The 112,447-nt window shown below is 70.0% G+C and carries 106 protein-coding genes and 6 pseudogenes (2 of these 112 only partly in view); 46 read left to right on the top strand and 66 right to left on the bottom strand.

The window, feature by feature from the left end:
- From N8I87_RS23195 to N8I87_RS23175, 5 genes are all read right to left on the bottom strand, one after another.
- Positions 1–10 carry the start of a hypothetical protein gene (locus N8I87_RS23195; protein WP_263211371.1) on the bottom strand. It extends 281 nt beyond the left edge of the window, so 10 of the gene's 291 nt are visible here — the first part of the coding sequence; its start codon is at positions 8–10; its stop codon lies off the left edge, out of view.
- 12 nt (positions 11–22) lie between these two features.
- Positions 23–1,138 (bottom strand): hypothetical protein, encoded by a 1,116-nt coding sequence (locus N8I87_RS23190; protein ID WP_263211369.1) that lies wholly within the window; start codon positions 1,136–1,138, stop codon positions 23–25.
- Positions 1,139–1,160: 22 nt separating this feature from the next.
- Positions 1,161–2,183, bottom strand: coding sequence for a hypothetical protein (locus N8I87_RS23185; protein ID WP_263211367.1), 1,023 nt, complete (start codon positions 2,181–2,183; stop codon positions 1,161–1,163).
- 22 nt (positions 2,184–2,205) lie between these two features.
- Positions 2,206–4,239: a hypothetical protein gene (locus N8I87_RS23180; RefSeq protein WP_263211365.1), complete on the bottom strand. Its 2,034-nt coding sequence runs from the start codon at positions 4,237–4,239 to the stop codon at positions 2,206–2,208.
- A 263-nt stretch (positions 4,240–4,502) separates the two neighbouring features.
- Complete coding sequence (locus tag N8I87_RS23175) at positions 4,503–4,775, bottom strand: WXG100 family type VII secretion target (RefSeq protein WP_263211363.1); 273 nt, start codon at positions 4,773–4,775, stop codon at positions 4,503–4,505.
- Positions 4,776–5,276: 501 nt separating this feature from the next.
- Here N8I87_RS23175 and N8I87_RS23170 point away from each other — a divergent pair.
- Positions 5,277–6,010 (top strand): annotated as a pseudogene (locus N8I87_RS23170) (transposase).
- 6 nt (positions 6,011–6,016) lie between these two features.
- Here N8I87_RS23170 and N8I87_RS23165 read toward each other — a convergent pair.
- Positions 6,017–6,289 carry a WXG100 family type VII secretion target gene (locus N8I87_RS23165; protein WP_263211361.1) on the bottom strand — a complete coding sequence of 91 codons (273 nt, stop codon included), beginning with the start codon at positions 6,287–6,289 and terminating at the stop codon, positions 6,017–6,019.
- Between the two features lie 201 nt (positions 6,290–6,490).
- Here N8I87_RS23165 and N8I87_RS23160 point away from each other — a divergent pair, with 201 nt between their 5' ends.
- Together N8I87_RS23160 and N8I87_RS23155 are read left to right on the top strand one after the other, a co-directional pair.
- On the top strand, positions 6,491–6,817 hold the full coding sequence (locus N8I87_RS23160; protein ID WP_263211359.1) for a hypothetical protein: 327 nt from the start codon (positions 6,491–6,493) through the stop codon (positions 6,815–6,817).
- 59 nt (positions 6,818–6,876) lie between these two features.
- A complete protein-coding gene (locus tag N8I87_RS23155; protein ID WP_263211357.1) occupies positions 6,877–8,832 on the top strand; it encodes a hypothetical protein in 1,956 nt (651 codons plus the stop codon).
- A 63-nt stretch (positions 8,833–8,895) separates the two neighbouring features.
- Here N8I87_RS23155 and N8I87_RS23150 read toward each other — a convergent pair whose 3' ends face one another.
- Positions 8,896–9,279: a hypothetical protein gene (locus N8I87_RS23150; RefSeq protein ID WP_263211355.1), complete on the bottom strand. Its 384-nt coding sequence runs from the start codon at positions 9,277–9,279 to the stop codon at positions 8,896–8,898.
- A gap of 737 nt (positions 9,280–10,016) precedes the next feature.
- Here N8I87_RS23150 and N8I87_RS23145 point away from each other — a divergent pair.
- From N8I87_RS23145 to N8I87_RS23130, 4 genes are all read left to right on the top strand, one after another.
- Complete coding sequence (locus N8I87_RS23145) at positions 10,017–10,325, top strand: hypothetical protein (protein ID WP_263211353.1); 309 nt, start codon at positions 10,017–10,019, stop codon at positions 10,323–10,325.
- Entirely contained in the window at positions 10,322–10,543 is a 222-nt protein-coding gene (locus N8I87_RS23140; RefSeq protein WP_263211351.1) for a hypothetical protein, read from the top strand. Before N8I87_RS23145 ends, N8I87_RS23140 begins: the two co-directional genes overlap by 4 nt.
- Before the next feature lie 31 nt (positions 10,544–10,574).
- Positions 10,575–13,793 carry an FtsK/SpoIIIE domain-containing protein gene (locus tag N8I87_RS23135; RefSeq protein ID WP_263211349.1) on the top strand — a complete coding sequence of 1,073 codons (3,219 nt, stop codon included), beginning with the start codon at positions 10,575–10,577 and terminating at the stop codon, positions 13,791–13,793.
- 151 nt (positions 13,794–13,944) lie between these two features.
- Entirely contained in the window at positions 13,945–14,193 is a 249-nt protein-coding gene (locus N8I87_RS23130; protein ID WP_263211348.1) for a hypothetical protein, read from the top strand.
- On the opposite strand, the gene N8I87_RS23125 is transcribed toward N8I87_RS23130, so the two are convergent.
- Positions 14,186–15,997, bottom strand: coding sequence for a serine/threonine-protein kinase (locus N8I87_RS23125; protein WP_263211346.1), 1,812 nt, complete (start codon positions 15,995–15,997; stop codon positions 14,186–14,188). The genes N8I87_RS23130 and N8I87_RS23125 overlap by 8 nt on opposite strands.
- Positions 15,998–16,068: 71 nt before the next feature.
- Positions 16,069–16,917 carry a menaquinone biosynthetic enzyme MqnA/MqnD family protein gene (locus tag N8I87_RS23120; protein WP_263211344.1) on the bottom strand — a complete coding sequence of 283 codons (849 nt, stop codon included), beginning with the start codon at positions 16,915–16,917 and terminating at the stop codon, positions 16,069–16,071.
- Between the two features lie 289 nt (positions 16,918–17,206).
- Here N8I87_RS23120 and N8I87_RS23115 point away from each other — a divergent pair, with 289 nt between their 5' ends.
- Positions 17,207–17,410: a cold-shock protein gene (locus N8I87_RS23115; protein WP_004984723.1), complete on the top strand. Its 204-nt coding sequence runs from the start codon at positions 17,207–17,209 to the stop codon at positions 17,408–17,410.
- Between the two features lie 91 nt (positions 17,411–17,501).
- Here N8I87_RS23115 and N8I87_RS23110 read toward each other — a convergent pair whose 3' ends face one another.
- A complete protein-coding gene (locus N8I87_RS23110; protein ID WP_263211332.1) occupies positions 17,502–18,065 on the bottom strand; it encodes a helix-turn-helix domain-containing protein in 564 nt (187 codons plus the stop codon).
- Positions 18,066–18,133: 68 nt separating this feature from the next.
- Between N8I87_RS23110 and N8I87_RS23105 the strand changes: the two genes are divergently transcribed.
- From N8I87_RS23105 to N8I87_RS23095, 3 genes are read left to right on the top strand one after another with little or no spacing between them, the layout of a single operon-like run.
- Entirely contained in the window at positions 18,134–18,820 is a 687-nt protein-coding gene (locus N8I87_RS23105) for an AzlC family ABC transporter permease (protein ID WP_263211330.1), read from the top strand.
- Positions 18,817–19,131: an AzlD domain-containing protein gene (locus tag N8I87_RS23100; protein ID WP_263211329.1), complete on the top strand. Its 315-nt coding sequence runs from the start codon at positions 18,817–18,819 to the stop codon at positions 19,129–19,131. The genes N8I87_RS23105 and N8I87_RS23100 overlap by 4 nt, the downstream gene beginning before the upstream one ends.
- Before the next feature lie 46 nt (positions 19,132–19,177).
- Complete coding sequence (locus N8I87_RS23095) at positions 19,178–19,825, top strand: class I SAM-dependent methyltransferase (RefSeq protein ID WP_263211327.1); 648 nt, start codon at positions 19,178–19,180, stop codon at positions 19,823–19,825.
- A gap of 18 nt (positions 19,826–19,843) precedes the next feature.
- On the opposite strand, the gene kstD is transcribed toward N8I87_RS23095, so the two are convergent.
- Complete coding sequence (gene kstD, locus N8I87_RS23090) at positions 19,844–21,613, bottom strand: 3-oxosteroid 1-dehydrogenase (protein WP_263211325.1); 1,770 nt, start codon at positions 21,611–21,613, stop codon at positions 19,844–19,846.
- Positions 21,614–21,679: 66 nt separating this feature from the next.
- Entirely contained in the window at positions 21,680–22,225 is a 546-nt protein-coding gene (locus tag N8I87_RS23085) for a DUF6817 domain-containing protein (RefSeq protein ID WP_263211323.1), read from the bottom strand.
- 158 nt (positions 22,226–22,383) lie between these two features.
- Between N8I87_RS23085 and N8I87_RS23080 the strand changes: the two genes are divergently transcribed.
- Entirely contained in the window at positions 22,384–23,280 is an 897-nt protein-coding gene (locus N8I87_RS23080; protein ID WP_263211321.1) for a LysR family transcriptional regulator, read from the top strand.
- A 57-nt stretch (positions 23,281–23,337) separates the two neighbouring features.
- On the opposite strand, the gene N8I87_RS23075 is transcribed toward N8I87_RS23080, so the two are convergent.
- From N8I87_RS23075 to N8I87_RS23065, 3 genes are all read right to left on the bottom strand, one after another.
- Positions 23,338–24,549, bottom strand: coding sequence for a cytochrome P450 (locus tag N8I87_RS23075; RefSeq protein WP_263211319.1), 1,212 nt, complete (start codon positions 24,547–24,549; stop codon positions 23,338–23,340).
- Positions 24,549–25,601, bottom strand: coding sequence for a DUF1259 domain-containing protein (locus N8I87_RS23070; protein ID WP_263211317.1), 1,053 nt, complete (start codon positions 25,599–25,601; stop codon positions 24,549–24,551). Before N8I87_RS23070 ends, N8I87_RS23075 begins: the two co-directional genes overlap by 1 nt.
- A gap of 139 nt (positions 25,602–25,740) precedes the next feature.
- Entirely contained in the window at positions 25,741–27,618 is a 1,878-nt protein-coding gene (locus N8I87_RS23065; RefSeq protein ID WP_263216610.1) for an AMP-dependent synthetase/ligase, read from the bottom strand.
- Positions 27,619–27,991: 373 nt separating this feature from the next.
- Between N8I87_RS23065 and N8I87_RS23060 the strand changes: the two are divergent.
- The 3 genes and pseudogenes from N8I87_RS23060 to N8I87_RS23050 all read left to right on the top strand — a co-directional run.
- Positions 27,992–29,292, top strand: a pseudogene (locus tag N8I87_RS23060) (3-oxoacyl-ACP reductase).
- Positions 29,292–30,146 carry a MaoC family dehydratase gene (locus N8I87_RS23055; RefSeq protein WP_263211315.1) on the top strand — a complete coding sequence of 285 codons (855 nt, stop codon included), beginning with the start codon at positions 29,292–29,294 and terminating at the stop codon, positions 30,144–30,146. The pseudogene N8I87_RS23060 and the gene N8I87_RS23055 overlap by 1 nt, the downstream one beginning before the upstream one ends.
- A gap of 109 nt (positions 30,147–30,255) precedes the next feature.
- Positions 30,256–30,858 (top strand): annotated as a pseudogene (locus N8I87_RS23050) (DUF6716 putative glycosyltransferase); the annotation flags it as partial.
- Between the two features lie 284 nt (positions 30,859–31,142).
- Here N8I87_RS23050 and N8I87_RS23045 read toward each other — a convergent pair.
- The 10 genes and pseudogenes from N8I87_RS23045 to N8I87_RS23000 form a co-directional block, all read right to left on the bottom strand.
- A pseudogene (locus N8I87_RS23045) lies at positions 31,143–32,392 on the bottom strand (IS701 family transposase).
- 80 nt (positions 32,393–32,472) lie between these two features.
- Positions 32,473–33,120, bottom strand: coding sequence for a TetR/AcrR family transcriptional regulator (locus N8I87_RS23040; RefSeq protein WP_263211313.1), 648 nt, complete (start codon positions 33,118–33,120; stop codon positions 32,473–32,475).
- Between the two features lie 47 nt (positions 33,121–33,167).
- On the bottom strand, positions 33,168–33,467 hold the full coding sequence (locus tag N8I87_RS23035; RefSeq protein ID WP_263211311.1) for a DUF4229 domain-containing protein: 300 nt from the start codon (positions 33,465–33,467) through the stop codon (positions 33,168–33,170).
- A gap of 103 nt (positions 33,468–33,570) precedes the next feature.
- Entirely contained in the window at positions 33,571–34,095 is a 525-nt protein-coding gene (locus N8I87_RS23030) for a GNAT family N-acetyltransferase (RefSeq protein ID WP_263211309.1), read from the bottom strand.
- A gap of 16 nt (positions 34,096–34,111) precedes the next feature.
- Positions 34,112–34,762, bottom strand: a complete 651-nt coding sequence (locus N8I87_RS23025; protein WP_263211307.1) for a UdgX family uracil-DNA binding protein — start codon at positions 34,760–34,762, stop codon at positions 34,112–34,114.
- 35 nt (positions 34,763–34,797) lie between these two features.
- Positions 34,798–35,961 (bottom strand): aminofutalosine synthase MqnE, encoded by a 1,164-nt coding sequence (mqnE, locus tag N8I87_RS23020; protein WP_263211305.1) that lies wholly within the window; start codon positions 35,959–35,961, stop codon positions 34,798–34,800.
- A gap of 81 nt (positions 35,962–36,042) precedes the next feature.
- Positions 36,043–36,498 carry an Lrp/AsnC family transcriptional regulator gene (locus N8I87_RS23015; protein ID WP_263211303.1) on the bottom strand — a complete coding sequence of 152 codons (456 nt, stop codon included), beginning with the start codon at positions 36,496–36,498 and terminating at the stop codon, positions 36,043–36,045.
- 68 nt (positions 36,499–36,566) lie between these two features.
- Positions 36,567–37,217, bottom strand: a complete 651-nt coding sequence (locus N8I87_RS23010; RefSeq protein ID WP_263216609.1) for a UbiX family flavin prenyltransferase — start codon at positions 37,215–37,217, stop codon at positions 36,567–36,569.
- 178 nt (positions 37,218–37,395) lie between these two features.
- The gene (mqnP, locus tag N8I87_RS23005; RefSeq protein ID WP_263211301.1) at positions 37,396–38,298 is read right to left on the bottom strand and encodes a menaquinone biosynthesis prenyltransferase MqnP; all 903 of its coding nucleotides are present in this window, start codon (positions 38,296–38,298) and stop codon (positions 37,396–37,398) included.
- The gene (locus N8I87_RS23000) at positions 38,295–39,746 is read right to left on the bottom strand and encodes a menaquinone biosynthesis decarboxylase (protein WP_263211299.1); all 1,452 of its coding nucleotides are present in this window, start codon (positions 39,744–39,746) and stop codon (positions 38,295–38,297) included. The genes mqnP and N8I87_RS23000 overlap by 4 nt, the downstream gene beginning before the upstream one ends.
- A gap of 76 nt (positions 39,747–39,822) precedes the next feature.
- Between N8I87_RS23000 and N8I87_RS22995 the strand changes: the two genes are divergently transcribed.
- Both N8I87_RS22995 and N8I87_RS22990 read left to right on the top strand, forming a co-directional pair.
- Complete coding sequence (locus N8I87_RS22995) at positions 39,823–40,092, top strand: PLD nuclease N-terminal domain-containing protein (protein WP_263211297.1); 270 nt, start codon at positions 39,823–39,825, stop codon at positions 40,090–40,092.
- Positions 40,092–40,973, top strand: a complete 882-nt coding sequence (locus N8I87_RS22990) for a LysR family transcriptional regulator (RefSeq protein ID WP_263216607.1) — start codon at positions 40,092–40,094, stop codon at positions 40,971–40,973. The genes N8I87_RS22995 and N8I87_RS22990 overlap by 1 nt, the downstream gene beginning before the upstream one ends.
- Here N8I87_RS22990 and N8I87_RS22985 read toward each other — a convergent pair.
- Positions 40,870–41,817, bottom strand: a complete 948-nt coding sequence (locus N8I87_RS22985; protein WP_263211295.1) for a DMT family transporter — start codon at positions 41,815–41,817, stop codon at positions 40,870–40,872. The two genes, N8I87_RS22990 and N8I87_RS22985, sit on opposite strands and share 104 nt — an antisense overlap.
- A 102-nt stretch (positions 41,818–41,919) precedes the next feature.
- A complete protein-coding gene (locus N8I87_RS22980; protein WP_263211294.1) occupies positions 41,920–42,687 on the bottom strand; it encodes a CDP-alcohol phosphatidyltransferase family protein in 768 nt (255 codons plus the stop codon).
- 165 nt (positions 42,688–42,852) lie between these two features.
- On the opposite strand from N8I87_RS22980, the gene N8I87_RS22975 reads away from it, so the two are divergent.
- The 4 genes from N8I87_RS22975 to N8I87_RS22960 all read left to right on the top strand — a co-directional run bounded on the left by N8I87_RS22975 (position 42,853) and on the right by N8I87_RS22960 (position 48,012).
- Positions 42,853–43,302, top strand: a complete 450-nt coding sequence (locus N8I87_RS22975; RefSeq protein ID WP_263211292.1) for a nucleoside deaminase — start codon at positions 42,853–42,855, stop codon at positions 43,300–43,302.
- Entirely contained in the window at positions 43,295–44,266 is a 972-nt protein-coding gene (locus tag N8I87_RS22970) for an isopenicillin N synthase family dioxygenase (RefSeq protein WP_263211290.1), read from the top strand. Before N8I87_RS22975 ends, N8I87_RS22970 begins: the two co-directional genes overlap by 8 nt.
- A gap of 99 nt (positions 44,267–44,365) precedes the next feature.
- On the top strand, positions 44,366–46,465 hold the full coding sequence (locus N8I87_RS22965) for a hypothetical protein (RefSeq protein WP_263211288.1): 2,100 nt from the start codon (positions 44,366–44,368) through the stop codon (positions 46,463–46,465).
- Positions 46,465–48,012 (top strand): type 1 periplasmic-binding domain-containing protein, encoded by a 1,548-nt coding sequence (locus tag N8I87_RS22960; protein WP_263211286.1) that lies wholly within the window; start codon positions 46,465–46,467, stop codon positions 48,010–48,012. The genes N8I87_RS22965 and N8I87_RS22960 overlap by 1 nt, the downstream gene beginning before the upstream one ends.
- Here the strand turns inward: N8I87_RS22960 and N8I87_RS22955 are convergent.
- Both N8I87_RS22955 and N8I87_RS22950 read right to left on the bottom strand, forming a co-directional pair.
- Positions 48,009–48,413: an SRPBCC family protein gene (locus tag N8I87_RS22955; protein ID WP_263211284.1), complete on the bottom strand. Its 405-nt coding sequence runs from the start codon at positions 48,411–48,413 to the stop codon at positions 48,009–48,011. The genes N8I87_RS22960 and N8I87_RS22955 overlap by 4 nt on opposite strands.
- A 39-nt stretch (positions 48,414–48,452) precedes the next feature.
- Entirely contained in the window at positions 48,453–48,605 is a 153-nt protein-coding gene (locus N8I87_RS22950) for a hypothetical protein (RefSeq protein ID WP_263211282.1), read from the bottom strand.
- Positions 48,606–48,813: 208 nt separating this feature from the next.
- On the opposite strand from N8I87_RS22950, the gene N8I87_RS22945 reads away from it, so the two are divergent.
- The gene (locus N8I87_RS22945) at positions 48,814–49,158 is read left to right on the top strand and encodes a hypothetical protein (RefSeq protein WP_263211280.1); all 345 of its coding nucleotides are present in this window, start codon (positions 48,814–48,816) and stop codon (positions 49,156–49,158) included.
- Positions 49,159–49,484: 326 nt separating this feature from the next.
- Here N8I87_RS22945 and ccsB read toward each other — a convergent pair whose 3' ends face one another.
- From ccsB to hemL, 7 genes are all read right to left on the bottom strand, one after another.
- Positions 49,485–50,585 carry a c-type cytochrome biogenesis protein CcsB gene (gene ccsB / locus N8I87_RS22940; RefSeq protein WP_263211278.1) on the bottom strand — a complete coding sequence of 367 codons (1,101 nt, stop codon included), beginning with the start codon at positions 50,583–50,585 and terminating at the stop codon, positions 49,485–49,487.
- Entirely contained in the window at positions 50,582–52,300 is a 1,719-nt protein-coding gene (gene resB, locus N8I87_RS22935) for a cytochrome c biogenesis protein ResB (protein ID WP_263211276.1), read from the bottom strand. The genes ccsB and resB overlap by 4 nt, the downstream gene beginning before the upstream one ends.
- Positions 52,301–52,303: 3 nt before the next feature.
- A complete protein-coding gene (locus N8I87_RS22930) occupies positions 52,304–53,080 on the bottom strand; it encodes a cytochrome c biogenesis CcdA family protein (RefSeq protein WP_263211274.1) in 777 nt (258 codons plus the stop codon).
- A gap of 1 nt (position 53,081) precedes the next feature.
- Positions 53,082–53,669: a TlpA family protein disulfide reductase gene (locus tag N8I87_RS22925; protein ID WP_263211272.1), complete on the bottom strand. Its 588-nt coding sequence runs from the start codon at positions 53,667–53,669 to the stop codon at positions 53,082–53,084.
- Between the two features lie 66 nt (positions 53,670–53,735).
- A complete protein-coding gene (locus N8I87_RS22920) occupies positions 53,736–55,010 on the bottom strand; it encodes a polysaccharide deacetylase family protein (RefSeq protein ID WP_263211270.1) in 1,275 nt (424 codons plus the stop codon).
- 186 nt (positions 55,011–55,196) lie between these two features.
- Positions 55,197–55,844, bottom strand: a complete 648-nt coding sequence (locus N8I87_RS22915; protein ID WP_263216604.1) for a histidine phosphatase family protein — start codon at positions 55,842–55,844, stop codon at positions 55,197–55,199.
- A 32-nt stretch (positions 55,845–55,876) separates the two neighbouring features.
- On the bottom strand, positions 55,877–57,193 hold the full coding sequence (hemL, locus tag N8I87_RS22910) for a glutamate-1-semialdehyde 2,1-aminomutase (protein WP_263211268.1): 1,317 nt from the start codon (positions 57,191–57,193) through the stop codon (positions 55,877–55,879).
- A gap of 522 nt (positions 57,194–57,715) precedes the next feature.
- Here hemL and N8I87_RS22905 point away from each other — a divergent pair.
- Together N8I87_RS22905 and N8I87_RS22900 are read left to right on the top strand one after the other, a co-directional pair.
- Entirely contained in the window at positions 57,716–58,153 is a 438-nt protein-coding gene (locus tag N8I87_RS22905; RefSeq protein ID WP_003974483.1) for a hypothetical protein, read from the top strand.
- Between the two features lie 239 nt (positions 58,154–58,392).
- A complete protein-coding gene (locus N8I87_RS22900) occupies positions 58,393–59,118 on the top strand; it encodes a dienelactone hydrolase family protein (protein WP_263211261.1) in 726 nt (241 codons plus the stop codon).
- An 802-nt stretch (positions 59,119–59,920) separates the two neighbouring features.
- On the opposite strand, the gene N8I87_RS22895 is transcribed toward N8I87_RS22900, so the two are convergent.
- Both N8I87_RS22895 and N8I87_RS22890 read right to left on the bottom strand, forming a co-directional pair.
- Positions 59,921–61,411 (bottom strand): protein kinase domain-containing protein, encoded by a 1,491-nt coding sequence (locus tag N8I87_RS22895; RefSeq protein WP_263211260.1) that lies wholly within the window; start codon positions 61,409–61,411, stop codon positions 59,921–59,923.
- Positions 61,412–61,552: 141 nt separating this feature from the next.
- Positions 61,553–61,939, bottom strand: coding sequence for a hypothetical protein (locus N8I87_RS22890; RefSeq protein ID WP_263211258.1), 387 nt, complete (start codon positions 61,937–61,939; stop codon positions 61,553–61,555).
- 61 nt (positions 61,940–62,000) lie between these two features.
- Here N8I87_RS22890 and N8I87_RS44425 point away from each other — a divergent pair.
- A pseudogene (locus tag N8I87_RS44425) lies at positions 62,001–62,084 on the top strand (FAD-dependent oxidoreductase); the annotation flags it as partial.
- A 274-nt stretch (positions 62,085–62,358) separates the two neighbouring features.
- A complete protein-coding gene (locus N8I87_RS22885; RefSeq protein WP_263211256.1) occupies positions 62,359–62,625 on the top strand; it encodes a GlsB/YeaQ/YmgE family stress response membrane protein in 267 nt (88 codons plus the stop codon).
- 461 nt (positions 62,626–63,086) lie between these two features.
- Here the strand turns inward: N8I87_RS22885 and N8I87_RS22880 are convergent, their stop codons facing one another.
- Positions 63,087–64,547: an amino acid permease gene (locus tag N8I87_RS22880; RefSeq protein ID WP_263211254.1), complete on the bottom strand. Its 1,461-nt coding sequence runs from the start codon at positions 64,545–64,547 to the stop codon at positions 63,087–63,089.
- A 271-nt stretch (positions 64,548–64,818) separates the two neighbouring features.
- On the opposite strand from N8I87_RS22880, the gene N8I87_RS22875 reads away from it, so the two are divergent.
- From N8I87_RS22875 to N8I87_RS22865, 3 genes and pseudogenes are all read left to right on the top strand, one after another.
- Positions 64,819–65,553 (top strand): FadR/GntR family transcriptional regulator, encoded by a 735-nt coding sequence (locus N8I87_RS22875; RefSeq protein ID WP_263211252.1) that lies wholly within the window; start codon positions 64,819–64,821, stop codon positions 65,551–65,553.
- A 71-nt stretch (positions 65,554–65,624) separates the two neighbouring features.
- Positions 65,625–67,094, top strand: coding sequence for an APC family permease (locus tag N8I87_RS22870; RefSeq protein ID WP_263211250.1), 1,470 nt, complete (start codon positions 65,625–65,627; stop codon positions 67,092–67,094).
- A gap of 96 nt (positions 67,095–67,190) precedes the next feature.
- Positions 67,191–67,379, top strand: a pseudogene (locus N8I87_RS22865) (peptidase M20); the annotation flags it as partial.
- Here the strand turns inward: N8I87_RS22865 and N8I87_RS22860 are convergent.
- The 6 genes from N8I87_RS22860 to N8I87_RS22835 form a co-directional block, all read right to left on the bottom strand.
- Complete coding sequence (locus N8I87_RS22860) at positions 67,348–69,225, bottom strand: phosphatidylglycerol lysyltransferase domain-containing protein (protein WP_411577272.1); 1,878 nt, start codon at positions 69,223–69,225, stop codon at positions 67,348–67,350. The pseudogene N8I87_RS22865 and the gene N8I87_RS22860 overlap by 32 nt on opposite strands.
- Before the next feature lie 84 nt (positions 69,226–69,309).
- Positions 69,310–69,510, bottom strand: a complete 201-nt coding sequence (locus N8I87_RS22855) for a hypothetical protein (protein ID WP_263211248.1) — start codon at positions 69,508–69,510, stop codon at positions 69,310–69,312.
- Positions 69,511–69,810: 300 nt separating this feature from the next.
- The gene (locus N8I87_RS22850) at positions 69,811–71,265 is read right to left on the bottom strand and encodes a sensor histidine kinase (protein ID WP_263211246.1); all 1,455 of its coding nucleotides are present in this window, start codon (positions 71,263–71,265) and stop codon (positions 69,811–69,813) included.
- Positions 71,266–71,991 carry a response regulator transcription factor gene (locus tag N8I87_RS22845; protein WP_317633564.1) on the bottom strand — a complete coding sequence of 242 codons (726 nt, stop codon included), beginning with the start codon at positions 71,989–71,991 and terminating at the stop codon, positions 71,266–71,268. It lies immediately after the preceding gene.
- Positions 71,992–72,131: 140 nt separating this feature from the next.
- Entirely contained in the window at positions 72,132–72,722 is a 591-nt protein-coding gene (locus N8I87_RS22840; protein ID WP_263211242.1) for an FMN reductase, read from the bottom strand.
- The gene (locus tag N8I87_RS22835; RefSeq protein WP_263211240.1) at positions 72,719–73,804 is read right to left on the bottom strand and encodes an LLM class flavin-dependent oxidoreductase; all 1,086 of its coding nucleotides are present in this window, start codon (positions 73,802–73,804) and stop codon (positions 72,719–72,721) included. The genes N8I87_RS22840 and N8I87_RS22835 overlap by 4 nt, the downstream gene beginning before the upstream one ends.
- 104 nt (positions 73,805–73,908) lie before the next feature.
- On the opposite strand from N8I87_RS22835, the gene N8I87_RS22830 reads away from it, so the two are divergent.
- On the top strand, positions 73,909–74,721 hold the full coding sequence (locus tag N8I87_RS22830; RefSeq protein WP_263211238.1) for a helix-turn-helix domain-containing protein: 813 nt from the start codon (positions 73,909–73,911) through the stop codon (positions 74,719–74,721).
- 21 nt (positions 74,722–74,742) lie between these two features.
- On the opposite strand, the gene N8I87_RS22825 is transcribed toward N8I87_RS22830, so the two are convergent.
- Positions 74,743–75,234, bottom strand: a complete 492-nt coding sequence (locus tag N8I87_RS22825) for a MarR family winged helix-turn-helix transcriptional regulator (RefSeq protein WP_263211236.1) — start codon at positions 75,232–75,234, stop codon at positions 74,743–74,745.
- Positions 75,235–75,314: 80 nt separating this feature from the next.
- Positions 75,315–75,779: a hypothetical protein gene (locus N8I87_RS22820; protein ID WP_263211235.1), complete on the bottom strand. Its 465-nt coding sequence runs from the start codon at positions 75,777–75,779 to the stop codon at positions 75,315–75,317.
- Between the two features lie 83 nt (positions 75,780–75,862).
- On the opposite strand from N8I87_RS22820, the gene N8I87_RS22815 reads away from it, so the two are divergent.
- From N8I87_RS22815 to N8I87_RS22800, 4 genes are read left to right on the top strand one after another with little or no spacing between them, the layout of a single operon-like run.
- Positions 75,863–76,201, top strand: a complete 339-nt coding sequence (locus N8I87_RS22815) for a YnfA family protein (RefSeq protein WP_263211233.1) — start codon at positions 75,863–75,865, stop codon at positions 76,199–76,201.
- 59 nt (positions 76,202–76,260) lie between these two features.
- A complete protein-coding gene (locus tag N8I87_RS22810) occupies positions 76,261–77,037 on the top strand; it encodes an SDR family NAD(P)-dependent oxidoreductase (protein ID WP_263211231.1) in 777 nt (258 codons plus the stop codon).
- Positions 77,037–77,231, top strand: a complete 195-nt coding sequence (locus tag N8I87_RS22805; RefSeq protein ID WP_263216989.1) for a hypothetical protein — start codon at positions 77,037–77,039, stop codon at positions 77,229–77,231. The genes N8I87_RS22810 and N8I87_RS22805 overlap by 1 nt, the downstream gene beginning before the upstream one ends.
- A gap of 3 nt (positions 77,232–77,234) precedes the next feature.
- Positions 77,235–78,500: a tyrosine-protein phosphatase gene (locus N8I87_RS22800; RefSeq protein ID WP_263211229.1), complete on the top strand. Its 1,266-nt coding sequence runs from the start codon at positions 77,235–77,237 to the stop codon at positions 78,498–78,500.
- A 6-nt stretch (positions 78,501–78,506) separates the two neighbouring features.
- On the opposite strand, the gene N8I87_RS22795 is transcribed toward N8I87_RS22800, so the two are convergent.
- On the bottom strand, positions 78,507–79,700 hold the full coding sequence (locus tag N8I87_RS22795; protein ID WP_263211227.1) for an RtcB family protein: 1,194 nt from the start codon (positions 79,698–79,700) through the stop codon (positions 78,507–78,509).
- A 204-nt stretch (positions 79,701–79,904) separates the two neighbouring features.
- On the opposite strand from N8I87_RS22795, the gene N8I87_RS22790 reads away from it, so the two are divergent.
- From N8I87_RS22790 to N8I87_RS22780, 3 genes are all read left to right on the top strand, one after another.
- Complete coding sequence (locus tag N8I87_RS22790) at positions 79,905–80,714, top strand: DUF3558 domain-containing protein (protein WP_263211225.1); 810 nt, start codon at positions 79,905–79,907, stop codon at positions 80,712–80,714.
- Positions 80,715–80,883: 169 nt separating this feature from the next.
- Complete coding sequence (locus N8I87_RS22785) at positions 80,884–81,741, top strand: DUF3558 family protein (protein WP_263211223.1); 858 nt, start codon at positions 80,884–80,886, stop codon at positions 81,739–81,741.
- Between the two features lie 183 nt (positions 81,742–81,924).
- Positions 81,925–83,241 (top strand): DUF2637 domain-containing protein, encoded by a 1,317-nt coding sequence (locus N8I87_RS22780; protein WP_263211221.1) that lies wholly within the window; start codon positions 81,925–81,927, stop codon positions 83,239–83,241.
- Between the two features lie 77 nt (positions 83,242–83,318).
- Here N8I87_RS22780 and lysS read toward each other — a convergent pair whose 3' ends face one another.
- A complete protein-coding gene (gene lysS, locus N8I87_RS22775) occupies positions 83,319–85,058 on the bottom strand; it encodes a lysine--tRNA ligase (protein WP_263211219.1) in 1,740 nt (579 codons plus the stop codon).
- Between the two features lie 132 nt (positions 85,059–85,190).
- On the opposite strand from lysS, the gene argS reads away from it, so the two are divergent.
- Complete coding sequence (argS, locus tag N8I87_RS22770) at positions 85,191–86,963, top strand: arginine--tRNA ligase (RefSeq protein WP_263211217.1); 1,773 nt, start codon at positions 85,191–85,193, stop codon at positions 86,961–86,963.
- Positions 86,964–87,022: 59 nt separating this feature from the next.
- On the opposite strand, the gene N8I87_RS22765 is transcribed toward argS, so the two are convergent.
- Both N8I87_RS22765 and N8I87_RS22760 read right to left on the bottom strand, forming a co-directional pair.
- Positions 87,023–87,538 (bottom strand): hypothetical protein, encoded by a 516-nt coding sequence (locus tag N8I87_RS22765; protein ID WP_263211215.1) that lies wholly within the window; start codon positions 87,536–87,538, stop codon positions 87,023–87,025.
- Positions 87,539–89,111: 1,573 nt separating this feature from the next.
- Positions 89,112–89,561 (bottom strand): ATP-binding protein, encoded by a 450-nt coding sequence (locus tag N8I87_RS22760; RefSeq protein ID WP_263211213.1) that lies wholly within the window; start codon positions 89,559–89,561, stop codon positions 89,112–89,114.
- 113 nt (positions 89,562–89,674) lie between these two features.
- On the opposite strand from N8I87_RS22760, the gene N8I87_RS22755 reads away from it, so the two are divergent.
- From N8I87_RS22755 to N8I87_RS22745, 3 genes are read left to right on the top strand one after another with little or no spacing between them, the layout of a single operon-like run.
- The gene (locus tag N8I87_RS22755) at positions 89,675–90,502 is read left to right on the top strand and encodes a helix-turn-helix domain-containing protein (protein ID WP_263211211.1); all 828 of its coding nucleotides are present in this window, start codon (positions 89,675–89,677) and stop codon (positions 90,500–90,502) included.
- Entirely contained in the window at positions 90,499–90,681 is a 183-nt protein-coding gene (locus N8I87_RS22750) for a DUF397 domain-containing protein (protein WP_263211210.1), read from the top strand. The genes N8I87_RS22755 and N8I87_RS22750 overlap by 4 nt, the downstream gene beginning before the upstream one ends.
- 42 nt (positions 90,682–90,723) lie before the next feature.
- Positions 90,724–91,449, top strand: a complete 726-nt coding sequence (locus N8I87_RS22745) for a DUF4253 domain-containing protein (protein WP_263211209.1) — start codon at positions 90,724–90,726, stop codon at positions 91,447–91,449.
- A 27-nt stretch (positions 91,450–91,476) separates the two neighbouring features.
- Here N8I87_RS22745 and N8I87_RS22740 read toward each other — a convergent pair whose 3' ends face one another.
- Together N8I87_RS22740 and N8I87_RS22735 are read right to left on the bottom strand one after the other, a co-directional pair.
- Positions 91,477–92,685: an aminotransferase-like domain-containing protein gene (locus N8I87_RS22740; RefSeq protein WP_263211208.1), complete on the bottom strand. Its 1,209-nt coding sequence runs from the start codon at positions 92,683–92,685 to the stop codon at positions 91,477–91,479.
- 430 nt (positions 92,686–93,115) lie between these two features.
- Positions 93,116–94,456: a transcriptional regulator gene (locus N8I87_RS22735; RefSeq protein ID WP_263211207.1), complete on the bottom strand. Its 1,341-nt coding sequence runs from the start codon at positions 94,454–94,456 to the stop codon at positions 93,116–93,118.
- Positions 94,457–94,639: 183 nt separating this feature from the next.
- Here N8I87_RS22735 and N8I87_RS22730 point away from each other — a divergent pair, with 183 nt between their 5' ends.
- A complete protein-coding gene (locus N8I87_RS22730; RefSeq protein ID WP_263211206.1) occupies positions 94,640–95,404 on the top strand; it encodes a DUF4232 domain-containing protein in 765 nt (254 codons plus the stop codon).
- A 15-nt stretch (positions 95,405–95,419) separates the two neighbouring features.
- On the opposite strand, the gene hemB is transcribed toward N8I87_RS22730, so the two are convergent.
- The 3 genes from hemB to N8I87_RS22715 all read right to left on the bottom strand — a co-directional run bounded on the left by hemB (position 95,420) and on the right by N8I87_RS22715 (position 98,907).
- Complete coding sequence (gene hemB, locus N8I87_RS22725; protein WP_263211205.1) at positions 95,420–96,412, bottom strand: porphobilinogen synthase; 993 nt, start codon at positions 96,410–96,412, stop codon at positions 95,420–95,422.
- A gap of 106 nt (positions 96,413–96,518) precedes the next feature.
- Positions 96,519–97,883: an FAD-binding oxidoreductase gene (locus N8I87_RS22720; protein ID WP_263211203.1), complete on the bottom strand. Its 1,365-nt coding sequence runs from the start codon at positions 97,881–97,883 to the stop codon at positions 96,519–96,521.
- A 46-nt stretch (positions 97,884–97,929) separates the two neighbouring features.
- Positions 97,930–98,907, bottom strand: a complete 978-nt coding sequence (locus tag N8I87_RS22715; RefSeq protein WP_263211201.1) for an antibiotic biosynthesis monooxygenase — start codon at positions 98,905–98,907, stop codon at positions 97,930–97,932.
- 89 nt (positions 98,908–98,996) lie between these two features.
- On the opposite strand from N8I87_RS22715, the gene N8I87_RS22710 reads away from it, so the two are divergent.
- A complete protein-coding gene (locus N8I87_RS22710; protein WP_263211199.1) occupies positions 98,997–99,563 on the top strand; it encodes a nucleoside deaminase in 567 nt (188 codons plus the stop codon).
- 219 nt (positions 99,564–99,782) lie between these two features.
- Here the strand turns inward: N8I87_RS22710 and N8I87_RS22705 are convergent, their stop codons facing one another.
- The 5 genes from N8I87_RS22705 to N8I87_RS22685 all read right to left on the bottom strand — a co-directional run bounded on the left by N8I87_RS22705 (position 99,783) and on the right by N8I87_RS22685 (position 105,480).
- On the bottom strand, positions 99,783–101,489 hold the full coding sequence (locus N8I87_RS22705) for a bifunctional uroporphyrinogen-III C-methyltransferase/uroporphyrinogen-III synthase (RefSeq protein WP_263211197.1): 1,707 nt from the start codon (positions 101,487–101,489) through the stop codon (positions 99,783–99,785).
- Positions 101,486–102,457: a hydroxymethylbilane synthase gene (gene hemC, locus N8I87_RS22700; RefSeq protein ID WP_263211195.1), complete on the bottom strand. Its 972-nt coding sequence runs from the start codon at positions 102,455–102,457 to the stop codon at positions 101,486–101,488. The genes N8I87_RS22705 and hemC overlap by 4 nt, the downstream gene beginning before the upstream one ends.
- A complete protein-coding gene (locus N8I87_RS22695) occupies positions 102,454–104,211 on the bottom strand; it encodes a glutamyl-tRNA reductase (protein WP_263211193.1) in 1,758 nt (585 codons plus the stop codon). Before N8I87_RS22695 ends, hemC begins: the two co-directional genes overlap by 4 nt.
- Entirely contained in the window at positions 104,208–104,969 is a 762-nt protein-coding gene (locus N8I87_RS22690; protein WP_263211192.1) for a redox-sensing transcriptional repressor Rex, read from the bottom strand. The genes N8I87_RS22695 and N8I87_RS22690 overlap by 4 nt, the downstream gene beginning before the upstream one ends.
- 235 nt (positions 104,970–105,204) lie before the next feature.
- On the bottom strand, positions 105,205–105,480 hold the full coding sequence (locus N8I87_RS22685) for a glutaredoxin family protein (protein ID WP_263211190.1): 276 nt from the start codon (positions 105,478–105,480) through the stop codon (positions 105,205–105,207).
- A gap of 103 nt (positions 105,481–105,583) precedes the next feature.
- Here N8I87_RS22685 and N8I87_RS22680 point away from each other — a divergent pair, with 103 nt between their 5' ends.
- The 3 genes from N8I87_RS22680 (at position 105,584) to N8I87_RS22670 (ending at position 109,121) form a co-directional block, all read left to right on the top strand.
- Positions 105,584–106,522 carry an HAD family hydrolase gene (locus tag N8I87_RS22680; RefSeq protein ID WP_263211188.1) on the top strand — a complete coding sequence of 313 codons (939 nt, stop codon included), beginning with the start codon at positions 105,584–105,586 and terminating at the stop codon, positions 106,520–106,522.
- 336 nt (positions 106,523–106,858) lie between these two features.
- Positions 106,859–107,638 (top strand): ECF subfamily RNA polymerase sigma factor, BldN family, encoded by a 780-nt coding sequence (locus tag N8I87_RS22675; protein ID WP_263211187.1) that lies wholly within the window; start codon positions 106,859–106,861, stop codon positions 107,636–107,638.
- A 247-nt stretch (positions 107,639–107,885) separates the two neighbouring features.
- Complete coding sequence (locus N8I87_RS22670) at positions 107,886–109,121, top strand: DUF5667 domain-containing protein (RefSeq protein WP_263211186.1); 1,236 nt, start codon at positions 107,886–107,888, stop codon at positions 109,119–109,121.
- A 76-nt stretch (positions 109,122–109,197) separates the two neighbouring features.
- On the opposite strand, the gene N8I87_RS22665 is transcribed toward N8I87_RS22670, so the two are convergent.
- The 5 genes from N8I87_RS22665 to N8I87_RS22645 form a co-directional block, all read right to left on the bottom strand.
- Positions 109,198–110,256 carry a lysophospholipid acyltransferase family protein gene (locus N8I87_RS22665; RefSeq protein ID WP_263211184.1) on the bottom strand — a complete coding sequence of 353 codons (1,059 nt, stop codon included), beginning with the start codon at positions 110,254–110,256 and terminating at the stop codon, positions 109,198–109,200.
- Between the two features lie 14 nt (positions 110,257–110,270).
- Complete coding sequence (locus N8I87_RS22660) at positions 110,271–111,332, bottom strand: NAD-dependent epimerase/dehydratase family protein (RefSeq protein ID WP_263211182.1); 1,062 nt, start codon at positions 111,330–111,332, stop codon at positions 110,271–110,273.
- Positions 111,333–111,529: 197 nt separating this feature from the next.
- Complete coding sequence (locus tag N8I87_RS22655; protein ID WP_003948845.1) at positions 111,530–111,628, bottom strand: 30S ribosomal protein bS22; 99 nt, start codon at positions 111,626–111,628, stop codon at positions 111,530–111,532.
- Between the two features lie 132 nt (positions 111,629–111,760).
- Positions 111,761–111,973, bottom strand: coding sequence for a helix-turn-helix domain-containing protein (locus tag N8I87_RS22650; protein ID WP_263216600.1), 213 nt, complete (start codon positions 111,971–111,973; stop codon positions 111,761–111,763).
- A 129-nt stretch (positions 111,974–112,102) separates the two neighbouring features.
- On the bottom strand, positions 112,103–112,447 hold the 3' end of the coding sequence (locus tag N8I87_RS22645; protein ID WP_263211180.1) for a phosphatase. The gene runs 471 nt beyond the window's last position; 345 of the gene's 816 nt are visible here — the last part of the coding sequence; the start codon falls outside the window, past its right edge; it ends in the stop codon at positions 112,103–112,105.

The raw sequence follows: 112,447 nt of genomic DNA, 5'->3' as shown, positions 1-112,447 counted from the left end.
GTATGCCCATTGATTGTCCCCGTTATTTGATGCCGATTTGGAGGAGATACTCCGTATTCCCGCCAAGAATTAGCTTGCCATCCCCGTACGCCACCGTATAGGCAAGATCGAACGTCAACTTCTCGGCGTCCACCGCGCGTTTCAACGGACAGACGCCTGCCGACTTCGATGTCCGCTGCCTGAACAGGGAACGTGCCACCAGGTCCGCGCGTCCGGCATGCAGATGGAGGATGTACTCGCCGTCAGCACCGTAGGCATTGACATAGATGCCGTCGGCGCCATCCCCGGTGAAGGAGTTGACTGTCAGGTCGCCTGGCTTTCCTTTGACACCAGCGACTGATTGGGGCACAGCGACAGGGGCGGCGGTCCCATCGGTGCGGATGGCCACGATGTCCGCAATGTTGGAGAATCTGGCCGAGCTGCCTCGCGGACCGCTGGTGACGTAGACCGTGCCCTTTCCATCGACGGCGGCCTTGGGGTAGCCGTCCAATTCCCGGGCCTTGCGGTCGGCTGCCGGGACCTCATACACGCGAGTGAGACGGCCATTGGCCAGCGCCCAGACCACATCACCGTCGAGCAGGATCAGCGAGCCATCGGCACGGACACCGAGGGGCGCGACGTCATAGTCACCGAACCTGAATCCCGCAGCCACGGCCGACTTCGGGGCCTGCGCTGTAGATGACCGCTCCTTGCCGGGGACTCCCGCCAGGATGCCGACCTGCTGATTCCGGTCGACTTTGTGGACCGCGTGGTCCTTGCCGAAGACCAGGGAGCCATCCGGCAACGCGACCAGTCCGGACGAGCCGTTGGTCAGTTCGGGTCGCAACGATTCCACCGTGCGATCACTCTTGATCTTCTGAATACCGCTACGCAGCACATCGACAGTGCCATCCTCGGCAATGGTCAAGCCCTCGAGTTCGCCACCGCCTTGGAGGTCGAGAGCGCCGGAATGCCCGGGGTCGAGCAGCACCGCCGCCTGCCCCTTGCCCGGCGCCTTCCAACCACTGTCACCGCCATCGCACGCGGTGGCCCCGACGAGCAGGCCGACGGCGGCCGAGAGAAGCAGTCCACGGCGGGCGCGGTTCCTGCCATGCGATGCCCTCACGACCTCAAGGCGGTCGTCATAGGGTATGGCCACGTGAATTCCTCTGCCTCGGTGCTTACTTGACGGGGATGCGCAGGACGTACGAAGCACTGCCGGCCATGACGAGGCTTCCCGAGGACGCGGAGTAGGACAGGGCGTAGGGCATGGGGCAGGGCAGCTTTTTCGCTTCGACCAGGTGGCCCAGTTTGCAGGCGGAGTTCGGTTCGCCGCTCTCTTCGTGGCTTTCGACGATCACCTCGGCCTTGCCGCCGGCCAGATGAAGCACATACGACGCGGACGTGCCGTAGGCGTTCACGTAGAGGCCGTCCGCGCCGTCGCCGGTGATCCAGGCCACATGCAGTGCCGATGGATCGCCGGTCACTCCGGCGATGGTCCTGGGCAGGGCGATGGTTCGGGACGTGCCGTCGGGGCCGATCGCCCGGATGCCGCCGAGTGTCTGCTGAAGGGCCAGGTAGACGCTATTGGTCCCGCTCGCCTCTCGGCCCGGAAGCAGACGCGTTCCGCTCCGGTACGAGCCCGCTGGGATCTGGTAAAGGCGCTTGAGGGTGTTGCCCTTGAGGCTCCAGATCACGTCCTCGTCCGTGATCAGGACGGAGCCGTCCGCCCGTACGGCGAAGGGAACGGGATATTTGTCGGCGAAATGGTACCCCTTCGCCGGGACGCTGCTCGGGGCCGGCTGCCCTTCCTCGCGCCCCGTACCCTCGGCACCCGCGAGGACCCCTGCCTGCTGCCCGTTCGCGTTCAGCCTGACGATCTGCCCGTCGACGCCGGCCGCCAACGAGCCATCGGGCAGGGCGACGAGTCCGTGCAGCCCGTTGATGTGCCGTCGCAGGGTCTTGAGCTTGTGGTCCTTCCCGATACGTACGAGGTTGACGAACATCCCGTAGACCTGATTGTCCTTGCCGACGGCGAGACCCGAGGGGATGTCGCCGAAACCGTCGTATGCGGCGGCCGCGGTGTCGGAGTCCGTGCTGAGGAGGACCAGCGCCTGCCCCTGCTCGGGCTCCTTCCAGTCGTCGTCTCCCCCGCCGCATCCCGCGAGCCCGAGCAGCACTGCCGAGGCCGCCCCGGTCGCCAACCACCGAGACCGGCGTACCGACTTAACCCACTCCAAGGCTGAACGCCTCCCTCATGTCCTGGTCGAAATCTTCGACGGTGCGACCGTTGTGCTTCAGGGTGCTGAGCCACCAGGCGTTGAAGTCCTGGCGGTCGCTGTCGTTTCTGATGACGATGTGGCCCTGTGCCCACTCCGGGTGGCCCTGCGGCGGCTCGATGCGCCACTCCTGGAGCTTCCCCGACCGGGCGAGACCCGCCATCAGCGGGAGGGCCATGGACGTCGAGTCGCGGAACTTCAACCCCTGGTAGTCGCTCTCCTTCTGCGCCTGCGCTCCGGACGGGAACTGCGAGCCGCCGTAGGGAATGCCCGTCCAGATCGCCGCCTGTGCCCACTTCTCGGTGAGTTCGAGTGCCGCCGGGCCGCCCGGCAGCGGCACGGATGCGGCCGCGCTGGTGACGATGTTGAACCACAGGAGCTGCTTGGCGTGCTCGGCGTCGGCGAGCGCCGCCTCGTCCATGTCCACGGCGTGCCCCGCGGCGGAGACCATGCCGCGCAGTTCGGCGAGCTTCTTGATGTATGTGCCGTTCGCCCCGTCGATGCCCTGTTGGGAGGTCATGCTGATCTGGGCGTTGATGGCCTGGATGACGTTGCCGACGTTGTCCTTGTCCTTGGTCTCCAGGATCTCGCTGAGCAACGCCAACGTGGTGGCCCGGGGCACCATGACCGTGCCGTCGCCCTTGAGGGACGCCTCTTTCTGGTCGATGCCGGTGGTGTCCGCGAAGTCCGACACGTACGTGGAGAACACGAAGGCCAGCGACTTCTCGATCTCCGTGTTGACCGGGTACTGCTCCTTCTCGTAGTCGCTCTTGTTCTTGTCGTCGGCGTACTTGGCCGCGCCGGCGTTGATGACGTTCACCGCGGCCTCGGCCGACTGCTTGCCGTTTATCAACCTGTCGCTCGTGGCCGCGGTGATCACCGCGGCGGGCCACTTGGCGTCGTCGAGTCCGGTGCCCGGGGTGGCCCAGTGGTCGTTGACCAGTTCCTTGGCGTGGCTGGCGCCGTCGGGCCCGGTGAGGAGGCCGCGTGCGGCGTCGGCGTTCTCGCTGACGCGCTGCATCAGAGCGAGCGAGGGGTCGTTGGCGTCGATGGCGTTGACCCGGCTGAGGGCGTCCTGCGAGTTCTCGTCCACGTAGCTGTGCGCGAGGCCGAGCCCCGCGTACCAGGCGTTCTTCGGGTCCACGTACGCTTCGGGCGAATAGCCCATTCCGACGATCCCGCCCGGGGAGTAACCGGGCCTCATGTCATGGGCCTTGCGCCAGTCCAGCATGGCCCCGCCGACGTGCGACAGCACGGTCGGGTCCCAGTCGTCGCCCTTCGGGCCGTACTTGAACAACATCCCCACCGACCACATGTCGCCGCTCTGTGGCTGCGTCAGCGCCTTCTCGTAGTCCGCGTTCGGCGGGATCTTCGGGTTCGTGCCTTGCTGGTACTTGAAGATCTGGTCGACCCCGTCGGCGAACTGTCCGACGATCTTCGTCGAGTCGTCGCTCAGCACCACGTTGTCGTGGGTGCCGTCCTCCTGGTGCAACGCCTGGGCGACCCGCGCCGCGTCCGCGATCCCGCCCGCGTCGGCGAAGGCCTTCAGATAAGCGGGGTCGTCCTTGTGGTCCTGCAGGGACTGCGCGATCTCCGCGATCGTCGCGCGCGACGACGGATCCTTCGGATCGTCCATCGCCTGTTTGAGGTTCTGCGCCTCCTGCTGCGCCTCGTACGTGGTGTTGATCTTCGAGACGTCCCAGGGGATGTTGATGAAGTCCTTGTGGGGGTCGTTCGGGTCGACGAACCGCTGGCCGTGCAGCAGGTTCAGCGCCTCGTCGGCCCGCTTGGCCATGTCCCGCGCGTCGTCCTGAACCTGGGTCACCTGCCGTGCAAGGGCAGCCTGGTTGAGCGTTCCGCCCCACTCGTCGAACAGCTTCCGGATGTTCGGCGCCTCACGTGCCAGCGTGTCCGCCAGATCCTTGAGCTTGTTGGCCAGCAGACGCACCCGATGCGGGTCGACCCCCGCGAACTCAGACATGCCGTTTCTCCCCGTTCAGCGGCATCCCTGCCGACATGCGGCCGCCGCCCGTTCAAGACTGCCCAGTGGTTCGGCGAGGGGACTTCGTGGCACACCCACCACACGACGAGCGAGTTGAACTCCGGGACCTCAGCCGCGGACAACGACCGTGCCCCTTCGCCAGGTTGGCCCTCGCAGAACCGCAACCGGCCCGGGGTGATACATCCGATGGTCGGACGGCACACCCCGGGCCTGAGCAGGAAGCTCCGTGGAGCCCGATCGGCTCAGTGGCCGGCAGTGGCCCTGCGGATGTTGTCGTGGTGGGTCTGCGAGGCCTGGTGGGCCTCGTGCAGCAGATCCACGATCTTCTGCAGGTGCGGCTTCATCGCGGTCCACTCGTGGCGGAACTTGTCCGCCAGCGGACCGGTCCAGTAGCCGTGGCTCTCGTCAGCGGCCGAGTTCAGGCCGCTGAACACCGACTCCAGGTTGATCTTCTGGCTCTTGAAGTGATTGACCATCTTGTTCAGCGCATCGAGATCGGCACCACTGATTGCCATGGAGACCGCTCCTCCCCGTATCAACAGCAAAGTTACGGACACGTCGTCCGCGAGTGGCACGCTACCTCACGCCACTCACAGAGCATCCGCGTCCCTCATTCCTTTACAACTACACGCCACCTGCACCCCGTTGGTTCCAGAGACAACGTGACTTTGACGGGCAGTCGATTTCTGCCGTTGCAGCCGAAACGCCCGGCGCCGGGAGTTCACGACGGCAAATCTTCGCAAAATGAGATCAAGGGCAGAGTAAAATCACGGAGTTCCACGGTCGGCCCACCGTCCGTCCGATGTCACTCGCCCCGACCCTCCCGCCCCCAATCTGGGCCGACGAGTTGGTCGGAACGGGCCCGGGACAAGAAGCTCCGTGGAACCTGATCGGTTCAGTGAGCTTTTTCAGCCTGGCCACTGATTTGGTGACGGGATCGATGCCCGCAACGCACGAGGCTCCCGTGCCGTTGGAGGAGGTGTTCGAAGTCTCAACCCACAGGCACAGGAGCCGCGTTGGTTCCGTATTCTGCCGCACTCGACCTGCCCACGCCCTGGTCGAGTGGGTCCCCATGCTCATCGTCACCCGCGAGGGTGACCGCCGCTGCAAGCTCCCGCCGCACCAGCGTGCCCTGGTCGGCCTGGTGTACCTGCGCCGGCCCGACACCCTCGCCCAGCTCGCTGCCGGGTTCGGCATCTCCGTCGGCACCGCCCACGCATACACGGCAGCCGTCGTCGACCTGCTCGCCGACCGCGCACCTGGCCTGCTGCGCGCCCTGCGCGAGGCCAACCCGGACTACGTCCTGCTCGACGGCACCCTGGCCGAGTGCGACCGGGCCGACTTCTCCCACGAGCACCGCCGACACGGGGTGAACGTGCAGGTGGTGACCGACCCGGTGGGGCAGCTGCTGTGGATCTCGCCGACGCTGCCCGGCCGCGCGCACGATCTCACTGCGGCCCACGCCCACCGGATCATCCGGATCTGTGAACGCCAGGGTGTTCCCATCCTCGCCGACCGCGCCTACATGGGAGCCGGGCCCTGGGTGACGAAACCCCTCAGACGCCCGTCGGGCCGCGACCTCACGCCGACCCAGCAAACCGTCAACCGAGCGCTGTCCACGGCACGGGCACCGGTAGAGCGTGGCGTGGCACGACTGAAGTCGTGGCGGATCCTCCGCAGGTCCCGGTGCAGTCCGAATCGAATGGCGTCAATCTCCGCAGCCGTCCTCACTCTGGAACGGCAGCGCTGAAAGAGCTCAGTGACCGGCGGTGGCCCTGCGGATGTTGTCGTGGTGGGTCTGCGACGCCTGGTGGGCCTCGTGCAGCAGATCCACGATCTTCTGCAGGTGCGGCTTCATAGCCGTCCACTCGTGACGGAACTTGTCCGCCAGCGGACCCGTCCAGTAGCCGTGGCTCTCGTCAGCGGCCGAGTTCAGACCACTGAACACCGACTCCAGGTTGATCTTCTGGCTCTTGAAGTGAGTGACCAGCTTGTTCAGCGCGTCGAGATCGGCACCACTGATTGCCATGAGACGTCGCTCCTCTCCGTATCAACAACAGAGTTGCGGACCCGCCGTCCGCGAGTGGCATCACACTCTACGCCACTCTCAATACGGCTGTTCACTGCCGGACCTTTACAACTGCACTCCATCTACGACCCGTTGGTCCCCGCTAACATCACGCTGTTTGCTGTGGTCCACGCGGGCGTGACGGAATGGTGGGGAGAACACATGGGTGCTCCGGCAGACCAGCCGAAGGTCGACAATCCATGGCGAGCGGCCCTGGTAACGCTGAGGAACGACCTCAGGTCGGAAACCGAACGCCTGAAAGACCTGCTCAAGCAGGCTGACGCCGACATGCAGGCCAAGAAGGTGTGGACCAGCGAGAAGGGTGGGGTCGCCGCGGGCTTCCGGGACGACCTCCACGGGAAAAAGCAGCGGATCGGGACATTGGTGGGCAAGCTAATTCCTGCCGTTGAAGCCGAAATCGCCAAGTGCCCGGAGAAAGTCTCGCAAGGCGAGGCCAAGATGCTGCACATGGACCTGCAGGGCTACTGAGTTCACACCCGCCGCCATCGACAAGACTTCGAAAAAAGAAGCAAACGGGGAAGCAAAGAATGGGCGAGTTTTCGGCAATAGATCCGACGGCCATGCAGGGAATGATCAAGTCCTACACGCGGGACAAGGATGACCTGCGCAACAGCGCGGGGACCCTCAAGTCCCGATTCGACCGCTTCGGTATCGATACCGGCGACCTGACACAGATCCTGGGCATCTGCACCTGGCTCGACGACCAACTGTCCACCCTCACCCGCCACCAGGCTCTCGGAGCGGCACTGGAGCGGGAGCACCCCGGACTGAATATGGTCCAGGTGCCCGAACCGGTCATCAGCGCCGCCGAGGCACGCAAGGAGGGCAAGGAACTGGCCGACGAGTTCTCCAAGAACACCAGCGGAGACGAGAAGGCCGGGAAGGAGTACCACGACCTCGCTCTGAAACTCGCCGCCCACAAGGACGATCCGGACTACTGCTCGTCGTTCTACGCCAACCTGAACCCGCCTATCCAGGCAGAGACCCTCCCCAGCCTGCTCGCAAGCACAGGCAGCTCGACGGCCGGCGAGGACCTCAAGGCGTACAGTCACGCCTTGGGTGTGGCCTGCAGCACGGACTATCCGGCTCCGGGCTTCGAGAAGATCAAGAAGATGTACCTCCAGCCGGTGCCCAAGGGGGTTCCCCTGGGTTGGGATCGCGGCGCCATGTTGCGTTACGGCGACTTTCCCTCCTCCTTTCTCACCCAGTCCACCCGCGCCAACGTCCTCGACCAGGTCGCGAAGGACAAGGACCAGGATTTCAGCGGCGGCGGCGAGAACGCACGCATCCTGGGACTGCCGGACGACACGGTCGCCCTCAACCTGGAGGCGCTCGGCGACGACCAGCGTGCCGTCTTCGACGCCGTTGCGCAGATGGGCGATGAGAAGAACCCCAACCTCCAGGAGCACCTGAAGCTGCTTCTGGAGTACAGCAAGCTGAACAGCGACGCACAGTCCGCTCTGGGTCATGCCATCGACGTCGGTTCCGGCGTACACGGGCATGAGGACGCGAACGGCAACTGGCATGTTGATGCCGGCAAGCACGATGCATGGGAAAGCACATTCGCTTTCGATGCCATACTCGCTGCAGGCCACGCCGAGACTCATGAATTCAACGGCCTGTTCAAAAAGGATATGGGAAGGCTCGCGGCGTCCTACGCGCCCGAGATGCTGATCGGCGGCCACAATGTCGATGAGAACAGTGGCGACTCCTCCTTCGGTTCACCAACCGAATATGACGACGTACTCGGCGTCGACCCGGCTTTCTATCTCAGCCCGCAAGACACGTACCGGTTCATGAAGACGTTCTCCGACGACGACGGGATGACGGCCCCCTTCGACGAGGCGATGGGCAAACTCCAGCACGACGTGCTCATCAGAACGGCGAAATTCGACCATGACGCCATCGCAGCCGGGAAACAGGATCCACGTACCTACGATCTGGCAGCCAAGGCGTTCGGCAACACCCAACGCCTCGAGTATGACGCCGAGATGAAGATTCGCGGCGAAATGGACGAGTCGGAGAAGGCTTTCAAGGAGCACCTCAAGCAGGCTGCGATCCTCGGATCCGAGCTCACAGGCGAGCCTGAGCTTTCCGCTGTGTGGACCCTGGCCTGGCGTGGCGGTATGTTCGCCGCCAAGGAGTACGGCGGCGGCGCATACGTTGAATCCGGACCAGAGCGGACCGAGAAGGTCGACGAGAAGAATTTCGAAATGGTCGCTCAGGCCCGGTACACGATGGCCACGACTCTCATGGAAGGCGGCTGGAAGACCACACCCCTGCCCGACGACCTCAAGGGCGAGGACGGAAAACTCAAGTCTTTCGAAGAGCTCTCGAAGGATCATCAGCTCGAAGCCTTCAACGATTGGGCGAACGAGCAGCGGGAAGGCGATGTCCCCTTCCACACGAAGCAGGTGCTTTCAGCTGGTGAGCTGAGCAATCAGGATGCGGACGTGTACGTTAAGGAAGTGGACGGGGAGTAGAGGTCAAGCAGGTCGGATGTCCAAGCAAGTAAGTGCCTGGACACCCTACGACCTTGCTGTGTCTCATAGGCAATCCGTCGTTCCCGTCAACGTATAACTGAGAGTTGACGCGTCGTATACCGTCAGTGTAACGGTGATGCGAGTGTGCGCCTTCTCGTTGAACAGCGCTTCGACGTACTTGTTGTCGCTTTTCCGAACCCTGCCTGCTTCGGTGTCCAGTTCATATCCACGCGGACTTAGGAACCCGCTGACGTTGCCCGCATCAAGTATCAGCGCTGTATGGGCATTCGGCGATGCCGGGACTTTCATATGCGCGGCGAACGTCCGTTTGTGCTTACCGTTGTCGCATTCTTGGTCTGTTGAGCCGTCATCCGTGACGGTGTACCGCTCCGGCGCCTTCAACGACGTGCGCATTGTGTTCAGAAGCCAGGTTGAATCCTTCGACATCCGCGCACCCGCCTCCTTACTGGTGGGCCCACCGGATGACGAACTGCACGCAGTAAGGGCTGCCGATGCTCCGATGGCGACCAGACCCAGCATCATTCGCCTGGAATGTCGCCCGCTCGTCGACCGCATTGATATGTCACCTCTCGGTTCACGCCACACAGTTCGCCACGGCGGCCCTCGTGTCAGTTTCCTCTGTGCACTAACCGGTAAGTGGCGTGGAAAACTACCCCATTGACATCGTCGAGAGTGCTCTACGAGGCCTTGGGAGCACAACCCTGAGCAGGGGTGAGTTGACCAAATGAAGGGTAGTTCGTGACGCCATCGCAAGAGTGAACCGGGAACCTGCCGGGTATGTCCACCATTTGAGTGACCGTCGGGGTGTCGCGCAACTTCCTTGACCTTCGTCGATAGAACACTCGCTCCCTCAGGGGTTGATCCGTGAATCGCCGCCCCCTCCCTACCCGCGGCTACCCCAACCGCCACCGTCGACGCTTCGGGATCCGTCGCGCGGGACGCGCTGAGCACTCTCACAAATACCCCACACCAGTTTCGCCCCGTTTGATGCCGGAATGGCCCACCTTCAACGGTAGTTGCGCCTGGAAAAATCACGGCCCTCACCGGTAACGTCAACGCTCTTGACGGAACTTTTGCCTCACGGGGGCTGATCATGATGTGTCCTTTGCCTGCCGCTGCTGTCTAGTGCTCAGGTCTGGCGCTGGAGGACTGAGCGACCCGTCATGGCAGAAGACCCGGACCTTATCGTCAACGTGGACCTCCTCGTCGAGTCGGAGACCCGGCTGAAGAGCATCCAGAAGGAACTCAAGAACCTCAACCACCGGAAAGACGACCTGCGCCCCTACTGGGGCAGGGGAAAAATCGCCGACAAGATGGATGATTTCGTTGACGGCTGGGACGACTACCGCACCAAGATGCTGGAGAGCGTCGAAACGGTAGGACAACTGGTGAAGTCCACCATCGACGGGTTCACGGGGCTGGATGCCCAACTCGCCAAGGAGCGGCGGAAGGCGAGGGAGAAGAGCAAGTGAGCACATCCTCGAAGCCCCGCCCCCGCGACTGGCATCCCCTTGCCGACTCCGATCCCGTGCCCGGCGAGCCTGAGGAGATCCGGGACGAGGTGAAGCACATGGTCCAGGTCGCGGAGAACCTCCGCGCCCAGGCCAACCCGCTGCGCGGCATCAAGGACGACAAGATGCTGTACGGCCCCGCGGTTCAGCCGGTGACGAACTGGACACCGCCCGCGTAGCGAGAACAGCGCGCGGAGCAGCTGGGACTGGGTGCGCTGGCTGCCGCACGCCCGCCCGGCCGGCGGTCAGGACGTCAACGTCCTCATCGGCACCGACGCCGAGACCGTCGGAGCCCGTATCGGCGAGCTGACCCAGATCCTCGACGCGCGCAAGAAGGCCGCCGAGCAGAACCGCGGTCAGGGGACCGGTTTCAGCGATCCGGACATCGTCGTCGTATGGGACGGATCGCGGCGGCTGCGCTCGCTGCCGGGTGCCGTACGGCTGCTGCGCGAGGGACCGGCCGTCGCGATGTACGCCATCTGCCTCGACGCGGAGGAGCGGTTCCTGCCGGGTGAGTGCCAGGCGTTCGTCGTCGCCGAGCCCAAGGCCCGGGAGTACGACGCCGAGAGCGACGCCGGCCGGCCCGCGGCTCAGCAGCAGGTCGCCGGGGGCTTCCCGTCCTTCCAGGCCTGGCATGCCACCAGCAGCCCCGAGGGCGAACGGAGCGAGCAGACGGTGGAGTTGCGGCTGCGCGTCGAGGAGGCCGGTGCGGAGGGCATCAAGGACGTGCGGCCCGACTTCGTGTCCGCGGCATGGGCGCTGCGGCTCGCCCGGTCGCTGTCCGCCCTGCGTGACATCAGCGGGGAGACCGAGGACTCGGCCCTGCCGGGTGCCGGCCGGCTGCTGGACGTGCTCCAGTTGGAGCCGCCGACCAGCGATGCCATCGTCGCGCGGTGGCGGATGGGCGGGCAGTCCACGCTCGCGGTGATCGGTGAGTCGTACGACGGTCCGTTCGGCATCGACATGCGCAAGGACGGGCCGCACGGTCTGATCGCCGGTACGACGGGTTCCGGCAAGTCGGAGCTGCTGCAGACCATCGTGGCGTCGCTGGCCGTGGCCAACACGCCGGAGAACATGACCTTCGTGCTCGTCGACTACAAGGGCGGCTCGGCGTTCAAGGACTGTGTGAAGCTGCCGCACACCGTCGGCATGGTCACCGACCTCGACGCGCACCTCGTCGAACGCGCCCTGGAGTCGCTGGGCGCCGAGCTGAAGCGGCGCGAGCACATCCTGGCCGCCGCCGACGCCAAGGACATCGAGGACTATCAGGATCTCGTGCGCAGGGATCCCTCGCACGCGCCCGTTCCTCGACTGCTCATCGTCATCGACGAGTTCGCGTCCATGGTGCGCGATCTGCCCGACTTCGTGACCGGTCTGGTCAACATCGCCCAGCGGGGCCGTTCGCTGGGCATCCATCTGCTGCTCGCCACTCAGCGGCCCAGCGGTGTCGTCTCGCCCGAGATCCGTGCCAACACCAACCTCCGTATCGCCCTGCGTGTGACGGACGGCGGCGAGTCGTCCGACGTCATCGACTCGCCGGAAGCCGGGCACATCTCCAAGAACACGCCCGGCCGGGCGTATGTGCGCCTCGGTCATGCGTCCCTGGTGCCCTTCCAGTCGGGGCGGGTCGGTGGCCGCAGGCCCGGTGCCGCCGACCCCACCGCCCTCGCCCCGTGGGTGGGCGAGCTGGCCTGGGCGGACCTGGGCCGGGCCGCGCTGGTCAAGCCGAAGGCTCAGGCACCGCAGGATGAGGAGATCACCGACCTGAAGGTGCTCGTCGACGCCGTCCGCGACGCCAACGGCAGCCTCGGCATTCCGGCCCAGCACAGCCCGTGGCTGCTCGCCCTCGCCGAGACGCTGCTGCTCGACGAGGTCGAGGTCCCGGTCGCGGCCCTCGCCCCGGGCAAGCTGCCGCCCGCGCCGTACGGCGTGGAGGACCTGCCGGCCGACCAGGCGCACCGCCCGGTCGTGGTCGACTTCGCGACCTTCGGGCATCTGATGATCGGCGGTGCGCCGCGCAGCGGCCGCTCGCAGGTGCTGCGGACGATCGCGGGCTCCATCGCCCGCACCCACTCCTGCGCCGACGTCCACCTCTACGGCATCGACTGCGGCAACGGCGCCCTGAACGCGCTGACCCGGCTGCCGCACTGCGGCGCGGTCGTGGGCCGTAACCAGACCGAGCGGGTGATCCGCCTGGTCAACCGGCTCAAGGGTGAACTCGGCCGCCGTCAGGACCTGTTGGCGGAGAAGGGTTACGCCGACATCGGCGAGCAGCGGGCCGCGGCACCCGAGGACGAGCGGCTGCCGCACATCGTCGTCCTCCTCGACCGCTGGGAGGGCTGGGTGCCCACCCTCGGCGAGATCGATCACGGCTCGCTGACAGACGAGCTGACGACGATGATGCGGGAGGGTGCGAGCGTCGGCATCCATCTGGTGCTGACCGGTGACCGTACGCTGCTCGTCGGCCGTGTCGCCACGCTCACCGAGGACAAGTACGGCCTGCGCCTAGCCGACCGCAGCGACTTCTCCACGCTCGGCATCCCGGCCCGCAAGGTGCCGGAGGAGATCCCGCCGGGCCGTGCCTTCCGCAACGAGTCCGGTACGGAGACGCAGTTCGCGCTGCTCGCCGAGGACACCACGGGGCAGGGCCAGGCGGCGGCGATCGGCGCGATCGGTGAGGCCGCCACGGCCCGAGACGCGTCCGTGCCGCGCTCCCGGCGTCCCTTCCGGGTGGACAGCCTGCCCAGCCGGATCTCCTTCGCCGACGCCTGGGAGATGCGCGACCCGGAGGCCTCCCGCTCGCGGCTGTGGGCGCTGGCCGGCATCGGCGGCGACGAGATCGTCGGCTTCGGACCGGACCTGGCCGACGGCGTGCCGTCGTTCGTCATCGCGGGCCCGGCGAAGTCCGGCCGCTCGACGGTTCTGATGAACTTCGCCCAGTCCTATCTCTCGCAGGGCACACGGCTGGTCGTCGCGGCCCCGCGTCAGTCGCCGGTACGCGGGCTCGACGGCACGGAGGGCGTGCTGAAGGTCTTCACCGGCGACGACATCGACGAGGACGACTTCGAGGAGGTCATCGACTCGGCGTCGCTGGAGGAGCCGATCACCGTCCTCGTCGACGACGGCGAGATCCTCGAGGACCTGGACGCCGAGTCCCATATGAAGCGGATCGTCTCCCGCGGCGCCGAACGCGGCCTCGCCCTCGTCATCGCCGGTGACGAGGAGGACGTGTGCAGCGGCTTCTCCGGCTGGCAGGTCGACGCCAAGAAGGCCCGCCGCGGCATCCTGCTCTCCCCGCAGGAGTCGTCGAGCGGGGACCTGATCGGCGTACGGCTGTCCCGGAGCATGGTCGGCGGCCAGGTGGTACCGGGAAAGGGCATGCTGCACCTGGGCGACGGTGAGCTGCGGACGGTGGTGATTCCCGGGTGAGCGGGGGGTCGGCGAGGCCGGGGCGGCAGAGGGCGGCGGATACGGCTTCGCCGCCACGACGGGAGCCCTGCTGCCGTGGGCGGCAGCCGCGATCCTGCCGCTGGCCCGCATCTCCTGGGGCGAGCCCAGGAGGCCCTGGCTGGTTCTGGCCGTGCTCTCGCTCCCCGGCGCGGCGGCCGCGTTTCCGGCCCTCGTCGTGATCGCCGGAGCCTTGCGCCCCAAGCCCCGCAGACGCGGCTACGGCTGCTACTCCGAGGGCGCGCCGTGCTGGGTGCACGAGCAGTACCCGTACGTCTGGGCGGTGGGCCTCGGCGCCACGGTCGTCGCGGCCGCGCTGCTCGTTCCCGTGCTCGTCGCGCACGCACGACGCCACAAGGAACGGACGACGCCCGCTACTTGACCTTCGACATCCGCGAAACCGGATTCCCCTCCGCCGAACTGTCCGACGCGTACTTGAGGTCGTCCCCGACCGGCGTCAACTCGACCGAGTGGGGAGCCGGGTTGCAGCCCTCGTGGTTGTTCTTGGCCCCCACCGACGTTGCGACGAGTTGCGTCTTCGTCACCTTCTTCAGGGTGAGGACGTCGGTGCAGACGCCGCCCAGCTGGTCCGTCTGTGTCATGCGGCCCAACTCCTCGCCGACGTCGGCCCGGTGGACCGTGAGCCGGAAGGTGCCGATGGGGAGGTTGCCGTCGAGCGCGGTGCCCTGGCCCTCCCAGGTGCCGAGGTAGCGGGCAGGGACGGCGGTCGGCGCGCCGGCCGCGTCACTTGATGCGTCGCTGGGCGCGGTGCTGGATGCGGCGCTCGGTGCCGGGGAGTACTCATGGCCGCTGCCGGCACTGGAGTCTTCGTCGCCGCCGAGCATCGGGCGGATCACGAAGCCCAGCCCCACGGTCACCGCGGCCAGCGCCCCGGCGACCGCGAGCGCCACCGTACAGCTGACCCGGCGCCCACGGCCTCCCTCGCCCGGAGTGGAGACGGCCGCCACGGAGACGGAGACCTTGCCCGGACGCTGCTCGGCACCCGGACGCTGCTCGGCACCCGGTCCCTGTCCGACACCCGGTCCCTGTCCGACACCCTGTCCCTGTCCGGCAGGCACCCCGTCCCTCGGCTCCGGTACGACGGTCGGGGCACCCGGTACGGCGTTCCCCTCCCCCGGCACGAAAGTCGGCGGCCCCACGGCGGAGGACGCCGGCACCGACATGTCCGGCGCCGGTCCGAACTCCCCCACCGCGGCCGACACGGCTGCCCCCGAATTCCCGCCCACCGACGGACTGCTGAACCCCACCGGCCCGGACGGCACCGCCTCCGTCGTCTCCAGGTTGAGCAGTTGTACGGCGCTCCGGCTGACCTGTTCGACCAGTGTCCCCGGCAGCCACCCGCCCGCGACCAGGCGCGCGGCCCCGTCGGGAGCGAGGCGTCGGGCGATGTCCGCGGGGGTCGGCCGTGCGGCCGGGTTCTTCGTCAGGCACGCCTCGGCCACCTTCCGCAGGTCGCCGCCGAGTGAGCCGAGTTCGGGCTGCTCGTGGACGACCTTGTAGAGCAGGGCGGCCGAGGAGTCCCCGGGGAAGGGCGGCTCCCCGGTCGCCGCGTAGGCCAGGACCGCGCCGAGGGAGAAGACGTCCGCCGCGCCGGTGACGCCCTTGCCCAGGATCTGTTCGGGCGACATGTAGCCGGGCGAGCCGATCGACACGCCGGACGAGGTCAGTGACGCGGTGCCGTCCGTGGCGCGGGCGATGCCGAAGTCGATGAGCAGCGGTCCGTCCAGGGTCAGCAGGACGTTGGACGGCTTCACGTCCCGGTGCACCAGGCCCAGTTCGTGCACCGCCGCCAGCGCCTCGGCGAGGCCCGCGCCCAGCACCCGTACGGAGTGGGCAGGCAGCGGTCCGCCGTCGGTCACGGCGGCCGCCAGGGACGGGCCGGCCGCGTAGGCGGTGGCCACCCAGGGCACGGCGGCCTCCGGGTCCGCGTCCAGGACCGGTGCGGTCCAGGCACCGCCGACCCGGCGCGCGGCCTCCACCTCGCGCCGGAAGCGGGCGCGGAACTCCTCGTCGAGCGCGAAGTGCGGATGCACGATCTTCACGGCGACCGTACGGCCGCCCGTGCTCCGCCCCAGGTACACGCGCCCCATTCCGCCGGCACCGAGCCGGCCGAGGAGCCGGTAGGGTCCGACGACGGTCGGTTCGTCGGCTCCGAGCGGCTGCATGGCGTCCCCCTCCCCCTGGGTCCTGTCGTCGTACGGCAGGATCTGCGCCTGGCTGCCCAGCAGCGTAGTGATTAGGGCTGGAGCAGATCCACCTTCACATCCGCCGGGAAGCCCGTGGTCGGGCCCACCCGGCGGGCGAACTCCGCGACCGCCGCGAGTTGGGGATCCCCGAAGCGGAAGTCGAGGGTGGTGAAGTACTGCTCCAGGACCCGCTCGTCGAAGGCCTCCCAGCGGGCCGCCTGCTCGGCGACCTTGCCGACCTCCTCCAGGGAGAGGTTGCGGGAGGACAGGAACGCCTCGTGCACCTGACGGGTGATCAGCGGTTCGCGCTCCAGATAGTCCCGGCGGGCCGCCCACACCGCGAAGACGAACGGCAGGCCCGTCCATTCCTTCCACAGCGCGCCCAGGTCGTGCACGGCCAGGCCGTAGCGCGGACCGTCGAGGAGGTTGGCCCGCAGCGCCGCGTCGCCGATGAGCACCGCCGCGTCCGCCTCCTGCATCATCAGGCTGAGGTCGGGCGGGCAGGTGTAGTAGTCGGGCCGTACGCCGTAGCGCTCGGCGAGCAGCAGCTGGGCGAGGCGGACGGAGGTGCGGGAGGTGGAGCCGAGGGCGACACGGGCGCCGTCCAGTCGGTCCAGGGGGACCTGCGAGACGATCACGCAGGACATCACCGGGCCGTCGCAGCCGACCGCGATGTCGGGGAAGGCGACCAGGTCGTCGGCGTTGCGCAGGAACTCGACGAGGGTGATGGGCCCGATGTCGAGGTCCCCCCGCACCAGCTGCTCGCTGAGCTTCTCCGGTGTGTCCTTGGTCAGCTCGAAGTCGAGGAGGGTGCCGGTTCTCGCGAGCCCCCAGTACAGGGGCAGGCAGTTCAGGAACTGGATGTGACCGACGCGCGGCCGGGTGCGAGAATTGTCCACATCGCGAGACTAGACCCCATGAGGTACGGTGCTGTCTCCGACCCCACAGTCAACCCGGCTCACTGGATCTTCAAACATCCGGGTGACGTGATCTTGACCTCTATTGCTTTCGGCTGCCCGCATGCTAGGCTCGCCGCAAGTTGCAGTTTGGTTTCCCTTGCAGTACAGAGCCTGCGGAGCATGTGACCGCGGGCTCTCGTCGTTTTCAGACATATGCAGTTGTGCGGCGTTGTTTCACACTTGCAGGTTCTGGAGCAGGGCAAACCCTTTGTGAGCCCAAGGAGGGCTTATGGCTACCGGAACCGTTAAGTGGTTCAACGCCGAAAAGGGCTTTGGCTTCATCGCCCAGGAGGGCGGCGGCCCCGACGTCTTCGTTCACTACTCCGCGATCAACGCCACCGGCTTCCGCTCCCTCGAGGAGAACCAGCAGGTGAGCTTTGACGTGACGCAGGGCCCGAAGGGTCCGCAGGCGGAGAACGTCACCCCCGTCTGATCTCTGCCTGACCGCAGAACCTGAGAGCAGTACCCAAGGAGCCCCGCGCCGCAAGGCGACGGGGCTCCTGCCTTTTCCGTTCATTTCCGGTTCACATGTGCTGCATGATCAGTACGAACTTCGTTCCGGCCGTGAGTGCCTCGTAGGCGTGTGGCACGTCCCCGCGGTACGACATGTAGTCCCCGGGGCCCAGTTCGACCGCCTCGCCGCGCGGTCCGGCCTTCACCGTTCCCGCACTGACCACGATGTGCTCGGTGGTCCCGGGAATGTGCGGCTCGGAATCCCGTACGGTCCCGGGTTCCAGCCAGACGTAATAGATATCCCTGCGCGCGCCCGGCGGGCTCGCGGACAGCAGCGTGGCCAGATAGCCGGCCTGCTCGGAGTGCACCGTGGGTCCGGCGCCGGCCCGGATCACCTGCACGGCGGGCGCGGGCGGCTCGACGAGTGCGCTGAAGGGCACCCCGAGGGCCACCGCCAGTGCCCAGAGAGTCTCCATGCTCGGATTCCCGCTCGCCGCCTCCAGCTGGGACAGCGTGGACTTCGCGATCCCGGCGCGCTTGGCCAGCTCGGACAGGGACAGCCCGGTGCGGGTGCGCTCGCGCTTGAGGGACGCGGCGATCCACTCCATCGGGAGCCGGGCGGGGGGCTCGGACATCTCGTTCGCTCCATCGGTACGATCGTTCGCCTTGACGGACGGGGTGTCCATTGTTCATTGTAGAAAACATGCGTTCGCTTCTCCGAACACCCGAGTCGGGCTCGCTGGTCCGTGACAGTGCGCTGGTCTGGCTGGCCGGTGGCATCGTCGGCGTGTCGTTCGGTGCCGTCTCCGTCGCGGGCGGGCTCCCGGTGTGGGTGCCGGTGGTGATGTCGCTGGTGGTGTACGCGGGCTCGGCCCAGTTCAGTACGGTCGGCGTGCTGCTCGCCGGGGGCGGCCCGCTGGCCGCGGCGGCCACCGGTCTGCTGCTCAACACCCGCACGGCCGCCTTCAGCCTCGCGGTCGCCGGGATCATCGGCCGGGGCCGGGTCACCCGGCTCCTGGGCGCGCACCTGGTCACCGACGAGACGGTCGCCTTCGCCCTCGCCCAACCGGATCCGGTACGGCGCCGCAGGGCGTTCTGGATCTCCGGGCTCGGCCTGTTCGCCGCATGGAACGCCGGGGTGCTGATCGGGGCGCTCGCCGGGAGCGCGCTGGGCGACACCGCCCGCTACGGCCTGGACGCGGCCTTCCCCGCCGTACTCGTGGCCCTGGTGCTGCCCGCCCTGCGCGCGGACGCGGCCGTACGACGCTGTGCGCTGCCCGGCGCGGCGGTGGCCCTGGCGGTGACGCCCGACGTACCGGCCGGGGTACCGGTGCTGCTGGCACTCGCCGGGCTGTTCCTGCACGGCCGCGGTGAGCGGGCCGCCGTATGAACGCGACGGTGGTCGCGGTCCTGGCGCTGGCGGTGGGCACCTATGCCTTCCGGCTGGTAGGCCCGGTGCTGCACGGGCGGGTGCAGATCCCGGCGCGGGTGCAGGAGTTGGCCTCGGCCGGGGCGGTCGTCCTGCTCGTCGCGCTGCTGGCGACGGGCGCGCTGACCGAGGCCGGGGGTTTCGCGGGATGGGCGCGGCCGGCCGGCGTCCTGACGGGCGGGGTACTGGCGTGGAGGCGGGCGCCGTTCGCGGTGGTGGTGCTCGGCGCGGCGGGCACGGCGGCGCTGCTGCGGGCGGCAGGGGTGGCCTGAGGGCGACGGGCATCGGTGTCAGTGCCCTTCGCTACGGTCCCCGTCCATGACCGACGCCGACTTCCTCACCGCCACCCGCACCTTCTACGACGCCATCGCCGACGACTATGCCGACCGCTTCCGGGACGACCTCGCCGCCAGGCCACTGGACCGGGCCGTGCTCGGCGCGTACGCCGAACTGGTCGGCACCGGCGGCACGGTGGCCGATCTCGGCTGCGGTCCCGGCCGGACCACCGCGCGCCTCGCCGCCCTCGGCGTGCCGGTCTTCGGACTCGACCTGTCGGAGTCGATGCTCGCGATCGCCCGGCGCGAGAACCCGCACCTGCGTTTCGTCCAGGGCTCGATGCTGGACCTGGACCTGCCGGACGGCGGCCTTACGGGGGTCATGAGCTGGTACTCCTCCATCCACACCCCCGTGGACCTGCTGCCCGCCCTCTTCACCGAGTTCCACCGGGTACTCGCCCCGGGCGGCCACCTCCTGCTCGGCTTCCAGGCCGGCGACGCGCCGCGCCGCCACGACCACCCGTGGGGCCATCCGGTCTCGCTGGACTTCCAGCGACGCCGCCCGGAGCGGGTGGCGGAACTGCTCGTCGGCACCGGTTTCGCGCTGCTGTCCCGCACGGTGCGCGAAGCGGACGAGGACCTCGGCGAGTCGACCCCACAGGCGTTCCTGATCGCGCGGAAGCCCGCATAGGACACGGCCAGGACCTGGCTACAGCCGCCCGGCGATGTCCAGCGCCGCGACGTACCCGAACGTCATGGCCGGGCCGATCGTCGACCCGGCGCCCGCGTAGCTGTGCCCCATCACGGCGGAACTGGCGTTCCCGGCGGCGTACAGCCCCGGGATCACCGAGCCGTCGGCCCGCAGCACCCGCGCCCGTGCGTCCGTCACCAGCCCGCCCTTGGTGCCGAGGTCGCCCGGCACGATCCGGAAGGCGTAGTACGGCGGCAGCCACAGGGGCGCCAGACAGGAGTTGGGCAGGACGACCGGGTCCGTGTAGTAGTGGTCGTAGGCACTGTCGCCCCGGTGGAAGTCGGTGTCCTTGCCGTTCAGCGCCTGGGAGTTGAACCGGTCGACGGTCGCCCTCAGGGCGCCTGCCGGTATTCCGACGGCCGAGGCGAGGGTGTCCCAGCTCCAGGCCTTGTGGACGGCGCCCGAGCCGTACCAGTCGTCGGGCAGGACGAAGGCCGGGGCGACGTCCCGGAACAGATACCGGTTGCGGTAGTTCTGGTCGACGATCAGCCAGGCCGGGATGTCGGGGTCGGTGGGGTCACGGTCGTACATGGTGTGGACGACGTCGCTGTACGGGGCGGCCTCGTTCACGAAGCGGCGGCCCGCCGCATTGACCATCAGGCCGCCGGGGAGGGTGCGTTCGGCCAGGCAGAAGTACGGCTGGCCGGGGAGCGGGATCGCCGGTCCCCACCAGGCGTCGTCCATCAGACCGAGCGCGGCGCCGGCCCGCTCCCCCGCCCGGATCCCGTCCCCCGTGTTCTCCTCGGCCCCGACCGTCCACTCCGTGCCGATGGGCTGCCGCTGGTACCGCGCCCGCATGGCGGCGTTGTGCTCGAACCCGCCGGACCCGACCACGACCCCGCGCCGCGCCCGGAGGAGCCCCGGCGACCCGTCCCGGGTGACGACGGCCCCCGTCACCGCCCCGCCCTCCGTGTACAGGTCCGTGAGCGGGGTGTCCAGCCAGAGGGGCACCTGGGCATCCAGCAGCCCTTTGCGCAGTCCGGCGGCGAGCGACTGCCCCATGGTGAGCGGCTTCTGCCCGAGCAGGGCCGCCTTGGTGCCGCGAGCCAGGCACTCGGCGGCGACGGCGGCCCCCTTCACGCTCACCGCGGCCAGGGCCAGCCACTTGTAGTCGGCGCTGAAGACCACCATGCCGACGGGCACTTGCAGGTACGGCGGGTTGAGACGGGCGAGTTCGGGGCCGAGGACGTTCCCGTCGAGCTGGTCCGGCTCGATCGAGCGCCCGCCCGGGAGGCCGCCCGGCAGCTCGGGGTAGTAGTCGCTGTAACCCTCCATCCACCGGAACCGCAGCGGGCTGTTGGCCATGACGAACGAGATCATGGCGGGCCCGTGGGCGAGGAACGCCTGCTGCCGCGAAGCGGGCACGTCCGCCCCCACCACGGCGGCGAGATAGGCGGCGGCCTTGGCCGGGGTGTCCGGCACACCGGCCGCCAGGAGAACGGGGTTGTTGGGGATCCAGATCCCGGCGCCGGAGCGGGCGGCGGACCCCCCGAAGGTGGCCGCCTTCTCCACGACGACACAGCTCAGCCCCTGTTTCGCGGCGGTGAGCCCAGCGGTCATCCCGGCCGCGCCGGCCCCGATGACGACGACGTCGTACGTACCGAGGAGCGGTAAGTCGGCCGCACTCGCACCCTGCTGGGCCCCGGCCACCGCGAGGGCGAGCCCGGCGCCCGTTGCGGTGCCGAGCACTTGTCTCCGGGTGGGTGAGCCTGTGTGTGTGGCGGCCATGGCAGGTCCCTCCGAGGCGGGTTCGGGGGACCGGAATGTCGCGCGAAGGTCTTGTGAAGTCAAGGGCTACGCGTCGGCCAGCACCTCCAGGCAGTCCTGCCGGGCCGGCTCGCTCAGCAGGGCGCGCCAGCGGGTGAAGAGGGCGAGCAGATCGAGGCCGTACGTCGCACGGAAGGCGGGGTCGCGGCGGGCGAGGTCGAGTTCGTTGGCGGCGGTGAGCTCGGCGAAGTCCCGCAGCAGGCCGGGGGCGGGGCGCAGGGTGCCGTGCGTGAAGCGGTCCCGGAAGGGGGAGTTGTGGTCCGTGAGGGTCGGATAGGTGGCCTTGCGGTCGCAGCTCGCGTAGAAGTACACGATCGCCTCGGCTTCGGTGCCGATCACCGTCGTGAGTTCGGGGCGGCGCTCCAGCGGGAGCAGCGCGGAGGGAAAGCCGTCGGTGCCGTAGGCGGCATGGCACAGGCCGGCCAGCCGGAGGGCGGGGCGGGCACCCCAGACGGCCAGTCGCTCCCGTACCCGGTCGAGGTGGGCGAGGAGGGTGCCGCCCGGGTGCGGGACGGTGCCGACGCCCAACTGCCCCAGAAACTTCCGTGCTTGCGCCACCGTCCGGTCGTCCATGCGCCGTCTCCCGTTCGGCAAGAGGGGGTCGGCACCCGCTCCTCTTCCCGGGGGAGGAGCGGGTTGCCGCCTGGGCCCGGAGAAGAGCTTCGTCCTCACCCCGTATTCCAGTCAATCCTTGGGATTTGTCACCAACTCCAAGTGCTAGCTTGGATGTTGTGACCCTCGACGACCTGCGTGTGTTCGTGGCCGTGTGCCGGGCCGGGAGCCTGAGCGCGGTGGCCCGGGATCTCGGGTGTACGCAGTCGGCCGTGAGCCAGCACGTCAAACGCCTGGAGCGGGAGACCAGGGTGGCGCTGCTGGAGCGACAGCCGCGCGGGGTCGTGCCCACGCAGGCGGGACGGATACTCGAGGCCGCGGCCGCCGAGGGGATCTTCGGACTCGACCTCGCCGTACGGCAGTTGCGGGATCTGGTCGACGGGCACAGCGGGTATGTGCGCGTGGCGACCGGGGCGACGACCGTACGGCACTTCATGTCGGAAGCGGTGGTCACCTTCCGCCGTCGCCATCCGAAGGTCAACCTGGAGTTCCGTACGGTCAGTTCGGGGCGCGGCAGCCTCGACGCGCTGGCCGACGGCACGCTGGACCTGGCCTGGATAACCCTCGGGCCGCCGGTGCGGGGGATCGAGCAGCGGGCGGTGGTGGAACTCCCGTGGGTGCTGGCGGTACGGGCGGACGATCCGCTGGCGGAACGCTCGTCCCTGGCCGCCGGTGAGCTGACGGACGTACGCCCGATCCGGCTTCCGCCGAACTCCGCGTCCGCCGCCCATCTGGAGGCCGCGTGCGCGGAGTCGGGGGTGCGCTTCGCCTACGACACCAGCGTCGCCGACTGGGACACGGCCCTCCTGCTGGCGGAACTCGGCGTGGGACGCGCGGTCGTCCCCGCCCTGCCGGGGCTCGCCGTCCCCGGCTCCGGCCGGCTACGGCTGATTCCGCTGCCCGGTCTGCGCCCGCTGCCGGTCGGCTGGGCGGTACGCCGCTGGGACGCCCTCGGCCCACCGGCCCGCGCATTCGCGGACACGGTCGTCGAGAGCGCTCGCGCCCAGGCGGCGTGAGGGGTCCGGGCGATGCACGCCCGAACCCCCGCGCCCCGAACCCTCGCGGCCCTCACCTCACCAGGCCACCGGCAGCTCGATGGGGAACCGCCGGATCGTCTCCGTGTCCCAGCGCACCTCCTCCGGCGCCACCGCCAGCCGCAGCTCGGGGAAGCGTGCCAGCAGCCGTCCGATCGCCACCTCCAGCTCCGCCATCGCCAGGGGGACGGCGATGCACCGGTGGCCGCCCCAGCCGAAGGTCATATGGGGGGCGTTGCGGCCTGGCAGGTCGGGATCGATGACATGGGGTTCCGGATAGCGCACCGGGTCCCGGTTGGCCGCCAGGTACGACACATGGACGAACTCGCCCGCCCGGATCCGCACGCCGTCCATCTCGACGTCCTCCAGCGCCACCCGGGGGATGCCTACCCCCTTGCGGAACGGGATGTACCGGAGCATCTCGTGGATCGCGTCCGTCAGGTTGTCCTGGCGCCGCCGCAGATAGTCCGCCAGCTCGGGCCGGGTCAGCAGCAGATACACGATGTTGCTGATCTGGCAGGTGGCCGTGTCCTGCCCGCTGAGCACCAGGGTCAGGGTCATGACGGCCAGTTCCCTGTCGTTGAGCTGGTCCTCGCCCTCCCGCGCGGCGGCCATCGAGCTGATGATGTCGTTGCCGGGGGTGCGGCGGCGCTGCTCGACCATGGCGCCGAAGTAGTCCGTCAGATCGGTCTTGACCTTGGCCGCCGCCGCCCTGTTGTCCGCGCCGGTGACCAGGAGCCGGTGGACCTGCTCGCGCATCCGGGACCACTCGTCGCGGGGGATCCCGAGCAGATGGAGGATCGTGTGCTGGGGGAACGGGTTCGACAAATGCTGCACCAGGTCCGCCGGCGGTCCCTGCTGTGCCATCTCGTCGAGCAGGGAGTCCGCGAGCAGGACGATCCGCTCCCGCATCCCGTCGACCTGCTGCTGGGTGAACGCCTGGGACGCCAGGCGCCGTACGCGGCTGCTGTGCGGTGGGTCCATGACGTTGATGGACTCGGGGGAGACGATGGGCTCCGGTGTCATCCGGGGATAGTCGCGGCCCATGATCTGCGCCCGGCTGAAGCGCTGGTCGGAGCAGACCTGCTGGACCGAGCGGAAGCCGGTGACCAGCCAGGCGCCGGCGTCACCGTACGGGAGCCGGATGCGGGTGAGGGAGTCGCGTTCCATGATGGCCGCGAGCTCGGGATCGAAGTCGAGGGCGTCGCTGTAGTCGAACGGGCAGGTGATCGACTCGTCGCTGGTGCTCATCAGGAACCGGTCCCCTTCATCGGCGCGACATTGGTGGCGTCCACGACGGGACGCAGGCGGCGCGCCAGGTTCACGGCGTCGCCGACGGCCCAGTAGTGGACGAAGAACAGGCGGGGCTGGTCGGTGAGGTTGTGGTGGTGGAGCTCGACGAGGTCGGCGCCCCCGCGCCGGAGCCCGGCGAGGACGCCTTGGACCTCGTCGGCGATCACGGCGAAGTCGCCGCTGATCGCGGCCCGGCCGTGGCCGAGCGACTGGAAGTTGAACGAGGTGGTCGAGCCGAGGCCCGGGGGCAGGAGGAGATGGCCGTCGGTGATGGTCTCCCTGCGGACGAACGTGCTCTGGTAGACGCCGCTGTCGGCGGTGCCCTTCACCCCGAGCGCGGCGTCGATGGCCGCGGTGTCCAGGTCGAAGGGTGGGGCGAAGGGCATGACGGGGGGCGCGGCGAAGGCGGCATTGGTCTTCGGGAACGGGGTGGCGGTGCGGTCCAGGGCGGCACGCAGACCGCGGGCGACGGTCACCGGGTCGGTGCTGTGGGCGTGGAGGTGGCACCACCAGACGTCGGGCCGCTGGGCCAGCAGATGCTTGTGGATCGCGGTCTGCCCGATCCCGTGCTCGTGCAGGGCGTCGCTGAACGGCTGGAGTTCGCGCTCGGTGACCACCGCGTCGCCCATGAGGAGCGAGCTGCCGTCGGCGTACCGGACGAAGGACACATGGGTGCCCAGGGCGAGCGCGGGGGCGACCCTGATGCCCCGGGAGACCACATGGAGGTCCCGGCGCAGCAGGGGCGTGTGGTACATGAACCGCTTCATGCCGCCCGGTGCGCCGAGGGCCGCGCCCACGTCCGCCCAGTCGGCGAGGTCGGTCATCACCGGCGGGACGGGGGTGTGGACCGGCTCGGCCCCCGGGCCGGCGGTCGCGGCGCGGGCGGGGGGGACCGCCCCGATCGCCCCGATCACTCCGGTCAGTACGGGCGCGAGGGCGGCGGTGGCCAGCACGCGACGCCGGGACGCTGTCGGTCTGGGGTCGGCATGCTGCTGTCGGTCGTCAGTCATCTCATATGCCTCCTGGCGCGATGGAAGCACGGGAGAACTCCCGGACCCGTGATCTGCACCGGCACATGGGCCCAGGTGGGCTAAGCGGGCTGGAGCGGTCGGATGAGCCCGCCGCACACGACCGGACGGGCCAGGGGCCCTACGCCCCGCCGTACAGCTCCTCGACCTGCGCCGAGAAGTCGCGCATGACCGCCCCCCGGCGCAGCTTCATCGACGGGGTCAGATGGCCCGCCTCCTCCGTGAGGTCGACCGGGAGCACCGCGAACTTTCTGATCGACTCGGGGCGGGAGACCAGCCGGTTCGCCTCGTCCACCGCCCGTTGCAGCAACGCCCTCAACCCGGGGTCGTCCACGAGGAGTTCCGGCGGGACGGGATGCTTGCCGTTCATCTGGCGCCAGTGGGTGATGCCGTCGAGGTCGAGGGTGAACAGGGCGGTGACATAGGGGCGGGCGTCGCCGACGAGCATGCACTGGGAGATCAGGGGGTGGGAGCGAAGCCAGTTTTCCAGCGGGGCGGGTGCCACCGACTTGCCGCCCGCCGTGATGAGCAGCTCCTTCTTGCGGCCGGTGATGGTCAGATAGCCCTCGTCGTCCAGCTCGCCGATGTCGCCGGTGGCCAGCCAGCCGTCGCGGGTCGCGGGGACGACCCCGCCCGCCTGAGGGTCCCAGTAGCCGCGCAGCACATGGTCGCCGGAGATGAGGATCTCGCCGTCCGCCGCGATGCGCACCCTGGTGCCGGGCAGCGGCCAGCCCACCGTTCCCAGGCGGGGCTTCAGAGGCGGGGTCACGGTCGAGGCGCCCGTCGTCTCCGTCAGCCCGTAGCCCTCGAAGATCTCGATGCCCGCGCCGGCGTAGAAGGCGGCGAGCCGGCGGCCCAGCGGGGAGCCGCCGCAGATGGCGTACTTGACCCGGCCGCCCATCGCGGTGCGGATCCGGCGGTAGACCAGGGGGTCGTAGAAGGAGCGGGCGGTCTTCAGGGAGCGGCTCGGGCCGTTGCCGGTGCCGGTCTGCCGGGCCTCCAGCGCCTCGCCGTAGCGCCGCGCCACCGACGCCGCCCGGTCGAAGGTCGACGCGCGGCCGCCTGCCTCCGCCTTGGCGCGGGCGGTGTTGAAGACCTTCTCCAGCATGTAGGGGATGGTCAGCAGGCAGGTCGGCTTGAAGGCGGCGAGGTCCGGGAGCAGGTCCTCGGCCCTCAGGCTGGGCGCGTGGCCGAGCCGTACCCCGGCCCGGACGCAGGCGATGGCGACCATGCGGCCGAAGACATGGGACATGGGCAGGAAGAGGAGGACCGACACCTCCTCGCCGGACTTCGCCTTGAAGATGGGGTGGAGGAGCTCGATCGCGTTGTCCACCTCGGCGAAGAAGTTGCCGTGCGAGAGGGCGCAGCCCTTGGGGCGGCCGGTGGTGCCGGAGGTGTAGATGAGGGTGGCGAGCGTGTCGGGGACCAACATGCCGCGTCGTACGCCGACTTCGCCGTCCGGGACCGGTGCGCCGAGCTCCGCCAGGCGGTGCACATGGCCCTTGTCGATGACCCACATGTGCCGCAGATCGGGGAGGTGTTCGAGTTCGGGGCCGATGGCGGCGGCCTGCGCCGAGGTCTCCGTGACGAGGGCCACCGCGCTCGAGTCCTGGAGGATCCAGCGGGTCTGGAAGACCGACGAGGTGGGGTAGACGGGGACGGTGACGAGGCCGGCGGCCCATGCGGCGAAGTCGAGCAGGGTCCACTCGTACGTCGTGTTGGCCATGATGGCGATCCGGTCGCCCGGTACCAGCCCCTCCGCGATCAGGCCCTTCGCCACCGCCAGGACCTCCTGGGCGAACCGGACCGCCGTCACGTCCTGCCAGTCGCCGCTCTCCGTCCTGCGGCTGAGGACCACGGCTCCGGGTTCCGCCTGGGCGTTGTCGAACGGCAGGTCCGCGAGCGACCCGTGCGTCACCGGCGGGGCGAACGGCGGTACGGAGGCCTCGCGTACGGCTCCGTCGAGTCGGCGCGTCTCGGGCGCCACGAGGACCGGCACGCCGTCGTAGTCGGTCGCCGAGACCGTCGCGCCGAGGGAGAGGGGGGCGTTCGGGTACGGAGTGGACACGGGGCGGCTCCTCGGGCGTGCAGCGGCGGACTGCTTGCTGCATGTCGTACGTGCCTCGCGCACCGAGGCGTTCAGCGGCCGTTCCTCCAAGCAGGGGTTACCGCTGGTCAGGCAGGCGATCGTACGGGGCCTCTGTGGCGGGCTTGTGCGGTTTCGGGAATGGTCCGGGGACGGGGCTGTGCAATCTCGTGGGTCGCGTGAGGGAGGTTCAGGTTCCTGACGGGATGGGCATGACATAGACTTACCTCCGGTAACCTTACTCCAGAGTAAGCAAATCCGACCCGGTCTTGCGGGAGTTGGAGACATGGCCGACCGCTACCTCAGCTTCACCGGCACCGCGCCCGGCCGCTTCCTGGCCCGCCGGCTCGGACTCCCGCAACCCGAGCGGCTCAGCCGCCGGTCGGGCCGAACCCCTTCCCTGACCGGCCCTTTGCTGCATCTCACCGCGGGAAAGTCCGACCTCGGCCTCGCGCCCGTCCTGGCCCGCACGGGACTCGCCCCGGGCAGCGACGACCCCGCAGCCGTCGTCCTCGACGCCACCGGTGTACGGGACCTCGACACGCTCGCCGAGGTGCACTTGGCCCTCCACCCGGTCGTCCGGTCCATCGCCGGAAGCGGCCGTGTGCTGGTCCTCGGCGCCCCGCTCGACCCCACCGACCACCACCAGGCCGCCGCCCAGCAGGCCCTGGAGGGATTCACCCGCTCCCTCGGCAAGGAGATCGGGCGCGGCCGCACCGTCAACCTCGTCCGGCTCACCGACGCGGCCGCCGCCGAGTCCACCGTGCGCTTCCTGCTCTCCCCCGGGTCCGCCTACGTCAGCGGCCAGGTGATCGAGGTCGGCGAGGGTGCGGTCACCGAGCCCTCCGACCCGGACCGGCCGCTCGCCGGGCGCACCGCACTGGTCACAGGCGCCGCCCGCGGGATCGGCGAGGCCGTCGCCCAGACGCTGGCCGGAAACGGGGCCCAGGTCGTCGTACTCGACGTGCCCGCCGCCGAAGCCGACGCGCGCCGGGTCGCCGAGCGGCTCGGCGGCACCGCCCTCGCCCTCGACATCACCGCGGCCGACGCCGGTGAGCGGATCGCGGCCGCGCTGCCCGACGGGCTGGACGTGCTGGTGCACAACGCGGGGGTCACCCGGGACCGACGGCTGGTCAACATGCCCGCCGAGCGGTGGAGTTCGGTGCTGGAGGTCAATCTCGGGAGCGTGCTCCGTACGACCGACGCACTGCTCGCGAGCGGCGCCCTGCGGCCCGGCGGACGGATCGTGGCCACGGCCTCCATCGCCGGGCTCGCCGGCAACGCGGGGCAGACGAACTACGGCGCGAGCAAGGCCGGGGTCGTCGGGCTGGTGCGGTCCCTCGCGCCACGGGCGGCGGCCCGGCACGAGGTGACCGTCAACGGGTCGCGCCCGGCTTCATCGAGACACGGATGACCGCCGCGATACCGCTGCTCGTCCGGGAGGCGGGACGCCGGATGAACTCCCTCGCCCAGGGCGGGCTGCCCGTCGACGTCGCCGAGACCACCGCTTGGCTCGCCCACCCCGCCTCCGGCGCGGTGAACGGGCAGGTCGTACGGGTCTGCGGCCAGAGCCTGCTGGGGGCCTGATGTCCACCGCCGTCGTCCTCACCGGCTCCCCCGCCCTCGCGCCCCTGCTCGCCCGGGGCGCCCTGCGCTCGCCGTTCAAGCGGCCCCGGCCCGACGCCCGCTTCCCGCACACCCGGCTGGTGCTGCCCGGCGTACGCGTCGACCTGGCCCGGCTGGCCGCCTACGAGCGGGTGTGCGGCTTCGCCACCGGCGACGACGCACTCCCGGTGACCTATCCGCACGTCCTCGGCTTTCCGCTGGCCATGCGACTGATGAGCGGCCGGGACTTCCCCCTGCCGCTGCTCGGCCTGGTCCACACGTCGATAGAGATCACCCGGCGCTCGGGGCTTGCGGCCACCGGGGAGTACGAACTCTCCGCGCACATCGACGGGTTGGCGCCGCACCGGCGCGGGACGGAGGCGGCCGTCGTCACCGAGGTGCGCGGCGGCGGCGAGGTCGTATGGGAGTCGCGGAGCACCTATCTCGCCCGGCACCGGACCGGCTCCGGCACACCCCGGCAGACCGGCCGCGAGCGGGGGCCGCTGCCCGCCGTCGCGGAGTGGCGGATCGCGCAGGACGTCGGACGGCGGTACGGGGCCGCGTCCGGCGACCGCAACCCCATCCATCTCCACCCGCTCACCGCCCGGCTCTTCGGCTTCCCCCGGGCCATCGCGCACGGCATGTGGACGGTGGCCCGCTGCCTCGCCGCGCACGGCACGCCCCGGGCGGTGCGGGTGCGGGCGGAGTTCCGCGCCCCGGTGCTGCTGCCGGGCACCGTGCGGTACGCGGCGGACGACACGGGCGGCTTCGAGCTGCGCGACGGCGACGGGCGGCACCTCCATGTGACCGGCGAGGTGCGCCCGCTCACCGCGTGAACAGGGGGCGAACAGCGGATGACCGGTCACCGGTGGCGGCCGGGCACAACCCGGCAACCCGGACGGCCTCACGGCCCGCTCAGCGGAATGTGCCGGTCTTCCCATGTTTGCCGAGCCCGCCCCCGCCAACCTCCAGCTGGTCTACGGCAACATGGGCGAGGTCCTCGACCGCACCGACCTGCTGGTCACGGTCAGCTCCACGGCGGCCCTGGAATCGATGCACCGCGGGATACCCACCGCCATCCTCACCGACTTCGGCGTCCGCGGTCGGGGTCTCCCCTGCTCGAACGGAGTTGAGAGCTTGGGGAAACACGGCAACCACTACTTCCTCCACTCCGGCTGCCTCGCCTCCTGGGACGACCTGGACGCCGGGGCGCTGCCCGTCCCGCACGCCGAATGGGCGGCCGCGCAGGGCATCGGCAAGACCGACCCGTACGCCGCCGCTCGGGTCGCGGACCTGCGCGCGGCGGGCCCGCTGCCGCCCCTGCGGCCGTACTACACGCCCCAGCGTGCCGGGATCCATCTCACCGGTGTCCTGGAACGGCACGGCTTCGACGAGCGGGGCCGTCCGCTGCCGGGCGGGGCGGGAGCGGGCGGTTCGGGGCGTGTGCGGACGGCCGTACGGAGGGTTGTGCGCGGCGGCGCGAAGAGGCTGTACCGGGTGGGGCGCCGGCGGGTGGCACCGGCGCTGCGGCGGTGGGAAGCGGCGTAGGGCAGCTACTGCTGTGGCCGGAAAGGTTCACCGGCTCGCGACGCCCGGCACGGCACCTCGCCGCGTTGTCGCATCACCCGAGTACATCCAGTACGCGGATGATGCTCCGCCTTGCGATGCACCGCACCGGACGCCGCGAGCTTCCCGGCAAACCTTTCCGGCCACAGCACTAGTAGGGCTTGGTCATCTTGCTATCGGTGCGGGTATGTCGCGGCGGCAGGTGGGGCAGGCGCCGGTCCAGAGGGCGAGGAGTGTCTGCAGTTCACGGACGATCTGGTAGAGACTCAGACCGCCGCTGTGTCTTTTGGGGCGCGAGCCATGCGCCTGAGGGTGCAGAAGGCATGGGCGGCGGAGACGAGGGTGACATGGTGGTGCCAGCCGCCCCAGGTGCGGCCTTCGAAGTGGGCAAGTCCCAGGGCCTGTTTCATCTCCCGGTAGTCGTGCTCGATGCGCCAGCGCAGCTTGGTCAGCCGCACCAGGGTGGCCAGTGGCATGCCGGAGGGCAGGCTGGACAGCCAGAACTGCACCGGCTCGCTCTCGGTGGCGGGCCATTCGGCCAGCAGCCAGCGTTCAGGCAGCTCGGGAGCGTCCGTGGTCTTGCGTAGGCCCCGTCCGGCGGGCCGGACCCTGAGGGCGACGAACCGCGAGTACATGCGCTTGAAGCCGTTTCGGCCCGTGCCCGGCCGGGAGCCTACCCGCCAGGAAACCGGCCGTGCAGCCGCCCGGCCGGCCGCGATGACCAGGTCTTTCACCGTCTGCGCAGGGTCGGGGTACTGCGCTTTCGGTGGTAACCGGTGCCCGCGTAGGGGGGCTGGACGGGCCGGGCGTCGGCCGGATGGGCGGTGTGGCGGCAGGAGATCCCGACCGCATAGGGCAGGCTGCGTTCCTCCAGCCCCAGACGGAAGGCGGCGGCATCGCCGTATCCGGCATCCGCCACGACCAAGGGGACATCGACGCCCCACGACCGGGTTTCGTCGATCATGTCCAGGGCCAGCTGCCACTTCTCCACATGCCCCACCTGGGCGGGGATGCCGCAACGGCCGCGGCGGGCGACCTTGGCCGCATCCGCCTGTCCAGAGGCCGGATCCCATGAAGCGGGCACGAACAGCCGCCAGTTCACTGCGGCCGAGGCCTGCTCACGGGCCAGGTGCAGCGACACTCCCACCTGGCAGTTGGTGACCTTGCCCGCGGTGCCGGTGTACTGCCGCGACACACACGCAGACGCGTCCCCGTCCTTGAGGAAGCCGGTGTCGTCAACGATCAGCGCCTCCGGACCGATCGCCTCGTGCATCCTCCAGGCCAGCCGGGCCCGCACATGCGCCGGATCCCACGGGCTGGAGGTGATGAAGTGCGCCAGCGCCTGCCGGTTGCCGTCCTCGCCGAGGCGGGCTGCCATCGGCTCCACCGACTTACGCCGCCCGTCCAGCAGCAGCCCTCGCACATACGCCTGTCCCCACCGCCGCTGGTCCGCACGGAAGAACCCGTCGAACAACTCCGCCGCGAACGCCTCCAGGTCCCCCCGGGCCTCGGTCATCTCCTCAGGTGTCACACCACGACAACGCCACCCACGAGGCAACAGACACGCCACTCAGGAGTGAAGATGACCAAGCCCTACTAGGCGGTGCCGGGCGGGGACCAGGGCCGGCCCTCCATCAGGTTGCCGAGCCCCGCCCACGCGAAGTTCATGAGGGTCGCCGCGGCCTGCCGGGCCGTGACACCGGGGGTGGCGTTGGCCCAGGCGGCGAGGGACTCGGCGGCGCCGACCAGGGCCTCGGCAAGGCCTGCCACCTCGCGCTCGGGCAGGTCAGGATCCCGGTGGGCGGCACGGGCGGCGACGACGATGAGATGGGTGACGAACGCGACGAGCTCCTCGCGCATCGCGGCGATCTCGGCGGCGAAGGGCTCGCCGTGGGTGCGGGCCTGGAGGTGCAGGATCGACCAGCCGTGGGGGTGTTCGGCGGTGTGGGCGAAGAACGCCTGGAGCCCGTCCCAGAGTTGGCGGTCGGCGGGCAGCCCCGACCGGACGCCGTCCCGCACCGCCTGCGTCAGCGCCTTGCCCTCACGGCGTATGCACGCCGTGAACAGGTCTTCCTTGGAATTCAGATACAGATACACCAACGGCTTGGACACGCCCGCCAGTTCGGCGATCTCGTCCATCGACGCGGCCATGTACCCCCGCTGGCCGAAGGTCCGTACGGCGGCGTCGAGCATCTGCTGCTCCCGGACCGCCCGCGGCATCCGCTTGGTCTTCACGGCACCCATGAGGGCAAGCCTAGTTGGGCCCCCGGGCGCTCAACGCGGGGAAGGCGCTAGGAAGTCTGGCCCTCGGCCCGCGCGGTGTCGTCCGCCGCGTCCTCCTGGTTGCGGTTGGCCTCCAGGTTCGACTTCATCCGGTCGACCTTCTGGACGATCTGGACGGACGCCCGGTCCCGCTCCTTGCGCAGCGCCACCCAGCTGACCGGCGCCGAGAGCACCAGGGCGAGCAGGAGGACCCACAGGAAGTTGGAGTCGCCGAAACCGCGCGGGAAGACGCCGGCGTAGACAGCGCCCCAGACGACCAAGAAGCAGCCCGCGAAAATACCGAGGCGCATCAGCGTGTAGCGGAGCATCTCAATCCACACTTCCGTTTCGAACGGTCCTTACGCCACATACGGGCCCCGTCCAGTGAAGCACGCCCGGGACCCGATCTTGCACGGGGGTGGCGCGGACCCCTCACAGCAGCGGCAGCAGCATGGTGATGTCGTCCCGGTCGTCCCCGGGGGCGACACGGATCGCGCCCGGCACCCGGCCGACCTCCTTGTAGCCGCAGGAGCTGTAGAACCGCTCCAGGCCGTGACCGCCCCGGCAGCCGAGCCGTATGGCGTCGATGCCCTCGAAGCCGCGGGCCGCGTCGGCGGCGGCCGCCAACAGGTCCCGGCCGTACCCCTTGCCCTGGTGCCGCGGGTGGACCATCACGGTGTAGAGCCACACCCAGTGGTTCATCAGCCGGTGCGTGTTGAAGGACAGGAACCCGGTCGCGGCCACCTCCCCCGCCTCGTCGTGCCCGACGAGCAGCCGGACCCGGCCCTCGGTCATCGCCGCGAGGAGCTTCACGAACTCGGGCCGTATCTCCTCCCGGCTCACCGGCGCCACGAACCCCACGGCACCGCCCGCGTTGGACACATCGGCCCAGAGATCGAGGACGCCGTCGCGGAGGGCAGGAGTGACGGAGGGGTCGAGAGTAAACGTAAGGGACATACAGGCAGGCTATCCCTTACCCCAGGGCGTGCACAGCCACTTTCAGATCGGCCACCAGCCCCCGGTACGCCCCCTCCCGGTCCTCGGCCCGGAGCACCGCCGACGGATGCACCGTCGACACCAGCCGCTCCGGCCGCCCGTGGATCTCCCGCTCCAGGACCGTCCCGCGCACCTCGGAGACCTTGAACGACGACCCGAGCAGCGCCTTCCCCGCCGTGGCGCCCAGCACCACGATCAGCTCGGGCTCGACCGCAGCCAGCTCGGCGGCGAGCCAGGGTCCGCAGGCGGCCGTCTCCCGCAGGCTCGGCGCCTTGTGGATACGGCGCTTGCGGGGTTCGTCCCACGTGAACTTGAAGTGCTTGACAGCGTTGGTGACATACGCCTCACTCGGGTCGATACCGGCCTCCGCCAGCGCCCGGTGGAGCAGCTTCCCGGCGGGCCCGACAAACGGCCTGCCCTGCCGGTCCTCCTGATCCCCCGGCTGCTCCCCCACCAGCATCACCCGCGCGTCCGCCGCGCCCTCGCCGAACACGGTCCGCGTGGCCTCGCGGTGCAGGGGACAGCCGCGGCAGCCCGCGGCCGCCCTGCGCAGCGCGGCGAGACCGCCACGGGCGGGGAGGAAGGGCTCGGCGGTGTAGGCGTCCTCGGGTGCCTTCGTGACCGTCATGCCGGACGGGTACCCGTCCGGCCGGCGGCGTCACGTCACACGCGCATGGGCTGCGGGGACTCGCGGCGTGCCGGGTCCGGCCCGTCGTACTCGCGGATGATCTCGTACCGCGTGTTCCGCTCCACCGGGCGGAAGCCGGCGTCGCGGATGAGGTCCAGCAGGTCCTCGCGGGTCAGCTTGTTCGGGGTGCCGTAGTTGTCGGCGTCGTGGGTGATCTTGTACTCGACCACCGAGCCGTCCATGTCGTCCGCGCCGTGCTGGAGGGCGAGCTGGGCGGTCTGCACGCCGTGCATCACCCAGAACACCTTGACGTGCTGGATGTTGTCGAACAGGAGCCGGGAGACGGCGAAGGTCTTCAGCGCCTCCGCCCCGGTGGCCATCTGGGTCCTGGCCTGGAGCCGGTTGCGGATCTTCCCGTCCTTCATGTCCACGAAGTCGTGCTGGTAGCGCAGCGGGATGAAGACCTGGAAGCCGCCCGTCTCGTCCTGCAGCTCACGCAGCCGCAGCACGTGGTCGACGCGGTGGCGGGGCTCCTCGATGTGGCCGTACAGCATGGTGCACGGGGTCTTGAGGCCCTTCTCGTGCGCCAGGCCGTGGATCCGGGACCAGTCCTCCCAGTGGGTCCGGTGGTCCACGATGTGCTGACGGACCTCCCAGTCGAAGATCTCCGCGCCACCGCCGGTGAGGGACTCCAGGCCCGCGTCGATGAGCTCGTCGAGGATCTCGGAGGCGCTGAGTCCCGAGATCGTCTCGAAGTGGTGGATCTCCGTCGCCGTGAACGCCTTCAGCGACACGTTCGGCAGCGCGGCCTTCAGCTCGCGCAGCGAACGCGGGTAGTAGCGCCACGGCAGGTTCGGGTGCAGGCCGTTGACGATGTGCAGCTCGGTGAGGTTCTCCGACTCCATCGCCTTCGCGAGCTTGACGGCCTCCTCGATGCGCATCGTGTACGCGTCCTTCTCGCCCGGCTTGCGCTGGAACGAGCAGTAGGCGCAGGAGGCCGTGCACACGTTGGTCATGTTGAGGTGGCGGTTGACGTTGAAGTGCACGACGTCGCCGTTCTTGCGCGTCCGCACCTCGTGCGCGAGGCCGCCCAGCCAGGCCAGGTCGTCCGACTCGTACAGCGCGATGCCGTCCTCGCGGGTCAGGCGAACACCCGCCCGCACCTTGTCCTCCAGCTCGCGCTTGAGCCCGACGTCCATGCCCACACCTTTCTCCGACAGCCCGACCAACCTACTCCCCCGTCCTTCGGGCGGGCGGTGCCCCCGTACGGCGCCGCGCGCCTACACCTCTTCGGGCAGTTCCCCGACCCGGTTCTCCCACTTCGTGGACAACACGATGGTGGTACGGGTCCGGGAGACGCCCTTGGTCCCGCTCAGCCGCCGGATGGTCTTCTCCAGCCCGTCCACGTCCGTCGAGCGCACCTTGAGCATGAAGGAGTCGTCGCCGGCGATGAACCAGCAGTCCTCGATCTCCGGCAGGTCCTTCAGCCGGCGGGCCACGTCCTCGTGGTCGGCGGCGTCGGAGAGCGAGATGCCGATCAGGGCGGTGACGCCGAGGCCGAGAGAGGCGGCGTTCACCGTGGCGCGGTAGCCGGTGATGACGCCGGCCGCCTCCAGCCGGTTGATGCGGTCGGTGACGCTGGGCCCCGACAGGCCGACGAGACGTCCCAGCTCCGCGTAGGAAGCCCGGCCGTTCTCTCTCAGGGCCTGGATGAGCTGCCTGTCCACCGCGTCCATGCGATCGAAGCCTTCCGCTGAAGAGTTCCAGAAGTAATGAGAGTTGCTGCGACTTGCTCAGATGGCGATCACGCCGTGCGGGTTCCGCCACCGAGTTCGCCCGCCCAGCGGCGGTAGAGGCCGTGTGCGACACCCGCCGCGTCGAGGACCCGTCCGGCGACGAAGTCCACCAGGTCCTGGATGTGGGTCGCCCCCGCGTAGAAGGCCGGCGAGGCGGGCACCACGGTCGCGCCCGCATCGTCCAGGGCGACCAGGTGCCGCAGGGTCTGGCCGTTCAGCGGGGTCTCCCTCACGGCCACGACCAGCTTGCGGCGCTCCTTCAGGGTGACGCTCGCCGCACGCTGGAGCAGGTCCTTGGAGAGCCCGAGCGCGACGCCCGCCACACAGGCGGTGGAGGCGGGCACGATGAGCATCCCCTTCACGGGGTACGACCCCGAGGACGGCCCGGCCGCGAGGTCGCCCGCGTTCCAGTACCGCACCCCCTCGACGTCCGCATCGAAGGTCCCGGGCTTTCCGTCCGCCCCACGAGCCAGCCATTCCCGCAGGTCATCCTGCCAGTGGGCGTCCCGGAAGGAGATCCCCGTCTCATCGAGCAGGGTGAGCCGCGAGGCCCGGCTGACCACCAGGTCGACGCTCTCACCGGCCGTGAGCAGCGCACGCAGCACAGCGGCCGCGTACGGGGTCCCGGATGCTCCGGACACCCCCACGATCCAAGGCACGCGCTGCGTTTCTCCTGCGTTCACACCTTGAGCGTACCGGTGGGGCGGGGTGTGCTCAGGACCGGTGGGTCGGCTGCGGATCCGGCCGTCCGGCGAGCCGCCGGACCGCCGGATCGAACCCCGCGTCGGCGGGGAGCACCTTGAGGGGGAACGGACTCATCCGTATCAGCCGGACGGACTACAGCGTCAGCCCCCGCACCAGCAGATCGATCAAGGCGCATACGAACAGACTGATCCCGATGAAGCCGTTGGTCGAGAAGAACGCCCTGTTCAGGCGGGACAGGTCATGTGGGCGGACGATCGAGTGTTCGTAGACGAACGCGGCCGCGACGATCAGCAGGCCCAGCCAGAAGAACGCACCGGCGCCAGTGAGTACCGCGTACCAGACGAACAGGGCCGTGGTGAGGGTGTGGCAGGCGCGGGCGCCCCAGATGGCCGCGGGGATGCCGAAGCGGGCCGGGACCGACATGACGCCGATCTCGCGGTCGGTCTCGACGTCCTGGCAGGCGTAGATCAGGTCGAAGCCGCCGATCCAGATGCCGACGGCGAGGCCGAGGACCACCGCGTCCCAGGACCACGTGCCCGAGATGGCGAGCCAGCCGCCGACCGGGCCCATCGCCTGGGCCAGGCCCAGGATCGCCTGCGGGAAGTTCGTGAACCGCTTGCCGTAGGGGTAGACCACCATCGGGATCACCGCGATGGGGGCCAGGGCCAGACAGAGCGGGTTCAGCAGGGCCGCCGAGCCCAGGAAGATCACCAGCGCGATCAGCGCGCCGGTCCAGGCGTGCCTCACCGACATCGCGCCGGTCACCAGCTCGCGGTGGGCGGTGCGCGGGTTACGGGCGTCGATCTCGCGGTCGATGATCCGGTTGACCGCCATGGCGAACGTACGCAGGCCCACCATGCAGATCGTGACCAGCAGCAGCCGGCCCCAGTGGATGTTCCTGTCCCACTCGAACATCGCGGTCAGCGCGGCGATGTAGGCGAAGGGAAGCGCGAAGACCGAGTGCTCGATCATCACCAGGCGCAGGAACGCCTTGGTGCGTCCCGGCTGCGGGAGTGCCGCGGAGGCGCTGCTCACAGGCCGTACTCCTTCCAGCGGCGGTCCACCAGGGCCGCCGTATCCGGGTCCGACAGAACCATCTCCGGCCATCCGCCGTCCCTCGTGTAGCCCTCCTCGGGCCACTTCCTCGTCGCGTCGATGCCCGCCTTGCCGCCCCAGAACTGCTGGTAGGAGGCGTGGTCGAGATGGTCGACGGGCCCCTCCACGACCGTGAGGTCACGGGCGTAGTCCGTGTTGCCGAGGGCCCGCCAGGCGACCTCGTGCAGATCGTGCACGTCGCAGTCGGCGTCCACGACGACGATCAGCTTGGTCAGGGACATCATGTGGGCCCCCCAGACCGCGTGCATCACCTTCTGCGCGTGCTTCGGGTACTTCTTGTCGATCGAGACGATCGCACAGTTGTGGAAGCCGCCGGCCTCGGGCAGGTGGTAGTCCACGATGTCCGGGACGATGATCTTCAGGAGGGGTAGGAAGAAGCGCTCCGTGGCGCGGCCCAGGGGACCGTCCTCGGTCGGCGGGCGCCCCACGACGATCGACTGGAGCAGCGGCCGCTTCCGCATCGTCACGCAGTCGATCTTCAGCGCCGGGAAGGGCTCCTGCGGTGTGTAGAAGCCGGTGTGGTCGCCGAAGGGGCCCTCCGGGAGCATCTCGCCAGGCTCCAGCCAGCCCTCCAGGACGACCTCGGCGTTCGCCGGGACCTGGAGCGGAACCGTCTTGCAGTCGACCATCTCGATGCGCTTGCCCGCGACGAAGCCGGCGAACAGGTACTCGTCGATGTCACCGGGGAGCGGGGCGGTCGAGGCGTAGGTCACGGCCGGGGGGCAGCCGAAGGCGATCGCCACCGGCAGGCGTTCCCCGCGCCTGGCCGCGACCTGGTAGTGGTTGCGGCTGTCCTTGTGGATCTGCCAGTGCATGCCGATGGTGCGCCGGTCGTGCCGCTGGAGGCGGTAGAGCCCGAGGTTACGGACCCCGCTCTCCGGATCCTTGGTGTGCGTGAGCCCCAGGTTGAAGAAGGAGCCGCCGTCCTGCGGCCAGGTGAACAGGGCGGGGAGCGTGTCGAGGTCGACGTCGTCGCCCCGCAGGACGACCTCCTGCACCGGAGCGTCCTTGATCTTCTTCGGCGGCACGTGCGTCATCGCGCCGAGCTTCCCGAACGCCTCGCGCACCCCCACGAAGCCGTGCGGCAGCTCGGGCCGCAGCAGCCCGCCGATCTTCTCGCTGATCTCGCCGTACGACTTCAGGCCGAGCGCCTTCAGCAGGCGCCGGTCGGTCCCGAAGACGTTCATCGCGAGGGGCATCGCGGAGCCCTTCACGTTCTCGAAGAGCAGCGCCGGACCGCCGGACTTCTGCACCCGGTCGACGATCTCCCCGACCTCCAGGTACGGGTCGACCTCGACCTTGACGCGCTTGAGGTCGCCTTCACGCTCCAGCGCCCTGAGCAGGGAACGAAGATCGTCGTAAGCCATGTGACCCAGTATCGGCCACGGGCTAACCTGGGCCCGTCACCGGGGCCGTCTCACTCTGCCGAGGGATCTCACGCCAATGCTCAGGTATCTCCCCTTCCTGCTGGTCCTGGCGCTGTGGATCTACGCGTTCGTGGACTGCCTCAACACGCCCGAGGAAGAGGTGAGCGGGCTGCCGAAGGTGGCGTGGGTCATCATCATCCTGCTCTTCGGCGAGGTGCTGGTCGGCCCGGTCGCCTGGCTGATCGCCGGCAAGGTACGGGCCCCGGCCCCCGCCCGCTGGGTCGCCCCCGACGACAACCCCGAGTTCCTGAAGTCCCTCAGGAAGAACGAGCCCGAGGCCGAGTGATGGAGCTGAGGCTGCTCGTCACCTTCGAGAAGGTCGCCACCGCCTTGAGCTTCACCCGGGCCGCGGCCGAGCTGAAGTACGCCCAGTCCAGCGTGACCGGCCAGATCCGTGCCCTGGAGTCGGACCTGGGCGCGGAGTTGTTCGACCGGCTCGGCAGCCGTATCCGGCTCACGGAGGCGGGCGAGCGGCTGCTGCCCTACGCCCGGCGGATGATCGAGCTGGCCGAGGAGGCGCGGACGGTGGTGGCCGACGCGGACGAACCGGCCGGAACCCTCGCCATCGGCACGATGGAGTCGCTGACCTCCTACCGGCTGCCGCCGCTCCTCGAACTGTTCCACCACCGCTACCCCCGGGTGCGGCTCTCGCTGCGCACCACCATCGGCGACGAGACCCGGCAGGCGCTGCGGCAGGGCACGTACGACCTGGGCTTTCTGATGGAGGAGCAGACCGAGCACGCCGGGCTGGAGGGCGTGGTGCTGGCCGAGGAGCCGCTGGTGCTGGTGGCCGCGCCCGGACATCCGCTGGCCGGGAAGCCGGTCGCGACGGCGGACCTGGTACGGCAGCCGCTGCTGGCGACCGAGCCCGGCTGCGCCTACCGGGACCTGTTCGAGCGGGAGCTGACCGCCCTCGCCCCGGTGGACTTCATGGAGTTCGGCACGATCGAGGCCACCAAACGCGCGGCGGCGGCCGGCCTCGGGAGCGCGCTGCTGCCCGAGGTGACGGTCGCCGCCGAACTTTCGGAGGGTTCTCTCGTACGACTGGCGTGGGAGCCGTCGTTCACGCTTCGCACGCAGCTGGCGTGGCGGGCCGGGAAGCGGCTTCCGGCGCATGCGCGGCTGTTCGTGGAGCGGGCGCGGCAACTGGTCGCCGAGCAAGGGTGACCTTCAGGCTCGCCGTCACGATCAGCGGTACGCCCAGCGCCTGGACGAGGCCGATGTGGTGGCCGTACACCGCCCAGTCCATGACCATCGCGACGGCCGGGTAGACGAAGGCGAGGACGGCGATCTTCGAGGTGGCCAGCCGGGCGTAGGCGGCGTACATCAGGACGTACATCACCCCGGTGTGGATCAGCCCGAGCCCGGCCAGCCAGCCCCAGTCCCACCCCGTTCCGCTCATCGCGCCGAAGTCGGCGAAGGGAAGCAGCAGCGGGATGCCGACGAGGACCTGGACGAGGGCGATCAGGTGCGGGCGTACCCCGGTGATGCGCTTGGTGACCAGGGTGGACAGACCGTAGAGGAGGGCGGCGAGCAGGGCCTGTCCCACGCCGACGGCATACGTCCCGCCCCCCGTGAAGTCTTCGGGTGTGACACCGGAGACGAGGATCAGCCCGGCGAAGGCGAGGGCGATCCACCCCACCGTGGCGGCCGTGAGCCGCTCGCGGAACAGCAGGGCGCCAAGCAGGACCACGTAGAACGGCTGCGTGTGGTAGACGACTGTCGCCACGGAGATGGACGTGTTCTCGTACGACTGGAACAGCAGCACCCAGTTGAAGACGATGAACACACCGCCGAGGACGGCCAGTCCGAGGGTGCGCGGGGTGAAGCCGTGGTCGCGCAGCCAGCCGCGGGCGACGACGTATGCGCCGAGGGCCAGGGCGCCGAACAGGACGCGGAAGAACACGACGTCGAAGGGCGAGGCGCCCGACTCGACGACGAAGACGCCGAGGGTGCCGGAGAGCACCATCGCGATCGTGAGCTGGGCCGTGCCCTTGGTCTCTGGGGTCATGCCGTCGAAGCTACGAGCGGGCACGCGTGCCGGTCCACGCGCCGGTGGGGCGTCCTGCCGATGGGCTCATCGGCGCTGCCGATGAGCCCGGGTCAGCCGGCGTCAGCGCAGGCGGGACGAAGACAGGATCGACAGCAGGTGCGCCGGGACCATCACCCAGGTGATCACGGCGAGCGTGCCCAGCGCCCAGCGGGTGGGCTCGATGCCGCCGGTGATCTCGCCGGCGAGCGCGGCGACGAGCAGCACCAGGGACGCCTCGATGCCGTTGGTGACGCGGTGGATCTTGAAGGCGGCGGCCAGCCTGCGCACCGTCGCGACGCCCTGCGAACGCGGCCGGGTCGCCTCGTCGTCGGCGACGGTCAGTCCGCGCCGGGCGCGTGCCACGTCCACCAGGTCGGTGGAGGCCTTCAGCAGGACGACGCCGAGCGCGGTGGCGATGCCGACCGACACCCAGCCGCCGTAACCCGATTGCGCCGCGTGGAAGCCGGCGCCCGCCATCAGCGCCGCGTCGGCGAGATAGGCCCCGAGCCGGTCGACGTAAATGCCGGTCGCGCTGTTCTGCCCCTTCCAGCGGGCGACTTCGCCGTCCACGCAGTCGAAGAGGAGGAACAGCTGCATCAGCACCGCGGCCAGGACGGCGCCCGTCAGACCGGGTATGAGCAGGGCCGCGCCGGAGGCGATCCCGCACACCATCATCGTCCAGGTCAGCTGGTCCGGGGTGACGGGAGTGCGCACCAACTGCCGGGTGAACCGCAGCGAGACCTCCCGCATGTACAGCCGGCCCGCCCAGTGCTCGCCGTTGCGGCTCGCCAGCTTGGCCTGCGGCTGCACGACCTCCCGCAGCTCCTCCAGAACCGGAGCGGCAACCATGACTTCCTCCCACCACCGGGGGCCGACTGCCGCTTCACGCGGCGATTGATCGGGCCAGGGTACAGAGTGGGTTTCCCGGCGCTTTACCGAGGCCACCCCTGAAGACCCCCGTACGTTGGGCATGTTGTCCCGGTGCCGGCGCCTGTGCCCGAGGAGAGTGAACGCATGGATCAGCAACAGGCCCGCGCCTGGCTCGCCACCGCCGTCGCCGAGGCCCGCGCCGAGCTCGCCGAGGGCGGCATCCCGATCGGCGCGGCCCTCTACGGCGCCGACGGCACCCTCCTCGGCCGCGGCCACAACCGCCGTGTGCAGGACGGCGACCCCTCGATGCACGCGGAGACGGCCGCCTTCCGCGCGGCGGGGCGACAGCGGTCGTACCGGGGCACCACGATGGTGACCACCCTCTCGCCCTGCTGGTACTGCAGCGGCCTGGTCCGCCAGTTCGGCATCTCCCGGGTCGTGGTCGGCGAGGCGGCCACCTTCCACGGCGGCCACGACTGGCTGGCCGAGCACGGCGTGGAGATCGTGCTCCTGGACGACCCCGAGTGCACGGCACTCATGCATGAGTTCATCGAGGACAACCCGGCCCTGTGGAACGAGGACATCGGTGAGTGAGCATCGGCCCCGCATCCCGACCATCGATCTGCGCCCCTGGCTCGACGGCGGCCCCGAGGCGCGCGGGGACATCGCCCGTACCGTCGACCGGGCCCTGCAGACCGCCGGATTCCTGCTCGTGACCGGGCACGGGGTGGAGCCCGGGCTGCGCTCGGCCGTCCGGGAGGCCGCGCGCCGGTTCTTCACGCTGCCCGTCGAGGCCAAGCAGGCGTACGAGGCGAAGGTCGGCGGACGCGGGTGGCTCGGGCCGGGGGCGGAGGCCAACGCGTACGCGGAGGGGACCGAGACCCCGCCGGATCTGAAGGAGTCCCTGACCTTCGCGACGCACGAGCCGTTCGAGGACCCGGTGGTCAACGCCGAGTGGTACGCGCCCAATGTGTGGCCGGGCGAGGTTCCCGAACTCCGGCCGCTGTGCGAGCGGTATCTGGGGGAGATGGCCGCGCTGGAGAAGCGGCTCCTTTCCCTGCTCGGTCACGCCCTCGGGCTCGAACCGGACTTCTTCAGCCGGCACATGGACCATCCGACGTACGGCTTCAACATCAACTGGTACCCGGGGACGGAGGTGATCGGCGAGCCGCTGCCGGGGCAGTTCCGGATCGGTCCGCACACCGACTTCGGGACGGTCACCATTCTGGACCGGCAGGCGGGCAGGGGCGGGCTCCAGGTCCACACGGACGAGGGCGGATGGCGGGACGCGCCCTTCGACCCCGCCGCCTTCACCATCAACATCGGTGATCTGATGGCCCGTTGGACCGGGGACCGATGGCGGTCGGGCCGGCACCGCGTGCTCCCGCCGCCCTCGGACGCACCCACCGAGGAGCTGGTGTCCCTCGTCTACTTCGGCGAATGCACCCCGGGCACACTCGTCGAGTCCGTCCCGGCCCCGGTGGGCCGGGTGGCGTACCCGCCCGTCGACTCACATGTGTACCTGCGCGAGAAGCTGGACTCGATCACCGTGGATTGATGGGCCTGATCATGTCGACAGTTTCGTAATCCAACGGACACCACGCGATCTGGCACGAAGCAACTCCCCCTTCCTACACTGGCGTTGAGGGGGGATGCGGTGCACAGACGTCTGCACGGACGGGGGGCCCTGTTCGACACGGATCCGGCCGGCCTGGCTCCGAGGCTCGTGGGTCTGCGCCCTTACCAGCACCGTGCACATCCGTTCGAGCACCCGGCGGAGCCGCCCTTCGTCATGCTCACGGGCGCGCGAGGCCTGGGCAAGAGCGCGGTGCTCGGCGAGCTGCGGGAGGCCTACAAGGGCCACACGCCGGTCGCGTTGGTCGACTGTGCGGACGCGCAGTTCGCGGGACCGCCCGCGGACCGGCCCGCCGAGTCCTGGTCACCGGTGGCGCAGGCGCTGCTGGTCATCGCCGAGCAGCTCGCGGAGCCGGTGACCGGAGCCGGCCGGATCACCTTTCCCCGGCTGATGTCGGGCCTGGTGGCGGTGGCGGCCGGCGGCTGGAGCGACGCCGACTCGGAGCGGATCCGGCGCGAGGTCGAGCGGATCCTGCTGCTGAACGAGAGCGGGTCGTGGATCAGCGGCTTCGCCGGACGCTGGGCCGGGAAGGTGGCGGCCAAGGTGGTCGCCGCGGCGACCGGCAGCGGGCCGTTCCTGTCGGGGGCGATCGAGGCCACCCTGGAGTCCGTCGCGGAGGGCTTCGCGAGCCGCCGGCACCAGAAGGCGTCGGTCTGGTACCGGACCTATCCGAACGCGGGCGGACACGCCCAGCGCGGACTGATCCTGCTCTCCGGGCACTTCCGGGCGGGCGGCACCTCCCGCGAGCACGCCGAGCGCCATCTGGTGCGGGCCCTGCTCGCCGATCTGACCGAGGCGTACGCGGGCATGCTGCCGCGCATGCAGCGGCTGGGGCGGCCGCTCGTCCTCATCGACAACGCGCAGGCAGCGCCCGGTCCGGGGCTCCTGGAGGCGGTGCTGCGGGACCGCTCCGAGGGGACGGCCGACCAGGTGGCGTTCATCGGCGCGCTGCGCGGCGACGGGCGGGAGAGCTTACGCAACGCCGTACGGCATGCGCTGCCCGAAGTGGCCCGGCGCAGCGACTGGACCCCGGACGCGGCCGTGCCGTCCTCCCGGGCGCTGCTGGTGTCGCTGCCGCCGCTCACCCCCGACGACACCCTGCACATCGTGGGCGCCGTCTGCGACGAGACCCCGGTGCCGCCCCAACTCCCGCACGCCACCCACCGGCTGACCGGCGGCAACCCGCTCGGCATCGTCCTGCTCGCCGAGTCGGCCGCGCAGAACCTGCCGCAGGCGGCATCGCTCGGCGAACTGCTCACCGCGGACGTCCGGCTGCACGAGGACCACGCCGGCTCCCCCACCTATCTCGAACTCCTCGACCGGCTGGTGCCCGCCGACCGGCTGGACGAGCTGACCGTGCTGGCCGCGGCCCACGACCACGACTCGGCCTGCGCCCTGGCCGCGGCCCTGCTCCCGGACGACTTCGGCCCGGCGGACGTACGGGCCCTGCAGACCCGGCTCGCCCAGGAGGGACTGCCGGGTGCGCCGGGCCAGTTCGTCGGCGATCCCTTCGTACGGACCCTGCTGCTGCTCCGGCTGCATCTGCGGGAGCCCGACCACGGGCAGTGGCGCACCGCCCACGAGACCCTGATCGCCCACTACGAGCAGGCCACCGAGCCCGTGGACGCCTTCCGGCTGCACCACGAACTCGCCCTGGGGACAACCGCGTCGGCGGTCGCCCAGCTGCGCGACTCCTTCCACACCCTCGACACCAGCGCCTGGCTGCGCATGCTCCGCTTCGTCGCGTCGGCGCCGTACTTCCACGCGCACGACGCCGAAGGACGCGACTTCGGCGGCCGGGACGACCGGCGGGCCGCGGTGGCCCTCGGCCGGACGGACGCCGCTCAGGACGTGCCGGAGGGCGTGGACGCCGTACTGCATCTGCGCATACGGCGGTTGCTGCACGCGGTGTGGCAGCTGGCCGATCCGCTGGTGCTGCCCGATCCGAAGGTCGCCGACCGGCTGCGGTTCGAGCTGGAGCAGTTGTCCAATCTGCGGCCCGCGGGCAACGCGCTGCTGTGGCGGGCCTCGCGGGACTGGCCGGCGGCCGCGCTCGCCGGTCGGGCGCCGGCCGGCCCGGACGACGAGGACGACCCGGACGACCGGAGCGGGGGGACGTGATGGCACGCAGGGGTCTGGGCACTTGGCTGCGCGAGGGCGTCTGGGAGATCCCGCTCCGCCGCTATCTGGCGCTCCTGGTCGCGGCTTGCCTGGTGGCCGGCCTGGTCCTCGCCGTGCGCACCCTCGCGCACGACGACCGCTCCTGCGCGCCCGGAGTGGCACGTCCGAAGGACAGCGACGAGTGCGTGGGCGTGGCGACGACGGCGTACGACTTCGGGCATCCCGAACTCCGGGACACGGTACGGGCGATCGAGCGGGAGAACGGCCGCCTGAAGCCCGGGAGTTATGTGACGGTGGCGCTGATGCTGCCGTACACCGCGACCGCCACGGCCAGTCTCAGCGACATACTGCACGAGTTGCAGGGCGTGTTTGTGGCGCAGTACCGGGCGAACCACGGCTCCAACGGCGAGGCCCCGGCGATCCGGCTGGTGCTCGCCAACCCGGGGGCCACCGGCGCCCATTGGCGGCAGATGGTCGACCGGCTGGCGCGGATGACGACGACCTCGGACCGGCTGCGGGCGGTCGCCGGGGTGGGGCAGAGCACCGACAACAACCAGGAGGCCGTCAGGGAGCTGACCCGGCGGGGCATCCCGGTGGTCGGCTCCTCCATCACCGCAGACGACCTCGCCAACGGCCAGGGCGGCAAGGACCCCTATCCGGGTCTTGCCCGGGTCTCGCCGACCAACACCGACGAGGCCCGCGCACTGGCCTCCTTCGCCAAGGTCGGCGCGGGCAAGGCGCTGCTGGTGTACGACAAGCCCGGGGACCCGTACACCCGGACGCTGCAGAAGTCGTTCGCCGCGCTGATCAAGGGGTCGCCCTACGAGCCGCAGCCGTTCACCCCGCCCGCCGACCGCACCCAGGAGGGCACGACCGCCAACACCTTCCGGCAGATCACCCATCTGGTGTGCGACACGTCCAAGGAGACCGACACGATCCTGTTCGCGGGCCGGCACACCCAGCTGCGGCAGTTCATCAACGCGCTGGGCGGACGTGGCTGCCAGGAGCGGAAGTTCACGGTGCTGACCGGGGACGAGGGCTCGTATCTGACCGGTGAGAAGGACCTGAACCGCGGCGCCCTCGGGCACAACCTCGCCGTCCGCTACACCGCCCTCGCCCATCCGGACGCCTGGGTGAGGGATCCCGCGAGGTCGGGCGGCTCGGCGGCGGACGCGCGGGTGCTCCAGGAGCAGTTGGCGAGCGCAGAACGGCGGCCGGTCGGACCGATCGGCCCGGTCGCCCTGGACGACGGTCAGCTGATCATCGCGTACGACGCCTTCCAGCTGGCCGTGCACGGCATCCGCGAGGCTGTCCCCGACGGGCGGAAGATTCCGGCGCTGACCGATGTGGGACTGCAGTGGCCGCAGGTCAAGGGCTCGCTGCGGGTCGACGGGGCGAGCGGCTGGATCTGCCTGGACGTGCACGGCAACCCGTACGACAAGGCCGTACCGATCGTGGAGCTCTCCCCGGAGGGCGGCTCCCGGTTCGTACGGATCGCCTGGCCGGAGGGGAAGCCGCCGGCGAAGGAGTGTCTGCCGCCGTCCTAGGCCGCACCCTCGACGATCTCGATCAGGCGTTCGAATCGGGTCCGCCAGGCAGGCTCCGACTCCCCGTCCCCCCGGTACTCATGGGTGAAGCGCAGGGCGCTCGCCGTCTCCCCGTCCCGCTCCAGATGGAAGCGGACCCGGCCGCCGCCCTCCAGCGTGTACTCGGCGACCCGGTCCACGTCCCACGCGGTGATGTGCCCGCTGCCCAGGTCACGCAGGGTGACCGCACCGCCGAGCCGGGGTTCGAGGACGTCGGCGACGGTGAACCAGCCCGCGAGCCCCTCCGGGGTGGCGAGCGCGGGCCAGACCGTGTCCATGGGCCTCGGGAGCCGCACCAGGAAGTGGAGGATGTGCGTGTTCCCATGGGTCTGGCTGATGCCCTGTTCGATGGAACCGCTCATGACACCAGCGTGACCCGTCACGGAGGGTTCCGCACGTGGTTACGGGCGCTGACCCGCCTTGTCGACGATTGCGCGGCGGAGGACGGAGGTGTTGCCCAGGACGTCGCCCTTCTTGATCCCGGACTTGGGCAAGTCGGCCGTGGCCACCTCGCGCTCACCGAGGAACTCATGGGTCTTCGGTCGAAGATCCACTCGTCCAGGTCGCCGGCCTCCACCTTCGCGCCGCGATGATCTGGATCAAAGACCTCACCCGCAGCAACCCTTGATCGCGACTCGACGCCTAAGGCATGGACATGATCGGCGACGGGTCAGTAACCTGCTTCCAGACCAGCCTGTCGGTCATCCACAACCGACGGCGCACAGCCGGCCCGACCAGCCGGCCCGAACAGAGGGGGATCTTGTGCTCAACAGGAAGACGCTCGGCAAGAGGAAGCTCACCTCGCTCCTCTCGACACCGCTGCTGCTCGGCGGCATCGCCGTGGCCGCGCCCATCGCCGTGGCCACCCCGGCCTTCGCCGCGCCGCACGGCTGCGGGTACCACCAGATCAACACCTACTCGATCAGTTCGACCTGCCATTACGGCCCGGGAGAGCAGCGGGCCAAGATCCGCTGCACCGACGGCATCAGCGGCGACACGTACATCGCCTACGGCCCGTGGAAGCAGTGGTACCAGAAGTCCGTGGCCGAGTGCGGCGCGCCCCAGCGGACCAGCGCAAAGTTCATCGACACGCAGGTCAGGGACTGACCCGCAGGCCGGACAGGCTCCAGATGTATTGATCACGAGCGTTGTCAACACCGGCCGGGCTTGATCAGGGCGAAGACCTCCGGTGTGGTGGAGCCGTCCAGGACTGCACCGCACGGAGGTCGGGACCTGTTCCCGAGTGGTGGACACCTCCTGCCCGGCCCCGGTAGGGGCCGGGCAGGAGGGATCTCTTATGGCGCCGCCCGCCGGCGCCCGCGGCGAATGGGGCGGCCACACGCCCGGGGGAAGTTTCCGAGCGTGTCACCGTGCAGGACGCCGCGTGGCTGGAAGAGTTGCATCAGGTCGGCCATCGGGCCGGCCCCGGGTGCTCAGACGCCCGCGTAGGAGTGCTTGCCGGTCACGAAGATGTTGACGCCGTAGTAGTTGAACAGCCAGCAGGCGAACGCGATCATCGCGAGGTAGGCGGCCTTGCGGCCCTTCCAGCCGGCCGTGGCACGGGCGTGCAGATAGCAGGCGTAGGCGACCCAGGTGATGAAGGACCAGGTCTCCTTGGGGTCCCAGTTCCAGTAGCGGCCCCAGGCGTCGCCCGCCCAGATCGCGCCCGCGATGATCGTGAACGTCCACAGCGGGAAGACGGCCGCGTTGACGCGGTACGCGAACTTGTCCAGCGAGGCGGAGGCGGGCAGGCGCTCCAGGACGGAGGTCGCGAACGTGCCGGGCTTGCCGCCGCTGACGAGCTTGTTCTCGTACGAGTCCTTGAACAGGTAGAGGATCGTGGCGACCGCGCCGACGTAGAAGACCGCGCCGCAGAAGATCGCGGTGGAGACGTGGATGTACAGCCAGTACGAGTGCAGGGCCGGGACCAGCTGGTCGCTCGCCGTGTACAGGACGGTGACCGCGAGGCCCAGGTCGAGCAGGACCGTGGTGATGAGGAACAGGCCCATCCAGCGCACGTTCTTCTTCAGCGCCAGCAGCCCGAGGTACACGCCGACGGCGACCGTGGAGAACGTGACGTTGAACTCGTACATGTTGCCCCACGGCGCCCGCTGCACGGAGGCCGCGCGGGCGACGACACCGCCGAGCTCCACCAGGAAGGCGAGCACGGTGAGGGACACGGCGATACGGCCGTAGAGGTCGCCCTGCTCATCACCGCCGTGGGCACCGGGACCGTCCGGCACGTCCCGGGCGCCGGCCGAGGACCGGACGACGACCTTGGGCCGCTCCAGGACGGCGGTGCCGCCCGCCCGCTGCACGGTGACCGCGGGCGCGGCCGCCTTCTTCGACGCGTCGGCGGTGAGCGCGGCGGCCGTACGGCCGACCTTGCTGCGGCTGCCGAGCAGCCATTCGGCGATGTACGCGAAGAAGGCCAGGGTGTAGACGGCCATCGACGAGTAGATCAGCGTGTTGCTGACGCTCGCCAGGTGCTCGTTGGTCGCGGTGGCGAGATCGGTTGCGGCGGCGAGAGTCACTGCTCAGCCCCTTCGGCAGATACGACTTCGGGGTCGGGGGATTCGGAAGGGTCGTCGTCGGCGGCGTCGGGTGCCCCCGGCGCCTGGTCGTAGAGGATGCCCGCGAGGTCGCCCAGTTCCTCGGGCACCTTGGCGGACTCGCTGCGGCCGAGGCCGGCCATCTCGACGACGGTCACGCCGTCGGCGCCGCGCACGGCCCGCACCCAGACGCGGCGGCGCTGGATGAACAGGGACGCGGCCAGACCGAAGATCGCGGTGAGCGCGCCGCCGAGCGCCCAGCCGCTGCCGGGCTCCTGGACGATCTCGAAGCCGGCCCACTCCTTGATGTCCTTCTCGAATGTGATCGAGCCGGCGCCGTTCGGGAGCTGCGTGGTCTCACCGGGCTTCAGATTGACCCTCAGCTGCCGGCCCTTGGCGTCCTTGAAGGCCTTCATATGCGTCTTGTTGAGCTGGTACACGCTCTGTGGCAGACCCGAGTTGACGCCCAGGTCACCGTGGTACGGCGCGAGGTTGAGCACCGGGTTCAGCAGCGAGGGGAACTGCGACAGCACCGAGGCGCCGCCGCCGTAGGTCGGCAGGAAGAAGGCCTGGATGCCCAGCTGTTCGCCGGTGCCCTTGGCGTCCTTGTAGCCGTCCATGACCTTGACCACGCCGTTCGAGGTGACGTTGCCGTCGAGCGGGAGCAGCGGCACGGCGTCGCGGTAGACGACGGTGCCCTTGCCGTCCCGGACCGTGATGACCGGCGCGTATCCGTGGCTGACCAGGTAGACCTTGGAGTCGCCGATCTTCAGCGGTTCGTTGACCTTGATGGTGGTCGACTTCTGCTTGCCGTACGCGCCGTCCGTGTAGGTGATGCCGGCCTGGAAGGTGCGCGGGGTGCCCCGGTTCGGGCCGGTGAGCTCGTAGGTGGCCCTGAAGTCCTTGAGGTCGAAGCTGAACGGCACCAGGTCGTCGGCGGTGAAGAGGCTGCCGGACTTGAAGTCGTCGTACAGGATGATCGAGTTGGAGAAACCGCCCCCCTCGACGACCAGCTTGGTGCCGTCCGACTTGTACAGCTGGCCCGAGGCGAAGGCCACCAGCATCACGATCAGCGCGATGTGGAAGGCCAGGTTGCCCAGCTCACGCACATAGCCCTTCTCGGCGGCGACGGCATCTCCCGCGACATGGGCGCGGAAGCGGCGCTTCCTCAGCAGGGCGAGCGCGGCCTCACGGACCTGCTCGGGCCCGGCCTCGGTGCGCCAGGTGGTGTAGGCGGGCAGCCGGGTCAGCCGCTTGGGCGCGGCCGGCGGGCGGCTGCGCAGCTGGCCCACGAACTGCCAGGTACGCGGCACGATGCAGCCGATGAGGGAGACGAACAGCAGGATGTAGATCGCGGAGAACCACACCGAGCTGTAGACGTGGAAGAGGCCGAGCTTGTCGTAGATCGGCGTGAGCGTCGTGTGGGCCGTGCGGAAGTCGTCGACCTTGGTGGCATCGGCGCCGGTCTGCGGGATCAGCGAGCCGGGGATGGCGCCGAGCGACAGCAGCAGGAGCAGCAGCAGCGCGACCCGCATGGAGGTGAGCTGCCGCCAGAACCAGCGGACCCAGCCGACGACGCCCAGCGAGGGCAGGTTCGGCAGCTCCTCCTGGGGTGCCGTGGACAGCTGGGAGCCGGCGGCGCCCAGGTCCTGGTCCTCGGCGCCGGCCACGGAGTTGTCCGTTGTGGTGTCGCTCATCGGTCAGATCCCCACATTGAAGCCGGTGGACCAGATCTGCATCTGGCTCACGAGACTGTCCCACGCCCCGGTCAGCAGCAGCACACCGGTCACGATCATCATCGTGCCGCCGACGCGCATCACCCACACATAGTGGCGCTTGACCCAGCCGAAGGCGCCGAGGGCCTTGCGGAAGGCGACGGCGGTGAGGACGAAGGGCACGCCGAGGCCGACGCAGTAGGCGACGGTCAGTATGGCGCCGCGGCCGGCGCTCGCCTGCTGGGAGGACAGGGCGACGACGGAGGCGAGGGTGGGACCGATGCAGGGGGTCCAGCCGATGCCGAACAGCGCGCCGAGGAGGGGCGCGCCCACCAGGCCCGTGGCGGGGCGCTTGTGGAAGCGGAACTCACGCTGGGTCAGCCAGGGCATCAGCCCCATGAAGAAGACGCCCAGCAGGATCATGAGCACGCCGAGCACCTTGGACAGCGTGTCCTTGTACTCCTGCAGGGTCTGCCCGAAGTAGCCGAACAGCGCCCCGCCGGAGACGAAGACGACGGTGAAGCCGAGCACGAACAGCGAGGCGCCCGCCACCATCCGGCCGCGCCGGGCCTCACCCAGGTCGGTACCGGTGACCCCGGTCACATAGGAGAGGTAGCCGGGGACGAGGGGCAGCACACAGGGTGAGAAGAACGAGACCAGGCCGCCGAGCACGGCGATCGGCAGGGCCAGCAGCAGGGCGCCGCTGTAGACGGTCTCGTTCTTGCCCACCAACTCCGCGGCGAGCGGGAGAAGCGCACTCACGTCACTTCTCCGCGAGGACCGGCTCGAGCATCTTGAGCAGGCTCTCCTCGCTGAGCGCCTCCAGGGCGCGCGCGGCGATCTTCCCGTCCCGGTCGATGACGAGCGTGGAGGGGATCAGCTGCGGGTTGAGCGTGCCCTTCTTGAAGCGGAGCATCAGCTTGCCCGTCGGGTCGTACAGGCTGGGGTAGGTGATCCCCTGCTCCTTCTCGAAGGCGATCGCCGGGGTGGTGCTGGTGTCCCGGGTGTTGATGCCGATGAACTGGACGCCCTTGTCCTGGTAGTCCTTGGAGACCTTGGCGAAGTACTTGCCCTCGGCGCGGCACGGCCCGCACCAGGCGCCCCACACGTTGACGACGACGACCTTGCCCTTGTAGTCGGCGACATCGAGGGTCTTGCCGTCGATGGTCCTGCCGGACAGGTCGGGCGCCGGGGAGCGATGACCCTTGGCGGCCGTGGCGATGCCGTTGTTGCCCGTGACGAAGTTGGTGTTGCCACCTCCGCCGGAGGTGCCGCCGGAGGTGCACGCGGACAGGGTCAGCGCCGCTGCGGCGGCCGTGGCGGCGAGCAGGAGGCGGCTACGGGTGGTCATGTGAAAAGTTTCGCATGTCCGTTCCGGGGATCTCGGGCACCCCCCTTGCGGGCGGAAACCCGCATCTCAGGCCGCGTTCGAGGCGGCTCCGGAGGACAGGAAGGTCTTCCAGCCGCCGGCCGGCTGCTGCCCGACGTCCAGCGTACGCAGCTTGCCGAGCGCCTGCGGCCGCTGCACGTCCAGCCAGTCCACGAACTGCCGGAAGGAGACCATCCGCACGTCGGCGCCCTTCTCCTTCTCGCGTGCGATGTGCTTGAAGGCCTCCTCGACGGCGTCCATGTAGATGCCGCCGTTCCACTGCTCGAAGTGGTTGCCTATGAAGAGGGGTGCGCGGTTTGTCTCATATGCCCGCTTGAATCCGGATATGTAGGCCTGCGCCGACTGCTGCCGCCAGCCCGGGTAGTTGTGGGCGGGCGCCTTGGTCGAGTTGACCGACTGGTTGGCGAGCATGTTGTAGTCCATCGACAGGACCTCGAAGCTGCGGCCGGGGAAGGGTATCTGCTGCAACGGCAGGTCCCAGATCCCCAGCTTCTTCTGCGGCCACACCTGACGGCCGCCGGGCGAGGAGGCGTCGTAGCGCCAGCCGAGCTCGCGGGCGGTGGGCAGGAGGTTGTTCTGGCCGAGCAGACAGGGGGTACGACCGCCGGCCAGCTCCTTGTCGTAGTCGAACGGCAGCGACGGCAGGTCGGTCCATCCGCTGTTGGTCCGCCACTGCTTCACAAAGCCCTTGGCCTGCTCGATCTCGCTCTTCCACTGCTGCGGGGTCCAGTTGCCGACGGTGCCGCTGCCGGAGCAGAAGTGGCCGTTGAAGTGGGTGCCGATCTCATGGCCCTCTAGCCAGGCGCGGCGGACGTTGGTCAGCGTGGCCTTGACGTGGTCGTCGGTGAGGTAGCCGATGTCGGAGGCGCCGCGCGGGTTGTTCGGCGGGTTGTAGAGCCGCTTCTTCGACTCGGGCAGCAGATACAGCCCCGAGAGGAAGAAGGTCATGCTCGCGCCGTGCTCCTTGGCGAGGTCGAGGAAGCGCGGGAAGAGACCGTTGCCGACCTCGCCCGCCCCGTCCCAGGAGAAGATCACGAACTGCGGCGGGGTCTGCCCCGGCTCCAGCGGCTCGGGCTTGGCGGGCTGGTGGGGCTGCTTGCCCGTGAAGGACGTGGAGCCGTCCCCGATGGGCCGGCCGGGACGCGCACCGCCCTTGCCGCTGCCGCCCTTTCCGTCCCCGCGGGAACCCGAACCGTGTCCGTCCCCGTCTGAGGCGGTGAGAGAGCCACAGCCCGCGAGACCGGCGACGGCCGCGGCGCCCGCGCCGAGGCCGAGTATTCCCCTCCGGGAGAAGGTGCGCATGAGAACCCCGATTCATCACGTCCTGCTGGTGGTCACCCACTCAGAGGGCGCGATGGACCGGGAGGTTCCATCACTTGTTCTACATTCAGCAACGAGTACGACAAAAACGTCCTAAGGGGCCCCGAAGTGGGGCCCCTTGACGGAGTGTCAGGCGCGCCTCACGCGCCTCACACGCCTCAGGTCGCCTCAGGCGCCGAATGCCTTGCTCTGTCCCTTCACCGGCTTGGCTCCGGAGAGCAGATGGGCGGGGACGAGGTCCCGCGCCGGCTCGGTGTAGCCGACGGAGACGATCTTGTCGCCCTGGTAGGTGAAGGTCGTCAGCGAGGCGAGCGTGCACTGCCGTCTGCGCGGGTCGTGCCACAGCCGCCGCTTCTCGACGTACGACCGCACGATCCAGATCGGCAGCTGGTGGCTGACGAGCACGGCCTCGTGCCCGCGCGCCCGGTCCTTGGCCGCGTCGAGCGCGCCCATCATCCGTACGACCTGGTCGACGTACGGCTCACCCCACGACGGCCTGAAGGGGTTGACGAGGTGCTTCCAGTTGCCGGGCTTGCGCAGGGCGCCGTCCCCGACGCCGAAGGTCTTGCCCTGGAAGACGTTCTCGGCCTCGATGAGCCGCTCGTCGGTGTCGAGGTCGAGCCCGTGCGCCTTGGCGATCGGGGTCGCGGTCTCCTGCGCCCGCTCCAGCGGGGAGGCGACGGCGTACGTCACGTCCCGGGGGGCGAGGTGCTCGGCGACCCGGTCGGCCATCTGCCGCCCGAGCTCGGAGAGGTGGTAGCCCGGCAGACGCCCGTACAGCACCCCGTCCGGGTTGGCGACCTCGCCGTGCCGCATGAGGTGGACGACGGTGATGTCGTTGCTGCTGCTCACGCGGTGGCCTCCGCGGCTGCTCGGGCCGCCGCCGGGAGGGCGTCGGCGATCTTCTGGATGGCCCGCTCGTCATGGGCCGTGGATACGAACCAGGACTCGAAGGACGACGGCGGCAGATACACGCCGCCCGCCAGCAGCGAGTGGAAGAAGGCGGTGAAGCGGAAGGACTCCTGCGCCTTGGCGTCCTCGTAGCTCCGCACGGGGCGGTTGGTGAAGAAGACGGAGAACATGTTGGAGGCGGTCTGCAGCTGGTGCGCGACGCCCTCCTTGGTGAGGGCCTCGGTGACGAGACCCTGGATCTGCGCGGAGACGGCGTCGACCTTCTCGTACGCCGCGTCGTCCAGGAGCCGCAGCTGGGCGAGGCCCGCGGCGGTGGCGACGGGGTTCCCGGAGAGGGTGCCGGCCTGGTAGACGGGCCCGGCGGGCGCGAGGTGCGCCATGACGTCGGCGCGCCCGCCGAAGGCGGCGGCCGGGAACCCACCGCCCATGACCTTCCCGAAGGTCATCAGGTCGGGCCTGACCCCGTCGATCCCGTACCACCCGGCGCGGCTGGTCCTGAAGCCGGTCATGACCTCGTCGGAGATGAAGAGGGCCCCGTTGCGCTGGCAGGCGTCCTTCAGTCCCTGGTTGAACCCGGGCGCCGGCGGCACGACACCCATGTTGCCGGGCGAGGCCTCGGTGATCACACAGGCGATCTCACCGGGGTGCCGGTGGAAGGCCTCGTTCACGGCCTCGAGATCGTTGTACGGCAGCACGATCGTGTCCCCGGCCTGGGCACCGGTGACGCCGGGAGTGTCGGGCAGCGCGAAGGTGGCCACCCCGGAGCCCGCCGCGGCGAGCAGCGAGTCGACATGCCCGTGATAACACCCGGCGAACTTGATCACCTTGGTCCGCCGGGTGAACCCGCGCGCCAGCCGGATCGCCGACATGGTGGCCTCGGTCCCGCTGGACACGAGCCGCACCTGCTCGACGGGCTCGACCCGCGCGACGATCTCCTCGGCGAGGGCGACCTCGCCCTCACCGGGCGTGCCGAACGACGTACCGCGTGCGACGGCCTCCTGGGCTGCGGCGATGACCTCGGGATGCGCGTGCCCGAGGATCATGGGTCCCCAGGAGCAGACGAGATCGACGTACTCCCGCCCGTCGGCGTCGGTCAGATACGGACCGGTGCCGGACGCCATGAACCGTGGCGTACCGCCCACGGCCCGGAAGGCGCGCACCGGGGAGTTCACGCCACCAGGCGTGACGGCGGCCGCACGGTCGAACAGAGCCTGCGAGGCAGGTGCTTCGTACGGATAGGGCATTTCGCTCATGACGTGCGACTTCTCCGACTTCTCGGACTCCGGTTGCGTAGTGACCCCATCAGGGTAGGACGCCCTCGTCACCGCTCCGACAATCACGTCGCCGTTGCCCGGGCCGACCCGGCGGATCTGCGAGACTGGGAGCTGATACACACAGCTGATACACACAGCTCATACGGCTCATGGTGTTCAGAGGCTGCGAAGATCCCGCGGACTGGTGTTTCGGCGCACGTTTCGGCGGGCGGCCGTGGGGGAGGTCACTGACACGATGATCGGGTTGCGCGGCGGGGGCCACGCGTCCTAGAAAAGCAGTCGGGTGGAGATATGCATCGCGGTGGCGGACTGGGCGAGGGGACTGATGATCTGGGTCCTCGACGCGCCCGGCGGGGAAGGCACCGACGCGACGCGGAGGAGACCGAGGCACGTCAGTCACACGGGGTACCCGGTGAGTCGGAGCGGGACGAGCGACGTATCGAACGTCGGATCGAGCATCGGGTCGATCCGCTGAGAACGGGGAGCAGGAATGGTGGCCGGGTGGGGGTGACGTACAAATACTTCGGCGCGCCCGACGGCGCGACCGCGGCCCGCGTCCCGATCTCGATGCGCCCCGAGGAACTCGGCGGCGACGAGCTCGGCATGAACGGCATGTTCACCAAGATCAAGCCGGAGACGATGGCCGCGATGGTGCTGACCGGCATCGAGGGCGTGCCCCTGCACAAGGTCCCACCCCTGGAGCTGGTCGTCCTGCACCCCGACTACGCCGTCGTAAAGCTCCCGATGACGGTGGTCGACCCGCTACGCGGCATAGGCGAGGAAGCGGTGGGCGCGGCGGCCTTCATCTGGTCCACGGTCCCGGACCGGGGCGGCCCGCGGGACGCGTTCAACGTGTACCAGCTGCTGCACGAGTGGCAGGACTTCAGCCATCGCCTTCATGAGGCGGGGCATCAGCCGTATTGCCTGGTGTGGCCGTGAGCTTCTGAGCTGGGGTTTCACTGATTTCAGGCGGGGTTTACGGACCCCGCCTTTTGTCATCCGCAAAAACCCGTTGGTGGACCATGGCGGCCGTTGCTAATCTCCCGGAGGCCGTGCGAGAGAACGAGGAGGTGGTACCCGTGAACGCAGTATCGACATGGGTGCTCCCCTCCGGGGTCACGGTCGGGCGATAGGTCGTCCGGGAGCGCCGTTCAAGCGCACTCCCGAAAGGCACGACCATGCATTTCACTTCCGAACAGCGCCTCGACGACGGCGTCCTGGAGCGCGAGTTCACCCTCGGCGAGATCCCCGGCACCCTGTGGACGCCCGGATCCGCATCCGCACCGGTTCCGCTGATCCTGATGGCCCACAACAACGGCCTGCCCAAGGCGCAGCCCCGGCTGGTGGCCCGCGCCCGGCTCTCCGCGGCGTCCGGCTACGCGGTGGCCTCCATCGACGCCGCCGGGTGCGGTGACCGGCCCCGTTCCGCCGCCGACGAGCAGGCTCGCGCCGACCTCCGCCGGGCGATGCAGGCCGGCGAGCGGGTCGACGAGATCTTCGAGTCCTTCGTCGGCCCCCTGGTCGAAAAGGCGGTCCCGGACTGGCGGACCACCCTGGACGCCCTCCTTGAGCTGCCCGAGATCGGCGGCCCGGTCGGATACTCGGGGTGGACCGCCCTCGGCATCCGCCTTGCGGTGGTCGAGCCCCGCATCGCGGCCGCCGGTTTCTTCGCCGGGGGTTATGTGCCCCAGGCCCAGCGCGAGGAGGCCCGGCAGGTCACCGTTCCGCTGCTGCTCCTGCTGCAGTGGGACGACGAAGGGAACCCCCGGCAGCGGGCCCTGGACCTGTTCGACGCCTTCGGCAGCAAGGAGAAGACGCTGCACGCCAATCTGGGCGGCCACCTCGGTACCCCGTGGTTCGAGAGGGAGGACGGGGACCGCTTCTTCGGCCGACACCTGAAGTGAGAGCGGGTCCTCGGACCGGCAGCGGGCGGTAGGCGGTCTCGGCCAGGATGCCGCTCATCGAGGACAGGCCCCGCCGCCCCGGCCCTCCTCGATGGCGGCGACCGGCAGATACACAACCATCCCGATCGCGCCGGGGCCGGGCCGGGGTTGGCGGCCGGCAGCCGGCTGTCCGCGAACCGAGCGCAACATCGAGCACCAGTGATGTGGTGTTTACCGTGAGTTGAGGAAGATGCGGGCGTGTGCGACCCCGGGGGCCAACTGCCAGGCCCCGTCGGCCCGCTGTCCCTCCCGAACGACCCCGCGGATACCACGCGGCCCAAGCCGCCCCCACCCGTGCACCCCGGCCCATGCCCTCGACGGCGTCGCGGCCCGGCCTGACAGACGGCGCCAGCAGCCCACCACACCGCATCCACAACGGCTCCCTCGCCAGGTTGCTGCATCGCGTTCTTCGATCGGCCTCAACGCGACACGGACAGGGACCGGAGCCGTCTCGTTTCGGCGATTGCCGCTGACCGAGCATGCCGACACTCTGCCGGTACGAGTGGATCTCTTCCGCGGGTATCGAAGCGTGCGGCTGGCGCAGGCTGGCAGGTCGCGCACGAACGGCTGCCTGCCTGTGACCTGTCAGCCGGACTGGCTGGGCTGCCTGAGGACGATCGGCATCCGGTCCGTGAACCGGCCTGGTTCTACGACAATCTCGGGGCTCTGGTCGCCCACGGGGTGGTGGACATCGAACCTGTCTCCGGACACCTCGGCGGGTCGGTGATCCCGGTCTGGGCTCTCGGGTCCCGATTGCCTCGGCTCACGCGCTGATTTCCAGGCCGTCCGACGACCTCGTCATGCCCTGAGGTTCCGGGTCGACGTAGTCGTGAGCCGGCGGCCGGGCGGCGGCCCGGCGCCGCACGAGTCCGACGGTCTCCCATGACACGGTGACAACGACCGTCAACGACAGCAGCAGGTAGAAGACGAAGAGCTTGTGCAGGTCGTCGAGGAAGTACCAGATCGACGCGGTGGCACTGAACCAGAAGGCGACCAGTGAGCCGGCGCCGCGCTCCTGGCTGCGTACCACGCTGACGAGGCAGCAGGCGGCGGTCACTGCCAGCAGGACGGCGATGGCGACGTACGAGTGACCCCAGCCGATGTCGGCGCGCCGCAGTTCGGAGTTGACCGCCACGGACTCGGCCACCGGCCCCCAGCCCACCGCGCATGACAGGCGTGTCGACCACGGCAGCGTCACCACGCCCAACGCGGCGGCCGCGATGGCGACCCGGCCGAAGTGAGCGGTGTCCACCAGGTGGCCACGTGCGCACAGCAGCGACAGCAGACATCCGAGCAGGGCCAGCGCGTTGTCCGCGGAAGGGCGCAGTGAGATACGGAACTTGTCCCGGGAAGCGGTTCGGCCGCCGGTTCGCGTCGCCGAAGGCCCGGGCGTGGTGGCCTGGACCGTCGGCATGGAGGCCTGTGTCAGGGCGTCGGCGAGGGCTCCGCGCATCTGCCCGGCATCGGCGAACCGTTCCTTCGGTTCCTTGCCGAGGGCGCGCAGGATCACCGCCTCCACCGCGGGTGGTATCTGCGGGCTCAGCCGGGAGACCGGTTCGGGTTCGGCGTACAGGTGCTGGTGCATGACGGCGAAGGGCGATTCGCCACGGAACGGGGTCTGCCCGGTCAGCAGTTCGTGCAGCAGACACCCCATCGCGTACAGATCGGCTCGATGGTCGATCTCCGCCCCGTTGATCTGCTCGGGAGAAAGGTAAGCGGGAGTGCCAATCGCCGCACCGCTGCCGGTGATGCGGGTGGCGGCCTCGGTGAACGCCTTGGCGATGCCGAAGTCGAGGACCTTCACGGTGCCGGGGCCGGTGAGCATGATGTTCGAGGGCTTGATGTCCCTGTGCACAATGCCGCGCTCGTGACTGTGCCGCAGCGCGTCCAGTACCGCGCAGGCCACGTTGATCGCCTCGGCGACGGGGAGTGGGCCGCCGTGCAGCACCTCGGCGAGCGTGGTGCCCTGCACGTACTCCATGACCAGGTAGGGCCGCGGGCCATCCAGGTGCGGCTCCTCGCCGACGTCGTGGATGGTGGCCACCGCCGGATGGTTCAGCGCGGCGGCCGCGTGAGCCTCACGCCGGAAACGGGCTCGCGACTGCGGATCGTGGGCCAACTCCGAGGAGAGCAGCTTGACTGCGACGGTGCGGCGCAACTGCCGGTCCACTCCCCGATGGACCGTTCCCATGCCACCCTGCCCGAGCTTCTCGGCCAGCTCGTACCGGCCACTGAGGACCATTTCCCGCCCCACCCACGCCTCCCGTGAATCAGAAACCCGGCGCAGCTTACGGCGCGACCTCGGCGGGCCCGTCACCACCGCTGCAGTCGGCGGGTCGCAGCGCTCACGTGACCAGTCGGCCAGGGCCCGGGACCAGATGGTGCCGGGCGATGGTCAGGCGACCGCGCCGTGCAGCAGGATCGCGTTGATGAAGTCCGGGGCTTGGCGTGCTCCCATGTGGCCTTCGAGTGTCAGCTCCCATGCGGTCTCGGCCAGGCCGCAGAACGTCGAGGCCAGCCAGGTGGCCGGCATGTCGCCCCGCAGCAGCCCCGATCTCTGGCCGCGCTCCATGAGCTTGACGGTCCGGAGGAAGATCGCCTTGGCCCGCGTGCTGGCCTCGGGCAGACCCGAGACGTCGGGATCGACGTAGACCAGGTTCCACAACTGGGCGAACGGCGTGTACTCGGCGACCAGCCCGCCCAGTATTTGCTCCATGGGCGCGGCGCCGGCCTCGGCCTGGGCCAGGACCCGGTCGCAGTCGTCCAGGATCTTCTCGGCCATCGCCTGCACCAGGAGCTTACGGGTAGGGAAATGACGGACCAGGGTCGCCCGGTTCGCCGGCGAGGCCACGCACCGCGACTCCTACCAGACCGTCCACGGCGCCTACCTGGCGGGAATCCGCGCCGCCAAGGAAATCACGGACTGAAAGATCCGGCTCTGGGCAGCGCCCACGCCATCTGCATCCTCCAACGGCCGACCCGGGCCCCGAAGACGCGGTGCCGGCCCGGGCCTCCACGAAGTCGTCCGGGAGCCGCAGACGGTCCTCGCCCTGTGGACCGGCGCCTGCCCCACCTGCCATCGCGGCATACCCATCCCCATACCACCTGACCAAGCATTACCGGGCTTGCGCAGACAAGCGAACCACGTGTCGGTCTCCGGCTCACTCGACGCGGATCCGACCCAACGGGAGGAACAACACTGTGGGCATCATCAGCTGGCTCATCCTCGGCCTGCTCGCCGGAGCCATCGCCAAGGTGCTGCTGCCCGGCCGCGACCGGGGCGGACTGATCGGCACCACTCTCATCGGCGTCGCGGGCGCATTCGTCGGCGGCTGGCTCTCCGCCCGCTTCCTCGACCGCCCGGTGGAGAAGGACTTCTTCGACCTCTACACCTGGGCTGCCGCGATCGCCGGTTCCCTGGTGCTGCTCATCGGTTACCGCATCCTGGTCGGCAACTCCCGCGAATGACCCGCCGTCGCGGACAGCTCGCCGAGTACCGTCGTCGTCTCGGCAGGCACTCGGCATCCGGCCGAACCTCTGACCGCGCGCGGTTTTCGTGGCCCGAGGCTCACCACAACTGCCCTCGGACCCGGTGCCTTTCTGCCCAACGGCACGTTGCCGCCCTTGGACAGCGACAAACCGATGGGTTCATCCCTCGCCCGCGCCGCCAGATTCTCCCCGTGGCCGTCGCAGCGCCCGTCGGTCGTCACAGCGCCCGTCGCGGTCAGGCGCCGTCGTGGCAGGTCCTCGTGGAACCAATGCAGCGCACATGAAGCCGAAAAGCCCCCGTGAACCGCCGGGTACGGCCCCGAGCTGAAATCCCACAAGCTTCACATGCCGACGGGCGGGGTTGTTGGGCCCCTCCCTTGTGCACGCCCACGGCGGTGGTGCGGCCGGAGCCGCACCACCGCCGTTGCGCAAGGTCGTCCCTACGACGACGTGACCGCGTTCCGGTTGCGGGCCCGGCGTTCGCGGATCAGGGCGAAGACGACCACACCGATGGCCACCAGGGTGGACAGGACCACCTGGTCGCGGCCGCCGCCGTCGGCCGTGTCGGTGAGCATGTAGCCCAGTACGAAGGTGATCAGGGCGATGGTGGCCCAGGTCAGGTAGGGGTACAGCCACATCCTGACGACCAGCTTCTCCGGTGTCTCCCGTTCGATGATCTTGCGCATGCGCAGCTGGGAGAAGCAGATCACCATCCAGACGAACAGGGCGATCGCGCCGGAGGAGTTGAGCAGGAACTGGAAGACCGTGTCCGGCCACAGGTAGTTGAAGGCGACCGCGACGAAGCCGAAGACCACCGAGGCCAGGATGGCCGCACGCGGCACGCCGCGTCCCGTGGCCCGGCCGAAGGAGGCCGGGGCGTCGCTGCGCCGGCCGAGGGAGAAGGCCATGCGCGAGGCGGTGTAGAGGCCGGAGTTGAGGCAGGACAGGACCGAGGTCAGCACGATCGCGTTCATGATCTGGGCGGCGTGCGGGATACCGATGGAGCTGAGGGCCGCGACGTACGAGCCGTCCTTGAGGATCGCCGGGTCGTCCCAGCGCAGCAGCGAGACCACGATCAGGATCGAGCCCAGGTAGAACACCGCGATCCGCCAGATCACGCTGTTGGTGGCCTTGGTGACGGCGGCCCGCGGGTCCGCGGTCTCCCCCGCCGCCAGCGTGACGATCTCGCTGCCCATGAAGGAGAAGACCACCATCAGGACGCCGGTGAGGATCGCGCCGGGGCCGTTCGGCAGGAAGCCGCCGTGCGAGGTGAGGTAGGAGAAGCCGGATGCCGGGTGGTCGGAGCCGGGGAGGAGACCGAAGATCGCCAGGCCGCCGATCACGATGAACACGGCGATGGCGACGACCTTGATGCCGGCGAACCAGAACTCGAACTCGCCGTAGGAGCTGACCGAGGCCAGGTTGGTGGCGGTGAGGACGGTCATGACGATCAGTGCCCAGCCCCACTGCGGGACCGCCGGAATCCAGCCGGCCAGGATCTTCGCCCCGGCGGTCGCCTCGACCGCGAGCACCACGACCCAGAAGAACCAGTACAGCCAGCCGATGGTGAATCCGGCCCAGCGGCCCAGCGCGCGGTCCGCGTACGCGGAGAACGAGCCGGAGGTCGGGTTGGCCGCGGCCATCTCGCCGAGCATGCGCATGACCAGGACGACGAGGACGCCGACGAGCGCGTAGGACACGAGGATGCCGGGGCCCGCGGCGGCGATGCCGGAGCCGGAGCCGACGAACAGGCCTGCGCCGATGACGCCGCCGATCGCGATCATCGACAGGTGGCGGTTCTTCAGTCCGGCCTGCAGACCGGAGTCGGCCGGAGCGCTCTCGGCGGCGGTCGTCGCCGGGCCGGTGTCCGAAGGGGCGGGGACGGGGGGACGTGTGGTCATCTCGACATCCATGGAGGGAGGGCGGACCAGGGCGTCTGGAAATTAGTTCAGTACGATCCAAAAGAACAAGACTTGTTTAACTGTTCACCTTGCTCTATTTTTCGTGCAGCGCGCGGAGCCGCATCTTTGGGTGCGGCCACCGCGTCGTCCCCGTGTTCCGGCCCCTGGGGAGCCCCCATGCACAACAACGCGGCATGGTCGCGAGAACCCCCCGTACGGATACCGTCGCCGCGGGCCAAGTCCCCGCTCGGCAGGCCGTTAGGGTGGCGTCGTGGTGAATGCAGCGGGCAAGTTCGGTCCCTACAACCAGCCGGGTCCCGCACGGCCCGCGCCGGTCGCCGGGGTATGGGACACCCGCGTCCTGACGGGCCGGGGCCCCACCGGATCGGAGCTCGTCCGCTCACGGATCGCCCTGCGGGTACGCCTGAAGTCCGTGGCACCGGGAGACCGGCTGCCGGACGCCGGCGTCCTCGCCGAGGAACTGGGGATCAGTGAGATCACCGTGCGCCGCGCGCTGGAGGGCATGTGCCAGGACGGGCTGCTCGACCGCCGTCGGGGCCGGGCCGGCGGGACCTTCGTCGCGGCGGACTGGGACACGGTCGTCGCCCTGATGCACGACGCCACCGAGGCGGACGCGCTGGAGGCCTTCCACCTGCTGCTCGAGTGCGGTCTCGTGGCCCACACCGCAGGCGAGATCCCGGACGGCCGGCTCGACGGGCTGCGCGCCCTGGTCGACGAGATGAACCAGGTCTACGAGGAGGCCCGGCTGCTCGAACTGGAGACCCGCTTCCACCTCGACCTCGCACAGACGCTGGGCGGCGCCGGCATCCGTGAGTTCGCCGCCGACCTGCTCGGCCGGCAGTGCCTGCTGCGGCCCGCTCCGGCACCCGCCGTCATTCGGGCCCGCAACCGCTGCCACGCCGACCTGCTGGACGAGCTCACCCGCGGCGCGATGGCCCCGGCGGTACGAGCGGTGAAGGCCCACCAGCACGCCGTCCCGGACTGACACCCGCTCGCGCCGGCCAGCCCCCTTCCCTCCCCTGCCCGTGCCGCCACCCCCGAGAAGGAGCCGTCGCCATGCCCGACCCCGGAGCGGTCGGCCCGTCCCCGACGTCGGGCCAGACCGACGGCGCGCCCCAGCGGCTGCGCGGCGGCGTCCTCGGCATGGCGGACATCGCCGCCGCCACGATGGCCAACGTCGGCCCGGCCATGAGCTTCTTCTTCGGCTTCGCCTTCCTGGCCACCACCGCGGGCGTCGCCTCCCCACTGACCATCGCCGCCGCGGGCGTCGCCGTCGCCCTGCTGGGCAACACCCTCGCCGAGTTCTCCCGGGCGCACCCCTCGGCGGGCAGCTTCATCACCTTCGTAGGCAAGACCTTCGGGCCGGTCAGCGCGGTGACCACGGCGCTGCTGGCCGGCCTCGGCTACATCATCGCGATGGGCTCCGTCATCGCGATCTCGGGCGGGTTCGTACAGATCACGCTCAACCACTACACCGGCGTCGACCTGCCGTGGATCATCTGGACGCTGCTGCTGACCGGGCTGGCCGTGATGCTGATGCTGCGCGGGATCGTGGTCTCCACCAAGTGGGCCGGCTACTTCTTCGTCGTGGAGATGCTGGTCCTGGTCGTGGTCTCGATCGCGACCCTCGTCGAGCACCGCGGCCACCTCTCGGCAGCTCCGTTCCTGCCGAGCCACCTCACCCACGGCCTCCAGGGGCTGGCGGCGGGCTTCCCGCTGGCGGTGTATCTGTTCATCGGCTGGGAGAACTCGGCGGCGCTGGCCGAGGAGACGGAGAACCCACGGCGCAACGTCGGCCGCGCGGTGTTCTCCTCCGTCGCGATCATGACGGTGAGCTACATCCTCTTCTCGTACGCCACGGTCACCGGCTTCGGCTACGACGTGGAGCGGCTCGGCGCCTCCCCCATCCCCTTCATCGACGTCGCCCGCCACACCCTCGGCGCGCTGGCGTTCGTCGCCTACGTCGGGGGCCTGACCTCCACCCTCGGGGTGCTGATCGCAGGGATCAACTCCCAGGCGCGGCTGGTGTTCAACGCCGGACGCGAGGGGCTGCTGCCGTCCTTCTTCGGCTATGTGCATCCCACCCGCCGTACGCCGACCAACGCGATCGTCACCTTCGCCGTCACCGCGCTGCTGATCATCGCGGGCTGGGGCCTGGGGCATCTGCTCGGCGGAAAGGGCTCGATGGACCCCGTGGTCTTCTTCACCGAGTCCTCCAGCCTGGGCTCCCTGCTGATCCTGCTGGTCTACCTCGCCTCCAACATCGCCCTGCCGCTGTACTACCGCAGATACCGTCCGCAGGAGTTCCGGGTGGTACGGCACCTGGTGCTGCCCGCGATCGGCACCCTGGCCATCCTGGTTCCGCTCTACTACCTCGCCAAGCCGGGACAGCCGGCGCCGTACAGCTGGTTCCCCTACGCGGCACTGGCCGCGCTGCTCGGCTCCGTCGGCTATGCGACCCTCCTGGTCCGCCGCGACCCGGGCCTGGCCGAACGCGTCGGGTCGGTCGTCGCCGACGTGGAGTGAACCCGACGGGACGGAAGGAGGCCGCCGCCCTCGGCTCCGTCGACGAGGAGGCCATCGGCCGCACCCTGCTCGAACTGCTGGCGATCCCAGCGTGACCGGGAGCGCGGGGCGCCGTACGGGAGCGACCTGCGGCTGTATGCCGGGGCCGGGATACCGACGCTGCAGTTCGGGCCGGGGGACATCAAGGTTGCGCACAGCCCGCAGGAGCGGGTGTCCTTGGCCGAGGTGGTGGGTGTGGCGCGGACGTTGGTGCTCACCCTGCTGCGGACGGTGGGGACGCAGTGACCTCCTCGCAGGGGGTCTGCTTGCGCCGGGTGAAGGACGGGAGCGCGGGCGGCGTGAGGAAGCCCTCCGCCCGCGCGCTCGCCAGCCCGATGCGCGGGATGTCGCTGCTCTTGGCGAAGAGCAGATAGCGCGGCTCCCACAGCGGGCGGTACTTGGCGTTGGCGCGGTACAGGGACTCGATCTGCCACCAGCGTGAGAAGAAGGTGAGGATCGAGCGCCACAGACGCAGGACCGGGCCGGCGCCGAGGCGGGAGCCGCGTTCGAAGACCGAGCGGAACATCGCGAAGTTCAGCGAGACCCGCTGGACGTCCAACTCCTCCGCCCGCAGCAGGAGTTCCACGACCATGTACTCCATCAGACCGTTCTCGCCCTCGCGATCACGGCGCATCAGGTCGAGGGAGAGGCCGTGCTCACCCCAGGGGACGAAGCTGAGCAGGGCGCGCGGCGCGCCGTCGGCGTCCCGGCACTCCAGCATCACGCAGCGGCCGTCGGACGGGTCGCCGAGGCGGCCCAGCGCCATGGAGAAGCCGCGCTCGGTGGCACCGTCGCGCCAGTGGTCGGCGCGCTCGACGAGCAGGGCCATCTCGTCGTCGGGGATGTCCTCGTGGCGCCGGATGCGGACCGTGTACCCGGCCCGGCGGACACGGTTGTGCGCCTGCCGTACGACGCGCATGGCGCGCCCTTCGAGGGTGAAGTCGGCCAGGTCCACGATCGCCTCGTCGCCGAGTTCCAGGGCGTCCAGGCCATGGCGTGCGTAGATCGTGCCGGCCTCCTCGCCGGCGCCCATCACGGCGGGCGTCCAGGCGTGCCGGCGTGCCTCGGCGAGCCAGGCGTCGATGGCGCCGGGCCAGGCCTCCGGGTCGCCGATCGGGTCGCCGGAGGCGAGGCTGACGGCGCCGATGACGCGGTAGCCGATGGCGGCCTTGCCGGTGGGCGACCAGATGACGGCCTTGTCGCGGCGCAGCGCGAAGTAGCCGAGGGAGTCGCGGGCGCCGTGCCGGTCGAGCAGTCGGCGCAGCCGCTCCTCGTCCTCCGCGCTGAGCAGCCGACGCCCGCGGGGCGAGCGGAAGCAGGCGTACAGGACGAGGCAGAAGGCCGCCGCGAGCAGAAAGTTGATGGCGATGTCGGTCCAGCGGGGCGCGTGCACGACATCGATGCGGTCGGCGAGCGGGCCGACGCTGATGCCCCGCAGGAAGGTGTAGGCGATCTCGTCGGTGAGGCTCGCGCCGGGGAGCTTGTTGGTGGCGTTCACGAGCAGCGTGCCCAGAGCGCCGGTGACGAGGACGCCGCCCGCGCCGACGGCCAGGGCCAGCTTCGGGTTGGAGGGATCGCCCACCGCGTTGAACTCGCGGCGGCCGACGATCAGCGCGGCCACGAAGAGCCCGGTGAGGCCGGCGGAGACCCAGTTGAAGACGTGTTCGCGGTACTCGGGCTGGGTGAGGGCGAGGACGTAGAGGCCGAAGAGGGGGCCGGCGAGCAGCAGGTTGGACACCCAGGCGGCCCGCTTGCGGCGTCGCATCACCAGCGCGAGGAACAGCGCGAGCGCGGCCGAGACGAGGCCGGCGGTGGCCAGGTACGGGGTGAAGAACTGGCCGGCGTGGTGTGCGTGCGCACGGTGGATGTCCAGGAGCCGGCCGGTGTTGTGCTCCTGGACTTCCTGGCGGAACGGCAGCGACATGACGGCCACGATGTTGAACACGGCCATCAGCCGCAGGTACCAGACCGTGGCCGTGGCGGCCCAGACCCTGAGCGGGGGCGGGTCGGCCTCGGCGGCGCGCTGCCGGGAGTTGCGCTGAGCGGGGACTTGTGGGGAAATCAGGGGCGGCCGCTGTGCGGGTGCGGGCATGGTGACTGGTCACCTTGGGGACGGGGACGGGACTAGGCTGACCCTACAGCTTGTAGGGAAGTCGGTATATGGGCCTATCGGGTCTCACCCGGTCCGGTCCGACCCCCGCCGCGCCGCCGCCAGATGCCAGGCCAGGTTGCCCACGGCCGCGCCGGCCGCCACGACGGCGACGATCACACCGCCCGTGGCGAGCCCGTCACTGAAGAGATGCGGGCGCCGGTCGAGGCTGTGCAGTCCGAAGCCGCACAGTTCATACACCCCTGTGGCGGCGATCACAAGGCTCACGACGAGCACGGTGAGCGTGGGCGCGAGGCTGACCTCCGCCTGCGACAGGAACCACCGGAGCTGTCGGGGCCCTCGGGGCCGCCGGGCCCGCGGTGTCTCAGTGCCCTGCATGGTTCCCCCCGGTGGACAGACGAACGGCCGTCGGCAGATGGGAACCTACAGTACGTAGGGTCGGCTTGGCCTCAGGTCGCGCGAACGCCCGGTCGGCGAGACCGGACCCGCCCAGGCCACCGCTACGGACCTCGGCGTTCCGGCGGTCGCCCTCAAGGGTGACGACACGCCCTGCGTCCAGGCGACGGCTCACGTCCCGCGGACCCCGCCACCCCGCGCGTCCCCGCCCCCGATCCCGCCGCCGACCGTGAACCCGATGACCGACCCGCCCCCCTCGCGCCGGAAGGCGAACGGTGCGCCGCCGTGGGCCATGGCCACCTCACGGACGATGGACAGGCCGAGTCCGGAGCCGGGCAGGGAGCGGGCGTCGGCCGCGCGGTAGAAGCGGTCGAAGATGCGCATCAGGTCGCCGTCGGCGATCCCGGGCCCACGGTCGAGGACCTCGACGCGGACCGTGCCGTGCCTGGCCGGCCCGGTGATGTTGACCTCGATGGGAGCCTCGCCGCCGCGGTCGAACTTCGCCGCGTTCTCGACGAGGTTGGACATCGCGCGCTGGAGCATGCCGGGCCGGCCGTCGGTGGTCGTGTCGCCGCTCACCCGCAGGACGATCGCCCGCCCGGTACGGCGCTTCGCGAGCCCCACGACGTCCTCGGCGATGTCGGCGAGGTCCACCCGCTGCGGCGGCTCGGCGTCGGACTGCCCGGCGGCGAGATCGACGAGCTCGTTGACCAGGTCGGTCAGCTCGCGCGCCTCCTGGGTGAGGTCGGCGACCAGCTCGTCCCGGGTGGCGGGCGGAAGCTCGTCGATCCTCCGCAGCAGCGAGATGTTCGTACGCAACGACGTCAGCGGGGTGCGCAGCTCGTGCCCGGCGTCCTGCACGAGCCGGCGCTGGTCCTCCTCCGACTGGGCCAGCCGCCCCAGCATGCGGTCGAAGGCGCGGCCCAGGCGCCCCACCTCGTCGAGGCCCGCGACGGGCACCTCGATGCCCAGCCGGCGGGTACGGGCGACGTCCTCGGCGGCCGAGGTGAGGACGACCAGGCGCCGGGTGATACGGCGGGCCAGCCACCAGCCGAAGAGCCCCGCGGCGACCACGACGGCGGCCATGAGCATCAGCGTCCGCTGCTGCAGCGCCCGCAGCAGGTCCTCGGTGTCGCTGAACTCCTGCGCGACCTGCACCGCGCCCCGCCCGTCGCCGAGCGCCACGGTGGCGATGCGGAAGAGGTCCTCGCCGACCCGCACGTCCTTGTACTGGACGGTCCGGCCGGCCTCCCTGGCGGTGGCCGCGGCCCGGTCGCGGGCGGTGACGGGGAGCACGGGACTCCCGTGGTCGACGATCTGCCCCTTCGCCCCGAGCACCTGCACATCGGTACGGGCGGGCCGCACCAGATCGTGCCCCGGACGCGAGGAGCTGAAGTCGTCCGGCACCATCTCGTGCTGCCGCACCTCGTCCTGCACGTCCTGCACGACCTGGGTGAACACCGACTGCTGGTCCACCCGCACCAGCCGGGCGGCGGCGCCGTAGGACAGGATGCCCACGAGGATGGTGACGACCGCGGTGACGGCCGCGAAGGACACGGCGAAGGTGGTGCGCAGCGACACGAGCTTGGGCCGGCGCCGGGCCGGCAGCCGCCTGAGGCGGCCCACTCAGTCCTCCCGGAGCACGTAACCCACGCCCCGCACGGTGTGGATCAACTGCGGCGCGCCGGGCTCGTCCAGCTTGCGGCGCAGATAGCCGACGTAGACGGCCAGGTTCTTGGAGCCGGGCCCGAAGTCGTAGCCCCAGATCCGGTCGTAGATGGTGGAGTGGTCGAGGACGATCCCCGAGTTGCGGACCAGCAGTTCCAGCAGCTCGAACTCGGTGCGGGTCAGCTCCAGCTCCCGCTGACCGCGCCAGGCCCGGCGGGCCTGGAGGTCCATGCGCAGCCCGGCGGCCTCGATCTGCCGGTCGGAGATCTGCGGCTCCCTGGCCAGATCGCTGCCGCCGGCGTGGCCGCTGCCGCTGACCGCGTTCACCGGGCTGGTGCGGCGCAGCAGGGCGCGGAGCCGGGCGAAGACCTCCTCGACGTCGAAGGGCTTGACGACATAGTCGTCGGCCCCGGCGTCCAGGCCCGCGATGCGGTCGGCGGTCTCCACCAGCGCGGTGAGCATCAGGATCGGCGTGCGGTCGCCCTCGGCCCGCAGGACGCGGCACACCTGCAGCCCGTCGATGCCCGGCATCATCACATCGAGCACGAGCACGTCCGGCGGGGTGCGGTGGGCCTGCGCCAGTGCTTCCACGCCGTCGGCGACCGCCGTCACCTGGTAGCCCTCCAGGGTCAGGGCACGCTCCAGGGCATGACGGATGGCACGATCGTCTTCGGCGAGCAGCACAGTCTGGGGCACGGACCCAGTCTGCCAAGGCGGGTGGCGGTTCGGCCGGGGCGAGCGGGCCTACGATCACCCTTTTTACCTGGCTCTCACCCTCACAGAGGCAACCAGGAGCGGGCCCCTACCGTCTTCTCACCGTCGGCTCAAGCGCTGGCGAGCCGCGCGAGCCGATCCTCGAAGGGCACCACATCCATGGCGCCCTGGGCCTCCGGCCCGGCAGCCGACAGCCCGGTCATCAGCCGCGCCAGTTCCTCCGCCGCCCGCTCGATCCGCTCCGGCAGCCCTTCCGCGCCCCAGTCCTCCGAGGCGGCGTACACGCCGGTCGGGACGACCACGGCCCGCAGATAGGTGAACAGCGGGCGCAGCGCGTGTTCCAGCACCAGGGAGTGGCGGGCGGTGCCGCCGGTGGCGGCGATCAGCACCGGCTCGCCCGCGAGCGCGTCCTTGTCCAGCACGTCGAAGAACGACTTGAACAGTCCGCTGTACGACGCCGAGAACACCGGCGTGACGACGATCAGCCCGTCCGCCTCCGTGACGGCGTCCAGGGCGGCGGACAGGCCGCGGCCCGGGAAGCCGTTGGTGAAGTTGTGCGCGATCTCCACGGCGAGCTCGCGCAGCTCGACCACCTGGATCTCCACCGGGGCCTGCCGGCCGACGGCGGCGGCCAGCCGGTCGGCGAGCAGCCGCGTGGACGAGGGGACGCTCAGCCCCGCCGAGACGACGACGAGTTTCATACGGCGGTCACCTCTTTCTTCTCGAGGAGGGAAGCGTGGGTGGGCGCCTCGGGCACATCGGCCGGGCGACCCTTGGCGAACTCCTCGCGCAGCACCGGTACGACCTCCTCGGCCAGCAGGTCGAGCTGCTCGAGGACGGTCTTCAGCGGCAGCCCGGCGTGGTCCATCAGGAACAGCTGGCGCTGGTAGTCACCGGCGTACTCGCGGAAGGCCAGCGTCTTCTCGATCACCTGCTGCGGCGAGCCGACGGTCAGCGGGGTCTGGTCGGTGAAGTCCTCCAGGGAGGGCCCGTGGCCGTATACCGGCGCGTTGTCGAAGTACGGCCGGAACTCGCGCACCGCGTCCTGCGAGTTCTTCCGCATGAACACCTGGCCGCCGAGCCCGACGATCGCCTGCTCGGGCGTGCCGTGCCCGTAGTGCGCGAACCGCTTGCGGTAGAACTCGACCATGCGCTTGGTGTGGTCGGCGGGCCAGAAGATGTTGTTGTGAAAGAAGCCGTCGCCGTAGTAGGCGGCCTGCTCGGCGATCTCCGGGGAGCGGATGGAGCCGTGCCAGACGAACGGCGGCACGTCGTCCATCGGCCGCGGGGTGGAGGTGAAGCCCTGCAGCGGCGTGCGGAACTTGCCCTCCCAGTCGACGACGTCCTCGCGCCACAACCGGCGCAGCAGGGCGTAGTTCTCGATGGCGAGGTTGATGCCCTCGCGGATGTCCTGGCCGAACCACGGGTACACCGGCCCGGTGTTGCCGCGGCCCATCATCAGGTCGACCCGCCCGTCCGCCAGGTGCTGGAGCATCGCGTAGTCCTCCGCGATCTTCACCGGGTCGTTGGTGGTGATCAGGGTGGTGGACGTGGAGAGGATCAGCTTCTCCGTCTTCGCGGCTATGTGGCCGAGCATCGTGGTCGGCGACGACGGCACGAACGGCGGGTTGTGGTGCTCGCCGGTCGCGAAGACGTCCAGGCCGACCTCCTCGGCCTTCAGCGCGATGGCGACCATGGCCTTGATGCGCTCGCGCTCGGTCGGCGTGCGGCCCGTGGCGGGGTCCGGGGTGACGTCGCCCACGCTGAAGATCCCGAACTGCATGGTCGCTCATCCTCCAAGTTGTTGATGATTCAACTATACTCTCCAACCGTCACCCCCGCCCTGGTATTCCGCCCCTTGTCAGTGCCCCGGCCTACGATCGCGACATGGCCGCCCCACGCCGTGACACCCGAGGCATCGTCGACGCCGCGGAGCTCTTCGCGCGCGTGGACTTCCGCCGCCGAGAGCCCGCGGAGCCGCTCCGCCCCTACCTGGAGCACTACTGGCTGATCGACTGGGAGCTGACCCAGCCGTACGCCTCCCATGTCGTCCCGCACCCGTCCGTGAACATCGTCTTCCAGCGGTTCGAAGGGCAGGAGCCCTTCGCCGAGGTGGCCGGGATCGGGCTCGGCCTGTTCACACAGAAGCTGGAGGGCAGGGGCCGGGTCTGCGGGATCCAGTTCCGGCCGGGCGGCTACCGCCCCTTCGCACCCGACCACCCGGTCTCGCAGTGGACGGGCAAGCGCGTCCGCCTCCCCGACACCGACCCTGCACCCGTCCTGACCCCCGACGACGAGGACGCCCGCGTAGCCGCCCTCGACACCTGCCTGCTCTCGCTCGGCCCCCGCCCCGACCCCCAGGCCGACCTGGCCATGGCCCTGGTCGACCGTGTCCGCACCGACCGCACGATCCGCCGCGTCACGGACTTCGCCCGGTCCGAGGGCATGTCCGTACGCCTCCTGCAGCGCCTCTTCGCCGCGTACGTCGGCGTGGGCCCGAAGTGGGTGATCCTCCGCTACCGCATCCACGAGGCCCTGGAACACGCAGAGACCGACCACACGGTGGACTGGGCCGCCCTGGCAGCCGACCTCGGCTACGCGGACCAGGCACACCTCGTCCGGGACTTCACGGCGACGGTGGGGGTGCCGCCCACCGCGTACGCCACCGATCCAGCGGCTTCTCGAAGCGGAACGCCGTGATCACCCCCTGCCCCGTAGCCCCTAGCCCCGCTCCCCCCGCAGTCGGGCGATCTGCTCGCTGCTGAAGTCCACCGTCCGCCGCATGTGCCGCACGATCACGCCGAGTTCGACGTCGTCCAGGTCGGAGAAGAGCGCGGACCAGTCGCCGCCCAGCCGCTCCCACATCCGCCCGAACTCGGCGATCTTCTCCGGCACGGTCGCCACGAGCACCCGCCGCCGGTCGGCCGCGTCCCGCTCCCGGACCACGTACCCGGCCTTCTCCAGCCGGTCCACCAGCCGGGTCGCCGACCCGGTCGTCAGCCCCGTCAGCTCCGCGACCCGGCCCGTCGTCACCGGTCCCCGCTCCAGCGTGAGCAGGTTCAGGCACTGCAGGTCGGTGGGGTGCAGACCGATGCTGTCGGCGACGGCCTGGTTGAACAGGGCGTACGACGCCATGTAGCGGCGGGAGACCGTGGACAGCTCGTCCAGCAGCCGCGACCGCGCGGCACCGGACCCGTTCGCGCTCCCGGACATGCCCTGCTCCCTTTCGTCTGCGCCGTGCAGAGATCGTACGACGCACCCGTCCCGCCCCCGGCCAAAACCACCGGCCCCGGTCAGAAGGAGTACGCGTCCCCGGTGTTGAGCACCAGCACCCGCGCCCGGTCATTGGCCCGGTTGCGGTCCACCGTGCCACCGCTCCACTCCGTCTCGACCTCCAGCGTCACCTCCTGCGGGCTGTCGCTCAGCACGACGCCGACGTCGGTCGCCTGTCCCAGCCCGTCCGCGGGCAGCGCGCCCGTCCCGCAGACCAGTTCCCGCTCTCCCGTACGGACGCACCCGGCCGGCAGCCGCTGCCCGTCCGCGAGCGGCACCGACCAGGTCAGCCGCACGCTGGAATCCGGAACGGCGGACGGCCCGTGGTTGGCCGGGGTGAGCCGGACGTACATCCGCTCCCCGGTCATCACCGCCGAACCGTGATACGACAGGTCGGCCTCCGGCACACCGCCCGCCCGGGCGGGCCCGGCGACGGCGACCGCGAACACGGCCGGCACCACACTGCACACAGCAAGCATCCTCATCCTCACCATGTAGGGATGTATCCCACGCGAAGCCGTGAGCAGGCGCCGTCCATCAGGTGACACCGACGTGCGAAGCTGCCCGCATGCTCATCCTCCGCTCCGCCGCCCTCTTCGTCGTCGCCGCGATCTTCGAGATCGGCGGCGCGTGGCTGATCTGGCAGGGCGTCCGCGAGCACCGCGGCTGGCTCTGGGTGGCCGGCGGGGTCCTCGCCCTCGGCGCCTACGGCTTCGTCGCCACCTTCCAGCCGGACGCCCACTTCGGCCGCATCCTGGCCGCGTACGGCGGGATCTTCGTCGCCGGTTCGATCCTGTGGGGCGTGGTCGCCGACGGCTACCGTCCCGACCGCTGGGACATCGCCGGGGCACTGGTCTGTCTCGCCGGTATGGCCGTGATCATGTGGGCCCCGAGGAGCGGGACCTGAGCGACGCCTACCCTGGTCGGAACGAACGTACGCACACCCGAGGACCCGAGGAGCAGCCCATGGCCCCCGCAGCACCGCCCGCCGCCTCCCGCATCGCCGTCGTCACCGGTGCGAGCAGCGGCATCGGCGCCGCCACGGCCCGGGGGCTCGCACAGGCCGGCTACCGGGTCGTCCTCACCGCCCGCCGCAAGGACCGTATCGAGGCGCTGGCGGAGGAGATCGAGGCGGCCGGCCACTCGGCGACGGCCTACCAGCTGGACGTCACCGACCGCGCGGCGGTCGACGAGTTCGCGACGGCCTTCAAGACCATCGGCGTCCTTGTCAACAACGCGGGCGGCGCGCTCGGCGCCGACCCGGTCGCCACCGGGGACCCGGCGCACTGGCGCGCGATGTACGAGACGAACGTCATCGGCACGCTGAACCTCACCCAGGCCCTGCTCCCGAAGCTGGTGGCGAGCGGGGACGGCACCGTGGTCGTGGTGTCCTCCACGGCCGGGCTCGGCACGTACGAGGGCGGCGCGGGCTATGTCGCCGCCAAGCACGGTGAGCACGTCCTCGCCGAGACCCTGCGTCTGGAGATCGTCGGGCAGCCGGTCCGCGTCATCGAGATCGCGCCCGGCATGGTCAAGACCGACGAGTTCGCGCTGACCCGCTTCGGCGGCGACGCGGACCGGGCGGAGAAGGTCTACGCGGGCGTCGCCGAGCCGCTCACCGCCGAGGACGTGGCGGAGACGATCACCTGGGCGGTGACCCGCCCCAGCCATGTCAACGTCGACCTTCTGGTGCTGCGGCCCCGCGCGCAGGCGTCCAACACCAAAGTGCACAGGGAGCTGTGATGAGCGAGCCTCAGGAGACGGGCCCGGAGACGGTCCCGGGGACGGGCCAGGCCATGGACGAGTCCCTGGAGAAGCGCCGGCTGGCCCAGGAGACGAAGAACGAGCGCCAGGTCTGGTACTTCCTCGCGTACTTCCTCTTCGGCATTCACTTCGTGGCGTTCATCATGATCTACGCCGTCCGCCATGCACACTGAGGCGTGGACCGACACATAGCCTTCGACAACCTGCACAACTTCCGTGACCTGGGCGGCTATTCGACACCGGACGGCCGTCGGCGCATCCGCCCGGGCCTGCTGTACCGGGCCGACTCCCTGGGCAGGCTGGCCGAGGGCACAACGGACTGGGACCGCTTCCTGTCCCTGGGGACAGGCACGGTGCTGGATCTGCGCCACCCCTGGGAGGCAAAGGCCCAGGGCCGCGTCCCCGAGCACCCCTCCCTCGCGTACCACAACCTGAGCATCGAGCACCGCCCCTACGACCAGCCGTCGCAGTCCCCCGAAACAGCCCCGGGCCCCTATCTCTCCGAGCGCTACCTGGAAGTGGCGGCGGACGGCACGAAGGAGATGGCCGCGGCCCTGGAGCTGATCGCGGAATCGGCCGCCTCCGGCACTCCCCTGGTCTTCCACTGCGCCTCGGGCAAGGACCGCACGGGCCAACTGGCCGCGACGGTACTGACGTTGCTGGGCATCGACGAGCCGACCATCGTCGAGGACTTCACCCTCACGGAACTCGCCGCCCCCGCTCTCCTGTCCGACTGGCGGCGCAGAAACGAGGGCCGCACCCCGACGTGGCCGTACGTCGGCCGGGCCCCGGCATCGGTGATGCACCTGTTCCTGACGGCCATGCGGGAGCGCTACGGCTCGATCGACTCCTACGTCACCGACACCCTGGGCCTGGACGCGAAGGCCCTCACACATTCCCTCCGCGCGAGCCTCCTGGAACCGACCCCGACGGCCTGGCCCCCGCTGACGTACCGCAGGGCGACACCGGCCGACACCGCCCTGCTGGTCCGTCTCCGCGACGCCGCGGCCCTGTGGCAGCTGGCCCGGGGCATCGACCAGTGGAAGCCGGGCGAGAAGGACGAGGCCCACTTCCGCACCCGGATGCGCGAAGGCGAGGTCTGGCTGGCACACGCGGGCGGCCACCTGGCGGGCGCCTGGGAACTGTGGTGGGACGACCCCGCGGCCTGGGGCCCCCGCCCACCCGACGCCGGCTACATCCACCGCCTGATGACCACCCCGCACACGTCCCCACCCGCCACGGGCCGCCACATGCTGACGGAGGCGGAGTCCCGCATCACGGCAACGGGCCGCCCCTACGCCCGCCTCGACTGCCTGACCTCCAACCCCCGCCTGCGCGCCTACTACGAGTCGGCGGGCTACACGGTGGTCGGCGAACAGAGAGCCAAGGACGGGGGGTTGGGCAGCCCGTACGCGGTGATCTTGCTGGAGAAGCGGCTGTAGGGCCGGTCAGCCCTTCACACACACCACCTGCTTGAGCTTCGCCACGACCTCGACAAGGTCCCGCTGCTGGTCGATGACCTGCTCGATCGGCTTGTAGGCACCCGGGATCTCGTCGACGACGCCGGAGTCCTTGCGGCACTCCACGCCCCGCGTCTGATCCTCCAGGTCCTTCGTCGAGAACCGGCGCTTGGCCGCGTTGCGGCTCATGCGCCGGCCGGCGCCGTGCGAGGCCGAGTTGAAGGACTTCTCGTTCCCGAGGCCACGCACGATGTACGAACCCGTGCCCATCGAGCCCGGGATGATCCCGTACTCGCCGGAGCCCGCGCGGATCGCTCCCTTGCGGGTCACGAGCAGGTCCATGCCCTCGTAGCGTTCACGGCTCACATAGTTGTGGTGGCAGCTCACCTCGGGCTCGAAGGTCACCTTGACCTTCTTGAACTCCTTGCGGACCACGTCCTTCAGGAGCGCCATCATGATCGACCGGTTGTACTTCGCGTACTCCTGAGCCCAGTAGAGGTCGTGCTCGTACGCCGCCATCTGCGGGGTGTCCGCGACGAAGACCGCGAGGTCACGGTCGATCAGGCCCTGGTTGTGCGGAAGCTTCTGAGCCACGCCTATGTGGTGCTCGGCGAGTTCCTTGCCGATGTTGCGGGATCCGGAGTGCAGCATCAACCAGACACAACCGTCTGCATCCAGACATACCTCAATAAAATGATTGCCGGAGCCGAGCGTGCCTATCTGCTTCGTCGCGCGCTCCTCGCGGAACTTCACGGCGTCGGCGACCCCGTCGAACCGCCCCCAGAAGCCGCCCCACCCACCGGTGGCAAGCCCGTACAGCTGTCCCGGATCAACGGGCTCGTCATGCATCCCCCGCCCCACCGGAATCGCCTGCTCGATCTTCGACCGCAGACGGGACAGATCGCCGGGGAGGTCGTTCGCGGTCAGCGACGTCTTCACCGCCGACATCCCGCAGCCGATGTCCACCCCCACCGCCGCGGGGCACACCGCACCCCGCATCGCGATGACCGAACCGACCGTCGCGCCCTTGCCGAAGTGCACGTCCGGCATCACGGCCAGGCCCTTGATCCACGGCAGGGTCGCCACATTGCGCAGCTGCTGCAGCGCGACGTCCTCGACCGTCGCGGGGTCGGCCCACATACGGATCGGGACCTTCGCGCCCGCCATTTCCACGTACGACATATCTTCCTCATTCCCCCGGATACCCAAGCAAAAGTCTTAATGACGGCATAACGCAAAAGTGGTGCCAAGGTCTAAGAAACAGGACAAGGGACCGGCGTTCACAGCAGTGCGTGCGATACACATTGTCTTCAGGGAGCGCCCCGCTGCGGCAAGCGAATAACCAGCGGGGACACTGAAGGACCCACCGTCGAGAGGAGCCTGCCCGTGCGGCGGAAGGCATACGTAACCGGCATCGCCGCCCTCCTGGCGGCCCTGCTGGCCGGCTGCACCGGAGGCTCGGACGGAAGCAGTCCGACGGACGACGCGAACCCCGGCGAGGCCGGCACGGCCACCGTCGCCGCCCAGCCCGGCAAGTACCGCACACTCCCGGAGGCCTGCGGCGCTGTGAGTCACGACACGCTCGACTCCCTGCTGCCCGGCATCAAGCAGATCACGGACCCGGACCAGCGGGACCGGGCGTACCGGGGCGCAGCGACGCTGACGTACGACACCGACCGCAAGGTCGGCTGCCGCTGGAAGGTCGAGTCCGCCGACGCCACCGACCATCTGCTCGTCGACTTCGAGCGGGTCGTGTCCTACGACAACGCGGTCAGCGACGACGACGAGGCCGCGCAGCTCTTCGCCACCGAGCAGACCGCGGCCGACCTCCCCGCGCCCAGCGCGTCGACGTCCTCGCCCACGGCATCGTCGTCGCCATCGGCATCGGCATCGGCATCGGGTTCGACCGACCCGAGCTCCTCCGCGTCCCCCTCCACCGAGGCCGCCTCGGCCGACCTCCAGCCCCGCACCCTCGACGATCTCGGCGACGAGGCGTTCCTCGACGACCAGCTGAGCAACTCCGGATCGACGGCCGAACAGCGAACGGTGACTGTGGTGTTCCGCACGTCCAACGTGATTGTGACCATCCAGTACGACGAGCAGCCGACGGCCATCGGCACGGCCCCGGACAGCAAGGAAATGCAGGACAGGGCCCAGAATCTGGCCGGCCGGCTGGACGACACGCTGGGCGGCTGACCGCCCCGACGACCCCACCGGCGCCCGTCCGCAAAGCGCGTGAACCGGAACCGCACAGCTCACTCACCGCGTACCGTGACCCCTCGGACCCGATCCGACCGCAGGAACCCCGAGCGTCATGAGTGAAGGAACCATGCAGCGAGCAGCCCAGCGAGACGACCGAGACGACATGCGTGACCAGCGTGACCGGCGAGCGGGGCGACTCCGCCGCGTCCTTGTCTGCGCGGCCGCCGTCCCCGTGGTGTTCGTCGCCGCCGGCTGCTCCTCGGACTCCGGCTCCGACGGCAGCGGCAGTGGCGGCACCGGGCAGAGCGCGAGCACCGACTCGAGTAAGGGCTCCACGAGCGCCTCGCCGACCGTGCAGGCGGCCAGGTACCACAAGCTGCCCGGGGCGTGCGGCGCGCTCTCGAAGAAGACTCTGGGCGAACTGATACCGGAGGGGTCGAAGTCGGGCAAGGAGGGCACATCGGATGATATCGAATCCCGTGCCAGCTGCTCCTGGAACAGCCTCGACAGCAACGGCGTGAAGGGCTCGCAGTTCCGCTGGCTCAACGTCTCCCTCCTCCGCTTCGACTCCGACGTCAGCCGCGGCTCGGGCGAGAGCCAGGCCAAGGCGTACTACACCAAGCAGGTCCAGGGCGCCCAGGGCGTGACCGGCGCCAAGAACTCGAAGTCGGTGCCGGTCTCCGGTGTGGGCAACGAGGCCATGGCGGTGCGCTACGACCTGAAGAAGAAGGAAGGCAGCTTCAAGCAGACGACGGTCGTGGCGCGCGTCGAGAACGTCGTCATCACCCTCGACTACAACGGCGCGGGCCTGGCCGGCGAGAAAACCCCGGACGCCACCGAACTCACCAGGGACGCGGAGAAGGCGACCAAGGAGGTCGTGGCCGCGGTGACCTCGGCGAACGGCACGAACGCGGGCACGACGAAGCCCTCGCCTTCCCAGTCGGCGTCGAAGGCGGCGGGCGGATCCTCGTCGAAGACCGCGAGCGCCTCTCCGTCGAAGTCAGCGTCCAAGAAGAGCTGACCGTCACACCTGGCACACAACTCCCAGCTCAGCCGCGCTTTTTGCCGGAGCCCGGCCCCCTCGGGGACCGGGCTCCTGGCAGTCCGGCAACGCGTTCGCCGCACTCATGTGCCACCCTGTTGCGCGCAACAACACGCAAGGGGAGGGGAGTAACGGGTGGCCGCGCCACTGAAGCTGACTCGGATGCACCGCGTTCTCATCGGCGTGGTCGTGTCCGGCGCCGTGATCATCGCCGGCATCGGCTTCGCCGGGTCGTACGCCGCGGTCCGCGAGCTGGCTCTCAAGAAGGGCTTCGGGAACTTCTCCTACGTCTTCCCGATCGGCATCGACGCGGGCATCTGCGTCCTGCTCGCCCTGGACCTGCTCCTGACCTGGATCCGGATCCCCTTCCCGCTCCTGCGCCAGACGGCCTGGGTCCTGACGGCGGCCACGATCGCCTTCAACGGCGCGGCCGCCTGGCCGGACCCGCTGGGCGTCGGCATGCACGCGGTGATCCCGGTCCTGTTCGTGGTCGCCGTCGAGGCGGCCCGGCACGCGATCGGCCGGATCGCCGACATCACCGCCGACAAGCACATGGAGGGCGTCCGTCTCACCCGCTGGGTGCTCTCCCCGGTGCCGACCTTCCTCCTGTGGCGACGTATGAAGCTGTGGGAGCTCCGCTCCTACGAGCAGGTCATCAAGCTGGAGCAGGAACGCCTCGTCTACCAGGCCCGCCTCCAGGCCCGCTTCGGCCGAGCCTGGCGCCGCAAGGCCCCGGTCGAGTCCCTGATGCCCCTGCGCCTGGCCCGCTACGGCGTCCCCCTGGCGGACACGGCCCCGGCGGGCCTGGCAGCGGCGGGCATCGAACCGGCCTTGCTGCCTCCGGCGCCGGCGCAGTCCACCGGAGCGGGCGCACGGGAGCTGGCGGCGGGCGACGCGGTCGATGCCTCCGCTGTAGCTGCGGGCAATCGTGCCGCTGGGGCGGCACAGGTGGGCGCAGCGGCACCTCCCGGCGAGCAGCGCCCCGGCTTCGTCAACCGCAATGCGGGGCACCCGGAAGCACAGACCGCCGACGACCAAAGCCCCTGGTTCCAGTCGGTCGACCCCCAGCAGATCCCCTACTACGGCGACTACGACCCGGCCTACGACCCGGACCAGCAGTACGCCCAGTGGTACGCGGAACAGCAGCAGGCCGAGCAGTACTACCAGGAACAGGGCCGGGAGCAGGAGCAGGAGCCGTACACAGAACCCTCTCCGGAGGAGACCGGCAGCTTCCCCATCCCGGTGGGCCCGGGCCGCACCCGCGAACTCGGCGAGGGCGGCGGCTCCGAGCCGGACGAGGAGGCCTACTACCAGGTCTTCAAGCAGTCGATCAACGGCAGCTACCCGACCCCGCGCGAGTTCGGCGAGAACGTCGACGCGGAGTTCAGCATCACCCTCCCCGTGGAGGAGGCCAAGCGCATGGTCAACCGCTTCACGAACCGCTACAACGCGGAGCTGGAAGAGGACCACATCGCATAGGCAGCCGTACGAGAACAAGAAGAGGGGCCCTCGGACGAGGGCCCCTCTTCTCACATCAGTACGCCGTCCTACTCCCCTTACTCCCCGAGCAGGGCCCGTACCCGGTCCTGCCCCACCGCGAGCAGCAGCGTGGGCAGCCGCGGGCCGGTGTCACGGCCGACGAGCAGGTGGTACAGCAGCGCGAAGAACGTCCGCTGGGCGGTCTTGATCTCCGGCGGCAGCTCCTTGGGCGTGGCGTCGGCGGAGAACCCGGCCTGGACCTTGGGCACGCCGTACACGAGGTGGGTCAGCCCGTCCAGGGACCAGTGCTCGGCGAGCCCGTCGAGCAGCAGCCGCAGCGACTGCTGGGAGGCCTCGTCGAGGGACTTCAGCAGCCCGACGTCCGGCTCCTCGCGCACAATGGTCCGCTGGTCGGCGGGCACGTGCGTGTTGATCCAGGCCTCGGCCCTGTCGTACCGCGGCCGGGCCTCGTCCAGCGAACCGAGCGGGTCGGCCGGGTCGAGCTCGGACAGGATGCGCAGCGCCTGGTCCTGGTGGCCGGCGGTGATGTCGGCGACGGAGGCCAGCGTCCGGTACGGCAGCGGGTGCGGCGTCTTCGGCAGCTCGCCGCCCGCCGTACGCACCGCACGCGAGTGCGCGGCGATGTCGGCCGGGAGGGCGGATCCGTCGGCGACCTTGGCCGCCAGCTTGTCCCACTCGTCGTACAGCCGCTGGATCTCCTGGTCGAAGGCGATCTTGAAGGACTGGTTGGGCCGGCGGCGGGCGTACAGCCAGCGCAGGATCTGCGGCTCCATGATCTTCAGCGCGTCGGCCGGGGTCGGCACCCCACCGCGGGACGAGGACATCTTGGCCATGCCGGAGATGCCCACGAACGCGTACATCGGGCCGATCGGCTGCTTGCCGTCGAAGATCCCGACGATCTGGCCGCCGACCTGGAAGCTGGAGCCGGGCGAGGAGTGGTCGACACCGGAGGGCTCGAACACGACCCCTTCGTACGCCCACCGCATCGGCCAGTCGACCTTCCACACCAGCTTGCCGCGGTTGAACTCGCTGAGCCGGACGGTCTCCGAGAAGCCGCACTCGTTGCAGGTGTAGGCCAGCTCGGTGGTGTCGTCGTCGTACGAGGTGACCGTGGTCAGGTCCTTGCCGCAGTTGCCGCAGTAGGGCTTGTACGGGAAGTACCCGGCGGAGCCGGAGCTGCCGTCGTCCTCGCTCGCCGCGCCGGAGCCCTCCTCGGCCTCCAGCTCGGCCTCGTCGACGGGCTTCTGGCCCTGCTTCTTGGCCTTCGGCTTGGTCCGGTACTGGGCGAGGATCGCGTCGATGTCACCGCGGTGCCTCATCGCGTGCAGGATCTGCTCGCGGTAGACACCGGAGGTGTACTGCGCGGTCTGGCTGATCCCGTCGAACTCCACGCCCATCTCGGCCAGCGACTCGACCATGGCGGCCTTGAAGTGCTCGGCCCAGTTCGGGTACGCGGAGCCCTTCGGAGCGGGCACGGAGGTCAGCGGCTTGCCGATGTGCTCGGCCCAGGACTCGTCGACGCCGGCGATGCCCGCGGGCACCTTGCGGTAGCGGTCGTAGTCGTCCCAGGAGATGAGGTGCCTCACCTGGCGGCCACGGCGCCGGATCTCGTCGGCGACGAGGTGCGGGGTCATGACCTCCCGCAGGTTCCCCAGGTGGATGGGGCCCGAGGGCGACAGCCCGGAGGCGACGACGACCGGTTTGCCCGGGGCCCGACGCTCCGACTCCTCGATGACCTCATCCGCGAAACGGGAGACCCAGTCGGTGGTCTCGGTGCTCTGAGCCACGTTCGGCACGTCCTCTTGTCCTGGAACTCTTGATGGACCTCCATACTCCCAGACCGACCCTCGACCGGGAAAACCGCTTTACCTCCCATGGGATACTGGCTGGGTCTATCCATCCCCACGAGGAGAACGGCACCCATTCCTATGGCCCCGGTCACGTCCCTCAGCGACTCAGTCCAGCAGCATCTCGCGACGGCACTCTCGGCAGCCCTGCCGGACGCCGGCTCCGCGGACCCGCTGCTGCGACGAAGCGACCGGGCCGACTTCCAGGCCAACGGCATCCTGGCGCTGGCCAAGAAGGCGAAGGCGAACCCGAGGGAGCTGGCCACGCAGGTCGTCTCCCAGGTCGTCACCGGTGACGTGATCAAGGACATCGAGGTCTCCGGCCCCGGCTTCCTGAACATCGCCATCAGCGACAAGGCGATCACCGAGAACCTGGCCGCGCGGTACGCGGACGACACGGGCCGCCTCGGCGTGCCGTACGCATCGCGCCCGGGCACGACGGTGATCGACTACGCCCAGCCGAACGTGGCGAAGGAGATGCACGTCGGCCACCTGCGCTCAGCCGTGATCGGCGACGCGGTGGTCCACCTCCTGGAGTTCACCGGGGAGACCGTCGTCCGCCGGCACCACATCGGCGACTGGGGCACCCAGTTCGGCATGCTCATCCAGTACCTGGACGAGCACCCGCACGAGCTGGACCACAAGGCCGGTGACGTGAGCGGCGAGGAGGCGATGTCCAACCTCAACCGCCTCTACAAGGCCGCGCGCAAAGTCTTCGACTCCGACGAGGAGTTCAAGACGCGGGCCCGCCGCAGGGTGGTCGACCTCCAGGCCGGCGAGCCGCGGACGCTGGCCACGTGGCAGAAGTTCGTGGACGAGTCGAAGATCTACTTCTACTCCGTCTTCGAGAAGCTGGACATGGAGATCCAGGACCCGGACATCGTCGGCGAGTCGGGCTACAACGACATGCTCGCCGAGACCTGCCGCCTGCTGGAGGAGTCGGGCGTCGCGGTCCGCTCCGAGGGCGCCCTCTGTGTGTTCTTCGAGGACATCAAGGGCCCGGACGGCAAGCCGGTCCCACTGATCGTCCAGAAGTCGGACGGCGGCTACGGCTACGCGGCCACCGACCTCTCGGCCATCCGGGACCGCGTCTTCAACCACAAGGCGAACACGCTGCTGTACGTGGTCGACGTCCGCCAGTCGCTCCACTTCCGCATGGTCTTCGAGACGGCGCGCAGGGCGGGCTGGCTGGACGACGGCGTGAAGGCGCATCAACTGGCCTTCGGCACGATCCTCGGCAAGGACGGCAAGCCGTTCAAGACGCGTGAGGGCGAGACGGTCCGGCTGGAGGACCTCCTCGACGAGGCGGTCGAGCGCGCGACGTCCGTGGTCCGGGAGAAGGCCGAGAAGGTGGGCCTGTCCGAGCAGGAGATCGTCGAGAACGGCCGGCACGTCGGCATCGGCGCGGTGAAGTACGCCGACCTGTCGACCTCCGCGGTGCGGGACTACAAGTTCGACCTGGACCAGATGGTCTCACTGAGCGGCGACACATCGGTCTACCTCCAGTACGCGTACGCCCGTATCCAGTCGATCCTGCGCAAGGCCGGCGAGGCCCGCCCCGCCGCCCACCCGGAGCTGGAACTGGCCCCGGCCGAGCGCGCCCTGGGCCTGCACCTGGACCACTTCGCGGAGACGGTCCTGGAGGTGGCGTCGGCGTACGAGCCGCACAAGCTGGCGGCGTACCTGTACGAGCTGGCGACGCACCTGACGAAGTTCTACGACCAGTGCCAGGTGCTGAGCACCGAGAACGCGCCGGAGGTCGTGGAGAACCGCCTCTTCCTGGTCGACCTGACCGCACGCACGCTCCACCGGGGCATGGCACTCCTGGGCATCCGGACACCGGACCGCCTCTGAGGCACGGAGTAGTTAACGGCCCCCACGGTCACCAAGTGACCGTGGGGGCCGGGTCGGGGTCAGCTGAAGCCAAGCTCGGTGAAGGTGCAACCCCCGCGTTCGGCATAGGGCAGTGCCTGTCGGGATACGAGCCTCGGAGCCTGCCGGAAGTACTGATGGAAGCCGGAGGCCCGGAACTTCAAGTCGAACGCATGGCCTTCGATGTGCCAGAGCGGACAGCGTGCAAAGTTCGGGCGGGCATCGTCCGGCACCAGCCGGTGCACCCTGTCGACCTCCAAGTCCAGGGCCAAACCCTTGAAGTCGAGGTCGGACTCAAGGTCGAAGACATCCTCGAAGACGAGCGTCGCCGGAGAGACCCAGAACGAGAAGTGTGTTGCGGGCGGGACCGGGTGGACCCAGCGGACGATGTAGTCAAGGTCGAGGAGAAGACGCGGCAGGACGTCGTCGGTCGGCTGGACGGACAAGCCGTGGATGGTGGCGTCATGCCACCCCATCTCCTCGAAATCCGCGTCGCTCCAGGTGCTCTTGGAGAGACCTGATTCCTCGTGGCTACCGCTACCCATGTCCGAATCCAACCAGACACCTCAACGGAAGCAGTCACCCGGATCACGGGGCCTTGCGCACGATCTCCAGTTCCCGGCCGAGGGCAGTACTGGTCCACTCCACATCGATCAAGCCGACGCTCGGCTCGGTGTCGCGCCCGACGGCATCTCGCACTTTGTCTCGCAGGGCGCCACGGACCGACGACTCACACAAGGCCCAACGGCCCTTCCAGCCACGGGATACGGCAGATCTCAAACGCCATCTGACAAGTGAGGTTAGGGGAGCGGGACTTGGGGGAACGGGTGTGGGCGGAGTTCGCAGGTGACTGTGGGGCCGCCCGCTTCTTTCTTAGTGTCGTGCTTCCACGCCCCGAGTAAAGGGCGCTGCGCTGTCGCTCCGCGTCGCCTTCGGCGATCGGCCTGCGGCCGACCCTTGACTAGGGGCGTTCCAGCACGGGTGAGAAGCGAGCGGGCAGCCCGGGGAAAGTGGCCGGCTTGGGTGGGCCGGGCCCTTGAGTGGGCTGCGATCTGGGCCGGGGTGGAGGGGGCGCGCTCGCGCCTCACCAGCACGCCGGGTGGGCTTAGCGGCTTGCGGCCGGTGGGGAGCGGGTTGCGCGTCGGCCGAGTGGTGGCACGCCGGGTGGGCTTAGCGGCTTGCGGCCGGTGGGCGGTGGAGCGCGGGGGCTGGGTGGTGGCACGCCGGGTGGGCTTAGCGGCTTGCGGCCGGTGGGCGGTGGGGGGAAGCGCGGGGGCTGGGTGGTGGCACGCCGGGTGAGCTAAGCGGCATACGACCAGTGGACGGCGGGGCGCGCATCGGCCGGGTGGCGGCACGCCGGGCCGGGTTCGGCGGCTTGAGGCCGGTCGTGGGGGGCAGGGCCTTGAGGCGGGGGCGCGGACAGGGCTCAGGACGGTGATTGGTCGGTTTGGGTCAGTGACTGGGCGAGAACAGGCTGGTGGGGAGGGTCTGCAGCGGCCCAGACCGTCCAATTGCCCACTCGATGACGGAAGGCAATGCCCCGCTCGTCACATTGACCCCACCAGTCACGCAGGAGTGAGTGATTAGGGGGAATCCGGCCAGCGGGAGCCCCAGCAGCGGCCACAGGCGTGCCCCCTCCTGCCCCCGCGCCCCTGTCCTCCGCCACAGGCCGCCAGGCCCCACCCGGATCCCGCCCCGGCCCCGCTGCCGACCCACCACCCGAGTGCCGCAAGCCGCTTAGCTCAGCCGGCGTGCCGCCACTCGCCTCCCGCGCCCTGCCGTCCACCGGCCGCAGGCCGCTAAGCCGACCCGGCGTGCCACCACCCAGCCCCCGCGCTCCACCGCCCACCGGCCGCAAGCCGCTAAGCCCACCCGGCGTGCCACCACTCGGCCGACGCGCAACCCGCTCCCCACCGGCCGCAAGCCGCTAAGCCGGCCCGGCGTGCTGGCGAGGCGAGACCGCGCCCCCTCACCCCGGACGCGACCGCAGCCCACCCAAGGGCCCGACCCGCCCAAGCCGGCCACTTTCCCCGGGCTGCCCGCTCGCTTCCAACCCGTGCTGGAACGCCCCTAGTCAAGGGTGCCCCGCAGGGGCATCGGCGCAGCCGACGCGACCGAAGGGAGCGCCCTTTACTCGGGGCGTGGAAGCACGACACTGACAAAGAAGCGGGCGGCCCCGCGGTCGCTTGTGAATTCCGCCCACACCCGTTTCCCCAAGTCCCGCTTCCCCACCCCCCACTTGTCGGAGAGAGCCGCCACGAGCAGCAATCCGCGCCCGCCCTCGTCCGGCTCGTCCGCGATCCTCGGTACGCCGGGCCCGCTGTCGTGCACCTCGACGCGCAGGACCTCACCGTCGTACCGGAGCCGCAGCAGGAAGCCCCGCCCGGCCGGTACCCCGTGCACCAGCGCGTTGGTCGCCAGCTCGCTCACGCACAGCAACACGTCCTCGGCGCGGTCCCAGTCCTCGAGTCCCCAGTACTTCAACGACCACCAGGCGAACCTCCTGGCTGCGGGCACGGATCGGCGGTCACGGCCGTAGAACTGGTCGCGCTGGCGGGGAAGTTCGCTTTCGACGTTCACGAGACGAAGGTCGCGCAGAGTGACTAGCGTGGATCACCGGGTGAGCCCGTACAGATTATTTGTACGGGTTCGTACGGGGTCGCGTAAGGGCAGGCGTGGGGAGTTGGACCCGCATGAACTCCAGGAAGCTTCCGCGGAAGAAGAACCTCTCGGCCATGAAGATGCTGGGCGCCCAGCTCGCGACGGCGCGCCGGGCGGCCGGTTTCACGCAGCGCGGGCTCGCCGAGCGGCTCATGGTGGACGAGGAGACGATCGCGTCGATCGAACAAGGCCGACGACCACTGAAACGGGACCTCGCCGAGCGGCTGGACGAACTACTCGGCAGCAAGGGCTTGTTGAGCGCCGGGGTGGACAACCTGCCGGAGATCGACCAGTTCCCGCTGTACGCCGAGCAGTACATGGCGCACGAACGGGAGGCCATCTCCCTGTCCTGGTACGACGCGCTGGTCGTCCCGGGCTTGCTCCAGACCCGGGAGTACGCGAGTGCGCTGCTGGGCGGCCGTGTTCCCACCTACGACGCGGACGAGTTGGACACGAAGGTCGAGGCCCGCGTCGGCCGCCAGGAGATTCTGCACCGCAAGGTGCCCCCGACACTCAGCTTCGTCGTTTGGGAACCGGCACTGCGCATGCCCACGGGAGGCCGCGAGACCCATCTTGATCAGTTGCGGAACCTGCGTGAGCAATCCGAACTCCCGGGCCTGTCCCTGCAAATCCTGCCGCTCAACCGCACGTCGCACGCAGGGGACGCTGGCCCGTTCATCCTCCTTGAGACACCCGACCACCAGCACCTCGCCTATGCCGAATCCCAACGCGGCAGCCAGTGGGTTTCCGACCCAGATGAGGTGTCCATCCTGGCTCGCAAGTATGCGAGGCTGCGAACGCAGGCCCTCACCATCGAGGACTCAAGAAGCCTGCTGGACAGCCTGCTAGGAGAGCTATGAGCACCGCACTTCAGTGGTTCAAGTCGACCTACAGCAGCAGCGAAGGCGGCGCCTGCCTCGAAGTCGCCCCCACCCCCCACACCATCCACATCCGCGACTCCAAGCACGCCCCCGAAACCGGCCCAACCCTCCAGCTCGCCCCAACCAGTTGGGCCGCCTTCACCACGTCCCTCAAGTAGCCCCCGGGGCCACTGTCAGTGCCTGCGCCTACAGTCACTGGCATGGCGACTCTTCCCAACCCGCTGCCCACACTGGCGACCGACCCGAGCGGCCGCTCGCTGGGGCTTCAGCTTCCGCCCGGGCGTGTGATCGACGAGCTGCTGTGGTGCGCCGACGGTCCCGCGTCGCTCAGCGGCTGGACCGCGCTCCAGCGTGCCCCACGGAAGGCCGGACTCCTCCCGCTGCTCATAGACGTCGGCGGTGAGCTGGGCGGCCCGGAGAACTGGGAGCTGCTCCCCGAGGAGACGTCGTACCCCGGGGACCACGACGCGGAGGAGGTGCTGGCCGAGGCGTGGGACGAGTGGCCCGGACTCGCGCCGGCCGGGACGCCCGGGGCGGACCCGGAGGCGCGGGCGGCCGAGGCGGTGGCGGCTCTGCTGGAGGCGGCTCCCAGGTCGGCGGGCCACCGGCTGGCCCTCGTCCCGGCGCGCCGTTCCGCCGACGTCCCGGCGGCCTTCGGCTGGACCGGCCCCCTCAACTACGAGCCCGACGTGGCCCGCCTCTGCGCCGTACTGCGCTCTTGGGAGGACCGCTTCGGCACACGTGTCATAGCGCTCTCCTACGCCCGGCTGACCGTCTCCGTCGCTGCGCCGCCCACCACACCGGCCGAGGCGGAGGCGCTCGCCGTCGAACACTTCGCGTTCTGCCCGGACGAGACCGGAGAGGACCTCCAGGGCTACGCCAAGCGCCTGGTCGGCGCCCATACCTGGTCCTTCTGGTGGGACTGACCGTGCTTCGGTGAGCCGCCCGCGGCTTCAGATGCGCAGCCCCCTGGCCAGTCTCCGCAGTCCCTCTCCGATCTCCTCCGGGGTCTGGGTCACGAAGCACAGGCGGAGGGTCGAGGGGTCGGGGGTTGCCGCGTAGAAGGGTGCGCCCGGGACGTAGGCCACGTCCTGTTCCAGCACCTTGGGGAGCAGGGCCGTGGTGTCGTACGAGTCGGGGAGTCTGGCCCAGAGGAACATGCCTCCCTCGGGGCGGTTCCAGGACGAGCCCTCCGGGAGGGCTTCGGGGAGTCCGGCGAGCATGGCGTTCCGGCGTTCGCCGTAGACCGCCCGGACCTTCGCCACATGGGCGTCGAGCACGTCCAAGTAGCGTGCCGCGGCGAGCTGGTTGAGTGTCGGTGTGTGCAGGTCCGCCGCCTGCTTGGCGACCGCGCAGGCGCGCAGCAGCCCGGCGGGGGCGCGCAGCCAGCCCAGCCGCAGGCCCGGTGCCATGACCTTGGAGAAGGAGCCCAGGAGGACTGTGCGGTCCTCGGCGCCTGCGTGGGTGGCGATCCACGGCACTCGTTCGCCCTCGTAGCGCAGTTCGCCGTACGGGTCGTCCTCGACGATCCACAGGCCGTGCCGGGCGGCGGCCGAGGCCACGGCGGCTCGGCGGGCGGTGGGCATGGTGCGGCCGGTGGGGTTCTGGAAGGTCGGGACGAGGTAGAGCAGCTTGGGCCGCTCGCGCCGTATCAGCTCCTCAAGCGCCGCCGGGTCCACCCCGTCGTCGTCGCCCGGCACGGCCACCACCCGCGCGCCCGCCAGCCCGAACACCTGAAGTGCCGCCAGATAGCAGGGACTTTCGACCAGGACGGTGTCCTCGGGGTCGAGCAGGGCTGTCGAGAGGAGCGAGAGTGCCTGTTGCGAGCCGGTGGTGATCAGCAGGTCGTCGGGGGTGGTGGGCAGCCCCTGTGCGGAGATGCGGGCCGCAAGTCCCGCGCGCAGCGTCGGCTCGCCCTCCGTCGTGGAGTACTGGAGCGCCTGCTCCGGGACCTGGGCCAGGACGTGGTGGAACGCGGCCGCGATCCCCTCGCGGTCGAACAGCTCCGGTGCCGGCAGGCCACCCGCGAAGTTGATCACCTCGGGGCGGGCGGTGACCGCGAGGATGTCCCGCACGGGCGAGCCGCCGACCATACGGGCCCGCGCGGCGAGCGGTGGAACGGGGGCGGTGGAGGAGGAGGCGGCGGGCTCGGTGACGATCATGGCAGTGGCTCCTTCGGCAGGCTGCGCGTACGGGTCCGTGCCCGCAGCCTAGAAAGGTAGGTGCTGCCTACACTCGTAATTCCGCGATCCGGACGCGCACGCACGTCCCGGAACACCGTCCCAGAGGATTACGTTTCCGCAGGTCAGATGCGCGGTCCTGGTTCAGGCGTCCCGAATCACGCGCGGAAGGTGGCGAACGGCCCGCAACTCCTCGCAGGCTGGGCACACCGAGCGCCGTTCCGCCTACGCCCCCTCGCGCCCAGGAGCCCCCCATGCCCCCACGCCCCCTCGCCGCCGCAGCACTCGCGCTGGTCGCCGTGTTCACGCTATCGGCCTGTCAGGACGGCCAGGGCATACGCGACGAGGGACCGTCCTCCTCGGCCTCCCAGCACGCTCCAGCGGACACCGGCACAAACACCGGCACGTCCTCTCAGAACTTGGTCGTACCCTCCTCGACCCAGCCCGAGCCGCCCAGCGGGAACTCGTAGGCGGGCCGCCCGTTGTTGCCGCTCGTGCGGAACGGCCTGCCGTGGTCGTCGATCCGCAGCGTGCCGTGGCGTGAGCCGCTGGACCATTTCAGCTCCAGGTACCAACTCACGTCGTACGCCGAGGCGTCGGCCCTGATGTAGTAGACCTCCGGGTCCGACTCACTCACCTTGAACGGGAAGTTCCGGTGTCCGGCCTCCGGTACGACGGCGGGGCGCGCCGCGTCCAGGGCGACGGTGAAGGAGCGGGTCGGGACGCCACCGCCGCAGCCGACGCCCGGATAGCCCATCGCGTAGTCGTTCCAGGCGAGGGGCGAGCGCTTGTCGCTGCGGACGGTCAGACTCTCGACGACCACGGTCTCCTTGCCGGTGCCCTGCACGGTGAGCGTGACGTACTGCTCCCCCGAGGAGACGGCACCGTGCGCCGCCACCCAGGCCGTCGCGTCGTTCTCGGTAGGCGGCGGGGCGACCTTCGCCGGGGGCCGGTCGATCAAGTAGCGCTGGTCGCAGGGGCTTTCCCAGGTGTAGGGGTGGGTGGCGACGGTGAGGGGCGGCGCGGTGTCGGTCTCACCGGCCTCGGTCCTGCCCCGGGCGCCCGGCTGATCCCGTTCGTCCGTTGCGGAGGAGGACGTGGAGGGCGAGGGTGAGGCGGGCCCGGTGGCCGACGCGGACGGCGAGGCGGTGTCGCCCGGTGTCTTCGCGGAGTGTGCGCCGTCCGCGGTCCCGCCCTGCGCCGAGGCCGCCGCGACGGGGCCGCCGGGCGTGCCGTCCGGACCGTCCGAACCGTCCGCCGAGAACTTCACCGCCAGCGTGACCGCACCGAGAACGGCGGCGACCACGATACCGGCGACGAGGGCGGTGCGGGTACGGCGGCGCGTGTCCGTACGGACCACGGTCACCGGTTCCCGGGCCTCCTCGGGCCTCTCCGGCTCCGTCGGCCCCTCCGCTCCCTCTGGCTCCTCCGGCTTCTCCGCCTCCCCTGCCTCCTCCGGCTCCGCCCGTACGGAGTCCGCCGGAGCCGCCTCCCCCTTCCGTCCCCGCATCGCATCCGCCAGCACCCACCGCCGGTGCAGCTCGACCAGTTCTTCGGGGGCGGCCTTGCAGAGGCGGGCCAGTCGTTCCACGGGGGCGTAGTCCGCCGGTACGGCGTCCCCGTTGCAGTAGCGGTGCAGCGTCGAGGTACTCATGTGGAGCCGCTTGGCCAGTACTCCGTAGCTGAGTCCCGAACGGTCCTTCAACTCCCGCAGCAGCTCGGCGAAGCCGCCGCCGACAGTGCTGTCCGGCACTGTTCCTCCATCCCCCGCGTCCCACTCCCACGTTCCAGGGAGGGACTGTTTCCCCAGGTCAGAGCCTGTACTGCCATTCCAGCGTCCCTGATCGGCCGCCGGGTGTGGCAGGTGGGACGGATCGCCCCGCAGGCTCTGGTCATCCAAGCACGACACCACCCTCCGCTCGAAAGAGGACTTGCCATGCGTACCCGCCGTACCCCGCTGCTCGCCGTCTCCGGAGCCGCCCTCGCCGCCCTCGCCCTCACGGCGTGCAACGGCGGTGACGGGATCAAGGACGAAGGCGCGTCGCGGCCCTCCACCACGGCGGCCACGACCGCGGGCGACAAGGGCGCCGCAACGCCCACCACCGGCGCCACGAAGGGTTCAGGCACCGCTTCGGGCTCCACTTCGGGCTCCGCGCAGGGCTCGTCCGGATCGGCCGAGGGGTCCTCGTCCTCGGGCTCGTCCGGGTCCGCCAAGGGCTCCTCGGGCGGCGGCACGTCCTCCGGCGGCAAGTCGGAGCCCTGGGACCCGAAGAACCGCGTCCTGTGCAACGGCTCCAACACCAAGGTCACCGCGCAGCCGGTCTCCCGCCCGCTCAACCACATGCTCATCACGGTCAAGAACACCGGGTCGAAGTACTGCGACCTGACGTACTACCCGGTGCTCCGCTTCGACGAGATGCAGTGGGTGCCGCAGGCCGCCGAGGAGACCCACCCGCAGGCCGTGACGACCCTCGCGCCCGGCGAGTCCGGCTACGCGGGCGTCCTGCTGTCCGCCGCCGACGGCAGCGGGGAGGGCGGCAGGACGGGGCACAAGCTGACCGTCGCCTTCCAGGGCAAGACGCCCAACAGCAGCGGCGGCGCGTCCGCGACCCCGTCGCTGCCGGCCAAGGGCGTGTACTACGACAGCTCGCTGAAGGTCACGTACTGGCAGCAGGACGCGGACGACGCCCTCAACTGGTGAACCGCGTGAGCCGCGTCAGAGCAGCCGCTGGGCGACCTCGGTGGCCCAGTAGGTGAGGATGTTCCGGGCGCCGGCCCGCTTGATGCCCGTCAGCGTCTCGAGGATCGCGCGATCGCGGTCGACCCAGCCCTTCTCGGCGGCGGCCTCGATCATCGAGTACTCGCCGGAGATCTGGTACGCGGCCACGGGCACGTCGACGGCGTCCGCGACCCTCGCCAGGATGTCGAGGTAGGGCCCGGCGGGCTTCACCATCACCATGTCGGCGCCCTCCTCCAGGTCGAGGGCCAACTCCCGCAGGGACTCCCGCCAGTTGGCGGGGTCCTGCTGGTAGGTCTTGCGGTCGCCCTTGAGCGAGGAGGCGACGGCCTCGCGGAAGGGGCCGTAGAAGGCGGAGGAGTACTTGGCGGTGTAGGCGAGGATGGCGACGTCCTCGCGGCCGATCTGGTCGAGCGCGTCACGGACGACCCCGATCTGCCCGTCCATCATTCCGCTGGGCCCGACGACATGGGCGCCGGCGTCGGCCTGCACCTGCGCCATCTCGGCGTACCGCTCCAGGGTGGCGTCGTTGTCGACGCGCCCCTGGTCGTCGAGCACCCCGCAGTGGCCGTGGTCCGTGGTCTCGTCGAGGCACAGGTCGGACATCACCAGCAGGTCGTCCCCGACCTCGGCCCGCACGTCGCGGATGGCGACCTGCAGGATCCCGTCCGGATCCGTCCCGGGAGTGCCGAGGGCGTCCTTCTTCCCCTCCTCCGGCACGCCGAAGAGCATGATCCCGGAGATCCCCGCCTCGACCGCCTCCGCGGCCGCCTTCTTCAGGCTGTCCCGCGTGTGCTGTACGACGCCGGGCATGGCGGCGATCGGCACGGGCTCACCGACCCCCTCGCGCACGAAGGCGGGGAGGATGAGGTCGGCGGGGTGCAGCCGGGTCTCGGCGACCATGCGACGCATCACGGGGGACGTCCGCAGTCGCCGGGGCCGCGAACCGGGGAAGGATCCGTACTTCGTCATGCGCCCTACGCTACGCCTGGCACAGGGGCCCCTTTGCCGACGCCCTGTCGGCCCCCAGGGCAGCCCGGACCGTCGGGCCCACCCGGCCCACCCGGGCCGCCTGGTGTCACGGCGTGAGATAGGTGTGGAAGAGATTCTCCGGGTCGTACTCGGCCTTCAGCGCCCGCAGCCGCTCCCAGCCCGCCGGGGTGTACGACCGCCGGGCCCGGGACGGATCGGCGGTGAGGTCGGCCTCGGCGATGTAGTGGCCGGTTCCGTACGGCTCGACGATCCGCATCGTGTCCCGCAGCCAGCGCACATTGTCGGCGTCCGCGGCCGGGTCGTCCCAGGTCGCGAAGGGGGCGAGATAGGTCTCGCCCAGGACCGGGAAGGCCATGTCCAGCGAGAGGGTGCGGTCCCGCGAGACCGGCCACAGGGGCGCGAGGACCAGCGACTGTTCGGAGGGGGCCGCGGCGACGGAGGCGGCGAGCGCGGGCAGCAGGGTCTCGTACCCGGTGTCCGACCACAGGGTGTCCACGACATTGCGGTGGCCCCGGGGCCAGAAGCGGGACGACGTGTCGTAGAGGTCCTCGAAGGTCCTCGGCTGGTCCACCTTGCGGTACAGGGCGCGGTCGGCCAGGGGGCAGTCCCGCAGCGGGTCCAGGCAGGCGACGGCCTCCTCCCGTGCGCGGGCGAAGGCGGTGCCGGTGAAGCTGATCACCTTGGGTCTCGGCGTCGCCGTCGCGTAGTCCGGGGAGGCGGTCGCGAGCATGAAGGACGCCTCGACGTTCGCCGGCAGCCGCTTGGCCGCCGTGGTGGCCCAGCGGGTCACCGGTTCGACGTCGGCCAGGGGGAAGGCGTACGTGGTCTCGGCGACCGCCGTCGGGAGGTCGTACAGCGACAGACGGAAGCGGGTGGCGACGGCGAAGAAGCCGGGGCCCGCGCCACGGGCGGCCCAGAAGAGGTCGGGGTGCTCGTCCTTGCTACAGGTGAGGGTGGCGCCGTCCGCCGTGACCACCTCGACCGCCCGCACGCTTGCGGCGGCCGGTCCGAGGACGCCCGCGTTCCAGCCCAGGCCGCCGCTGAGCAGATAGCCGCCGAGGGCGACGGGTCCGCAGTGCCCGGCCGGGAAGGCGAGGCCGTGCGGGGCGAGCGCGGCGACCAACTCCCGTCCGCTGAGCGCCGGTTGCACGGTGGCGGTGCGCGAAGCCGGGTCCATTGCGCATGCGTTGAGCGCGGAGAGGTCGATGAGCATGCCGCCGTCACGCAGCGGTGAGCCGCACCAGCTGTGTCCATGGGAGCGCAGGGCGATCCGGTGTCCCTCGGCGCGGGCCAGCCGGACGGCGGCCGGGACGTCGCGCTCGGTGGCGACCCGGACGATCAGGTCGGGAAAGCGCCGCGGCTTGAGCTCGTTCCACAGCATGGCCGACCAGGTGCTGTCGTAGGCGGCGTCGCCGCGTCGGACGACTTCTCCCTCGAACTCTTCGCTCATGCCGGCTCCTCAAGGCTCCTCAGGGCTTCTCGGCCGCTCGTGAGGCTCAGCCGCTCGTGAGGCCGAAAATCAGGATGCACAGCGCCCAGCCCAGCATCACGAGGGCCGCCCCCGCCACATGGGTGCGCACGGAACGCGCCCGCTGGGGCACCAGCCAGAAGGCGAAGACGCGGTTCACCAGGGGCATCATGAACCAGGTCAGGATGGAGACGCTCAGCACGTTCGAGATGAACAGGCCGAGGTAGTCGGGCACTCGGAGGTCGGTCAGTGCACGACCGACCGTCAGGTTCAGGACCATCACGGTGGGATAGAGGCCCAGCACCACGGACATGGCCTGCTTCCAGTTGGGCGGGACCGTGTCGTCCGCGCCCGCGCCGAAACGGAACCAGCCGCTGAAGGCCGACCCCACCTTGTGCACGTCGTAGCCGGAGAAGTAGCGCTCACCCTCCTCCAGGAGCTTTTGGCGGGTGTCCGACTCCAGCCATTCGTCCAGGTGTTGACGGGTGTCGAAGCGGAAGACGACCACCCAGTTGTCCTGGATTCCCTCGACCGGCCTGAACAGTTCGTTGCCCATGAAACCCGGGAACTTCGCCTGGGTCTTGAAGGCCTTGGCCTGCCACCGCGCGAAGTCCTCTTCGCGGCCGGGGCGCACATGATGGGAGATAACCGCGGTGACGGCCTCCTCCTTGGCCTGCGGTGGTGCGCCGCCGGCCAGGACCTCCTGTGTCGGCGTCCCGTCGAACAGCGGGCGGGCCGCGGCCAGCAGGTCCCGGCGCTCGCTGGAGTCCAGCCATGCGGTCAGCTGGTCGAGACGGGAGAAACGGAAGACCACCACCCAGGCGCGCTCGTCACCGACGCCCGGGGGATACATTTCCGTCCCCTCGAATCCGTCGAATGCGCGCACGGCCCGGTTGGTCCGCTCCTGCCAGCGCTGATAGTCGTCTTCGCAGCCTTCCCGCACCTTTTGGGAGGTCACAACGGTCGCGCCGTCTCCGGCCGGGGCATGGATTGCACGAGAACCCATACGGAGTAGTCTAGTTCAAAGGGGAGTTATCGGACAAACGGCGGGAAGCGGGGCAATTCCTTCTCGGCAGTGCTGAGCGGAGGTCCGACATGGGTCACAAAGAGTTCCTGGCCGAAGCGGTACGGCTGGCCACAGAATCCGTCGTGAGGGGCTGGGGCGGGCCGTTCGGCGCCGTGCTGACCCGGGACGGCGAAATCGTGGCCACGGGACAGAACCGTGTACTGCTCACCGGCGATCCCACCGCGCACGCCGAACTGGAGACCATCCGCAAGGCCATACAGCGCCTGAACCCCGCGGCGCCGTCGATATCGCCGGAGCACCAGAACGAGAGCACGCTCGAGTACGTACCGCGCCCCGAGGGATCCCCCGACCCGGTGCCGGAGCGGGCCAGGATGCTCCAGGGCTGCTCGATCTACATCAGCGGCGCGCCCTGCCCGATGTGCATGAGCGCCATCTACTGGTCACGGATCGACGACGTCTACTACAGCTGCGATCTGACGGCCACACGGGAAATCGGCTTCGACGACTCGTTCCAGTACGAGGACTTCCAGCGGCCCCTCGCCGAGCGCCGCATCCACATCGAGCAGATCCTCCCCGAACTCGGCGCCGAGGCCTACGCGACCTGGACCCACAAGGCCGACCGGCACGCCTACTGACGCACAGAGAAAGCTCCGCCGCCTCCTGCGAGAGACAGCGGGGCATGCACGCCACTTCACGGCAGACGCGAAACCCAACCAAGTCCACGAGACCCGCCTCGGTCCGCGGGACCCGTCTCAGCCGCCGACTCGACGCCCTCCCACTACCCGCACCAGTAGCAAACGCCCCCGTCTCCTGCGGGAGACGGGGGCACGCACTTCACACAGGGCGCAGAGCCGCTACGTCGTGGACCGGCGCCGCCGCGCCCCCGGCCGACGCTCGCTCGGTCGTGTGACGGGGTCGCCGGCCTCCAGGGCCGCGGCCCGGCGGCGCAGGCCGAAGTCGGCCAGGGCCTCCGCCAGCTTGTGGACGGACGGCTCGGGGGCCATGACGTCGACGCGCAGGCCGTGTTCCTCCGCCGTCTTCGCCGTCGCCGGGCCGATGCACGCGATCACCGTCACGTTGTGCGGCTTGCCCGCGATGCCCACCAGGTTCCGCACCGTGGACGAGGACGTGAAGAGAACGGCGTCGAAGCCGCCGCCCTTGATCGCCTCCCGCGTCTCCGCCGGCGGCGGCGACGCCCGCACGGTGCGGTAGGCCGTGACGTCGTCGACCTCCCAGCCCAGCTCGATCAGCCCGGCGACGAGGGTCTCCGTGGCGATGTCCGCCCGGGGCAGGAACACCCGGTCGATGGGGTCGAAGACGGGGTCGTACGGCGGCCAGTCCTCGAGCAGGCCCGCGGCGGACTGCTCGCCGCTCGGCACCAGGTCCGGCTTGACGCCGAAGGCGATCAGCGCGTTCGCCGTCTGCTCGCCGACCGCGGCCACCTTGATGCCCGCGAAGGCACGCGCGTCGAGGCCGTACTCCTCGAACTTCTCCCGGACCGCCTTGACGGCGTTGACCGAGGTGAAGGCGATCCACTCGTAGCGGCCGGTCACCAGGCCCTTGACCGCGCGCTCCATCTGCTGGGGCGTCCGCGGCGGCTCGACGGCGATCGTCGGCACCTCGTGCGGCACGGCGCCGTACGACCGCAACTGGTCGGAAAGCGACGCCGCCTGCTCCTTCGTACGCGGTACGAGCACCTTCCAGCCGAACAGCGGCTTGGACTCGAACCACGACAGCTGGTCGCGCTGGGCGGCCGCGAAGCGCTCACCGACCACGGCTATCACCGGCCGGCCACCCTCCGGGGACGGCAGCACCTTCGCCTGCTTCAGGGTCTGCGCGATCGTGCCGAGCGTGGCGGTCCAGGTGCGCTGACGCGTCGTCGTACCGGCGACGGTCACCGTCAACGGAGTGTCCGGCTTGCGGCCGGCGGCCACCAACTCGCCCGCGGCCGACGCCACGGAGTCCAGCGTCGTCGAGACGACGACCGTGCCGTCCGATGCGCCCACCTCCGTCCAGCACCGGTCCGACGCCGTACGGGCGTCCACGAACCGGACGTCCGCGCCGTGCGCGTCCCGCAGCGGCACACCGGCGTACGCGGGCACACCGACCGCGGCCGCGACACCGGGGACCACCTCGAAGGGCACCCCGGCACCGGCACACGCCAGCATCTCCTCGGCGGCGTACGCGTCGAGCCCGGGGTCCCCGGACACCGCACGCACGACCCGCCTGCCGCCCCGCGCGGCCTCCATGACAAGATGTGAGGCATCCCGCACCGACGGGACAGCAGCGGTTGTTGACGCGCCGTCAACAACCGCCAGTTGAGGCGTGCCCTTGCCCGGATACGTATCCACAGAGGAATCCGTGTCCGTCGGCACGACGGAGACACCCTGTCGGGCGTGCGTCCGGATGACGTCGAGCACGTCGCGCTCGGCGATCAGGACGTCCGCGTTCGACAGTGCCTCCACGGCGCGCAGAGTCAGCAGTCCCGGATCCCCGGGTCCGGCACCGAGGAAGGTGACGTGCCCGTGTTCCGGACCGGCGGGAAGGGTGGTGGGGCTCAATGTGCTCGCTCCCCCATCAGACCGGCCGCGCCCTGGGCAAGCATCTCGGTGGCGAGTTCGCGACCGAGCGCCACTGCCTGCTCGTACGTCTCGGGTACGGGACCGGTGGTGGACAGCTGCACCGTGCGGGAGCCGTCGGTCGTACCGACGACAGCGCGCAGGCGCATTTCCTTGACAATCCGCCCGTCGGCCAGCAAGTCGGCCAGCGCGCCCACGGGAGCGCTGCAGCCGGCCTCCAGGGCGGCGAGCAGTGACCGCTCGGCGGTCACGGCGGCCCGTGTGAACGGGTCGTCGAGCCTGCCGAGCGCCGCGATCAGGGCAGTGTCTTGGGCGGTGTTCCCCGCCCTGCACTCGATCGCCAGGGCCCCCTGGCCGGGGGCGGGCAGAACCGTGTCGACCGACAGGAAGTCGGTCACCTCCTCGATCCGCCCCATGCGGCTGAGGCCGGCCGCGGCCAGCACGACCGCGTCCAGTTCGCCGTCCCGGACGAATCCGATGCGGGTGTCGACGTTGCCGCGGATCGGGACCGTCTCTATGTCCAGCCCATGGCTGCGCGCGTACGCGTTCAGCTGCGCCATGCGGCGCGGCGAACCCGTGCCGATGCGGGCGCCCCGCGGGAGGTCGGTGAACTTCAGCGCGTCCCGGGCGACGATCACGTCACGCGGGTCCTCGCGCTCGGGAATGGCGGCCAGCACCAGCTCCGCGGGCTGCGCGGTCGGGAGGTCCTTCAGCGAGTGAACCGCGAAGTCGACCTCGCCGCGCAGCAGCGCGTCACGCAGCGCCGTGACGAACACACCCGTGCCGCCGATCTGCGCGAGGTGCTCACGGGACCTGTCGCCGTACGTGGTGATCTCGACGAGCTCGACGGGCCGTCCGGTCACCTGGCGTACGGCGTCCGCCACCTGCCCCGACTGGGCCATGGCGAGCTTGCTTCGCCTGGTCCCCAGTCTCAGTGCCTTGGTACTCATGCTGGCCCTCGGTTCTTGGCCTTGTTCTCGGTGCTTTCCTCGGCACGGGAGACGGAGGCCACCGTCTCGGGGTCGAGGTCGAACAGGGTGCGCAGCGCGTCCGCGTACCCGGCGCCGCCGGGTTCGGCCGCGAGCTGCTTGACCCGTACGGTCGGCGCGTGCAGCAGCTTGTCGACGACGCGGTGCACGGCCTGGCGGATCTCGCCGCGCTGGCGTTCGTCCAGGTCGGGCAGGCGTCCGTCGAGCCGGGCGATCTCGCCCGCGACGACGTCGGCGGCCATGGTGCGCAGCGCGATCACGGTGGGCGTGATGTGCGCGGCCCTCTGGGCCGCCCCGAAGGCCGCGACCTCGTCGGAGACGATACGCCGGACCTGGTCCACGTCGGCCGCCATCGGCGCGTCCGCGGCCGCCTCGGCCAGCGACTCGATGTCCACCAGCCGCACCCCGGCCAGCCGGTGCACGGCCGCGTCGATGTCGCGGGGCATGGCGAGGTCGAGCAGGAAGAGCGCGGGGGCCGGGCGCGGTATCTCGGCCACCGGTTCGGGCCTGCGGCGCTCGGGGATGCGGCCGACCAGCGCCACGGTGGCGGCCAGGGCGGCGATCGCCTCGGCGTCCTCGGCCGGGTCGAGTGCGATGACGGCACCCGGCGCGGCGGAGGCGCGCCGGTCGCGGCCGACGGTGTCGGGGGCGCCGTTGTCCACCCAGGCCGCGTGCTGTTCCAGCTCGGCGGCGGCCATTCCGGCGACGGCTGCCTCGCCGAGCACGGAGAAGCCCGCGGTGCCCTGTACGGCGGGGAGGTCGAGGGGGCAGTTCTCCTCGGTGCCGACGCCGGTGGGCGGCAGCGGAGCCGTTCGTACGTCCGCCTTCACCGCCGTACGGGAGCCGTCCTCGGCCCCGGCGGCGGCCTCGCCGGTACGGCCCGTGACGGCCCGCGCGACCGCGTCCGCGGTGAGCACCAGGCCCGTCGCTCCCGTGCAGGACACGGCGACGTCGGCACGTGTCAGCTCGAACGGCACCGATTCCATCGGTACCGCGCGGGCCGTCACGTCCGTCTCGGCGCTCTCGGTGAGGATCTGGGCGAGGCGCTCGGCGCGATCGAGGGTGCGGTTGGCGACGACGATCTCGGCGACGCCGGCGCGTGCGAGCGTGGCGGCGGCCAGCGAGGACATCGAGCCGGCGCCGATGACCAGGGCCTTCTTGCCCTTGGCCCAGAGCTGCACCTCGGTGCCCGCGGCCAGCTGCTCCAGGCCGAAGGTGACCAGGGACTGGCCCGCGCGGTCGATGCCGGTCTCGGAGTGGGCGCGCTTGCCGACCCGCAGGGACTGCTGGAACAGGTCGTTCAGCAGCCGGCCGGCGGAGTGCAGTTCCTGCGCCTTGGCCAGGGACTCCTTGATCTGGCCGAGGATCTGGCCCTCGCCGACGACCATCGAGTCCAGTCCGCAGGCCACCGAGAAGAAGTGGTGAACGGCCCGGTCCTCGTAGTGCACGTAGAGGTAGGGGGTGAGCTCCTCCAGGCCGACGCCGCTGTGGAGGGCGAGCAGCGTGGACAGCTCGGCGACACCGGCGTGGAACTTGTCCACGTCGGCGTACAGCTCGATGCGGTTGCAGGTGGCGAGCACCGCGGCCTCGGTGGCCGGTTCGGCGGCGACCGTGTCCTGGAGCAGCTTGACCTGGGAGTCCGTGGAGAGCGCGGCGCGTTCCAGCACGCTGACCGGAGCGCTGCGGTGACTCAGCCCGACGACTAGGAGACTCATGCCGGCATCACGGCGGGTACGTCCCCGTCGGGCCCCTGGTCGGCGGAGTCCTTGCGGTCTGCGACGGCCGGGGCCCCGCCGTCGGGGGTGGCTTCCTCACCGGCCTTGCGCTGCTCGTGGAAGGCGAGGATCTGCAGCTCGATGGAGAGGTCGACCTTGCGCACGTCGACGCCGTCCGGGACGGTCAGCACGGTCGGCGCGAAGTTCAGGATGGAGGTGACGCCGGCGGCGACCAGGCGGTCGCAGACCTGCTGGGCGGCGCCGGCCGGGGTGGCGATGACGCCGATGGAGACCCCGTTGTCCTTGATGATCTTCTCGAGCTCGTCGGTGTGCTGGACCGGGATGCCGGCGACCGGCTTGCCCGCCATCGCCGGGTCGGCGTCGATGAGCGCGGCGACCCGGAAGCCACGGGAGGCGAAGCCGCCGTAGTTGGCGAGGGCGGCGCCGAGGTTGCCGATACCGACGATGACGACCGGCCAGTCCTGGGTCAGGCCCAGTTCGCGGGAGATCTGGTAGACGAGGTACTCGACGTCGTAGCCGACACCGCGCGTTCCGTAGGAGCCCAGGTAGGAGAAGTCCTTGCGCAGCTTGGCGGAGTTGACCCCCGCCGCGGCCGCCAGCTCCTCGGAGGAGACCGTGGGTACCGAGCGCTCGGACAGTGCCGTCAGGGCTCGGAGGTACAGCGGAAGCCTGGCGACGGTGGCCTCGGGAATCCCTCGGCTGCGGGTCGCCGCTCGGTGTGTTCGGCCAGTTGCCACGGTGCTCCTGCGGGTAGAGCGGGGCTGCGGGCGGTCGCACGGACCCAGACCGCCCCGTCGACAGCAGGCTATGTCTTTGTGAACGCGTGCACAAAGATGGTGTCCGATTTGCCCGGCCAACGTGACCGGGGTCACGCGCTTCTCTCCTGGGGGCAAAACCGCACACTTCCTCGTCAATCCCGCCCCCAAGACCACGTCGCCGTCGATCCTAAGCGACCATCCGTGGAACTTTGAACTAGTCGGTCAGTGCTTTGCGCAGCCGCTCTTCGTTCACCCGCCAGAACGTGTGCTGTTCACCGTCGACCAGGACGACCGGAATCTGTTCCCAGTACTGGTCGTGCAGTTGCGGATCCTGAGTGATGTCCTTCTGCTCCCAGGCCACACCGAGATCACCGCACACCTTCTCCACCACGAGTTGTGCGTCATCACACAGATGACAGCCTGGCTTGCGGACGAGAGTGACGAGCCGGTCCTGCGGAGCCGGCGCCTTGCGGCGGAAGAGGGGACTCATGTCGGCCATTGTCCCGCCTCTTTAACGGGGCGGTCGCGGAGAGTTCACGGCCTCCAAACCTGCGGACTCCGGAACCACCGAACAAACTGGCTATGCTCACGCCATGGCCGCTCTCGGATGGCTCACTCCCCGTAGGCGCTCCGCCACGGCGCGGAGCGTGTTGGCAGGCGAGGCCTCGGCGGAGGCAGCGCGCAAGTCCTCGCAGGACGCCGCCGGTGTTCCCGACGCCGGTGCACCCGAGGAGGAAGAGCCCGACTTCCCGGTCCTCGGCGACGAGAAGGCCGCCGCGTTCTTCGACCTGGACAACACCGTGATGCAGGGCGCCGCGCTGTTCCACTTCGGCCGTGGCCTGTACAAGCGGAAGTTCTTCGAGACCCGCGACCTGGCGAAGTTCGCCTGGCAGCAGGCCTGGTTCAGGCTGGCCGGGGTCGAGGACCCCGAGCACATGCAGGACGCCCGCGACTCCGCGCTGTCGATCGTGAAGGGGCACCGCGTCGCCGAGCTCCAGTCGATCGGCGAGGAGATCTACGACGAGTACATGGCCGAGCGCATCTGGCCGGGCACCCGGGCGCTGGCCCAGGCCCACCTGGACGCGGGCCAGCGGGTGTGGCTGGTCACCGCGGCCCCCGTGGAGATCGCCGGGGTCATCGCCCGCCGCCTCGGCCTGACCGGCGCCCTGGGCACGGTCGCCGAGTCCGTCGAGGGCGTCTACACGGGCAAGCTGGTCGGCGAGCCGCTGCACGGCCCCGCGAAGGCGGAGGCGGTCCGCGCGCTGGCCTTCGCGGAGGGCCTGGACCTCTCGCGCTGCGCCGCCTACAGCGACTCCCACAACGACATCCCGATGCTCTCGCTCGTCGGCCACCCCTACGCGATCAACCCGGACACCAAGCTGCGCAGACACGCCCGGGAGAAGGACTGGCGGCTGCGCGACTACCGCACCGGCCGCAAGGCGGCGAAGGTCGGCATCCCCGCGGCGGCGGGCGTCGGAGCGGTCGCCGGCGGCACCGCGGCCGCGATCGCCCTGCACCGACGCCGTAGGTAGACGCTTTCCGTCACCACTTCTGTCGCACTTCTGCCGCCACCGCCACAAACCCCCGGTCGGCCGCACTCAGGTGCCGGATTATGCCGTCCGGCGCCTCAACACGCCCTCGCTCCGTAGAAACCCGCACTTTTCCGATCAACAAGCGTTCACCCTATGGCACTTGAAGCGGCGTCAAACGGTTACCGAAGCGACGCAATCGATGATTTGAGCAACTGGGTGTAGCAGCGCCTGCACGAAGCGTTATTCTCCTGGGACGCAAACCGGTACCTCTCCGTCGCCACGACGGGTGAACGGTTCCGCACTGCACGTGATGGAAGCTCTGCCTCTGGGAGTCCCGTGTACCCACACGTCGGGGTTGACGCCTCGGGCCTGGCTACGCTGCGCGCAACGGTCGCGACGGCCCAGCAGCTGTTGCGCGGCTACGTCCCCACCGCGTCCGCCGTCCCCGCCTTCGCCACCGCCGCGCCCGTGGGCCCGTGCTACGCACTGGCCGACGGCGGCGCCGCGGTCGGCAGACGCGGCCGCTCGGCCGGTGCGGCCACCGCCCGCCGTCCGGCCGCGGACAGCGACAGCGCGCGGATGATGGACCTCGTCGAGCGCGCCCAGTCCGGCGAGGCCGAGGCCTTCGGTCGCCTGTACGACCAGTACAGCGACACGGTGTACCGCTACATCTACTACCGCGTCGGCGGCAAGGCGACGGCCGAGGACCTCACGAGTGAGACGTTCCTGCGCGCGCTGCGCCGCATCGGCACGTTCACCTGGCAGGGCCGCGACTTCGGCGCCTGGCTGGTCACCATCGCCCGCAACCTGGTCGCCGACCACTTCAAGTCGAGCCGGTTCCGTCTCGAAGTGACGACCGGTGAGATGCTCGACGCCAACGAGGTCGAGCGCTCCCCGGAGGACTCTGTCCTGGAGTCGCTCTCGAACGCCGCGCTGCTCGACGCCGTACGGCGGCTCAACCCGCAGCAGCAGGAGTGCGTGACGCTCCGCTTCCTCCAGGGTCTCTCCGTCGCGGAGACGGCCCGGGTGATGGGCAAGAACGAGGGCGCCATCAAGACCCTCCAGTACCGGGCCGTGCGCACCCTCGCCCGGCTCCTGCCCGACGACGCACGCTGACGCGTGCCGTCGCCCGGACACGGTGAGCAACGCCCAACTCACGTTCCGTGAGGGTTTGTTGTCTTTCTGATCCGTTCATCTGGCGTCCGTAACCCAAGTGCCGCGCCAGTCGTTGTGCGGGATACAGGCTCCCTGTGGTCACGTCCGGGCCGACCCTGATCAGCAGATCGTGTGGAAGTGCTCGAGGGCGTGCAACCCTCAGGACCCCCTGGGGAGTCGACCGTCATGACGAGAGGAGGTGCCGCCAGTGATCGCGAACGTATCGGCGCACCGGCGGGCGAACGCCTTCGCCCAGGCCCTGGAGGAGCAGTCCGACCGGGACACGGCGGCCACGCAGTCCGAGAGTCCGGGAGCGTCGCCACCGGTCCCCGCGGCTGCGGAACGGACCGAGCAGGGCGAGCTGTTGGCCCTCGCCGCCGGTCTGGGCGCGCTGCCCAGACCGGAGCTCGACCCGGAGGTCAAGGTCGTCCAGCGGGCCCAGCTCGTGGCCGCGATGGAGGCCATGCTGCGGGAGGGCACGCTGGGCGGGGCGGCGGATCCTTCGGTGCCCGAGCAGCGGTCCCACCGGGCCAAGGGCGCCCATCGGGCCGGCACATTGGGGAAGTTGCGACCGCGTTCACGGCTGACCAAGGGCCTCGCGGCCGGCGGACTCAGCGTCGGGGTGGCCGCCGGGGCCTTCGGCGGAGTGGCCGCCGCGAGTTCTGACGCGCTGCCCGGTGACTCGCTCTACGGCCTCAAACGCGGCATCGAGGACTTCAAGCTCAACTACATGAGCGACGGGGAGGACGAGCGCGGCCAGACGTATCTCGACCAGGCCTCGACGAGGCTGAGCGAGGCCAGACGGCTGATGGAGCGCGGGCGCAGCGGCCAGCTGGACCACGAGTCCATCGGCGAGATCCGCCATACCCTGTCCGGCATGCAGCACGACGTCTCGGAGGGCCACCGCCTGCTGCACGCGGCCTACGAGCGCGACCCGGACTCCCTGGGCCCCATCCAGGCCCTCTCCGCCTTCTCGCGGTCCCACCGTGAGGCCTGGGGCGCGCTCCGCGAGAAGCTGCCCGTCCAGCTCGGGGACGTCAGTGACCAGGTCTCGTCGGTGTTCGACGCCATAGACGAAGAGGTGGCGCCGCTCCAGTCCCTGCTCCCGCAGCCGCCCTCGCAGACCTCGGACGGCAAGCGGCAGGGCTCCGGCTCGGCGTCCCCCGGTTCCTCCGGCACACACCGGTCGACCGCGCCGTCCACGGGCAGCTCCGCCTCCGGCCGGAGCTCGAGCACGGGCAGCCCCAGCGGCTCGGCCTCCGGCAGCGAGAGAGACGGCCTGCTCGGCGGCACCACGGGCGGCCTGTTCGACCCGCCGAAGAGCAGCGGCAGCGCGTCCCCGTCCACCAGCAAGACCCCGACCACACAGCCGGACGTCACCTTGCCACCCCTGCTCCCGGGCCTCCTCCCAGGCCTGGGAATCGACAGCGACGACGCCAACTAGCCCAGGGAACAACCCGATGGGGGCGCCCCTTCCGGAAGGGGCGCCCCCATCGCCGTACAACATCCAGCAAGGCGCATCAGAAGAACACGGAGCGCCGCTGCACCAGCAACTTGTACAGCGTGTGCTGGATCTGTTCCCGTACCTGGTCCGTCAGGTTGAACATCAGCATCGGGTCCTCCGCCGCCTCCGGCGGATAACCGTCCGTCGGAATCGGCTCACCGAACTGGATCGTCCACTTCGTCGGAAGAGGGATCGCCCCGAGCGGACCCAGCCACGGGAAGGTGGGCGTGAGCGGGAAGTACGGGAAGCCGAGGAGCCGCGCGAGCGTCTTCGCGTTGCCGATCATCGGGTAGATCTCCTCCGCCCCGACGATCGAGCACGGAATGATCGGCGTGCCCTTGCGCAGCGCCGTGGAGACGAAGCCGCCCCGGCCGAACCGCTGGAGCTTGTAGCGCTCGCCGAACGGCTTCCCGATGCCTTTGAAGCCCTCCGGCATCACCCCGACCAGCTCACCCTGGCCAAGAAGCCGCTCGGCATCCTCCGTGCACGCCAGAGTGTGCCCCAGCTTGCGCGCCAGTTCGTTCACCACCGGCAGCACGAAGACCAGGTCTGCCGCGAGCAGCCGCAGATGCCGGTCCGCCGGATGGTGGTCGTGCACGGCGACCTGCATCATCAGGCCGTCCAGCGGCAGCGTCCCGGAGTGGTTGGCCACGATCAGCGCGCCGCCCTCGGCCGGGATGTTCTCGATGCCCTTCACCTCGACCCGGAAGTACTTCTCGTACACCGGTCGCAGCAGGGACATCAGGACCTGGTCGGTGAGCTCCTCGTCGTAGCCGAAGTCGTCGACGTCGTAGTTCCCCGTGAGCCGCCGTCGCAGAAAGGCGAGGCCGCTCGCCACGCGCCGTTCCAGGCCGCCGTCCTGCGTCCGCTTCGGCTCGGGCGGCAGCTCTTCCTCACGGGTCACAGGAACATCATCCTGCGCGGGCGCCCTGCTGGGCAGTGGCTGTACCTCACGGACCACCGCGGACTCGCCGCCCTTGCGCCGGCTCCCCGCACTCCGGCGCCGCGGCGGCCGCTGTACGGCGCTCCCGCGGGTCCGGTCGTCGTCGAACGGAATGACCTTGGCATCCGCCATCGTTGATGCGCTCCTCAGTTGGCGCTCTGCGTCGGGGTCTGGCCGCTGTCCCGCAGGGACAGCGCGGCGATCCGGTCGACGGCTCGCGCTAGGTCCTCCGGCGGCAGCAGGCCGGGGCCCTGGCTGCGCACGAAGTCCGCGAACGTCTCCGCGGTCGTGTACTTCGGCTTGAAGCCCAGCGTCTCGCGCATCTGATCCGTCGCCACGACCCGGCCGTGGGTCAGCAGCCGGATCTGCTCGGGTGAGAAGTCCGTCATGCCCAGCGTACGGACGAGGGAGCCGGCCCAGGTGACCGCGGGCAGCAGCAGCGGCACCGTGGGACGCCCCAGGCGCCTGGAGCACTGCGAGAGCAGCAGGACGCCGTCGCCGGCGACGTTGAACGTGCCGCTGTTGAGCGTGCCCCGCTCCGGCTCGTGCGAGGCGATCCGCAGTACCTCGATCACATCGTCCTCGTGCACGAACTGCAACCGCGGGTCGTAGCCGAACACGGTGGGCAGAACGGGCAGCGCGAAGTACGAGGCGAGCGGCGTGTCCGCGGTCGGCCCGAGGATGTTCGCGAACCGCAGCACGCACACGGCGACATCGGGCCGCCGCCGGGCGAACCCGCGCACATACCCCTCGACCTCCACCGTGTCCTTCGCGAAGCCGCCGCTGGGCAGAGACTTGGCCGGGGTGGTCTCGGTGAACACGGCCGGATCCCGTGGCGCGGACCCGTAGACGTTCGTACTGGACTTCACCACCAGCCGCTTCACGGTCGGGGACTTCTGGCAGGCCCCGAGCAGCTGCATGGTGCCGATGACGTTGGTCTCCTTGACCGTCGTACGGCTCCCGCTGCCCAGCGCTGTGCCGGTCACGTCCATATGAACGACGGTATCCGCGGACGTCTCGGCCAGCACTCGCGCGATGGTGGGCTGGCGGATGTCGGCCTGGATGAAGTCCGCCCCGCCCAGATGGTGCTCGGGTGGCACCGCGTCCACGGCGACGACCCGGTCCACCTGTGGGTCACGCTGGATGCGTCGTACGAACCGGCCCCCCAGCTGACGGGCCACTCCGGTCACGAGCACGACCTTCCCCAAGATCAGCGCCTTCCTTCCGCCCTCGGCGTTTGTGCCGCTCCTGCCGCGTTCCCCGTGTGCGCCAACTTAGCGGGTCGGTGTTGCGCTGTGATGACCTCCGGATGCACGAAGTGACGAGATTCGCCCGGTCCGCATATGACGGCGGCCCCCCACCAGCAATGGTGGGGGGCCACGCGAACACGCTTTCGCGGCGTCGCTTACTTCTTGTTACGACGCTGAACGCGCGTGCGCTTGAGCAGCTTGCGGTGCTTCTTCTTGGCCATCCGCTTGCGCCGCTTCTTGATAACAGAGCCCACGACTACCCTCGCTCACTTCTCATCACTCGGTGTTTGGGCGCCATGGGCCCATACGACCTACGAGGGGCCAGCCTACCCGTCCGAGCGCTGAGGTCGTAATCGAGGTACTCCCGGGGGTTGCCCGGAAAGCCGTCAGGCCGTCTCCACCCCCACATAGCTCTCGCGGAGGTACTCGTGTACCGCTTGCTCCGGGACACGGAACGACCGCCCGACCCGGATCGCGGGCAGATGACCGCTGTGCACCAACCGGTACACGGTCATCTTGGACACTCGCATCACCGAGGCGACCTCCGCCACGGTAAGGAACTGAACCTCGTTCAGAGGCCTCTCGCCACCTGCAGCCATGACACACCTGAACCTTCCGCACTCGACGGCCACCGGCTTCCCCTTCCGGTGACTCTTCGTCGTTGCGTGCTCACTCCCCAATGTAGGGGCGGGTGATGCGAGTGGGGAAGAGGTGCACCCATCGGCGGCCTACTGTGACAGACACGCTCGATTGAGTACGTAGCGGGTAAGCGGACGGTAGTAATCAGACCGCACAGCGTCATCAACCGGAACGACGACGGACACGACCCCCTCCGCTTCCCCCACAAAGAGCGCAGGGTCATCCGTATCCGCCAACCCCATGGCCTCAAACCCCAGCTGACCTGCTCCGCAGACCCAGCCATGATCGCCGATCACCAGCTCGGGCAGCGGCCCGCCGCCCTCCGCCGCCGCGGCCAGCGCGGTACGAACCGGCAGCGGTGAATGCGTGTGTGCGCCGGGCTCACAACCGGGGCGTTCGGGGCCTGGCGTCCGGACCAGCGCGACACCTCGTAC

The sequence above is a fragment of the Streptomyces sp. HUAS 15-9 genome, from assembly GCF_025642155.1.
Lineage (GTDB): Bacteria > Actinomycetota > Actinomycetes > Streptomycetales > Streptomycetaceae > Streptomyces.
This window is presented reverse-complemented; position numbering and strand designations above follow the sequence as displayed.

What these genes read in the sequence shown, in the direction of transcription:
- N8I87_RS22780 (WP_263211221.1), top strand. Translation starts at nt 81,925, where the DNA reads ATGCACCGCGTTCTCATCGGCGTGGTCGTGTCCGGCGCCGTGATCATC.
- N8I87_RS22715 (WP_263211201.1), bottom strand. Translation starts at nt 98,907, where the DNA reads ATGGGTTCTCGTGCAATCCATGCCCCGGCCGGAGACGGCGCGACCGTT.
- N8I87_RS22860 (WP_411577272.1), bottom strand. Translation starts at nt 69,225, where the DNA reads ATGCCCGCACCCGCACAGCGGCCGCCCCTGATTTCCCCACAAGTCCCC.
- N8I87_RS22815 (WP_263211233.1), top strand. Translation starts at nt 75,863, where the DNA reads ATGCTCATCCTCCGCTCCGCCGCCCTCTTCGTCGTCGCCGCGATCTTC.
- hemC (WP_263211195.1), bottom strand. Translation starts at nt 102,457, where the DNA reads ATGAGTACCAAGGCACTGAGACTGGGGACCAGGCGAAGCAAGCTCGCC.
- N8I87_RS22740 (WP_263211208.1), bottom strand. Translation starts at nt 92,685, where the DNA reads ATGATCGTCACCGAGCCCGCCGCCTCCTCCTCCACCGCCCCCGTTCCA.
- N8I87_RS22680 (WP_263211188.1), top strand. Translation starts at nt 105,584, where the DNA reads ATGGCCGCTCTCGGATGGCTCACTCCCCGTAGGCGCTCCGCCACGGCG.
- N8I87_RS23035 (WP_263211311.1), bottom strand. Translation starts at nt 33,467, where the DNA reads ATGCTCCGCTACACGCTGATGCGCCTCGGTATTTTCGCGGGCTGCTTC.
- N8I87_RS23015 (WP_263211303.1), bottom strand. Translation starts at nt 36,498, where the DNA reads ATGGACGCGGTGGACAGGCAGCTCATCCAGGCCCTGAGAGAGAACGGC.
- N8I87_RS23110 (WP_263211332.1), bottom strand. Translation starts at nt 18,065, where the DNA reads ATGTCCGAGCCCCCCGCCCGGCTCCCGATGGAGTGGATCGCCGCGTCC.
- N8I87_RS22900 (WP_263211261.1), top strand. Translation starts at nt 58,393, where the DNA reads ATGCATTTCACTTCCGAACAGCGCCTCGACGACGGCGTCCTGGAGCGC.
- N8I87_RS23040 (WP_263211313.1), bottom strand. Translation starts at nt 33,120, where the DNA reads ATGGGTGCCGTGAAGACCAAGCGGATGCCGCGGGCGGTCCGGGAGCAG.
- N8I87_RS22920 (WP_263211270.1), bottom strand. Translation starts at nt 55,010, where the DNA reads ATGCGCACCTTCTCCCGGAGGGGAATACTCGGCCTCGGCGCGGGCGCC.
- N8I87_RS22795 (WP_263211227.1), bottom strand. Translation starts at nt 79,700, where the DNA reads ATGTCGTACGTGGAAATGGCGGGCGCGAAGGTCCCGATCCGTATGTGG.
- N8I87_RS22825 (WP_263211236.1), bottom strand. Translation starts at nt 75,234, where the DNA reads ATGTCCGGGAGCGCGAACGGGTCCGGTGCCGCGCGGTCGCGGCTGCTG.
- N8I87_RS23070 (WP_263211317.1), bottom strand. Translation starts at nt 25,601, where the DNA reads ATGACTGACGACCGACAGCAGCATGCCGACCCCAGACCGACAGCGTCC.
- N8I87_RS22685 (WP_263211190.1), bottom strand. Translation starts at nt 105,480, where the DNA reads ATGAGTCCCCTCTTCCGCCGCAAGGCGCCGGCTCCGCAGGACCGGCTC.
- hemL (WP_263211268.1), bottom strand. Translation starts at nt 57,193, where the DNA reads ATGAGCGAAATGCCCTATCCGTACGAAGCACCTGCCTCGCAGGCTCTG.
- N8I87_RS23115 (WP_004984723.1), top strand. Translation starts at nt 17,207, where the DNA reads ATGGCTACCGGAACCGTTAAGTGGTTCAACGCCGAAAAGGGCTTTGGC.
- N8I87_RS22890 (WP_263211258.1), bottom strand. Translation starts at nt 61,939, where the DNA reads ATGGCCGAGAAGATCCTGGACGACTGCGACCGGGTCCTGGCCCAGGCC.
- N8I87_RS23100 (WP_263211329.1), top strand. Translation starts at nt 18,817, where the DNA reads ATGAACGCGACGGTGGTCGCGGTCCTGGCGCTGGCGGTGGGCACCTAT.
- N8I87_RS22995 (WP_263211297.1), top strand. Translation starts at nt 39,823, where the DNA reads ATGCTCAGGTATCTCCCCTTCCTGCTGGTCCTGGCGCTGTGGATCTAC.
- N8I87_RS23125 (WP_263211346.1), bottom strand. Translation starts at nt 15,997, where the DNA reads ATGCAGCCGCTCGGAGCCGACGAACCGACCGTCGTCGGACCCTACCGG.
- N8I87_RS22985 (WP_263211295.1), bottom strand. Translation starts at nt 41,817, where the DNA reads ATGACCCCAGAGACCAAGGGCACGGCCCAGCTCACGATCGCGATGGTG.
- N8I87_RS22810 (WP_263211231.1), top strand. Translation starts at nt 76,261, where the DNA reads ATGGCCCCCGCAGCACCGCCCGCCGCCTCCCGCATCGCCGTCGTCACC.
- N8I87_RS22990 (WP_263216607.1), top strand. Translation starts at nt 40,092, where the DNA reads ATGGAGCTGAGGCTGCTCGTCACCTTCGAGAAGGTCGCCACCGCCTTG.
- N8I87_RS23025 (WP_263211307.1), bottom strand. Translation starts at nt 34,762, where the DNA reads ATGACGGTCACGAAGGCACCCGAGGACGCCTACACCGCCGAGCCCTTC.
- N8I87_RS22730 (WP_263211206.1), top strand. Translation starts at nt 94,640, where the DNA reads ATGCGTACCCGCCGTACCCCGCTGCTCGCCGTCTCCGGAGCCGCCCTC.
- N8I87_RS22840 (WP_263211242.1), bottom strand. Translation starts at nt 72,722, where the DNA reads ATGAAACTCGTCGTCGTCTCGGCGGGGCTGAGCGTCCCCTCGTCCACG.
- N8I87_RS23055 (WP_263211315.1), top strand. Translation starts at nt 29,292, where the DNA reads ATGTCCACCGCCGTCGTCCTCACCGGCTCCCCCGCCCTCGCGCCCCTG.
- N8I87_RS22975 (WP_263211292.1), top strand. Translation starts at nt 42,853, where the DNA reads ATGGATCAGCAACAGGCCCGCGCCTGGCTCGCCACCGCCGTCGCCGAG.
- N8I87_RS22745 (WP_263211209.1), top strand. Translation starts at nt 90,724, where the DNA reads ATGGCGACTCTTCCCAACCCGCTGCCCACACTGGCGACCGACCCGAGC.
- N8I87_RS23150 (WP_263211355.1), bottom strand. Translation starts at nt 9,279, where the DNA reads ATGTCGAAGGATTCAACCTGGCTTCTGAACACAATGCGCACGTCGTTG.
- N8I87_RS22830 (WP_263211238.1), top strand. Translation starts at nt 73,909, where the DNA reads ATGGCCGCCCCACGCCGTGACACCCGAGGCATCGTCGACGCCGCGGAG.
- argS (WP_263211217.1), top strand. Translation starts at nt 85,191, where the DNA reads ATGGCCCCGGTCACGTCCCTCAGCGACTCAGTCCAGCAGCATCTCGCG.
- N8I87_RS22835 (WP_263211240.1), bottom strand. Translation starts at nt 73,804, where the DNA reads ATGCAGTTCGGGATCTTCAGCGTGGGCGACGTCACCCCGGACCCCGCC.
- N8I87_RS22870 (WP_263211250.1), top strand. Translation starts at nt 65,625, where the DNA reads ATGCCCGACCCCGGAGCGGTCGGCCCGTCCCCGACGTCGGGCCAGACC.
- N8I87_RS22820 (WP_263211235.1), bottom strand. Translation starts at nt 75,779, where the DNA reads ATGAGGATGCTTGCTGTGTGCAGTGTGGTGCCGGCCGTGTTCGCGGTC.
- N8I87_RS23105 (WP_263211330.1), top strand. Translation starts at nt 18,134, where the DNA reads ATGCGTTCGCTTCTCCGAACACCCGAGTCGGGCTCGCTGGTCCGTGAC.
- N8I87_RS23165 (WP_263211361.1), bottom strand. Translation starts at nt 6,289, where the DNA reads ATGGCAATCAGTGGTGCCGATCTCGACGCGCTGAACAAGCTGGTCACT.
- N8I87_RS22980 (WP_263211294.1), bottom strand. Translation starts at nt 42,687, where the DNA reads ATGGTTGCCGCTCCGGTTCTGGAGGAGCTGCGGGAGGTCGTGCAGCCG.
- kstD (WP_263211325.1), bottom strand. Translation starts at nt 21,613, where the DNA reads ATGGCCGCCACACACACAGGCTCACCCACCCGGAGACAAGTGCTCGGC.
- N8I87_RS22750 (WP_263211210.1), top strand. Translation starts at nt 90,499, where the DNA reads ATGAGCACCGCACTTCAGTGGTTCAAGTCGACCTACAGCAGCAGCGAA.
- N8I87_RS22710 (WP_263211199.1), top strand. Translation starts at nt 98,997, where the DNA reads ATGGGTCACAAAGAGTTCCTGGCCGAAGCGGTACGGCTGGCCACAGAA.
- N8I87_RS22805 (WP_263216989.1), top strand. Translation starts at nt 77,037, where the DNA reads ATGAGCGAGCCTCAGGAGACGGGCCCGGAGACGGTCCCGGGGACGGGC.
- N8I87_RS23085 (WP_263211323.1), bottom strand. Translation starts at nt 22,225, where the DNA reads ATGGACGACCGGACGGTGGCGCAAGCACGGAAGTTTCTGGGGCAGTTG.
- N8I87_RS22880 (WP_263211254.1), bottom strand. Translation starts at nt 64,547, where the DNA reads ATGACCACACGTCCCCCCGTCCCCGCCCCTTCGGACACCGGCCCGGCG.
- N8I87_RS22915 (WP_263216604.1), bottom strand. Translation starts at nt 55,844, where the DNA reads ATGCGGCACGGCGAGGTCGCCAACCCGGACGGGGTGCTGTACGGGCGT.
- N8I87_RS22755 (WP_263211211.1), top strand. Translation starts at nt 89,675, where the DNA reads ATGAACTCCAGGAAGCTTCCGCGGAAGAAGAACCTCTCGGCCATGAAG.
- mqnE (WP_263211305.1), bottom strand. Translation starts at nt 35,961, where the DNA reads ATGGACGTCGGGCTCAAGCGCGAGCTGGAGGACAAGGTGCGGGCGGGT.
- N8I87_RS22785 (WP_263211223.1), top strand. Translation starts at nt 80,884, where the DNA reads ATGCGTGACCAGCGTGACCGGCGAGCGGGGCGACTCCGCCGCGTCCTT.
- N8I87_RS23175 (WP_263211363.1), bottom strand. Translation starts at nt 4,775, where the DNA reads ATGGCAATCAGTGGTGCCGATCTCGATGCGCTGAACAAGATGGTCAAT.
- N8I87_RS22665 (WP_263211184.1), bottom strand. Translation starts at nt 110,256, where the DNA reads ATGGCGGATGCCAAGGTCATTCCGTTCGACGACGACCGGACCCGCGGG.
- N8I87_RS22695 (WP_263211193.1), bottom strand. Translation starts at nt 104,211, where the DNA reads ATGAGTCTCCTAGTCGTCGGGCTGAGTCACCGCAGCGCTCCGGTCAGC.
- N8I87_RS23000 (WP_263211299.1), bottom strand. Translation starts at nt 39,746, where the DNA reads ATGGCTTACGACGATCTTCGTTCCCTGCTCAGGGCGCTGGAGCGTGAA.
- N8I87_RS22720 (WP_263211203.1), bottom strand. Translation starts at nt 97,883, where the DNA reads ATGAGCGAAGAGTTCGAGGGAGAAGTCGTCCGACGCGGCGACGCCGCC.
- N8I87_RS22960 (WP_263211286.1), top strand. Translation starts at nt 46,465, where the DNA reads ATGGCACGCAGGGGTCTGGGCACTTGGCTGCGCGAGGGCGTCTGGGAG.
- N8I87_RS23095 (WP_263211327.1), top strand. Translation starts at nt 19,178, where the DNA reads ATGACCGACGCCGACTTCCTCACCGCCACCCGCACCTTCTACGACGCC.
- N8I87_RS23155 (WP_263211357.1), top strand. Translation starts at nt 6,877, where the DNA reads ATGGGCGAGTTTTCGGCAATAGATCCGACGGCCATGCAGGGAATGATC.
- N8I87_RS23160 (WP_263211359.1), top strand. Translation starts at nt 6,491, where the DNA reads ATGGGTGCTCCGGCAGACCAGCCGAAGGTCGACAATCCATGGCGAGCG.
- N8I87_RS23030 (WP_263211309.1), bottom strand. Translation starts at nt 34,095, where the DNA reads ATGTCCCTTACGTTTACTCTCGACCCCTCCGTCACTCCTGCCCTCCGC.
- N8I87_RS22925 (WP_263211272.1), bottom strand. Translation starts at nt 53,669, where the DNA reads ATGACCACCCGTAGCCGCCTCCTGCTCGCCGCCACGGCCGCCGCAGCG.
- resB (WP_263211276.1), bottom strand. Translation starts at nt 52,300, where the DNA reads ATGAGCGACACCACAACGGACAACTCCGTGGCCGGCGCCGAGGACCAG.
- N8I87_RS23075 (WP_263211319.1), bottom strand. Translation starts at nt 24,549, where the DNA reads ATGAGCACCAGCGACGAGTCGATCACCTGCCCGTTCGACTACAGCGAC.
- N8I87_RS22650 (WP_263216600.1), bottom strand. Translation starts at nt 111,973, where the DNA reads ATGGCTGCAGGTGGCGAGAGGCCTCTGAACGAGGTTCAGTTCCTTACC.
- N8I87_RS23180 (WP_263211365.1), bottom strand. Translation starts at nt 4,239, where the DNA reads ATGTCTGAGTTCGCGGGGGTCGACCCGCATCGGGTGCGTCTGCTGGCC.
- N8I87_RS22955 (WP_263211284.1), bottom strand. Translation starts at nt 48,413, where the DNA reads ATGAGCGGTTCCATCGAACAGGGCATCAGCCAGACCCATGGGAACACG.
- N8I87_RS23145 (WP_263211353.1), top strand. Translation starts at nt 10,017, where the DNA reads ATGGCAGAAGACCCGGACCTTATCGTCAACGTGGACCTCCTCGTCGAG.
- hemB (WP_263211205.1), bottom strand. Translation starts at nt 96,412, where the DNA reads ATGACGAAGTACGGATCCTTCCCCGGTTCGCGGCCCCGGCGACTGCGG.